This window comes from Tabrizicola sp. T46 (genome assembly GCF_057219895.1).
In genome coordinates, this window is sequence record NZ_JBXVVV010000005.1 from 1 (window position 1) to 114,563 (window position 114,563).

At 63.1% G+C, this 114,563-nt stretch carries 97 protein-coding genes, 1 tRNA gene, 1 pseudogene and 1 riboswitch (1 of these 100 running past the window's edge); of the genes and pseudogenes, 47 read left to right on the forward strand and 52 right to left on the reverse strand.

Going from position 1 to position 114,563, the window contains the following annotated elements; genetic code table 11:
• The 10 genes from AC2D9V_RS16435 to AC2D9V_RS16480 all read left to right on the forward strand — a co-directional run.
• The coding region (locus AC2D9V_RS16435; RefSeq protein ID WP_484715186.1) for a nitrate/nitrite transporter at nt 1-2,708 on the forward strand (2,708 nt) is incomplete at its 5' end.
• Between the two features lie 15 nt (nt 2,709-2,723).
• Nucleotides 2,724-6,470: a nitrate reductase subunit alpha gene (locus tag AC2D9V_RS16440; protein WP_484715187.1), complete on the forward strand. Its 3,747-nt coding sequence runs from the start codon at nt 2,724-2,726 to the stop codon at nt 6,468-6,470.
• Entirely contained in the window at nt 6,467-7,993 is a 1,527-nt protein-coding gene (gene narH / locus AC2D9V_RS16445; RefSeq protein WP_484715188.1) for a nitrate reductase subunit beta, read from the forward strand. Before AC2D9V_RS16440 ends, narH begins: the two co-directional genes overlap by 4 nt.
• On the forward strand, nt 7,993-8,688 hold the full coding sequence (gene narJ, locus AC2D9V_RS16450) for a nitrate reductase molybdenum cofactor assembly chaperone (protein ID WP_484715189.1): 696 nt from the start codon (nt 7,993-7,995) through the stop codon (nt 8,686-8,688). The genes narH and narJ overlap by 1 nt, the downstream gene beginning before the upstream one ends.
• A gap of 1 nt (nt 8,689) precedes the next feature.
• Nucleotides 8,690-9,475 (forward strand): respiratory nitrate reductase subunit gamma, encoded by a 786-nt coding sequence (gene narI, locus AC2D9V_RS16455; RefSeq protein WP_484715190.1) that lies wholly within the window; start codon nt 8,690-8,692, stop codon nt 9,473-9,475.
• A 5-nt stretch (nt 9,476-9,480) separates the two neighbouring features.
• Nucleotides 9,481-10,275 (forward strand): peptidylprolyl isomerase, encoded by a 795-nt coding sequence (locus AC2D9V_RS16460; RefSeq protein WP_484715191.1) that lies wholly within the window; start codon nt 9,481-9,483, stop codon nt 10,273-10,275.
• 20 nt (nt 10,276-10,295) lie between these two features.
• Nucleotides 10,296-10,865: a hemerythrin domain-containing protein gene (locus AC2D9V_RS16465; RefSeq protein ID WP_484715192.1), complete on the forward strand. Its 570-nt coding sequence runs from the start codon at nt 10,296-10,298 to the stop codon at nt 10,863-10,865.
• The gene (locus AC2D9V_RS16470; protein ID WP_484715193.1) at nt 10,855-11,472 is read left to right on the forward strand and encodes a carbonic anhydrase; all 618 of its coding nucleotides are present in this window, start codon (nt 10,855-10,857) and stop codon (nt 11,470-11,472) included. The genes AC2D9V_RS16465 and AC2D9V_RS16470 overlap by 11 nt, the downstream gene beginning before the upstream one ends.
• 65 nt (nt 11,473-11,537) lie before the next feature.
• Nucleotides 11,538-12,746: a molybdopterin molybdotransferase MoeA gene (locus AC2D9V_RS16475; protein ID WP_281470214.1), complete on the forward strand. Its 1,209-nt coding sequence runs from the start codon at nt 11,538-11,540 to the stop codon at nt 12,744-12,746.
• Nucleotides 12,747-12,757: 11 nt separating this feature from the next.
• Nucleotides 12,758-13,279 (forward strand): DUF2478 domain-containing protein, encoded by a 522-nt coding sequence (locus AC2D9V_RS16480; RefSeq protein WP_484715194.1) that lies wholly within the window; start codon nt 12,758-12,760, stop codon nt 13,277-13,279.
• 171 nt (nt 13,280-13,450) lie between these two features.
• On the opposite strand, the gene AC2D9V_RS16485 is transcribed toward AC2D9V_RS16480, so the two are convergent.
• The 3 genes from AC2D9V_RS16485 to AC2D9V_RS16495 form a co-directional block, all read right to left on the reverse strand.
• The gene (locus AC2D9V_RS16485; RefSeq protein WP_484715195.1) at nt 13,451-14,293 is read right to left on the reverse strand and encodes a hypothetical protein; all 843 of its coding nucleotides are present in this window, start codon (nt 14,291-14,293) and stop codon (nt 13,451-13,453) included.
• Nucleotides 14,294-14,509: 216 nt separating this feature from the next.
• Nucleotides 14,510-15,154, reverse strand: a complete 645-nt coding sequence (locus AC2D9V_RS16490; RefSeq protein WP_484715196.1) for a hypothetical protein — start codon at nt 15,152-15,154, stop codon at nt 14,510-14,512.
• A 61-nt stretch (nt 15,155-15,215) separates the two neighbouring features.
• The gene (locus AC2D9V_RS16495) at nt 15,216-15,518 is read right to left on the reverse strand and encodes a hypothetical protein (protein WP_484715197.1); all 303 of its coding nucleotides are present in this window, start codon (nt 15,516-15,518) and stop codon (nt 15,216-15,218) included.
• Between the two features lie 169 nt (nt 15,519-15,687).
• Between AC2D9V_RS16495 and AC2D9V_RS16500 the strand changes: the two genes are divergently transcribed.
• The 16 genes from AC2D9V_RS16500 (at nt 15,688) to AC2D9V_RS16575 (ending at nt 30,050) form a co-directional block, all read left to right on the forward strand.
• A complete protein-coding gene (locus tag AC2D9V_RS16500) occupies nt 15,688-16,008 on the forward strand; it encodes a hypothetical protein (protein WP_484715198.1) in 321 nt (106 codons plus the stop codon).
• Nucleotides 15,980-16,690: a lytic transglycosylase domain-containing protein gene (locus AC2D9V_RS16505; protein WP_484715199.1), complete on the forward strand. Its 711-nt coding sequence runs from the start codon at nt 15,980-15,982 to the stop codon at nt 16,688-16,690. Before AC2D9V_RS16500 ends, AC2D9V_RS16505 begins: the two co-directional genes overlap by 29 nt.
• 51 nt (nt 16,691-16,741) lie before the next feature.
• Nucleotides 16,742-17,014 (forward strand): TrbC/VirB2 family protein, encoded by a 273-nt coding sequence (locus AC2D9V_RS16510; RefSeq protein WP_249306404.1) that lies wholly within the window; start codon nt 16,742-16,744, stop codon nt 17,012-17,014.
• 66 nt (nt 17,015-17,080) lie between these two features.
• Nucleotides 17,081-17,356, forward strand: a complete 276-nt coding sequence (locus AC2D9V_RS16515) for a VirB3 family type IV secretion system protein (RefSeq protein WP_484715200.1) — start codon at nt 17,081-17,083, stop codon at nt 17,354-17,356.
• Complete coding sequence (locus tag AC2D9V_RS16520; RefSeq protein ID WP_484715201.1) at nt 17,346-19,724, forward strand: VirB4 family type IV secretion/conjugal transfer ATPase; 2,379 nt, start codon at nt 17,346-17,348, stop codon at nt 19,722-19,724. Before AC2D9V_RS16515 ends, AC2D9V_RS16520 begins: the two co-directional genes overlap by 11 nt.
• Nucleotides 19,721-19,927, forward strand: coding sequence for a hypothetical protein (locus AC2D9V_RS16525; RefSeq protein WP_484715202.1), 207 nt, complete (start codon nt 19,721-19,723; stop codon nt 19,925-19,927). Before AC2D9V_RS16520 ends, AC2D9V_RS16525 begins: the two co-directional genes overlap by 4 nt.
• 8 nt (nt 19,928-19,935) lie before the next feature.
• On the forward strand, nt 19,936-21,039 hold the full coding sequence (locus AC2D9V_RS16530; RefSeq protein ID WP_484715203.1) for a lytic transglycosylase domain-containing protein: 1,104 nt from the start codon (nt 19,936-19,938) through the stop codon (nt 21,037-21,039).
• Nucleotides 21,036-21,845, forward strand: coding sequence for a type IV secretion system protein (locus tag AC2D9V_RS16535; RefSeq protein WP_281470189.1), 810 nt, complete (start codon nt 21,036-21,038; stop codon nt 21,843-21,845). Before AC2D9V_RS16530 ends, AC2D9V_RS16535 begins: the two co-directional genes overlap by 4 nt.
• Entirely contained in the window at nt 21,845-22,348 is a 504-nt protein-coding gene (locus tag AC2D9V_RS16540; RefSeq protein WP_484715204.1) for a hypothetical protein, read from the forward strand. Before AC2D9V_RS16535 ends, AC2D9V_RS16540 begins: the two co-directional genes overlap by 1 nt.
• 3 nt (nt 22,349-22,351) lie before the next feature.
• Nucleotides 22,352-23,371: a TrbL/VirB6 family protein gene (locus AC2D9V_RS16545; RefSeq protein ID WP_281470185.1), complete on the forward strand. Its 1,020-nt coding sequence runs from the start codon at nt 22,352-22,354 to the stop codon at nt 23,369-23,371.
• Between the two features lie 32 nt (nt 23,372-23,403).
• Complete coding sequence (locus AC2D9V_RS16550; protein WP_484715205.1) at nt 23,404-24,063, forward strand: VirB8 family type IV secretion system protein; 660 nt, start codon at nt 23,404-23,406, stop codon at nt 24,061-24,063.
• Complete coding sequence (locus tag AC2D9V_RS16555) at nt 24,060-24,809, forward strand: TrbG/VirB9 family P-type conjugative transfer protein (RefSeq protein ID WP_484715206.1); 750 nt, start codon at nt 24,060-24,062, stop codon at nt 24,807-24,809. Before AC2D9V_RS16550 ends, AC2D9V_RS16555 begins: the two co-directional genes overlap by 4 nt.
• 1 nt (nt 24,810) lies before the next feature.
• Nucleotides 24,811-26,133, forward strand: coding sequence for a TrbI/VirB10 family protein (locus AC2D9V_RS16560; protein WP_484715207.1), 1,323 nt, complete (start codon nt 24,811-24,813; stop codon nt 26,131-26,133).
• Nucleotides 26,133-27,107, forward strand: coding sequence for an ATPase, T2SS/T4P/T4SS family (locus AC2D9V_RS16565; RefSeq protein ID WP_484715208.1), 975 nt, complete (start codon nt 26,133-26,135; stop codon nt 27,105-27,107). Before AC2D9V_RS16560 ends, AC2D9V_RS16565 begins: the two co-directional genes overlap by 1 nt.
• A gap of 377 nt (nt 27,108-27,484) precedes the next feature.
• Entirely contained in the window at nt 27,485-28,429 is a 945-nt protein-coding gene (locus AC2D9V_RS16570) for a protein kinase domain-containing protein (protein WP_484715209.1), read from the forward strand.
• 4 nt (nt 28,430-28,433) lie between these two features.
• Nucleotides 28,434-30,050 carry a tetratricopeptide repeat protein gene (locus AC2D9V_RS16575; RefSeq protein ID WP_484715210.1) on the forward strand — a complete coding sequence of 539 codons (1,617 nt, stop codon included), beginning with the start codon at nt 28,434-28,436 and terminating at the stop codon, nt 30,048-30,050.
• 164 nt (nt 30,051-30,214) lie between these two features.
• Here the strand turns inward: AC2D9V_RS16575 and AC2D9V_RS16580 are convergent, their stop codons facing one another.
• From AC2D9V_RS16580 to AC2D9V_RS16590, 3 genes are read right to left on the reverse strand one after another with little or no spacing between them, the layout of a single operon-like run.
• Nucleotides 30,215-32,059, reverse strand: a complete 1,845-nt coding sequence (locus tag AC2D9V_RS16580; RefSeq protein WP_484715211.1) for a type IV secretory system conjugative DNA transfer family protein — start codon at nt 32,057-32,059, stop codon at nt 30,215-30,217.
• Between the two features lie 10 nt (nt 32,060-32,069).
• Entirely contained in the window at nt 32,070-33,947 is a 1,878-nt protein-coding gene (locus tag AC2D9V_RS16585; protein ID WP_484715212.1) for a relaxase/mobilization nuclease domain-containing protein, read from the reverse strand.
• On the reverse strand, nt 33,944-34,507 hold the full coding sequence (locus AC2D9V_RS16590) for a plasmid mobilization protein (RefSeq protein WP_484715213.1): 564 nt from the start codon (nt 34,505-34,507) through the stop codon (nt 33,944-33,946). Before AC2D9V_RS16590 ends, AC2D9V_RS16585 begins: the two co-directional genes overlap by 4 nt.
• Nucleotides 34,508-35,467: 960 nt before the next feature.
• Between AC2D9V_RS16590 and AC2D9V_RS16595 the strand changes: the two genes are divergently transcribed.
• Both AC2D9V_RS16595 and AC2D9V_RS16600 read left to right on the forward strand, forming a co-directional pair.
• Nucleotides 35,468-36,232 carry a ParA family protein gene (locus AC2D9V_RS16595; protein ID WP_484715214.1) on the forward strand — a complete coding sequence of 255 codons (765 nt, stop codon included), beginning with the start codon at nt 35,468-35,470 and terminating at the stop codon, nt 36,230-36,232.
• Nucleotides 36,229-36,903, forward strand: a complete 675-nt coding sequence (locus AC2D9V_RS16600) for a hypothetical protein (protein WP_484715215.1) — start codon at nt 36,229-36,231, stop codon at nt 36,901-36,903. Before AC2D9V_RS16595 ends, AC2D9V_RS16600 begins: the two co-directional genes overlap by 4 nt.
• Nucleotides 36,904-36,942: 39 nt before the next feature.
• Here the strand turns inward: AC2D9V_RS16600 and AC2D9V_RS16605 are convergent, their stop codons facing one another.
• Nucleotides 36,943-37,323, reverse strand: a complete 381-nt coding sequence (locus AC2D9V_RS16605; protein ID WP_484715216.1) for a hypothetical protein — start codon at nt 37,321-37,323, stop codon at nt 36,943-36,945.
• A 169-nt stretch (nt 37,324-37,492) separates the two neighbouring features.
• Between AC2D9V_RS16605 and AC2D9V_RS16610 the strand changes: the two genes are divergently transcribed.
• Nucleotides 37,493-37,702 carry a hypothetical protein gene (locus tag AC2D9V_RS16610; protein WP_305539925.1) on the forward strand — a complete coding sequence of 70 codons (210 nt, stop codon included), beginning with the start codon at nt 37,493-37,495 and terminating at the stop codon, nt 37,700-37,702.
• 96 nt (nt 37,703-37,798) lie between these two features.
• Nucleotides 37,799-38,059 (forward strand): WGR domain-containing protein, encoded by a 261-nt coding sequence (locus tag AC2D9V_RS16615; RefSeq protein WP_484715217.1) that lies wholly within the window; start codon nt 37,799-37,801, stop codon nt 38,057-38,059.
• A gap of 6 nt (nt 38,060-38,065) precedes the next feature.
• On the opposite strand, the gene AC2D9V_RS16620 is transcribed toward AC2D9V_RS16615, so the two are convergent.
• Entirely contained in the window at nt 38,066-38,428 is a 363-nt protein-coding gene (locus AC2D9V_RS16620) for a bactofilin family protein (protein WP_484715218.1), read from the reverse strand.
• A gap of 563 nt (nt 38,429-38,991) precedes the next feature.
• Between AC2D9V_RS16620 and AC2D9V_RS16625 the strand changes: the two genes are divergently transcribed.
• Entirely contained in the window at nt 38,992-39,324 is a 333-nt protein-coding gene (locus AC2D9V_RS16625; protein WP_484715219.1) for a type II toxin-antitoxin system RelE/ParE family toxin, read from the forward strand.
• A 149-nt stretch (nt 39,325-39,473) separates the two neighbouring features.
• On the opposite strand, the gene AC2D9V_RS16630 is transcribed toward AC2D9V_RS16625, so the two are convergent.
• From AC2D9V_RS16630 to AC2D9V_RS16665, 8 genes are all read right to left on the reverse strand, one after another.
• Complete coding sequence (locus AC2D9V_RS16630; RefSeq protein WP_484715220.1) at nt 39,474-40,370, reverse strand: 2-hydroxy-3-oxopropionate reductase; 897 nt, start codon at nt 40,368-40,370, stop codon at nt 39,474-39,476.
• Nucleotides 40,367-41,152 (reverse strand): hydroxypyruvate isomerase, encoded by a 786-nt coding sequence (hyi, locus tag AC2D9V_RS16635; RefSeq protein WP_484715221.1) that lies wholly within the window; start codon nt 41,150-41,152, stop codon nt 40,367-40,369. Before hyi ends, AC2D9V_RS16630 begins: the two co-directional genes overlap by 4 nt.
• Before the next feature lie 29 nt (nt 41,153-41,181).
• Nucleotides 41,182-42,396 (reverse strand): M24 family metallopeptidase, encoded by a 1,215-nt coding sequence (locus AC2D9V_RS16640; protein ID WP_484715222.1) that lies wholly within the window; start codon nt 42,394-42,396, stop codon nt 41,182-41,184.
• A 23-nt stretch (nt 42,397-42,419) separates the two neighbouring features.
• The gene (locus AC2D9V_RS16645) at nt 42,420-43,226 is read right to left on the reverse strand and encodes an ABC transporter permease (protein WP_484715223.1); all 807 of its coding nucleotides are present in this window, start codon (nt 43,224-43,226) and stop codon (nt 42,420-42,422) included.
• Nucleotide 43,227: 1 nt separating this feature from the next.
• Nucleotides 43,228-44,028 (reverse strand): ABC transporter permease, encoded by an 801-nt coding sequence (locus AC2D9V_RS16650; protein ID WP_484715224.1) that lies wholly within the window; start codon nt 44,026-44,028, stop codon nt 43,228-43,230.
• A 111-nt stretch (nt 44,029-44,139) separates the two neighbouring features.
• Entirely contained in the window at nt 44,140-45,273 is a 1,134-nt protein-coding gene (locus tag AC2D9V_RS16655) for an extracellular solute-binding protein (RefSeq protein ID WP_484715225.1), read from the reverse strand.
• A complete protein-coding gene (locus tag AC2D9V_RS16660) occupies nt 45,254-46,366 on the reverse strand; it encodes an ABC transporter ATP-binding protein (protein WP_484715226.1) in 1,113 nt (370 codons plus the stop codon). The genes AC2D9V_RS16655 and AC2D9V_RS16660 overlap by 20 nt, the downstream gene beginning before the upstream one ends.
• A 34-nt stretch (nt 46,367-46,400) precedes the next feature.
• Nucleotides 46,401-48,545: a beta-glucosidase gene (locus AC2D9V_RS16665; RefSeq protein WP_484715227.1), complete on the reverse strand. Its 2,145-nt coding sequence runs from the start codon at nt 48,543-48,545 to the stop codon at nt 46,401-46,403.
• 226 nt (nt 48,546-48,771) lie between these two features.
• Here AC2D9V_RS16665 and AC2D9V_RS16670 point away from each other — a divergent pair, with 226 nt between their 5' ends.
• Nucleotides 48,772-49,983 (forward strand): pyridoxal phosphate-dependent decarboxylase family protein, encoded by a 1,212-nt coding sequence (locus AC2D9V_RS16670; protein WP_484715228.1) that lies wholly within the window; start codon nt 48,772-48,774, stop codon nt 49,981-49,983.
• Between the two features lie 44 nt (nt 49,984-50,027).
• Nucleotides 50,028-50,405 (forward strand): nuclear transport factor 2 family protein, encoded by a 378-nt coding sequence (locus tag AC2D9V_RS16675; protein ID WP_484715229.1) that lies wholly within the window; start codon nt 50,028-50,030, stop codon nt 50,403-50,405.
• 6 nt (nt 50,406-50,411) lie between these two features.
• Here the strand turns inward: AC2D9V_RS16675 and AC2D9V_RS16680 are convergent, their stop codons facing one another.
• A complete protein-coding gene (locus AC2D9V_RS16680) occupies nt 50,412-51,413 on the reverse strand; it encodes a LacI family DNA-binding transcriptional regulator (RefSeq protein ID WP_484715230.1) in 1,002 nt (333 codons plus the stop codon).
• A 167-nt stretch (nt 51,414-51,580) separates the two neighbouring features.
• Here AC2D9V_RS16680 and AC2D9V_RS16685 point away from each other — a divergent pair, with 167 nt between their 5' ends.
• Nucleotides 51,581-53,002, forward strand: a complete 1,422-nt coding sequence (locus AC2D9V_RS16685) for an amidase (RefSeq protein ID WP_484715231.1) — start codon at nt 51,581-51,583, stop codon at nt 53,000-53,002.
• A gap of 215 nt (nt 53,003-53,217) precedes the next feature.
• Here AC2D9V_RS16685 and AC2D9V_RS16690 read toward each other — a convergent pair whose 3' ends face one another.
• The gene (locus tag AC2D9V_RS16690; RefSeq protein WP_484715232.1) at nt 53,218-53,622 is read right to left on the reverse strand and encodes a single-stranded DNA-binding protein; all 405 of its coding nucleotides are present in this window, start codon (nt 53,620-53,622) and stop codon (nt 53,218-53,220) included.
• Between the two features lie 422 nt (nt 53,623-54,044).
• On the opposite strand from AC2D9V_RS16690, the gene AC2D9V_RS16695 reads away from it, so the two are divergent.
• A complete protein-coding gene (locus tag AC2D9V_RS16695; protein ID WP_484715233.1) occupies nt 54,045-54,362 on the forward strand; it encodes an H-NS histone family protein in 318 nt (105 codons plus the stop codon).
• A gap of 366 nt (nt 54,363-54,728) precedes the next feature.
• Here AC2D9V_RS16695 and AC2D9V_RS16700 read toward each other — a convergent pair whose 3' ends face one another.
• The 6 genes from AC2D9V_RS16700 to AC2D9V_RS16725 are packed head-to-tail and all read right to left on the reverse strand — an operon-like array spanning nt 54,729 to nt 70,177.
• The gene (locus tag AC2D9V_RS16700; protein WP_484715234.1) at nt 54,729-57,989 is read right to left on the reverse strand and encodes a DUF499 domain-containing protein; all 3,261 of its coding nucleotides are present in this window, start codon (nt 57,987-57,989) and stop codon (nt 54,729-54,731) included.
• A 50-nt stretch (nt 57,990-58,039) separates the two neighbouring features.
• On the reverse strand, nt 58,040-60,955 hold the full coding sequence (locus AC2D9V_RS16705; RefSeq protein ID WP_484715235.1) for a DUF1156 domain-containing protein: 2,916 nt from the start codon (nt 60,953-60,955) through the stop codon (nt 58,040-58,042).
• Between the two features lie 10 nt (nt 60,956-60,965).
• A complete protein-coding gene (locus AC2D9V_RS16710) occupies nt 60,966-61,559 on the reverse strand; it encodes a hypothetical protein (protein WP_484715236.1) in 594 nt (197 codons plus the stop codon).
• The gene (locus AC2D9V_RS16715) at nt 61,556-65,800 is read right to left on the reverse strand and encodes a sacsin N-terminal ATP-binding-like domain-containing protein (RefSeq protein ID WP_484715237.1); all 4,245 of its coding nucleotides are present in this window, start codon (nt 65,798-65,800) and stop codon (nt 61,556-61,558) included. Before AC2D9V_RS16715 ends, AC2D9V_RS16710 begins: the two co-directional genes overlap by 4 nt.
• Nucleotides 65,797-69,300 (reverse strand): helicase-related protein, encoded by a 3,504-nt coding sequence (locus AC2D9V_RS16720; RefSeq protein WP_484715238.1) that lies wholly within the window; start codon nt 69,298-69,300, stop codon nt 65,797-65,799. Before AC2D9V_RS16720 ends, AC2D9V_RS16715 begins: the two co-directional genes overlap by 4 nt.
• A gap of 25 nt (nt 69,301-69,325) precedes the next feature.
• Nucleotides 69,326-70,177, reverse strand: coding sequence for a BrxR family helix-turn-helix transcriptional regulator (locus tag AC2D9V_RS16725; RefSeq protein ID WP_484715239.1), 852 nt, complete (start codon nt 70,175-70,177; stop codon nt 69,326-69,328).
• Nucleotides 70,178-70,338: 161 nt separating this feature from the next.
• Here AC2D9V_RS16725 and AC2D9V_RS16730 point away from each other — a divergent pair, with 161 nt between their 5' ends.
• The 4 genes from AC2D9V_RS16730 (at nt 70,339) to AC2D9V_RS16745 (ending at nt 79,905) form a co-directional block, all read left to right on the forward strand.
• On the forward strand, nt 70,339-70,482 hold the full coding sequence (locus tag AC2D9V_RS16730; protein WP_484715240.1) for a hypothetical protein: 144 nt from the start codon (nt 70,339-70,341) through the stop codon (nt 70,480-70,482).
• A 122-nt stretch (nt 70,483-70,604) separates the two neighbouring features.
• The gene (locus AC2D9V_RS16735) at nt 70,605-73,157 is read left to right on the forward strand and encodes a PD-(D/E)XK nuclease family protein (protein ID WP_484715241.1); all 2,553 of its coding nucleotides are present in this window, start codon (nt 70,605-70,607) and stop codon (nt 73,155-73,157) included.
• Nucleotides 73,157-76,549: a UvrD-helicase domain-containing protein gene (locus tag AC2D9V_RS16740; protein ID WP_484715242.1), complete on the forward strand. Its 3,393-nt coding sequence runs from the start codon at nt 73,157-73,159 to the stop codon at nt 76,547-76,549. The genes AC2D9V_RS16735 and AC2D9V_RS16740 overlap by 1 nt, the downstream gene beginning before the upstream one ends.
• Nucleotides 76,550-76,563: 14 nt before the next feature.
• Nucleotides 76,564-79,905, forward strand: a complete 3,342-nt coding sequence (locus tag AC2D9V_RS16745; protein ID WP_484715243.1) for a DEAD/DEAH box helicase — start codon at nt 76,564-76,566, stop codon at nt 79,903-79,905.
• A 66-nt stretch (nt 79,906-79,971) separates the two neighbouring features.
• Here the strand turns inward: AC2D9V_RS16745 and AC2D9V_RS16750 are convergent, their stop codons facing one another.
• The 3 genes from AC2D9V_RS16750 to AC2D9V_RS16760 all read right to left on the reverse strand — a co-directional run bounded on the left by AC2D9V_RS16750 (nt 79,972) and on the right by AC2D9V_RS16760 (nt 86,666).
• Nucleotides 79,972-80,907, reverse strand: coding sequence for a DUF2493 domain-containing protein (locus AC2D9V_RS16750; protein ID WP_484715244.1), 936 nt, complete (start codon nt 80,905-80,907; stop codon nt 79,972-79,974).
• Between the two features lie 362 nt (nt 80,908-81,269).
• Nucleotides 81,270-82,301, reverse strand: a complete 1,032-nt coding sequence (locus tag AC2D9V_RS16755) for a DUF7146 domain-containing protein (RefSeq protein WP_484715245.1) — start codon at nt 82,299-82,301, stop codon at nt 81,270-81,272.
• A gap of 3 nt (nt 82,302-82,304) precedes the next feature.
• Nucleotides 82,305-86,666 (reverse strand): strawberry notch-like NTP hydrolase domain-containing protein, encoded by a 4,362-nt coding sequence (locus AC2D9V_RS16760; RefSeq protein WP_484715246.1) that lies wholly within the window; start codon nt 86,664-86,666, stop codon nt 82,305-82,307.
• 176 nt (nt 86,667-86,842) lie between these two features.
• Between AC2D9V_RS16760 and AC2D9V_RS16765 the strand changes: the two genes are divergently transcribed.
• On the forward strand, nt 86,843-87,139 hold the full coding sequence (locus AC2D9V_RS16765) for a hypothetical protein (RefSeq protein WP_484715247.1): 297 nt from the start codon (nt 86,843-86,845) through the stop codon (nt 87,137-87,139).
• 107 nt (nt 87,140-87,246) lie between these two features.
• Here the strand turns inward: AC2D9V_RS16765 and AC2D9V_RS16770 are convergent, their stop codons facing one another.
• The 10 genes from AC2D9V_RS16770 to AC2D9V_RS16815 form a co-directional block, all read right to left on the reverse strand.
• A complete protein-coding gene (locus AC2D9V_RS16770; RefSeq protein WP_484715248.1) occupies nt 87,247-87,864 on the reverse strand; it encodes a GNAT family N-acetyltransferase in 618 nt (205 codons plus the stop codon).
• A complete protein-coding gene (locus tag AC2D9V_RS16775; RefSeq protein WP_101923207.1) occupies nt 87,865-88,173 on the reverse strand; it encodes a type II toxin-antitoxin system TacA family antitoxin in 309 nt (102 codons plus the stop codon). It abuts the gene before it with no gap.
• A gap of 90 nt (nt 88,174-88,263) precedes the next feature.
• Entirely contained in the window at nt 88,264-88,908 is a 645-nt protein-coding gene (locus AC2D9V_RS16780) for an antitoxin of toxin-antitoxin stability system (protein WP_484715249.1), read from the reverse strand.
• The gene (locus AC2D9V_RS16785) at nt 88,901-89,320 is read right to left on the reverse strand and encodes a hypothetical protein (RefSeq protein WP_484715250.1); all 420 of its coding nucleotides are present in this window, start codon (nt 89,318-89,320) and stop codon (nt 88,901-88,903) included. Before AC2D9V_RS16785 ends, AC2D9V_RS16780 begins: the two co-directional genes overlap by 8 nt.
• 74 nt (nt 89,321-89,394) lie before the next feature.
• Nucleotides 89,395-89,592 carry a hypothetical protein gene (locus AC2D9V_RS16790; protein ID WP_484715251.1) on the reverse strand — a complete coding sequence of 66 codons (198 nt, stop codon included), beginning with the start codon at nt 89,590-89,592 and terminating at the stop codon, nt 89,395-89,397.
• Nucleotide 89,593: 1 nt separating this feature from the next.
• Nucleotides 89,594-89,971 (reverse strand): DUF6915 family protein, encoded by a 378-nt coding sequence (locus AC2D9V_RS16795; protein WP_484715252.1) that lies wholly within the window; start codon nt 89,969-89,971, stop codon nt 89,594-89,596.
• 10 nt (nt 89,972-89,981) lie between these two features.
• Nucleotides 89,982-90,473, reverse strand: a complete 492-nt coding sequence (locus AC2D9V_RS16800) for a DUF6878 family protein (RefSeq protein WP_484715253.1) — start codon at nt 90,471-90,473, stop codon at nt 89,982-89,984.
• Nucleotides 90,474-90,575: 102 nt separating this feature from the next.
• Complete coding sequence (locus AC2D9V_RS16805) at nt 90,576-91,094, reverse strand: DNA repair protein RadC (protein WP_484715254.1); 519 nt, start codon at nt 91,092-91,094, stop codon at nt 90,576-90,578.
• A 109-nt stretch (nt 91,095-91,203) separates the two neighbouring features.
• Entirely contained in the window at nt 91,204-91,644 is a 441-nt protein-coding gene (locus tag AC2D9V_RS16810) for a JAB domain-containing protein (protein ID WP_484715255.1), read from the reverse strand.
• A 124-nt stretch (nt 91,645-91,768) separates the two neighbouring features.
• A complete protein-coding gene (locus AC2D9V_RS16815) occupies nt 91,769-92,968 on the reverse strand; it encodes a DUF932 domain-containing protein (protein ID WP_484715256.1) in 1,200 nt (399 codons plus the stop codon).
• 302 nt (nt 92,969-93,270) lie between these two features.
• Here AC2D9V_RS16815 and AC2D9V_RS16820 point away from each other — a divergent pair, with 302 nt between their 5' ends.
• Nucleotides 93,271-94,413, forward strand: a complete 1,143-nt coding sequence (locus AC2D9V_RS16820; protein ID WP_484715257.1) for a hypothetical protein — start codon at nt 93,271-93,273, stop codon at nt 94,411-94,413.
• Between the two features lie 283 nt (nt 94,414-94,696).
• On the opposite strand, the gene AC2D9V_RS16825 is transcribed toward AC2D9V_RS16820, so the two are convergent.
• Nucleotides 94,697-96,817 (reverse strand): hypothetical protein, encoded by a 2,121-nt coding sequence (locus AC2D9V_RS16825; RefSeq protein ID WP_484715258.1) that lies wholly within the window; start codon nt 96,815-96,817, stop codon nt 94,697-94,699.
• Nucleotides 96,818-96,949: 132 nt separating this feature from the next.
• Nucleotides 96,950-97,354 carry a single-stranded DNA-binding protein gene (locus AC2D9V_RS16830; RefSeq protein WP_028030787.1) on the reverse strand — a complete coding sequence of 135 codons (405 nt, stop codon included), beginning with the start codon at nt 97,352-97,354 and terminating at the stop codon, nt 96,950-96,952.
• A gap of 438 nt (nt 97,355-97,792) precedes the next feature.
• Between AC2D9V_RS16830 and AC2D9V_RS16835 the strand changes: the two genes are divergently transcribed.
• Together AC2D9V_RS16835 and AC2D9V_RS16840 are read left to right on the forward strand one after the other, a co-directional pair.
• Entirely contained in the window at nt 97,793-98,110 is a 318-nt protein-coding gene (locus AC2D9V_RS16835; RefSeq protein ID WP_484715259.1) for an H-NS histone family protein, read from the forward strand.
• 119 nt (nt 98,111-98,229) lie between these two features.
• Nucleotides 98,230-99,324, forward strand: a complete 1,095-nt coding sequence (locus AC2D9V_RS16840) for a Fic family protein (protein WP_484715260.1) — start codon at nt 98,230-98,232, stop codon at nt 99,322-99,324.
• Between the two features lie 147 nt (nt 99,325-99,471).
• Here the strand turns inward: AC2D9V_RS16840 and AC2D9V_RS16845 are convergent, their stop codons facing one another.
• From AC2D9V_RS16845 to AC2D9V_RS16875, 7 genes are all read right to left on the reverse strand, one after another.
• Nucleotides 99,472-99,636 (reverse strand): hypothetical protein, encoded by a 165-nt coding sequence (locus AC2D9V_RS16845; RefSeq protein WP_165496653.1) that lies wholly within the window; start codon nt 99,634-99,636, stop codon nt 99,472-99,474.
• A 387-nt stretch (nt 99,637-100,023) separates the two neighbouring features.
• A complete protein-coding gene (locus tag AC2D9V_RS16850; protein WP_284166092.1) occupies nt 100,024-100,497 on the reverse strand; it encodes a hypothetical protein in 474 nt (157 codons plus the stop codon).
• Nucleotides 100,498-100,598: 101 nt separating this feature from the next.
• Nucleotides 100,599-102,770 (reverse strand): ParB/RepB/Spo0J family partition protein, encoded by a 2,172-nt coding sequence (locus AC2D9V_RS16855; protein WP_484715261.1) that lies wholly within the window; start codon nt 102,768-102,770, stop codon nt 100,599-100,601.
• Between the two features lie 127 nt (nt 102,771-102,897).
• Nucleotides 102,898-104,010, reverse strand: coding sequence for a helix-turn-helix domain-containing protein (locus AC2D9V_RS16860; RefSeq protein WP_484715262.1), 1,113 nt, complete (start codon nt 104,008-104,010; stop codon nt 102,898-102,900).
• A gap of 203 nt (nt 104,011-104,213) precedes the next feature.
• Complete coding sequence (locus AC2D9V_RS16865; RefSeq protein ID WP_140849162.1) at nt 104,214-105,143, reverse strand: ParB/RepB/Spo0J family partition protein; 930 nt, start codon at nt 105,141-105,143, stop codon at nt 104,214-104,216.
• Complete coding sequence (gene repA, locus AC2D9V_RS16870) at nt 105,133-106,278, reverse strand: plasmid partitioning protein RepA (protein ID WP_181180961.1); 1,146 nt, start codon at nt 106,276-106,278, stop codon at nt 105,133-105,135. Before repA ends, AC2D9V_RS16865 begins: the two co-directional genes overlap by 11 nt.
• 293 nt (nt 106,279-106,571) lie before the next feature.
• Nucleotides 106,572-107,456: a recombinase family protein gene (locus AC2D9V_RS16875; protein WP_140849166.1), complete on the reverse strand. Its 885-nt coding sequence runs from the start codon at nt 107,454-107,456 to the stop codon at nt 106,572-106,574.
• A 227-nt stretch (nt 107,457-107,683) separates the two neighbouring features.
• Between AC2D9V_RS16875 and AC2D9V_RS16880 the strand changes: the two genes are divergently transcribed.
• A complete protein-coding gene (locus AC2D9V_RS16880) occupies nt 107,684-108,751 on the forward strand; it encodes a hypothetical protein (RefSeq protein WP_484715263.1) in 1,068 nt (355 codons plus the stop codon).
• A gap of 121 nt (nt 108,752-108,872) precedes the next feature.
• On the opposite strand, the gene AC2D9V_RS16885 is transcribed toward AC2D9V_RS16880, so the two are convergent.
• Nucleotides 108,873-109,316, reverse strand: a complete 444-nt coding sequence (locus tag AC2D9V_RS16885; protein ID WP_484715264.1) for a rhodanese-like domain-containing protein — start codon at nt 109,314-109,316, stop codon at nt 108,873-108,875.
• Between AC2D9V_RS16885 and AC2D9V_RS16890 the strand changes: the two genes are divergently transcribed.
• Nucleotides 109,294-109,360: transfer RNA gene (locus AC2D9V_RS16890), tRNA-OTHER, on the forward strand. The genes AC2D9V_RS16885 and AC2D9V_RS16890 overlap by 23 nt on opposite strands.
• Here AC2D9V_RS16890 and AC2D9V_RS16895 read toward each other — a convergent pair.
• Nucleotides 109,338-109,538, reverse strand: a pseudogene (locus AC2D9V_RS16895) (ArsR/SmtB family transcription factor); the annotation flags it as partial. The gene AC2D9V_RS16890 and the pseudogene AC2D9V_RS16895 sit on opposite strands and share 23 nt — an antisense overlap.
• A gap of 88 nt (nt 109,539-109,626) precedes the next feature.
• On the opposite strand from AC2D9V_RS16895, the gene AC2D9V_RS16900 reads away from it, so the two are divergent.
• Nucleotides 109,627-110,481 carry a sterol desaturase family protein gene (locus AC2D9V_RS16900; RefSeq protein ID WP_484715265.1) on the forward strand — a complete coding sequence of 285 codons (855 nt, stop codon included), beginning with the start codon at nt 109,627-109,629 and terminating at the stop codon, nt 110,479-110,481.
• 56 nt (nt 110,482-110,537) lie between these two features.
• Nucleotides 110,538-110,724, forward strand: a riboswitch (cobalamin riboswitch).
• Between the two features lie 43 nt (nt 110,725-110,767).
• A complete protein-coding gene (gene bluB / locus AC2D9V_RS16905; RefSeq protein ID WP_484715266.1) occupies nt 110,768-111,490 on the forward strand; it encodes a 5,6-dimethylbenzimidazole synthase in 723 nt (240 codons plus the stop codon).
• A 45-nt stretch (nt 111,491-111,535) separates the two neighbouring features.
• On the opposite strand, the gene AC2D9V_RS16910 is transcribed toward bluB, so the two are convergent.
• The 4 genes in view from AC2D9V_RS16910 to AC2D9V_RS16925 are tightly spaced (at most 15 nt apart) and all read right to left on the reverse strand, a layout consistent with a single transcriptional unit that may run on beyond the window.
• Nucleotides 111,536-111,916 carry a hypothetical protein gene (locus tag AC2D9V_RS16910; protein ID WP_484715267.1) on the reverse strand — a complete coding sequence of 127 codons (381 nt, stop codon included), beginning with the start codon at nt 111,914-111,916 and terminating at the stop codon, nt 111,536-111,538.
• Between the two features lie 15 nt (nt 111,917-111,931).
• Nucleotides 111,932-112,624 carry an ABC transporter ATP-binding protein gene (locus tag AC2D9V_RS16915; RefSeq protein WP_484715268.1) on the reverse strand — a complete coding sequence of 231 codons (693 nt, stop codon included), beginning with the start codon at nt 112,622-112,624 and terminating at the stop codon, nt 111,932-111,934.
• A gap of 3 nt (nt 112,625-112,627) precedes the next feature.
• Nucleotides 112,628-113,761 carry an ABC transporter permease gene (locus AC2D9V_RS16920; RefSeq protein ID WP_484715269.1) on the reverse strand — a complete coding sequence of 378 codons (1,134 nt, stop codon included), beginning with the start codon at nt 113,759-113,761 and terminating at the stop codon, nt 112,628-112,630.
• Nucleotides 113,758-114,563, reverse strand: partial view of an efflux RND transporter periplasmic adaptor subunit gene (locus tag AC2D9V_RS16925; RefSeq protein WP_484715270.1) — the 3' portion only. It continues 340 nt past the right edge of the window; only the last 806 of its 1,146 coding nucleotides appear in the window; the start codon falls outside the window, past its right edge; it ends in the stop codon at nt 113,758-113,760. Before AC2D9V_RS16925 ends, AC2D9V_RS16920 begins: the two co-directional genes overlap by 4 nt.

Below are 114,563 nucleotides of genomic sequence, written 5' to 3' on the forward strand. Positions count from 1 at the left end.
CAACGACAGCCTCACGCGCCGACCAGACCCGCGCCCTGACGCTGAGCACGATCGCCTTCACCGCTTGTTTCGCCGTCTGGACGATCTTTTCGATCATCGGCGTCGCCATCAAGGGCGAGCTGGGGCTGAACGATACGCAGTTTGGCCTCTTGGTCGCCACCCCGATCCTGACCGGTTCGTTGACACGCATCTTCCTTGGGGTCTGGACCGAGAAGTATGGCGGGCGGCTGGTGTTCTCGACGCAAATGCTGCTGGCGGCCTTGGCGACCTGGGCGCTGACCTTTGCCGACAGCTATCCGATGTATCTGTTGGCCGCATTGGGCGTTGGCTTGGCGGGCGGATCTTTCATCATCGGTGTCGCCTATGTCAGCCGCTGGTATGATGCGGGCCATCAGGGCACGGCGCTTGGCATCTTTGGCGCGGGCAACATCGGGGCGGCGGTGACCAAGTTCGTCGCGCCCTTCGTGATGGTGGGCTTCGGCTGGCAAGGGGTAGCGAATGTCTGGGCCGCGGGCCTGGCGCTGATGGCGGTGATCTTCTTTGTTTTCGCAAAGGACGATCCCTCGCTCGTTGAACGTCGCCGGACCGGGGCAAAGCCCCCGAGTTTCGCCCAGCAGTTCGCTCCCCTGAAGAACCTGCAGGTCTGGCGCTTCTCGCTCTACTATTTCTTCGTCTTCGGCGCCTTCGTCGCGCTGGCGCTGTGGCTGCCGCACTACCTGATCGACGTCTATGGTGTCGATGTCCGCACTGCAGGCATGGCGGCCGCCTCGTTCAGCCTGTCGGCCAGCCTGTTCCGGGCCTATGGCGGACACCTTTCCGACAAGTTCGGCGCGCGGTCGGTCATGTACTGGACCTTCGGCTTTTCGATGCTGTTCCTGTTCATGCTGTCCTATCCTCCGACCGACTATGTCATCCAGGGCAAGGATGGCGTCATCGCCTTTTCAACCAGCATGGGGCTGTGGCCCTTCATCGCTACACTCTTCGCGCTTGGCTTCTTCATGAGCCTCGGCAAGGCGGCGGTGTTCAAGCACATCCCGGTCTACTACCCCAACAACGTCGGCGCAGTCGGTGGCCTTGTCGGCATGATCGGCGGGCTTGGCGGGTTCGTACTGCCCATCGCCTTCGGAGCCCTTCTGGACCTGACGGGCATCTATACCTCGTGCTTTGCGCTGCTGTTCGTGCTGGTCGGGATCGCGCTGACCTGGATGCACCTGTCGATCCGCGCCATGGAGCGCGCCGCCCATGGCGAGGTGCTGGACAGCCTTCCGCAACTGCCCGAAATGCAGGCCATCCACCACCCCGAGAGCACTGCCATGCCGCGCGTGCTCGAGGACTGGCGCCCCGAGGATCCGGTCTTCTGGGCCGACAAGGGCCGGGCCGTTGCCCGTCGCAACCTGTGGCTGTCGATCCCGGCGCTGCTACTGGCCTTCTCGGTCTGGATGGTCTGGTCGATGGTGGTGGCAAAGCTTCCGCTGATCGGCTTTGCCTTCACGCCCGAGCAGTTGTTCTGGCTGGCCGCACTGCCTGCGCTTTCCGGGGCAACGCTGCGCATCTTCTACGGCTTCATGGTGCCGATCTTTGGTGGGCGGCTCTGGACGACGCTTTCCACCGCCTCGCTGCTGCTGCCCGCCATCGGCATCGGCTATGCCGTGCAGAATCCGGAAACCCCCTACTTCATCTTCCTGGTTCTGGCGCTTCTTTGTGGGCTTGGCGGGGCCAACTTCGCCTCTTCGATGGCCAACATCGGCTACTTCTTCCCGAAGGCGGAAAAGGGCAATGCGCTTGCTCTGAACGCAGGCCTTGGCAACCTGGGCGTCAGCGTCATGCAGTTCCTGGTGCCGCTGGTCATCACCGCCGGTGTCTTTGGTGCCGTGGGCGGCGAGGGTGTGGCTCTGCAGGATGGCGGCACGCTGTGGCTGCAGAACGCAGGTTTCATCTGGGTGCCGTTTATCCTGGCCTCGACCATCGCGGCGTGGCTGGGGATGAACGACATAGCCGATGCCAAGGCAAGTTTTGCCCAGCAATCAGTGATCTTTGGCCGCACGCAGAATTGGCTGATGTGCGTCCTCTACATCGGCACCTTCGGCAGCTTCATCGGCTATTCGGCAGGCTTCCCGCTGCTGTCCAAGATCGCTTTCCCGGATGTGAACGCGCTGCAATACGTCTTCCTCGGGCCGTTGGTCGGCGCGCTGAGCCGTGCCGGCACGGGTTGGGTTGCGGATCGGTTCGGCGGCGGCCGCGTCACCTTTTGGGTCTTCGCGGGGATGATCGCATCCGTTCTGGCCGTGATCTTCTCGCTGCAGGCCGGCAGTTTCCCTGGGTTCTTCGCAGGCTTCATCGCGCTGTTCTTCTTCACCGGGGTCGGCAATGCGTCCACCTTCCAGATGATCCCGGTCATCATGGGCAAGGAAGTGCCGCGCCTGATGCCGCAGTTGACCGGCGCCGACCGCGCCCGCCAGATCGCGATGGAGTCGAGCGGCATCGTCGCCTTCACCAGCGCCATCGGCGCCTATGGCGGCTTCTTCATCCCCAAGGCCTATGGCTCTTCCATCGCGATGACCGGCTCACCCGTCGGCGCGCTGTGGCTGTTCCTTGCCTTCTACGTGGTCTGCCTGGTCCTGACCTGGGTCGTCTACACTCGGCCCGGCGGACTTCTTCATGACATCGAGCGTGGTCGCGCTTTTGCCGCCCCCCACCCTGCCGAATAACGAAAGGACGCCAAGATGAGCCACCTGCTCGACAGACTGAACTTCCTCCAGAAGAAGACGCTGGAAACCTTCTCGGACGGCTGGGGTGAAACCACGCGCGAGGATCGGGGGTGGGAGGACACCTATCGGAACCGCTGGCGGCACGACAAGATCGTGCGGTCAACCCACGGGGTGAACTGCACCGGATCGTGCAGCTGGAAGATCTACGTCAAGTCCGGCATCGTGACCTGGGAGACGCAGCAGACCGACTATCCGCGCACCCGGGCGGGCCTGCCTAACCACGAACCGCGCGGCTGTGCACGGGGGGCGTCCTACAGCTGGTATCTGTATTCCGCGAACCGTGTGAAGAACCCGCTGATCCGGGGCAGCCTGATGCGGGCCTGGCGCAAGCTGCGGGCGACGATGACGCCCGTGGCTGCCTGGGCCGCGATCCAGAGCGATCCCGCCCTGCGCGAAAGCTATACCAAGACCCGCGGCAAGGGTGGTTTCGTCCGCGCCACCTGGGACGAGGCGACCGAGATCGTCGCCGCCGCCAACGCGCATACCGCCAAGGTCTGGGGACCGGACCGGGTGTTCGGCTTCTCGCCCATCCCGGCGATGTCCATGGTCAGCTATGCGGCGGGGTCACGCTACCTGTCGCTTCTCGGCGGCACCTGCATGTCGTTCTACGACTGGTACTGCGACCTGCCGCCCGCCTCGCCGCAAACCTGGGGCGAACAGACCGACGTGCCGGAATCGGCCGACTGGTACAACGCGGGCTTCCTGATGCTCTGGGGGTCGAACGTGCCGCAGACGCGCACGCCGGACGCCCATTTCTACACCGAGGTCCGCTATCGCGGCACCAAGTCCGCTGTGGTCAGCCCCGACTACTCCGAAGCCGCCAAGTTTGGAGACATCTGGCTGAACCCGCAGGCGGGCACCGATGCGGCACTCGCCATGGCCATGGGCCATGTGATCCTGCGCGAATTCCACCTCGACCGGCAGGCCGAGTATTTCGAGGATTACGCCCGCAAATACACCGACATGCCGATGCTGGTGGTGCTGGACGAACAGGACGGCCGCCGTGTTCCCGGACGGATGCTGCGGGCCGAGGATTTCGGCGACAAGCTGGGCGAGGCGAACAACCCCGACTGGAAGACCGTCGCCTTCGATGAGGCGACGGGCCGCTTCGTTGCCCCCAACGGCTCCATCGGCTTCCGCTGGGGTGAGGAGGGCAAGTGGAATCTGGTGGAAGAAGCCGCCGGTGCCGAAACAAGGCTGCGCCTGAGCCAGATCCTTGATGAACACCACGACAGCATCGTCGGTGTGGACTTTCCCTATTTCGGCGGCGCGGCGACAGGTGACTTCGTCAAATGCGACGCGCCGGAGGTGCTGACGCGGAATATCCCCGCACGGAAAGTGAAACTGGCCGATGGGCGTGAGGCGCTGGTGGCCACTGTCTTTGACCTCTTCTGCGCCAACTACGGGCTTGATCGGGGGCTGGGTGGCAAGTGGGTGTCGAAAAACTTCGACGACGACACACCCTACACCCCCGCCTGGGCGGAGAAGATCACTGGTGTCGCGCGCGAAAAGATCATCGCCGTGGCCCGTGAATTCGCAGGCAACGCCGAAAAGACCCGGGGCAAGTCCATGGTCATCCTCGGGGCCGGTCTGAACCACTGGTACCACATGGACATGAACTATCGCGGCATCATCAACATGCTGGTGATGTGCGGCTGCATCGGCCAGGAAGGCGGTGGCTGGTCACATTACGTCGGGCAGGAGAAGCTCCGCCCGCAGACCGGCTGGGCACCGCTGGCCTTCGCGCTCGACTGGAACCGCCCGCCGCGCCACATGAACTCGACCTCTGCCTGGTATGCCCATACTGACCAGTGGCGGTACGAGACGCTGCGCGCGGGTGAAATCCTGTCGCCCACCGCGCCGAAGGGCGACTGGGACATCAGCCTCATCGACTACAACATCCGGGCGGAACGGATGGGCTGGTTGCCTTCGGCCCCGCAGCTCAAGACCAACCCGCTGGAGGTGTCGAAGGCCGCCAAGGCTGCGGGGAAGGACATCAAGGAGTTCGTCGCCGCAGAACTGAAGTCCGGCAGACTGGAAATGTCCTGCCAGGACCCGGACGCCCCGGAAAACTGGCCGCGCAACCTCTTTGTCTGGCGCTCGAACCTCTTGGGATCATCCGGCAAGGGGCATGAGTATTTCCTCAAGCACCTTCTGGGAACCGACCACGGCGTCATGGGCAAGGATCTGGGCGAGGAAGGCGATGCCAAGCCCGTGGAGGCCGTCTGGCATGACGAGGCACCGAAGGGCAAGCTGGACCTGCTGGTCTGCATCGACTTCCGCATGTCAACGACGGCTGTCTATGCGGACATCGTGCTGCCCACCGCGTCCTGGTACGAAAAGGACGACTTGAACACATCCGACATGCACCCCTTCATCCACCCGCTGCAGGCGGCGGTGGACCCGGCCTATGAATCGAAGTCGGACTGGGAAATCTTCAAATCCATCGCGAAGAAGTTCAGCGAAGTCGCGCCCGAGGTGCTGGGTGTCGAAACCGACATCGTCCAGCTTCCGCTGCTGCACGACACCGCCGCCGAACTTGCGCAGGCCCATGTGAAGGACTGGAAGAAGGGCGAATGTGACCTGATCCCCGGCAAGACCGCGCCGAACTACATCGTGGTCGAGCGGGACTATCCCAACCTCTACAAGAAGTTCACCTCGGTCGGTCCACTGCTGGAAAAGCTCGGCAACGGCGGCAAGGGGATCAACTGGGACACCAAGGACGAAGTCGGCCACTTGCGCGACCTAAACGGGGTGGTGCAGGACGAGGGCGTATCGAAGGGCCTTGCCAAACTGAACACCGCCATCGACGCGGCTGAAATGATCCTGATGCTGGCGCCTGAGACCAATGGCGAGGTCGCGGTCAAGGCTTGGGAGGAGTTGGAGAAGCCCACAGGCCAGCACCACACCCATCTCGCCGAGGGCGCGCATCACACCAAGATCCGCTTCCGCGACATCGCGGCGCAACCGCGCAAGATCATCTCCTCGCCCACCTGGTCCGGGATTGAATCGGAAACTGTCTGCTACAATGCGGGCTACACCAACGTTCACGAATTGATCCCCTGGCGGACGCTGACGGGACGGCAGCAGCTCTATCAGGATCACCTCTGGATGCGGGCCTTCGGTGAAGGCTTCGTCAGCTACCGCCCGCCGGTGGACCTGAAGACGATCACCAAGGCTGTCAACAACGACGCGGCTGAAGGCAACCCGCATGTCGTGCTGAACTTCATCACGCCGCACCAGAAATGGGGCATCCATTCCACCTACACCGACAACCTCCTGATGCTGACGCTGAACCGCGGCGGGCCTGTCGTCTGGATGTCCGAGGTGGACGCGAAGAAGGCAGGCCTTGTCGATAACGACTGGGTCGAGGCCTACAACGTCAACGGTGCGCTGACCGCGCGGGTAGTGGTGTCCCAGCGGATCAAGCAGGGCACGCTGTTCATGTATCACGCGCAGGAAAAGATCGTGAACACGCCCGGGTCGGAAAAGACCGGCAACCGGGGCGGCATCCACAACTCGGTCACCCGCGCCACGCTGAAGCCCACCCACATGATCGGCGGCTACGCGCAGCTTTCCTACGGGTTCAACTACTACGGCACCGTCGGCTCGAACCGGGACGAATTCGTGATCGTCCGCAAGATGAAGAAGGTCGATTGGCTCGACCGTCCCGCAACCAAAGGTCTGGAGGCAGCGGAATGAAAGTTCGTGCGCAAATCGGCAAGGTCCTAAACCTGGACAAGTGCATCGGCTGTCACACCTGTTCCGTCACTTGCAAGAACGTCTGGACGACGCGGGAAGGCGTTGAATACGCTTGGTTCAACAACGTCGAGACGAAGCCCGGCACCGGCTATCCGACTGACTGGGAAAACCAGAAGCGCTGGAATGGCGGATGGGTCCGCAGCGCCTCGGGCAAGCTTCAGCCGAAGCAGGGGGCCAAATGGCGGATTCTGGCGAATATCTTCGCGAACCCCTCGATGCCCGAAATCGATGACTACTATGAACCCTTCGATTTCGACTATGACCACTTGAAATCCGCGCCCGAAATGCAGGCCTTCCCCACCGCGCGCCCCCGGTCGAAAATCACCGGCGAGCGGATGGAGAAGATCGAAAAGGGCCCGAACTGGGAGGAGATCCTGGGTGGCGAATTCGCCAAGCGGTCGGCGGATTACAACTTCGACAAGGTGCAGAAGGACATCTACGGCGAATACGAAAACACCTTCATGATGTATCTGCCGAGGCTGTGCGAGCATTGCCTCAACCCCACCTGCTCCGCCTCTTGCCCCTCAGGTGCGATCTACAAGCGGGAAGAGGATGGCATCGTCCTGATCGATCAGGAAAAATGCCGGGGCTGGCGGATGTGCATCTCGGGCTGCCCCTACAAGAAGGTGTATTACAACTGGGACACCGGCAAGTCCGAGAAATGCACCTTCTGCTATCCGCGCATCGAAAGCGGCCAGCCGACGGTCTGTTCGGAAACCTGCGTGGGACGCATCCGCTATCTGGGCGTCATCCTCTATGACGCCGACAAGATCGAGGCTGCCGCGAGCGCCGAGCGCGAGACCGACCTTTACGGCGCGCAACTCGATGTGTTCCTCGACCCGAACGACCCGGACGTGATCGCCGCCGCTCGCCGCGACGGCGTGCCGGAGGATTGGATCGAGGCCGCCAAGATCAGCCCGGTCTGGAAGATGGCGATGGACTGGAAGGTGGCCTTCCCGCTGCACCCGGAATACCGGACCCTGCCGATGGTCTGGTACATCCCGCCGCTGTCGCCGATCCAGAACGCGGCCCAGGCCGGCCAGATCGCGATGAGCGACCAGATGCCCGACGTGCGCAGCTTGCGCATCCCGGTCAAGTACCTCGCCAACATGCTGACGGCGGGGGATGAGGAGCCCATCGTCCACGCGCTGGAACGTATGTCGGCCATGCGCCTCTACATGCGCGCCCTGACGGTGGACGGCGTGCGCGACGAGGGCATTGCCGCCCGCGTGGGAATGTCGGGCCGGATGATCGAGGACATGTACAAGATCATGGCGATTGCGGATTACGAGGACCGTTTCGCAATCCCCACCGCGCACCGCGAACAGAACGAGGCCGGCGCCGACATCCGCGGCGGCTGCGGGTTCACCGACGGCAACGGCTGCTCAACCGGCGAGAGCGGCAAGACCAGCCTGTTCGGTGGCAAGAAAAAGTCCTTCGCCCTTCCGCTGGAGTCGTTCTGATGGACCGCACCCTCAAATCCTTGTCGCTGATCCTGAGCTATCCCTCGGCTGACCTGCAGGACGCAATGCCCGAAATCGGCGCCGTCCTGGCCGCTGATCCGCGCCTTGCGCCTGCTACCCGGACCGCGGTGCGGAAGCTGACCGCCGATCTGGCGCAAGGCGACCTCTATGACCTGCAAGAGCGGTATGTGATGCTGTTCGACCGGTCGCGGACACTGTCGCTCAACCTTTTTGAACACGTCCACGGCGAAAGCCGCGAGCGGGGCGGCGCGATGGTCAGTCTGATCGAGACCTACCGCGATGGCGGGTTTGAACCCGCCACCTCGGAACTGCCCGACCACCTGCCGGTGCTTCTGGAATTCCTGGCGACGCGCCCCACACGCGAAGCGCGGGAAACCTTGGCGGACGCGGCGCATATCCTCGACGCCCTCTCGGGTCGCCTCGAGCGGCGCGAGAGCGGGTATGCCGCCGCGTTCGCCGCCCTTTCCGCACTGGCCGGGGGCAATGCAGATGCCGATGCCGTGGCCGGAATGCTGGGCCAGCCCGACGATGACCCGACCGATCTGGCGGCGCTGGATGCGGTCTGGGAGGAAACCGAGGTGACCTTTGGCCCCGACCCCAACGCAGGCTGCCCGCAGGTCCGCGACATGCTGGCCCTGATGGACCAACCCGCCCCGCAGCACAGGAGTGCGTGACATGTTCGAGAGCTTTGACATCAACTTCGTCATCTTCGGGGTCATGCCCTATGTCGCGCTGACCGTGTTCCTGGTGGGCTCCATCGCCCGCTACGAGCGCGATCCCTTCACCTGGAAATCCTCGTCCAGCCAGCTTTTGCGGAGGAAGCAGCTGATCTGGGGCTCGATCCTGTTTCATGTCGGCATCCTGACCGTGTTCTTCGGCCACCTTGTCGGCCTGTTCACGCCGGTCTGGGTGCTGGATGCCCTGGGTGTGCCTTATGGTCTGAAGCAGTGGATGGCGGTTCTGATCGGCGGGCCTGCGGGTCTTGCGGCGCTGATCGGTGGCACCATGCTGATCCATCGGCGACTGACCGATCCGCGCATCCGCGCCACTTCAACCACTCTCGACATCCTGATCATGATCCTGATCTGGCTTCAGCTTGCCATTGGCCTGCTGACCATCACGCAGTCCCTTCAGCACATGGACGGGGCAGAGATGATCCGCTTCATGGAATGGTCGCAAAGCGTGGTGACATGGAACATCAACGCCTGGGTCACAGTGGTGGACGTGCACTGGCTGTTCAAGCTGCACATCTTCCTCGGCCTGATCATCACCATGCTGTTTCCGTTCACGCGGCTGGTGCACATCTGGTCGGGTTTCGCGGCGCCCTTCCGCTATCTTGTGGCCCGCTCCGGCTACCAGATCGTCCGGTCCCGTCGCCGCCGCCCCCTGGAGGAACGCCGCCGCGCCTTTGACCGGCGGCAGGGCGTTGCTGGCCCCAAGGCCCATACCCCGGCGGAGTGAGTGCGATGAACATGTCTCTTTTCCCCGATGTCGTGGTGAACGGCGAAACCATCCCCTCGGCGGCCATCGCCGCCGAGGCCCAGAACCACAGCGCACCGAAGGACAAGCCGGGCATCGCCTGGCGCAAGGCCGCGCAGGCGATGGCGATCCGTGCGCTGCTTCTGCAAGAGGCCCGGACGCGCGGGCTGATCCCCGATCCATTGGAACTGGCCCCCGGGCGGTGGGAAACGGACGACGAAGCCCTGATCCGCGTTCTGCTGGACGAGGCAGTCTTGCCCGATCCGGTTACGGATGAAGCGATCCGTGCCGAGTGGGCGCGAGACCCCGGGCGATATCGGTCGGCCCCTCTTTGGGACGTCTCGCACATCCTGTGCGCCTGCGACCCCCGCGATCAGATTGAAGCGGCCGCTGCTGAAGCGCGGGCGAAGTCAATCCTCGCCCGGCTGGGGGATTGTGCCAAGGACTTCGCCCATGCCGCCCGCGAAAGCGATTGCGGGTCAAAGGCACAGGGGGGCCATCTGGGCCAGATTGGCCCCGGCGATACGGTGCCCGAATTCGAAGCCGCCTTGCGCGGCCTGTCCGAAGACCAGACGACCCCGGCCCCGGTCCTGTCGCGGCATGGCTGGCACCTGATCCGCTTGAATGCACTCGCCCAGGGGCAGGTCCTGCCGTTCGAGACTGTGCGGCCAAGGATCGCCGAGGCGCTGGAAAAGGCCGCTTGGGCCCGCGCCTCGCGCGATTTCGTGAACAGGCTCGGCCGACAGGCGACGATCACTGGCGCAAGCCTGGCCCCGATCTGATCCACGGTCAGGAGGGTCCAATGAAGCGATCAGAACCAGCACGACGTGGCAGCGGCCAAGGCCCCACCGATCCGGGCCTTCTGGCCCGGCCGCTGGACTTCATCAGCGAAGACCATCTGCGCGAACGCCAGATCTGCGCTGAGATAGACCGCCTCGTGGCCGCCGAGACCTTCGACCGCCCGGCAGGCGTCACCATCCTGCGTTTTCTGAACGAAGAGCTTGGCGTGCATCTGCGGGATGAGCTGGAGGACCTCTTCCCCACCCTTGCGCGGCGCTGCACCGATGAAGATTCCATCGCCTCCGTCCTGGGCCGCATCCGCCATGATCAGGATCAGGCACTGTCCCTGCTGCCTTCAGTGCGTGGGGCCATTGCCAACTGCCTCGACGCTGGGGCCGGCCTTTCCAGCGAAGACCGCGAGGTTCTTGCGCGTTTCGCCGCTCATGTCCGCCGCCATCTCGTGGCAGAAAACGCTATCCTCCTGCCCATCGCCCGCGCTCGGTTGACGCGGGGTGACTTGCGCCGTCTGGCCGATCACATGCGGTCGCGGCGCGGGCTTCCCTCAAGCCAGGGGGTGACAAGTGCTGAGTGATATCCTGGCCCGCAACCGCGACTGGTCGGCCAAAAGACAGGCGCAGGAACCTGGATACTTTACCCGTCTCGCGGACCTGCAAGCCCCGGAATTCTTCTGGATCGGATGTTCGGACAGCCGTGTTCCGGCCAACGTCGTGGCGGGGCTCGACCCAGGCGAGGTCTTTGTCCATCGCAACGTGGCGAACATCATTCATTCCTCTGATATGAACATGCTGTCCGCGCTGGAATTCGCGGTGGAGGCGTTGAAGGTGCGCGAGATCATCGTCTGCGGCCACTACGGCTGCGGCGGGGTCAAGGCAGCAACCGAGGATCTTCCTCACGGTCTTGCCGACCACTGGCTGGAGCCGATCCGGCGCCTTTCCCGCGCCTTTGCGGTCGATCTGAGCCGCCAGCCGGACCTTGAGGCGCAGCGCGACCGGTTGGCCGAGTTCAACGTGGTCGAAGGCGTCCGCCGGGTCTGCGAGACGCCTATCCTGCAGCGAGCCTGGACGCGCGGCGCGAAAGTCCGGGTGCATGGGCTGATCTACGGTTTGAAGGACGGCCTGTTGCGCGACCTCGACTGCAGCGTGGGTCCAGGACATTTCAAGGAAGGAGCAGCACTATGAGTATCCTTCAGCCAGTGACACGGACCGGCTGTGGCTGTGAGGGTCACGATGCAAGCAAGAAGCTGATGACGATCGATGCCGCTCTCGACCTGATTGGGCATTGCGTGACCATCGTCGACGGAATGGAAGACATCTGTCTGGGCAAGGCTTTGGGCCGCGTGCTTGCCGACCCTGTCAGTTCACGCAGCATGTCTCCTCCGTTCGACAACGCTGCAATGGACGGATTTGCCTTTTCCTCGGCGGCGCTGCGAGGTGATGGACCGTGGGTACTGGACGTTGCAGCGCGTATCCAGGCGGGGCAGTCCTCAGCCATGCCTCTGGCCGACCTGCAAGCCGCACAAATATTCACTGGGGCAAAAGTTCCCGAAGGCGCGGACGTGGTCATGATGCAAGAAGAAGTCAAGCGGATGGGAAAGACGATCCGGGTAGCCACGCGACCAACGCCCGGGCTCAACATCCGCCGAGCCGGTAGTGAAATGGAGGCAGGGGTCACGGTGCTTGAGACGGGACGCCGGCTTGACGCGCGCGCGATTGCCGCCTGTGCTGCAGCCGGGGCGGGCTCTATAACGGTGCGCAGGCGATTGCGCGTGGCGCTTCTGGTGACCGGCAACGAAATTCGCACGGCCGGTACTCTGCGTGCCGAGGCTCAGATCTGGGACGTAAACACTCCCATGCTGACCGGCGTTCTGACGCAGCCCCAGATCGATATTGTCGCTGTGGAACAGGGCATTGACAGTCGAGACGGGTTGTTCCTGCAGATTGCGGAACTGGCTGCCAATGCCGATCTTGTCGTCACCACAGGCGGAATTTCGGTCGGTGAGGAAGACCACATCAAACCTGCGCTGTCAGCTCTTGGCGGGGACATTCATTTCAGTGGCGTTGCGATCAAGCCGGGCAAGCCGGTATCCTTCGGTCGTATTCGGCGCGCATGGTGGCTGGGTTTGCCAGGCAATCCCTTGTCAGCCTTCGTCACCTGGCAGCTTTTCGGAACGGCGATTGTCGCCCGACTGACCGGTGAAACGGAGCGAGTTACCCGGCGCCATGTCGTTACCGGAGCGGCGATTTCCAGGAAGCCCGGTCGCTGCGAGTTACGACCCGCGACAGGCGTAGGCTTTGACGGCCAAGGTCGTGAGGTCGTGACATTTGATGCCGAAACCCATTCCGGCCATGTCCGCGGGCTACCCTCAGCAGACGGGTTGATCTTTTTGCCCGCCGACTGTGATTTCATGCCCGAAGGCGCCCTCGTCGAATTCCAACCCTTTTGTCGAAACTGAGAAGGCCGAAGATGAACCTCGCTTACACTATGGCGCCGGGCCGCGGCGACACCGATCTCATCCTCTTTAATCTCTCAAGAGCGATGGCTTCGCGTGGGTTTCGCTGCTGCGGTACGGTCCAGATAAACTCCGAGCGCTCCGATGCAGGGCCGTGTGACATGGATGTGCAAGTCTTACCCAATGGTCCAATTCTACGGATCAGCCAGGACCTCGGCCGTGCATCGCGCGGTTGCAGGCTTGACCCGGCGGCCTTGGAAAAAGCAGTTGGCCTTGTATCAGCCAGTATGGTGCAAGGTGCAGACCTGCTGATCATAAACAAGTTTGGCAAACACGAAGCCGAAGGGCGCGGATTCCGGATGGTGGTAGCGGAAGCGCTATCCAACGGAATACCAGTCTTGGTAGGCGTCAACTCGCTCAACCTGTCTGCTTTCGAAGAGTTCGCAGGTGGCCTCGCAGTACCCTTGGCGCCTGAACCGAATGCCTTGGAGAGTTGGGCCATTCAGATGACCGGATCAAACCTAACCACGGCATGAGCCGCCGTAGATGTCACGTCCGCGATGTTGGCAAACGCAGAGCGAACAGCCGGACCTGTCCCAAGGTATCGACACAGCTCATTTCCTTACCGCACACAAACAAGCGATTTCAGCGGTACACAGTGCTGGAGCCCAATTCCTATCGATGGGAAATGAAGGCACAGAACAGTTTCATTTCGCAATCTCGTCGGCCAGTACGGCCAGCCCGTGTACAGCCAGGATCGCTGCAAATCGAGGACAGCCGAATTTCTTGGCGACGTTCATGACACGAGAGTCGTACGCAACTTGGCCAATTCTCTTTCTAAGATCTCCGGCATGGAATTGCCAGTTCTTGCTGGGTGCAGCGGCAATAAGTCGATGCAGTTCCAGTTCTTCCGGCGACGATGACCGCTTCGGTACCACAAGCAAATTTGGTTTCAAAGCAGCACCCGGCGAAGTCCGCCACCGCCGCATGAAGCCCAGAAGAAACCCCGCCGGCACCGCTGCATTTCCTCGCGCCCTGTTGAACGCAAGGAAGCGCTCCCAGATGACCTGCGTATCGACGTTCCAGCAGGCGAGCGACGTTTTCGCGGCCTTGATCAGATCCGCCCAGGGTGTCCGATAGACGTTGGTTCCGGCACCAATCTCGATCCTCCCTGCAAAGATAGTTTTGTTCTTAGACTCTCTAGATAGTGATGTGTCGCATGGGGATGACACGACATCTGGCAGCGCATCGGCATCTTCGTGTCCGCCAAACCGAAAGAGCCAGGGTGCGAACTTGCCATTCGGCTTCCGCCGAACCAGCGCCAAACCGGAGGCTGCGAGCTCAACCAGAAGTGCCGTCAGGTGCTGCCGCGAAACCCCCATCTTCTCGGCGAGATGCGCCAGCGTGAACGCGGCCGTTCCGCGTTCGAGCCCGTTGTAGCCGTCCTTCCAAGCAATCCCGTCGAGGATGATCGTCGCGAGCTTGTGCGCCGCCGTGGAGAGCGGCGTTTCAGTAATACGGCGCAGGATGGCACCGGTCGTGAGTTCCATGATGTGTCGTTCCGTCTTGGGGCGACACCAGACCGTGAGGCGTGCAAAATTTCGTTCCGGCAAAAGCATTTGCTGGTTGAACGGACCCAAAGCTCGCGCTAGATTCCCACTACCACGAGGAAATCAGTGCGGCGTCGGGCCTATGGTCTGGCGTCGTTTCTGTTTCTGGGGGTCTCAGTCTTTCGATCGTGTCGGAGAGGCTGGAAGGTCAGGTCATCAGTAGCGCACCTCCTCGAAGCCGTAGGTGCCCTCGTAGTCGGTCCAGTCGACGAAGACGCCTCGGAACCAGTAATCGGAACAGCTTGTCCCCGGGCGGAACGCTGAAGCCGGCGGAACCCGGGCCGGCGTTGACCGCGCCCAAGCGAAGTCTCCTTGTTCGCCGTAGGTCCCTTCGCGGATCGTCGACCAGGTGTTGCAGTCACCGTCCCTGTTTCGGTGCCGCCGGTATTCGATCTGGAACACATGGATCGAGCGCACGAAGTCATAAGCCGGATCCGATATGTCGACGTCCGCACGGTCTTGGGCCAAGTGAAGCTCGCTGGAGCTCTCGACCTGTGACTGGGGCCGTGGCCCGCCCTCTGGCCATAGCGCAATCTCGAACAGCCGCTCCATCGGAGCCTGTTCGCGGTTCACGGACGCCCGCATCGGACAGTTCCAGATCTGCAGCGGCGGCTCCACCGGCCAGGGCGTGATCCGCGCGATGAAGACGGCGCGGGCATGGGCACATTCCGCTGAAGCCGGCCAACCGCCTGCGAGGCAGAGAAGGATCGCGCAATCGACGGGATAGGCGGCAGCGGGCGCCGCAAGTGAAACTGAGACGGCTGTCGCGGCGACGGCGGCCGCAGCTCGTAGGGAGTTCATTGTTGGTTTCCTTGAGAAGACGCCGGGAGGGGAGGGGGCGGGAAGACTTGATCTGGCGTGATCAATCGTCAGGCTCGGGGCCAAGAGACTGGTAGTCGCGGATCGCGCGGTTGATCTCCTCGGTCACTTCGGCTCGTGCAGCGTCGAGACATCGCAGATAGCCCTGTGCCTCATCGAAATAGGCTGCGAACTCCTGCCCGATCTCCGTCCGAAACTCGGCCCGCGTGGCGGCATCGGTCACTGGTGCGGGCGGGATCGGCGGCAGACAGTCCAGTGCCGTGGCGCCTTGAGCGACCCCGCAGACAGACATTGTGAGCAGGGCGGCGAAGAGGAGGCAGGTGCGTTTGGAAGGGAGAAGCGGCATGCGCGATCCAGAGATTTCAAAACATGTGCATGAATTGCAAAACACCGCTATTGACGCAATAGGATTCTACCGCTAGTGGTGCCGTCACGTTGCGCGACGACATGTTTCTCATCAGCGCGACATGCACTATGTTCTGCCGTGAGCGTGTTGCTTCGGAAGGTGCCAACCCATGAGGAACTTGACCCCGGTGATCTTGCAGGCCGGACTGAAGGAGGCCCTGACCGAAGGCGGCATCGTCGAAGCCCTCTGTGTCGAGGACGCAAAGAAGGTTCTCAATGTCTGGCAAGGCACCTGGCGCATCCAGTTGCGCCTTGGCGACCAGACAGCCCTTCTGGTGATCTCGCGCGGGCTCGAACCCCGGGAGTTCAAGACCGTCACCGGTCTGATCTCCTTCGCGGTCGAGTTGGGTCTGACCATGGTCCCCGTTCCTTTGAAGAAGGGCGAGAAGGTGACCTGGACCCATGACGCAGCGGTGGAGCCCATTCCCTGATCTGACCCTCTGTGGCGGGCTGGCACTTTGGCTCATCGCCGCACAAGGTGCTGTGGCCGAGGTCATCGACCTCGGGGCAGGGGCAGAGGACCTGCGGGTTCGGGCCAGCGTTCTCGATTTTGGCAAAGAACTTCCCAAGCGCGGCGATCTGAACGGCGACGAGCTCGCAGATGGTGTTGCGACCGATGCCGCTGAGAACAGTCTCGTTGTTCTTGCGTCCTATGGCACGACCCAGACGGGCAGCGGTCCGCGTGGCACGGCCGAGATCGAGGACCTCGTTCTCGACGTGGGCGACGACTACCTTCGCCATCCGGCCCTGAAAGCGGCCGGGCTCTCGGGGACGGAATGGCTCGCGCTCTTCCGGGCCAACATTGCCGTGGAATCCGCCTTCAATCCGGATGCGCGTTCATCGGTCGGTGCAATCGGACTTGGGCAGTTGATGCCAGGAACCGCCGATCTCCTCGGTGTCGATCCCTACGATCCGGAAGACAACCTGCACGGCTCAGCCCGCTATCTCCTCGCCCAGCTCGAGGACTTCGGCACCGCCGATCTTGCGCTTGCCGCCTACAACGCGGGGCCCGAAGCGGTCCGCGACTATGGCGGCATTCCCCCTTATGCCGAAACCGAGGGCCATGTGGCCAAGGTTCTGCGGCTGACCAACGCAACCCTCAGTTCGGAGTAACTCCCTCACATGTTTAGGACCTTTTTTGGCGCGCGATTGCCGCGCCTGGCTTTGCATACCCTTTTGCTGGCGCTGCCTTTCGCGGCAATCCTCGCGGAGCCCGCTCTCGCGCAGAATCTCGACCCGCTGGAAAACATGCTCCAGGTCGTGGTTGACGGGCTGACCGGACCAATCGGGCGGCTGATCGCCATCCTCGCCGTCGTGGCTGCGGGCTACATGATGTTCACCGGCCGCCTGAACTGGCCCCTCTTCCTTGCGATCTTCTTCGGCGTGGTCCTCGTCTTCTCGGCCGCGACCATCATCGACGGCTTTGCGGCCCCCTGAGGCGGGATAGGCGACATGCCGGGTGGCCTCGCACACCCGGCATGGCCGATCCCCCGGATGTTCCCCATGCATGACGCGCCCCTGTTTCTCGGCCTTACCAGGCCGCCGAAGATCTTCGGCCTGCCCATCGGCTACTTCGTGAGCCTGATGCTGGGCTCGGTCATTCCTTTTGTGGGCGCCAACGATTGGCGGTTTCTGCTGATCGGCGTCATCGGTTATCCGGTTCTGTGGTTCGTGGCAGACCGCAACCCGAACCTCTTCGAGACGGTCGCTGTGGTCTTTTCCCGGACACCGCGCACGCGCGGCAAGTCGCCCTTTGGCGGAGATCGCCATGTCAGCTGACCTGAAGTCCCTCTTCCCGGCCACCCCGGCGCTTCGATCTGTATTGCGGCCTGAGGATCTCGCAGCCGAGACACTTGCCCGACACTTGCCCTGGCTCTCCGCGCCTGCGGACAACCTGATCCTGACCCGTCAGGGTGATCTGATCGCCTCGGCGGTGGTCGAGGGACAGGACAGTTTCACGACGGAAGAGGGGGACCTCTCGCTCGCGACCACTTCGCTTGCGCGGCTGATCGGCCAGTTGGGCGAAGGCTTCGGGTTCCATGTCTCCAAGCTGACCCTGCCGGACGCACCCCAGCTAAAGCCCTTCGATGGTGAGGGCACTGGGGCCGAATTCGCGGCCATGGTCGATACCCGCTGGCAAGGGCATCTTCGCGCACGCACGCTGAAGCGGCGGGTGCTGGTGGTGTCCCTCATCCTGCGCCCCACGGCGCTGAAACGTGCCCCCCTTATAGGTGCACTTTTCAAGGCGGCCTTCACAGGCGATCTCGGTCAGCGGATCGAACGCCTGAATGAAGCGATGGGGCTTTTGGCCGGAGCTTGCCAGGGTCTGGGCTTCCGGCGGCTGACCGTTTCCTCCTGGGAATGGCTCGGTCTCCTGGGCGTCCTCCTCGGACAGCCGATGGCCAAGGTCCTACCGATGCGCGGCCAGTTTCTGAGTGAGGCTATAGCATCGTCGCAGATGACGTTTGCTGGCAAGCGGGTGGAAATCGATACCGGTGCCGGGCAGCGCTTCGGGACGATCTTCGGCGTGAAATCCTACCCCGCCCGAACCTGGGCCCGGATGCTCGACGCGTTGGAACTGCCCTACGACATCGTCATCACCAACAGCTTCACTCCCGCCCGCAACAACGAGATCGAAGAGCGCATCAAGCGCACGGCGCGCCAGATGCGCGCCTCCGAGGATGCCGCCGAAACTCTGCGTCAGGAACTTTACGAGGCCGCAGATAATGTCGCCTCGGGCCGTCAGGTCTTCGGCAAGCACCACCTGACCGTCATGGTCACGGCCGAGACCCCGGAACAGCTGGAGGAAGCCGCGTCCGAAGTCTGGCGGGCCGGACAGGATTGCGGGGCGACTCTGGTGCGCGAGAGCTTCGCCGCCCGCGCGGCCTGGTTCGCTCAGGCCCCGGGCAACTGGGCCTACCGCCCGCGCACGGCACTTCTGTCAGCCCAGAACTTCGCCCATCTGGCGGCGCTCCACCGGGTGACGGAAGGTCGCTCCAAGATGCAGTCGCCCTGGGGCGAGACAATCACGGCGCTGCCGACGGTGACCTCGAGCCTCTACCGCTTCAATTTCCACGACAAGGGCGAGCGCGGTGCTGAGCCGAGCGCCGGACACACGCTTGTGCTGGGCCGAACGGGGTCGGGCAAGACCCTCGGCACGGCCTTTCTTATGGCACAGGCGCGGCGGGTGCATGCCCGCATCCTCGTCATCGACAAGGACCGTGGCCTCGAGATGGCCGTGCGCGCTCTTGGTGGCAGCTATTCCGCGATCCGGATCGGTGAGGCGACAGGCCTCAATCCGTTCCAGACCGAGGTCGATGAGCGCGGAGCGGCCTGGCTCACCGATTGGCTGGGTGACATCCTCGCAGGTTCGCGGCTCTTCGAGACAGCGCAAACCGTCAGCCTCAACGCTGCTGTCCGTCAGATCGTTTCGGCCGATCCGCGGCTCCGGACCTTCGATGGCCTTGCAACTCTCGTCGCCACGACCGACGACGAGGGCGATCTGGTGGGCCGGGTCCGGGAATGGGGGCAGGGGGGGCGGCATGGCTGGCTCTTTGGGCCCGGCGCCACATCCCAGATCAGCCTTTCCGAAGATGTGGTCGGCATCGACATGTCCGAGATCCTTGATCTCGGGACCGAACGCTCGGCGCTACTGGCCTATCTCTTCCGCCGAATCGAGCGGGTGATCGAGGATCGCCGTCCGACCCTCATCGTCATCGATGAGGCCTGGAAGATGCTGGACGATCCGATTTTCGAGAAGCGCCTGCACGACTGGCTGGTCACGATGCGGAAGAAAAACGCCGTCGTGATGATGCTGACCCAGACACCGACGCATCTGACGCGGGTCAAGGTCGGTCAGATCATCGCCGAGAGCGTGGTGACCCAGCTTCTCTATCCGAACCCGCGCGCCAACCCCGAGGATTACCGGATCCTGCGGCTGAACGAGAAAGAGGCCGAGTTCCTTTGCACGCCCACCGGTGGCCTGCGCCTTGCCCTGCTGCGCTCGGCCGGGGACTCGGTCTTCGTGAACATGGACCTCGCCGCCCTTGGACCTGCGCTCGCCGTGCTCGGCGGTGGCCGATCCGGCGAAGACCGCGCCCCCTACGGCTGGCGCGACGCCCCTGATTTCTGGAAGGACATGACGTGACCCGACGCAACCGCCTGATCCCCCTTTCCCTTCTCGGGTTCGCCCTCCTTTCCGCCTGCGCTGGCGTCGAGACAGGCGCCGTCTCTCCCTGTCACGGCCAGTTCCAGGCCGAGGGCAAATACTTCGCGGCGCGGGAGCAAAGCGACGGCACGACGGTCATCGTCTCCACGATGAACGCCCCTGACGCGCCTTGCGCGGACTGAGCCACCGCATGCGTCGCGCACCCCTCCTTCTCGGGCTTCTCCTGGGCACTGCGCTGCCCGTGGGCCTCATGGCTCAAGGCGTGCCAATCATCGACGGCTCGCGGCTCTCGAACTTCATCTCGCGACTTGCCGAACAGGCTGAAGACGCCGTGAAGCAGGGTGAGAAACTCAGCACACGCTCCGAGCTCAGCGAGATCGAAGACGACCAGCTGGCGGCCTATGAGCGTTTCCTCGCGGATACGACCGGCCTGACCGACCTCAGCGGCTTCGAGATGGGGACGGGCTCCTTTCCACCTGCCGATGAAGTCTATCCTCTTGAGGAGACCAGCCCGGAAAGCCAGCGGCTCTTCGGGGAAGGCGAGACGGTCGAGGCGATGATCATCGCCACGGCGGCGCGCTATGAGACGCATCCCGGTGTCGTGAAAGTCGGGCTCACGCCCACGACCTGGCGCATTCTTTTCCAGTCGCTGGTGAAGCAGGAAAGCGGGTTCTCAAACGCGGCGATCAGCCCGGTCGGGGCCATGGGCTTTTGCCAGTTGATGCCGGGCACTGCCGCCGATCTCGGCGTCGATCCGACCGACCCGCTGCAGAACCTCGACGGTGGCGCACGCTATCTTGCGACCCAACTCAACAGCTTCGGCCGGATCGACTTCGCCCTCGCGGCCTATAACGCAGGGCCCGGCAACGTCCAGAAATACGGTGGCATCCCACCCTTCGAGGAAACCCAGAACTACGTCCGCAGGATCTCGGGCTACTACGACGCCTACCTCTCGGTGATCACTGGCGCGGACGTAACCGGCACTTTGGCGGGGGTGGAGGGTGCAAGTGCCGAATGGGGCAACATGTCCTCGGCCTTCATCGGCTATTCCGGCCAGCAGTCGGGGCAGATCGAGGCGGCGATGGCCCGGATCAAGGGGTTCCTGGAAGAGGCCAAGCCCCAGACCCCGAAACAGGCGGTCGACCAGAACACCTACATGCTCGCCGAGCGCGCCCGCCTCATGGCCCTGACGCTGCGGCTGCGCGCGGGCGCCGTCAAGGTCGAGGCGGCCCGTGGGCTCTCGGACGCCGCACAATCCCTGCAATACACCACCTTCTGGGAGTACACTCCGTGAGACCTGCCGTCCTTCGAACAAGGGCGCGTCTCGCGCTCGCCGTCTGTGCATCGCTTCTGGCATCACCTCTTCTGGCACAAGGCGTGCCCGTCATCGACGGCACCAACCTCGCCAAGAACATCGAGCAGCTTCAAGCAACACTTCGCGATGCAGAAAACCAGATCGCGCAGATCGAAGAGCTGAAGAAGCAGGTCGAGACCGGTCTCGAGCAGTTGACCAACCTCGAAGGCATCCTCGGGTCGATCTCGGGCCTGAACGAGATCGCGAGCCTTTACAATTCGGTGGGGGACCTGCGCTCACGGGCGGCCAAGATCACCGATCTCTCCGGTTTCCAGGATGCGCTGACCATCGGGGATTTCGATGGGCTTCTGGACAGCTTGCTCGATGGCGACGTGACCATGGGCGACAAGATGGCCGCCGAATATATGCGCGACACGCTGGAAGGGGCCGGGCTGACCTCGGAAACCCTCGCCGGGCTGTCGTCATCGGAGAACCCGCAGGACAAGCTCATCGCGACGACCGCAGCGACGAGTGCCACGGCCATGGGCGTGGCGCAGCTTTCCTACGAGGAAGCCGCCCAAAGCCTCGCGCGGATCGACGGTTTGGTGGCTGAAATCGCCAATCAGGAGGGCCTGAAGGAAAGCATCGACCTCAACACCCGGATGGCCGCCGAGACCAACTACATGCTCGGCCAGATGTGGCGGCTGAATGCGGCTGCGGGACTCGCTGCCGGGCAGACGGGTGTGAACTGGGCCGCAGAGCAGGCCAAGGAAAAGAGCTTCTTCGACTATTCGGGGGCCGAATGATGCGGCGGGCTTCTCACCACGTCGCGGTGGTTGCTGTCCTGGTCTGCTTTGCCAGCTTCGCTACGGCGCAAGACATCGCCACTTTCAGCGACGTTCAGCTAATCGAAGAGACCCGGGAAGCGGTAGGCGCGCAAGATGCGGAGGCCGCGCTGGATCTCCTGACCGAAATGCAGCGGCGCGGGACCGGGATCTTTGCCGCCGCAGACAGGCCTGCCTGCGAAGAGGTGATCGATCTGCCCGATGGGATCACCGATTGGAAGTTCCGCGCAGTGGCTCGCCAAGCCTATTTCCGCGTGGCGATGTCGCGGCGGCTTGAAAAAGGCTCCTGCGCTTGCCTCTTCGAGGGCTTCACCTTCGACGCCTTCATAAAGACCGCGTTGGGCAAGTCGACGGCGGAACTGACCGATGCAGACCGTCCGGCGCTGGAAGGTATCCGCAATGAAGATCGGCGTGCGACCGAGGCGCGGTTTCGAGAACTCGAGCAAAGCTGCCGGGCCAAGTGATCCATGGCCATCATCGCCGACATTCTGACCCAGGTTGATGCCGCTGCAACAGCGGTTGGTGCCACTGCATTTGATGCCGTGGCCGCCGAGATCGTGCCGGTCTTCCGGGTCGGATCGGTCCTAGTGGTGGCTCTGATCGGGATCAACCTGATGGCACAAGCCGTGCCAATGACACTGCGCAACGGGCTCGGTCTGATGGTGCGGATCGCAGTCGCGTCGGCCTTCTTATCGTCCTGGACCAACTTCAATTCTGTTTACGGCGTTCTGACCAATGCCCCGAGCGAAATTGGCGCGGTGGTGATGAACGCGTTTGGAGACGGATCAGGCAATCTTTATGAGGGTCTGGATGCGCTTTACCTGCAAGCGCTGGATGTGGGTCAGGCGATCAGCCAGAACGGCAGCTACATCACCGGTGCCCTTGCGGGCCTCCTGATGTTCCTGGTGGCAGCCCTCATGGCGACCGTGTCGATCATCGTGATCTCGGCCGCGAAAATCATGATCGGGGTCCTCGTCATCTTCGCACCCGTCGCGATTGCCTGCACACTCTTCAAGGTCACCGCCCCGCTCTTTGACCGATGGGTGAACCTTGCCCTCGGCTTCGCTCTTTATCCCATGCTGACGTCCGGAATGGCGGCCTTCACGATCTACATCGCGGAGGACCTCACCCCGGCCTCCCTGGCCTCGGTCGAGACCATTGGCGATGTCCTGAGCTTCGTGGTCGTAATGATGCTCGGCACCGGCCTCATGGCCATGGTGCCGACGATCGCGCAATCCCTCGCGTCGACCGCGACAGGTCTCGGCAGCGTCGCAGCCTCGACCTTCCGCACCGCCGACAGCGTCAAGGGTTACGGACGCACCGGCATCGCTTCGGGAATCGGAGCAGGCCGGGGCGCGGCTGGCTTAGATGCCGGTGGCCGCCGTCCATCGGACGCGCGCCTGAACGGCAATACCGCCGGTCAGATCGGGCGGTCCGCAGTGCAGACCGCAATGCGGCTCGCCAGCCGGACACCGGACAAGAGCTGATGCCCCAGAATTCGAGAAGTGGAGGACCGCCCATGGAGGCGCATGGATTTGATGTCGATCTCGTTCTGGAGCCCCGCCTCTCGGCCCGGCGCGCCTGGATCGTCGCGAGTGCCGCAGGCGGGCTGAGCCTGATCCTTGCAACCGCACTGGTCTTCGTCCTGCCCTTGCGGGAAACCCAAGTCTTCACCGTCCTCGTCGATCGCCAGACCGGTGACGCCGAAAACATCCTGCAGGTCGCCCCGACCGGGATCGAGGATCAGGAGGCACTGAAACAAAGCCTCCTCGTGGCCTATGTCTCTGATCGCGAGGGCTATTTCCTTGCGGGCATTCAGGCCCGGCTTGAAAGCGTCCAGCGCCGCTCGACAGGGGGTGCCGAAGAAAGCCTGAGGCTTCTCTGGTCGAAGGGCGGCGGCAATTCTGCCTATCCGCCCGATGTCTATGGGCCCGGTGCGGAAGTCACGGTGACCGTTCGACGGATCACGTTCCTTTCGCCGAACGTCGCCCAGATCCGCTTCCTGAAAACCCTTCGCAAGACGAAGCAGGAGCCGGTGACCCAGCCCTTCGTCGCGACGGTCGAGTTCGCCTTCGAGCCAAAGACCGAACGCTCCCTTGCCCACGTCTGGGAAAACCCGCTCGGCTTCACCGTCTCGGCTTACCGCGTCGACGCCGAAACCTTGGAGACCAATCCATGACCCGTTTTCTCCTCCTCCTGGGTATTGCCTTCGCCTGCGCCCTCGGCTTCGCAACTGTTGCCACCGCCGAAGTCGCCCCCGCGTCGATGGGTGCTGACGCGCGTGTCCGGTCGGTCCTCTACAACCCCGTCGATGTCATCCGGCTCGACACGCATTTGCGTGTGAACACCGCCATCGAACTAGGCGCGGGCGAGCGGATCGACTCGGTCCTTCTTGGCGACAGCGAAGCCTTCGAGGTCGAGGTGCTCTCGAACCGGACCACGGTTTCCGTGAAACCCCTGATCGCCGGGGCTGAAACCAACATGACGATCTACACGGGGCGGCGCACAATCTCGCTGTCGATCAGCGAGGGCTGGTCCCGCAACCCGACCTACCGGCTGGTCCTGCGATACCCCGAGACCGGCACGAGCCGCTCGGCCCGCAGCGCCGTGGCCGCAGGGTCGCGCGACATCGGCTATGCCTGGTCGGGCGACGAGACCCTGAAACCGGTCCATATCTGGAACGATGGGCAAGCGACCTACTTCGCCTTCGCACCAGGTCTCCGGCCTTCGATCTTCGGCGTCGATGCGACGGGCCGCGAGGTGACCCTGAACTCAGGCACGCGGGGCAGCATCGTCCGTGTCTCGGGCCTGCGCACCGCTTATTCGATCCGGATCGGCACGCAAGTTCTGTGCATCGAGCGGGTGGATGGCGGCGTGACCAGCGATCAGGCCCTGCTCGCCAAGCTTCAGGGTTGGGAGTTCTGACATGGCTGATCCGGAAATGACAAATCCGCAGAAGGGTACTGAGCCGGACTACCAGATCGATCGGCCAAAGCCGACGATGACCAGGCAGCAAAAACTTGGCATGGGTGCTCTGCTGGCAGGGGCCAGCCTTGCCGCGCTCTGGACGGTCTGGCCTTCCAGCCGCGCCATCCCGGATGTGGAAACCTCCGCCGTAGAGGAATTCCAGGATCAGACGGGAGGCTCGCCCTTCGGGGCGATTGAGCCAGGACCGGAAGCGAAGCCCACCGGGGATGGGTTCTCCGACATCGAAGGGGAACTGGCTTCTCAGCGCGAAGACCTCGAAGCGCGGAACGCCACACTCCAGTCCGAGGTCGAACGGCTACAACGCGAACTGGGTGATCTTGCCGACAGGGCCGATGCCGAGAAGGATCAGACCGCCAAGGAACTGGCGCTAGCCCTCGAAGAAGCACAGTCGCAGAACCTCGCTTTGATGGAGGACATGCGGCGGCAGTTCAATCAGGAGATCGCTGTCCTGAAAGCAAGCGCGGACACCACGGGGGCAGCAGAAGCCGCCCGGGAGGCCGAACTGGCCGCCAAACGTGCCGAGCGCGAGGCGCAGCTAGCGGCCCGCGTGGCCTCGCCTTCGGTCGTCTTTGACGATGGGCAGAAGGGTGGAGCAGGGGATGCCGGGATGGGGATGCCTGAGGCCCCTGCCGAGGGTCGAGATGCTGCGGGGCGGGATTTCGTGCAGTCGGGGCGCGAAGCCACCGCCACCGAAGTGAGCCAAGTGATCGCCAATCCTTCGAACACGGTCCTTCAGGGTACGATGATCGAAGCGACCCTCGAGAATGCGGTCGACTCGAGCCTGCCTGGCCAGATCACAGCGATCGTGACCCGGCCGGTCTGGTCCTTCGATCAGGCGCAAATCCTGATCCCCGCCGGATCGCGCCTCTTCGGTGATTATTCCTCGGACGTGGCCATCGGCCAGGGCCGCATTCTTGTGGCCTGGACGCGGCTCGTCACACCGGACGGGCAGTCCGTGCAGATGGAGGCCTTCGGTGGCGATGCCCAAGGTCGCTCCGGCATTACGGGTAGGGTCAAAACCCGGTTCGGCGCGCGGTTCGGATCGGCTGCGCTCATCTCGCTGCTTGGAGCCGCCCCCGCCGTCGCCGCCGCGAAATACTCCGACGAGGTCAATTCAGACACTGCCGAGAGCATGGGCGAGGACCTGAGCGCGGCCATGGGCTCATCTGTCGAGGCTTACACAAGCCTGCCACCGATCATCACCGTCGCTCCCGGGGCCGCGATCACGGTCATGGTCGACCGCGATCTGGAAATCTGGTGATGGATGATCGGCCGAGTTTCCTCGGAACCTACCTCACACCGCTCGCCCCCCTGTTCATGAGGGACGATCTGGTTGAGGTGGCGATCAATCCCGACGGCAAGGTCTGGATCGAGCGGAAAGGGGCGACCCACATGGAACGGGTCGCGCATCTCTCGATCGATGGGGTCTTGTCGACCAACCTCGGCCAGGCCATCGCTTCTGCCGTCGGCGTGCAATTCTCCGACAAGAAGCCCACCGTCTCCGGAAAGATCGTCTGGGGCGACATGGCAATACGGGCGCAGGTCGTGGCACCGCCCATCGTGGAAGGCGGGATGGCGATCACCTTCCGACCGTTCAAGGTCGCGGCTGATCAGCTGATCGAGCCGAGGCTCTTGCACGGCGGTCTCGTTGATCTCGATGCCAAACGTCGGGAAAGGGCAGGGGAGGCGATGAAGCTTGCTGAGGCCGGGCAGGTCGTCGAGGCCATGCGACTGTGCGTAGAGGAGCGCATGAACATTCTGATCTCAGGTGGTACCTCGACCGGTAAGACGACCTTCGCACGGTCGTTGTTGTCGATAGTGGACCCGGGGGAGCGGATCCTGACGATCGAGGATGCTTATGAGCTCTTCCCCCGTCAGGAGAACGCCGTGGCCCTTAAAGCGGATCGCAGTGCCCAAGGCGAACGGACGCCTGCGCGGTTACTCGAAGCCTCGCTCCGGATGCGGCCGGATCGGATCATCCTCGGCGAACTGCGGGGCGAGGAAAGCCGGACTTTCCTCGAAGCGATCAACACCGGGCATGGCGGGTCGTTCACAACCATCCACGCCGACACAGCCCGGAAGGCCATCGACCGGTTGGCGATCATGGTCATGGCCGCAGGGCTGGGCATGGGGTTCGAGGAGGTAAAGCGATACTGCGAAGGGAGCGTGGACTTGGTGGTCCAGCTTTCGAGGCAGGACGGACGGCGTGGGGTGGCAGAGATACTGTGCCTGTGAGCATCACCAAAGGCGGAAAGCCGAATTGCAGTCGAAGTGTGACGAAGAAGCTAACGTTCAGTCGCGGATGAGGCCATTGACGGGCGGGCTTAGTGCAAATCAAGTTCTGTTAAGGCAGCAAAGAAATACAGTCCGTGAACCACTATGTTTCACAGGCAAAAGCCGTTGCAGCACTGATCTACGCCGCATAGACTGCGCCATGATCCCGTAGGGTTACTATATGTAGTGGAGGTCCCATGGTAGCGGACAGAGCGGGAGCTTGGCGTCTCCTCGGACAGACTGTAGGCACCGGCTGGGCTGTTGTAGCGCCACTAGGTTGGGACGGGGTGAACGGGAAGACCGCTGACCACTATAATGGTACGGGTGGCAACTTCTCCGTGACGTACATTGTGGAGAAAGATGGAAAGCGGGCATTTCTTAAAGCGATTGACTTTACGTCCGCAATGGAAGCCCCAGACGTCGTTAAGGAGCTTCAGCACATCGTCGAAGCACATAGCTTTGAGACCCGCATTCTTGGCATCTGCCAAGGCGAACGGATGGATCGGATCGTCGTTGCCATCGAGTCAGGACAGGTCCGTGTCGGCCCCAACCTGCAAGACTCGGCGCCGTTCCTGATCTTTGAGCTCGCCGATGGAGACGTGAGGCGGCGAATTCAAAAAGTGGACGGTGAATTTCGTACTGCCTGGTGGCTCCGAGCCCTGCACCATACGACAGTTGGCTTGAATCAGCTGCATGGGAAGCGGATCGCTCATCAAGACCTAAAACCGTCGAACGTACTCTGCTTTGGTGGTGAAACCGACTTCAAAATCTCAGATCTCGGCCGGTCTGTACACGAAGGCAGCCCCGGTCCTTATGATACCTACATCTTCGCAGGTGATTGGGGCTATGCACCACCAGAGCTGCTTTACCAGCAGGTAAATGAAGATCGGACGGCTCGCTGCCTTAGCGCTGACCTATACCTGCTAGGGAGCATGATCTTTTTCTTCGGCATGGGCTTTGGATGCACTCAACTGCTGATGTCGCGCACAAGTCAGGACATGCTTCCCTTCGTGCTGCGTGGAGGATGGGCTGGCACGTACCGGCAAATCTTCCCTCATGTTCAGACGATCTTTACGGAAACCCTGTATGATCTTGGCACAAGCCTTGATCCATCCGTGTCCCAGGAGCTCGTTAAGGCTGCAAGCGAGCTCTGCAACCCAGACCCCGCACTTCGTGGTCACCCATTAGAGAGGGCCGCTGGCAATCAGTTCGGTTTGGCACGATATGTGTCTTTGTTCGACATTTTGGCGAAGCGAGCAGAGGTAGCCGCGAGAAGAGCATAAGGCGATGATCGAGAACGAGAACCTTGGAGACCGCCACACCATTCCGCGCTGGCGGTCAATTTCGGCTGCGCGCAAGGTCGGTGAGCTTGCGCCCTTGACACCGAACGGTATTCGACCATCCCAATTGCGTCTGCGGGACCTTGTGCAGGAACAAGTTAAGCACGACTTTGCCAAGGCAAAGGCTGCATGGGAAACAAGCAATGGAACGGCGGAAGCAGAAGAATTGCTAAGTTCTGCCCTTATTGCGGGCAGAAAATCCGATCCTGCAGTTCTAACTGCCGCCGTCCGGATTAGTTCGACAGCAAGATTTTCGCCTTGCCTTGCTGGTTTTGCCGAGTCCGTAATTCACGGCGATGCACCACCGCGCGAACAACTGCCAAGCATACAGAGTGTCGAAGACGCTCGAGCAGAACTTGCTCGTCGGAAATCGCTACTAAGCCTTAACCCAAGAGACTCCTGGCTACTTGCCGAAACTGCACTCATCTATGCAAACTTAGGTCAAAACAAAAAGAGCAGAAGTCTATTGCTTCGAGCGCTAAAAATGTCGCCTGAAGATCGCTATGTACTTCGGTCGGCAACTAGATTTTTCGTCCATATTGATGAACCTGACATCGCTCAGGCTGCGCTAAAGCAGGCTACGAGGACTGAAATTGATCCGTGGCTGATGTCAGCAAGGCTGGCAACCGAAGCTGCTCAAGGAAAAACAGTAACCTCTTGGCGGAGGGCCAAAGCACTTCTGGACAACAGCAATTTTTCAAGTCGTGATCGATCAGAGCTTGCGGCGGAAATTGGGACATTGGAACTCTCTGGTGGCTCTCGAAAACAAGCTCTGCGCATTCTGAAACTTGGGATCAGCGACCCAACAGAAAATGCGATTGCGCAAATTGAATGGGTCGGCAGAAGCTCAAGGGCCTTCAATCCCAAGGATTTCCTGCCAGATCTTGGACTGTCCGATGAAGCAATAGCCAATCGGGCATTTGCGGAGTCGAATTGGACAGGCGCCCTTGATGCGGCCGAGCGTTGGGCTGCACTTGAACCCTTCAGCACGCGTCCTGCGATCTTCGGCTCGTTTGTTGCTTCGATTTTGAATCACTCCGTTGAAAGAGGCCTCGCGCTCGTACGCGCCGGACTACGTTCAAATCCACGTGACTTTACCCTGCTAAACAATTCCATTGTACTGCTTTGCTATGGTGGTCGCCTTGATGCCGCTCGCGAGGAGTATCGGCGCCTCCAGGAACTTCCATGCAATAGCGTCGATATGGTAACTCGCCTTGCAACCGGCGGGCTGATTGCGTTTAGAAGCGGCGAGATCGAAGAAGGTATAGACCTTTACGCTGCAGCCATCGAACATGCGGTGATGCTGAAGGAGCCTCTACTAGCATTTCGAGCTTATTGTTTTAGAGCTCGCGAGATGGCAGTTCTTGATGGGACTGTTGCGAGGCTTCTGTCCGACAACATCCAAGCCGCGATATCTTTTGTGGAGAACCGCGGTGTTGTTCTTCCGAAGGAAGTGGAAATACTCAAGGACCAGATTGATGCTGCAGCTGGCGCCAAGCCTCAACTCGAGTGGGGCGACTTGTCAAAATTCGATCTGGTAAGCCAGCTATCTCTCCTTGAGTAGGGAGCAAAGCAACTCGGCCTCCGCCAAAAATCTGATGCCGGGACTACTGCGCTACGTCGACTTTCAGATACATGTCCATACAGCACTCAAGGTGGCCGACTGACGGCTATGGGGCCAAGACCTACTGATCGATGAAACAGATGCACTCGGCCGTTAAGCTTCCATCACACCCGGGCAGGCAGTTTCCGTTTTAGCTTGGCGCTTTCTGTAATGGCTTGAAACCCTCGTGCGGCCTCTTCGAAGAACTCGGCATCTGCACATTCAGCAGACGCAGCCAACCCCGACAGCTTTCCTACTGCGACTTGCACGCCATCCGCTCCGTTTCCTCGGATACGCGGCAACTCCTTTCCTTTCCGCGCCAGGTCAATCGGCCCGAAGTACCGATCCTCATAGTACCGGATGTGCCGCGCGCGGATCGGATACTGCCCCTCGGGCAGCACCAGCACCTCCTCCAGCGGAAACCGCAGCACCTCGTTCGCCGAAATCAACGGCCGCTCCTCGGACCGCCGACTAACATTTGCGCTATCTTCGAGCGCACGCACCCGCGACTGGCTTTCGGTCACGGCGGTGATGGTGGACCGCCCCAAGGCGTTCGACAGCACCTCGGCCGTACGGTCGTCCTGCGGGGTCATGTAGATCTGCACACCAGCCCCGCCCTGCAGGGACCTCCGTCCAGTTTCGCCATAGATGTCATCGAGACCAGGGATGGTCTGGGAGATGATGAAGAACCGGCCGCCGAAACTGCGGATGGTCTTGATGGAAGAGAGCACCAAAGGCTGGCGGCCGAGCTGGTCGAACTCGTCCATCAGGAACATGACCGCATGGGATTCGTCCGGCCCAGGCTCGCAGCGTTGGAGGGACGCGATGGCATCCGCGAAGAGAAGGCGGACGAGGGGGGCTAGGGTTTTCAGGTGCTCGGGCTGGACGACGATGTAGAGACTTTGGGGATTGCGGCGGAAGGTTGAGAAGTCGAAGTCGCTTGCCGAGGTCACCCGGTCGACCGCCGGGTCGTTCCAAAGCTCGAGCCCGGATCCCTGGATGACAGACACATAGGCCCCAAGGGTTTTCTCCGGGACGTCTGCCATCTCCAAGAAGGTGCGGGAGACGATCGGGATGTTTGTCGTCTCGGCAATGGCCGTATAGCTCTTCTTCTTGTCGCCACCCCCAGCCATGATCTCGCCAGCAAAGCCTAAGGTCGGGCGGCGCTGTTCGATGGCGTAGAGGCACGAGGCGATGAAGAGCCGCTTGCCGGCATTGAAGAAGCTCTGCGCACTTTCGCCTTCCGGGATTAGGAAGAGGTCGGCCATCGAGTTCAGCGCGGTATACTGACGCTCGGCGGAGGGCAGGGCGGCGATCCGGGCAAGCGGGTTGAAGCGGTGCGATCCTCGGTCCTCGTCGAAGGGCGAGAAGTACCAGATGCCGTTCTTCAGCCCGAGCTTGCGGTGGATGGAGGTCTTGGCGAAGTTCTCGCCCTTCACGTCGAGGATGATCGCCGATCCCGAGAAGTGCAGGAGGTTCGGGATGACAAAGCCGACGCCTTTCCCGCGGCCCGTCGGTGCAACCATCATCGCATGCGGGAAACGGTCGGGCGGCGCCATCACGAAGGGCGCGTCGGACTTCGGGAGGCCGAGCTTGCCGAAGATGAAGCCGTTCTGATCGAGGGTTCCGACCATGTGGTTGCTCTTCAACTCGCGGCGCGACTGGAAATGCGCGTCGTCATATTGGTTGAGCCGCCCGCGATGCACTCCGGCAAGTCCGACCAGCGTCAGCGCGACAGTCACGGTACCGGTGATGATCAGCGCGCCCTGCAGAACCGACGGCCGCGCGGCGAGGTCGGCCCAGGCGTAGCGCACGAACCAGGGGCCCATCGGGCTAAGCGTATCGAGGCTCTCCCGGAAGGAGGTGATCACGTAGATCGTCGCCAGCATGCCGCCGATGTACAGACCAGTCAGTAGGCCAAGGAGCAGCGCCAGCGGATACCGCCAAGCGGTGTCGAGGTTCGAGAGCATAGGTCCGTCCTCAGAGTTCGTGCCCGGTGTCGCGTTCGACGGCGCGGTCGCGCTGCCCCAGCTCGGTGGCGCGATGCTGCGCCCGTGCCAGGTCCGCCCAGGGTCCGACCTCTCCCGATTGACCGAGATCGCCCTCATTTTTCAGTCCATGCGCCACGGCAGCCCTGAGCGCTGGATCTCGGACCTGCTCGTTGAGCGGTGCGAGATCGCCGGACCGAACGCGGTCGAGATCCTCGGGTTTCAGGGTGTCGTGCAGGCGGTCGACGATGGCTTCCAGCGCGGGCACCTCGGAGAGCTTCATGTGGCGATCGGCGGAGAGCAACTGGTCGCGCGCAACGGCCTCGTTCAACTCCGGCGCAAAGTTGAAAGCGGCGACTTCTGCCCGAACCTCCTGGCTGAGGGCGCGCTCCGTTTCCATCCAGAACACCTTTTGCATCGTGTTCGGCTGCTCCGTGATCCAGCTCGCCCGCTGGCCCTCACTGCGCTCGGCCAAACTGAAGCGGGCGACCATTTCTTCGACGGACGTGCCGGCTATTCGAAGCTCATCTTCCCGGATCGAGAACAGCGCCGTCAGCCGTTCGCCGATCTCGTCGCGAACATGTGCAAGGGTCGCGCGAAGACCTTCATCGAGAGAAACACCCTCGGTCTGGCCCTGCTCCAGTCGCGCAAGCGAGGCAAGTGTCGGGTTGTGGTAGGGATCGGTGTTTCGGTCTGCGACCTGGGCATGCTCTGCTAGAAGGATGCTATCCGGCGCGAGTTTCAGCGAGGCGCGCGCCTGTTCGGCAAAACTCCGTTCGAGGTCAACCCGTTCGGCCGAGGGTTCCATGGCACGGATTGCCTCCCAGGCTTCGGTGGCCGAAGCGATCATCTCGCTGCGCGCAGCCTCAACCCGCGCGGCGGGATCGCCTTCGGCATGAAGCGAGTGGTCGGGCATCAGGGGAACTCCTTGTCTGAGAGCGGCGGCAGAGGCGCCAAGCGCCCGGGCCAGCCGGGAAAGGTAGGAAGAGGCGTTAGCCTCAGTGCCAGTTGCGGCGGCAAGGCCGGCGAGATCGCCTAAGGCTTCGTACTCACGGGCGAAGCCCTGCATCGCGGCGAGCCGTCGGCTCCGCTCCCCGTCGGACAGCGGCGGCGGGGGAGGGGGCGTGGCCTTCCCGCCCTCTCGCGATGCACGCAGCTCGGATTGGCGCGGCGGGTTCTCGATGATGCCGCGAGAAAGGCGCGACGAGGCGAGGATGTTCAGCCCATGCGACTGACTGATCTCGGCGTGAAGCTCGCGCATCACATCGAAGTTCAGTGCGGCATGCCGACAGATCGACAGGAACCGGCCTTCTTCGATGCCATGCTTGTCGACCACGAAATGCGCATGCAGATGGTCAGTGTCCTTGTGAAGCGCCGCGACATAGCGCCAGACATCCCCATATTCACCGGACCCGAACACAGCCTGACCCCATTCCCGGGCGATGACCTCGGCGCGCTCGGCGTCCACCCCGCGCGGGAAACTAAGGACGATGTGATCGGCATGTCCCCGGCGCGGTGCACCTGTCCAGGTTGAAGACCAGATATCCGCCGTCCGGCCCGTTCGCGATGGATCGAAGTCACGCTCATAACCCGCCAGATTGCACCAGGTGCTCTGCACCCCGTCTTCCCGGGCCACATAGTCGAGCAGGCGCTTCAACTCCTGCGGCGTTCGGGCACTGCCACCTGCGATGCGTTTGACGACCGACTGCCAGCCGCGTGGTCCTCCAGCGTTTCGCAGAAGCGCCCGGGTCTGACGTTCCTTGCGCGTGCCGAGACGGGACGCGGCACCCTCGCCACCGCCTCGCCCACGACGACGGTCGTCGAGAACATGACCGAGAACCAGATCCTCAACGGAAGGCGACCGGGTCATTTCGGCGCCTCGTTAGACGCGTCAGCGGCATGAGAAAATGCAGAGGCTTGATCACCAAGTCCCTGCTTGGCCCTCAGCGCCGAGAGGAGGTGGACAACCTCTTCCACAAGGTCATCGACCCGCGCTCCGACCTTGCGCACCAGGGCGGCATCGCGGGCGTTCCAGGTCAGACGACCGACCGCCCCCAGACGGGCAATCTGGTTGAGGTTGTTGCCGACGGCGGACAACTCCCGCCTGGCTGCAGCGATGGCATCCAGTTCGTCTGCCTGGATGGCCAGACGATCGCTTGCCTGTCTGACCAGATGCCGGACTGCCTCGGAGACTGTTAGACCGCTTGCCTCGGCAACCGCCTGAAAGGCTGCATGCTCGTCTTCCGTGATGCGGATGTTGAGCTTCACCGAAAGCCGCAGCACCTCTTTCCGATCAAGGCTGCCCTTGATCCGTGACAGCGCCTGGCGGGAACGGCCCATAGACCTCGCCACGGCCGCGACGCTCTCGCCAGCGAGGAGCCGCGCCGTGATGGCGGTAGTCTCGGCAGAGGTCAGGCGTGAGCGAGGCATTGCATCATTACATGTGTTTTGCAGTCATTGCGCATCATGTACCACACACCACCGTTCCTGCCAACCGTCCTCACCGGCCGATTTCCGCTCCTCCGAAGAGGAGCCCGCCTGCGGAAACCGGACAGCCGGTGAGGACTCAATATGGCGTCAGGGGTCGGCGGCTGGTCCGCCGACTGCATCCCTGCGCCCGGGCCGAAAGGCCTCCGTTTGAAGCGAGACCAAAGTGGTCGAGCGCCTTGAAACGTTGGGCTTTGAAGAAGTGTGCGGTCACTCCACGAGGGATTGCAAGGAAGGGCATGACAGTCTGAAGGAAGGTTTGCCCGCGAAGGAAAAAGGGGCCGGGGAAGGGGTCTCCGGATGTTTCAAAGCCTGTCCACGGCGGACCATGGCAGACCATGGACGGCTCTGGGCATGAAGCCACTGGCTGGATCGGCGCAGCGTCAAGCCGTCACTGGGCGAACTGGCGGACAGGCATGCAATCAAATTGTCCGGCATGCAGCCGGTGGGTGGGTCAAGTTCGGAATCTTCCCTCGACGGAGGCCTGATGTCGCCCTGCCTTCGGATCAGCCGCGCGGACAGGTTCCAACGCAGGTATGCGGCCTGTCACCTAAGCAGGCATGCAGACATGCAAACCGTCATTCGGGCCGGAAGGCAGACGGCCACGATTGCGGGCAGGCCGACGGAGTGCTCGGACGCCGCGCCGCAGCATTACGGCTGCGGGAATCCTCAAGAAACATGAAGGCTTCGGCGGTGTGTTACAACTTACGGCACATCCCATTTGACGTTTCTACAACCTTATGCCTAAACGACGCACCGGACGCCGGTCGGATTAGTGACGCCTTTACAACGGCTTCGCTTGATCTTGGCTTGCCAGCGGTGCATCGCCTTCCGCCGCGTCATGAAAGAGCGCCGGGCGTCGGTGCAAGGGGTATCGAGTACCGTTTGTGGAGGCGTCATTTCATGCGAGTCATTACCATCGTGCAGACCAAGGGCGGCTCGGGCAAGACCACGACCGCCATGCTTCTCGCGTCTGCAGCACTGAACCTCGGACGCCGCGTCACCCTGATCGATGGCGACGTGAATGCCCAACTCGGCCGCTGGCGCGACAGTTTCGAACTGGCCGCCTGGGAGGGTGTGCAAAAGCCCGACTGGCCGGAGAGCCTGGCGATCCTCTCGCCACCGGAAAGTGTTGAAGGGCTTTTGTCGCTCCTCGAGGCCGAGGAAGCGCGTGGTGTCGATCTCGTCGTGATCGACACCCGGCCGGGCACCCATACCGACACCGAGGACTTCTGCCTGATCTCCGATTTGGTGCTGATCCCTGCACGCCCCGTTTATGCAGAATGGGAGATGACCCATCGCGCCGTCCTCTGGATGGACGACCTCCGCGCCTCCATTGCCGAAGGCGAAAGGTTCCCGGCGGTCCGGGTCCTCGTCATGGATGCCGGGCCGAAGATCATTGATGCCGCAACCCGGGATGGGGGAATGGCGCAACTGCCGAAGCGAGACCAGGACGTGCTGCAGGAAATCCTGCGTCTTGACCATCTCGACGTTATCGTCCCGCATTCGCGTATCCTAGAACAGCTGGGCTACCACGGCCCCCTTGGGCCGGCAGCCCGCGCCAACGCCAAGGCCCCCGGCGGTCGGCTGGTGGCGGATGCCATCACACGCCAGCTCGAAGTCGCAGAACTCGTTCTCACCGGGATCGACGAGGTGATCCCTGCATGAGCCGTTTCCGCCTTCCTGCACGTGTCGCACCCTCCCCGGCGGCGGAAGAACCGGGCCTGCAGAACTCCGCCGCACGGTTGCGGTCATCGCGCGAGGTGCAGTCGCGCATTCTTGCCGAACGGCGTGCGCCGGAGCAGGGAGGAAATGTCGAGGGCGTCAAGACCCAGCTTCCCGACATGAAGACGGAGCACTTGGCCGACCCGGAGTTTGCCGGGAAGAGGGAAGGGGAGAGTGGTCAGCCGCAGTCCCCCGCTTCGCCGCCCGAATGTGCTGCCAGTGGGTTGGCGAGGCCCCGGAAAGAGAAGCTGGTGGTCCTCTTTCGGCTGCCGCTGGCAACCGAGAAGCAGCTTGAGCAGATCCCGGGCGCGGGCGACGTGACCCCAGCCTACATGCTGCGCGCCTTTGCCAAGGAAGCCCGCGCCGAACTGCGGCGGCTCTTGGCGGAAGATGATCTCACACCGTATGTCGACGAGGCGAAGCGCATCTTCACCATGGTAGCCACAGACATGGCGGTCGGCGAACCGATGACCGTCTACGCCCAAAGTTCAGCTATCCGGGCTATGCATGCGGCACTCGGTGACCCTTGGCTGATCGAGCCCCGGGCGACGATCGTTGGTGCCCTCCTTGCCGCGATCGCGTCGCAGCTCATCGAGGCGCGACGCGCCAGATAGACCTCACCCATGCAACAGAAATCGATGAACTGCCTGCGGTTACTCGCAGGCAAGATCGGGCAGTGGCGCTGTCTGGAAGGTCAGGCTGTCGACGCTCGTGACCAAGGCGAATTCGCCGCCTGTGCGGAAAGTCGCAACCATCTTCGCCCATTCCGCGGCGTCAGCTGTCGCTTGGGCAGAGATGCCTTTCTTGACCGGCAGGCGTGCCTGTTCGCCCGACTTTGCGAGAACGACAACCATGTCTGGCCCGGCGTCTTTGTCGAAGCGGACCACGAGCGCGCCGTTGGGCGTTGGCCCGAAGACGCGATCCGGGTCGCAGACAAGCCGCACCTCACCCGCCTCGCTGGTGAGCGCGTAGGTCGGCAGGCCACGCTCGACACCGACCGTCCAGTCGTCAAGCGCGTGGACGGGAACAGACATCGCCGCAAACGCGGAAACAGCCAGAACGGGGGACAGAACATGCATCGACAGGAAAGCCTTTCGTGGTTTGCGTGGCGACAGCAAAGCACCACTTCTGATGTCGGTAGATATGTTCTGATGGAGTTCATGTCCATGACCGCTAGCCGTCAGCGGATGACAGGAGGCCGGTATGGAAGAGGTCGCTAGAAGCAGGTCCAAAAGCCCGACCATCGATCGTCGCCTGTGGCGGATCGACCGCGGAGACCGGGAACTCGTTGCAGAACGGCATCGCACCGTGAATGGCCGTTTCAGGACCGTGTGGCTGGTCCCGGAAGAAACCCTGCGTGGCGTCCTCTGGGTCGAGGTTGTCGAGGAAACACCGGGCGATCCGTCGCCATGATCCATCAGCTTTCTGAATCGGAGCGCCCGGATCGATTCAGAAATGCAATTGGACTTGGAGAGTAACAAGGCGGAGTCTGTGCCGAGGAGGACCGCTATGGCTCTGGCACATCTGCACCGCATCGACCCGGGGGCCAACATGGCGCGGTTCTACTGCATCGATGTTGCGGCGACGCTGTTCGGAGACGTCTCCGTCTTGCGGACCTGGGGCCGGATCGGAACGCACGGACGGACAAGACTCGAGACTTGCGCCACCGTGGAAGAAGCGGAGAGGGCGGCATCTCAAACCCTTCGACAGAAGATGCGGCGGGGCTATCTGCCTGCTGGCCAAATGCTGCCGCCAGACCTTGCGGTGTGAGATCTGTCAGGCCTTACGCTGAAGCCTGCCCTCCAGCTCGGCACCGGCCTCGATGGCGATCCGCTCATGGGTGACGTCGGCCTGCACGACCGCACTCGGCGCGAGCTGAACGTTTCGCGCCGAGATCGTGCCGGAAACCACCCCAAGCACGACGAGGTCGTGGGCGACAACGGAACCTTCAACACGACCTGAAACAGCCACGGTGATCTCCGGCGCCCGCAGTGAGCCAACGACATTGCCTTGGACCTCGATCGGTCCACTGGAAGAGGCATCGCCTTCGACGACAAGGTCCTGCGCGAAAACGCTGCGGCGGGCGTTTGAGCTGGCCTGGTCCGGCCAACGGTCGAAGTCGCCATGTGGGGTCTTCATCTTGGTGCCGCCTCAGCTCGAATTCGTGCCGCACGACTGGACCAGAAGCGAAACGAAAGGGCAACGCGCGGCGCTAGGATCGGCTAAGAAGTGTAGTGGCCGTCGGCGCGGCACAACTCGTCCGGCCAAGGTGGTCGCCAGTCGTCCCTCATGAGGTAAAGATTCAGCGTCTATCGCTCATCCATAGCCTCCAGACCCTTGCCCGCTACCGATCGTTGAAAACATTCAGCGGAAAGGCTATGGTACTCCAATGGACTACCGAGGGAAAAGATGATGGGCGTACACAAGCAGAGTGTCAGCTTCACAGATGCAGCCTTCAACTTCGCCCGCGAGCTCGTAGAGAGCGGCGAGTATCCGAACATCAGCGCTGCAGTCTCTGGCGAAATGGCCCGAGCGCGCGCAGCGCGGGAGAGGGAGCGTCTTCTCTTCGAAGCCGAAGTTCAACGGCGCCTCGCGCTTCCCCCTGATGCCTGGGAACCCGTGCGAACGGGCGAGTCAATCACGTCAGGCGCTCGCGCACATCTTGCCCGACTTGCAAAGGCCGCCGGTGGCACCGCTGCCTGATGCGCATCGTTCGACATCCCTTGGTCGACCAAGACCTTGCTGCGTTGGTGGATCATATCGTCGACGTCACCGGCGGGGACTTCGACGCCGCCGGCAGGCGCCTTGATGAGGTCGATGACCTGATTGCCGACATCTCTGCCAACCCGATGTCCGGCGTTCGCTTGGCGCCACCGCTGGACGGATGGCTGGTCCGCCATGGTGGACGCGGCCATCGTCTGACCGTCGTGTTCCGCGCCGATCTCAACAAGAACTGCGTCTTTGTCGCACTCGTTGCCTTCGGTGGGCTGGACTGGTTGACCGAAGGCGAGACACGGAAGTCCTTCAGCGGGTGACCGAGGTCCGCCGTGGCCGGAGGAGCGTGTGCGACACTTCAACTTTGCGTACACAAGATGTCGCGTAAGGTTTGTTATGTAATATCTATCGACGCTATGGGCGGAGAGCAGACGCTCGAAGTGCGTCGTGCGAAGGGCGGCTTCGGGCGTCAGCTGATGGGGCTTTCTGAATTGACTTCATGGCCTCCCATCAGCTCCAGCGCCTTGACCAGGGCCGAGTGGTCCAGCTGGTCCCATCCCTGCGCCTGCATGACCTGCATGAGTTGTGCTGCCCCTGCCGTTTGCGGCATGGCAATGCCAAGTGCACGGGCGCCTTGCAGGGCAAGGCCAAGGTCCTTCTGATGCAGCGCGATGCGGAAACCGGGGTTGAAGGTCCGCTTGAGCATGCGCTCGCCATGGACCTCAAGGATGCGGCTGGCAGCAAAGCCACCCATCAGCGCCTGGCGTACACGGGCCGGATCAGCGCCTGCCTTGCTGGCGAAGACCAGTGCCTCGGCCACGGCGGCGATGTTCAAGGCCACGATCATCTGGTTGGCGACCTTGGTGATCTGGCCTGCGCCCACGTCGCCCACATGGGTGATGTTCTTGCCCATCAGGGCAAAGAGGGGCTGGATACGGGCGAAGGCCGCAGGTTTGGCCCCGACCATAATGGTCAGCGAGGCCGCCTTGGCCCCTACCTCGCCGCCCGAGACGGGGGCGTCGAGATAGTCGCAGCCCAAGGCCTCGATCCGCGTAGCAAAATCCTTGGTGGCGATGGGCGAGATGGAGGACATATCCACCACCGTCTTGCCCTTGGTCAGGCCCGATGCGACACCGCCCATGCCGAAGAGGACTTTCTCCACGTCTGGAGTGTCCGGCACCATAAGGAAGATTACCTCGGCCGTGGCCGCAACCTCGGCCGCGGTGGCGCAGGCTGTGGCCCCAGCCTCGATCAGCGCGGCGGGCACCTTGCTGCGGGTCTGGACAAAGGCCTGATGGCCGCCCGCGATCAGGTGGCCCGCCATCGGCGCGCCCATGATGCCCAGTCCGATGAACCCGATCTTCATGCCTTGTCTCCGTAGGTCGCAAGCCAGGACAGCCCGGCCTCGGTGGTGGTCGCGGGTTTATATTCGGCGCCGATCCAGCCCTGGTAGCCCAGCCGGTCGATCAGCCCGAAGAGGAAGCCGAAGTTCAATTCCCCCGTTCCCGGCTCGTTACGGCCCGGGTTGTCGGCCACCTGGATATGCCTGATGCGGTCGAAATGGCGCGTGAGGGTTCCGGCGATTTCGCCGCCCGAGCGCTGCGCGTGGTAGATGTCGAATTGCAGGAACAGATTGGGGGCGGCGACCTCGTCCATGACGGACAGGGCCTTGTCCACGTTGTTCAGCCAGAAGCCCGGCACATCGCGGCTGTTCACCGGCTCCAACAGCAAGCGCAGATTTGCCTTGGCCAGCCGTTCGGCGGCGTGGCGCAGATTTTCCACCAGGGTCGCGCGGGTTTTGGCGTCGGACACGCCCGCCCCCGGCTTGCCGGTTAGGCAGTTGATCTGCTGCACGCCCAGGGCCTGAGCGTAGTCGATAGCCCGGGCGATGCCGTCGCGGAACTCGGCCTGGCGCGCTGGGTCGCAGGCGACGCCGCGATCGCCCGCCGCCCAGTCGCCTGCGGGCAGGTTGTGAAGTACCATCGGGATGCCGTTGGCATCTAACCGCGAACGCAGGGTTGCGGCGGGAAGTTCGTAGGGGAATTGCACTTCGACGGCGGCAAAACCGGCCTTGGCGGCGCGGTCGATCCGGTCGGCCAGAGATGCGTCAGTGAAAAGCATGGAAAGGTTGGCGGCAAAGCGGGGCATGTTCGGTCCTTGCAGGTCTTTATTGGGGGTCAGGCCCAGGGGCGGGCGGGGGCGCCGGTGGTCAGAATCTCGACCCCTGTCTCGCCCACGTGGATGATATGTTCGAAGCCACCACCTTCGCCCGGCTGGCCACCGAGGAAGCATTCAACGGCGAGGACCATGCCGGGGCGAATGATCTCGGTGGAATAGGAGGTGATGAAGGGTGCTTCACAATCGAGGCCGAGGGAATGGCCGAAGAAGGGGATCATGGCCGAAAAGCCGGAGTCGCCGCCGCCGCGCCGGGCCATGGCACGGGTTCCGGCGGCGTGCAGGTCCGACAGGGGACGGCCGGGTTCAATCTCGGCGATGATGCTTTCGACGAGGTTGATGGAGTCCTCCAGCACCCGCGCCTGCGAGGCATTGGGCGCGCGGCCCACAACGGTCGACCGGGTAAGGTCGCAGTAATAGCCCTGCGCCACGGGCCCCCAGAGGTCGAAATGGATCATGTCACCCGCCTCGACCCGGCGCTGGCTGTCCCATGTCGGCAGGGCCTGACGGTGGCGATAGCGGTGGCCGACGGGGCCACTGGCGACGGCAATGTCATAGGCAAAGCCGCCCGAGGCCGCGAGCCAGCGCAAGCCTTCGCCCACGATCTCGCCCTCGGTCCGGCCGGGTACGGTCGCAGCAAGGGAGACATTCATCCAGTCGCAGCCGATGCGAGAGGCGTCGCGCAACAGCGCCACCTCATGCGGGCTTTTGATCAGGCGGAGGTGGGTGAGGATGTGGTCGGCAGGCTCGATCCGGGTGCCCTCGCCCAGCTCCGATGCCATCATGACGGCCGCGCCGTGCAGAAGGCCGGTCTGCCCGGCAAGGCCGATGCGCTTGCCCTTCAAGCCCAGTTCCACGGCTACCCGCGCCACGTCACGGTCGACGAAGGTGGACAGGCGGATGTCGCCGACCGGCACCTGCGTCCGGTCAATATCGTAGCTGTCGGTCACTAGAACCGGGTCCTTGCCGGGAGCAAGGATCAGTCCGGCATGCCCACGCGCCCGGTGGGCGTGGCTGTCAGGAATATGGCTGACCGCCGACATGTGGTTGGTGAGATACAGAAGGTCCTGGCTGCCATCGGAGTTAGTGGAACCGCGGCCCCAGACGATCAGCCCATCCAGCCCCTCACGTAAGGCTTCCTCCAGTGCCTTCTCGCGCCGGGCGGCAAACTCGGCATCGCTGGCGCGGGGCAGAAGGGTTGGGCGGGGGGGGAGCATGGACGTGTCCTTTGACGGCGAATTCAGGCCCGACCGGTTGTCGGGCCGCGTGACTGCAGGATCAGGGCGATGACGACCCCGGCGATGACGAGGCAAAGCTCCAGCGTCGCAACAGCGGCCACGGTCGGGTCGATCGTGTCGGTCATGCGGCGGTAAAGCTGGACGGGCAGCGTGTAGTACGAGGGTAATTTCAGGAAGAGCGCCAGCACGACCTCATCGAAGGACGACAGGAACGCGAGGAAAGCACCGCTCAGGACGGCAGGCCGGATGATCGGCAGGGTGACCTGCCGAAAAGTCGCCAGGGGCCCCGCCCCAAGGCTGGCCGAGGCCCGTTCCAGCGAGCGGTCGAAGGTCTGCAAGGCTGCGCTGACCGGGATCACGACGAAGGGCACGGCCAGGACGGTATGGGCGATGACAAAGCCCCAGAGCGTGCCGACCATGTTCCAGCGCAGGAACACGAGGTAAAGGCCAAGGCCGAAAACCACGATGGGCACGACCTGCGGCGAGAGGATCAGCGCACGGACAAGGGCCATCACCCCCGACTTGGACCGCGCGATGGCGAAGGCGGCCAGCGTGCCAAGGACGGCCGACAGCAGGGCCACCAGCGCGGCAATTGTCAGGCTGTTCAGCAGGGCCGAGGTCCAGGTCGGGTCGGTAAGGCTGGCATAACGCGCCAAGGTCCAGGTCTTGGGCGGGAAGGAAAAGCTGTCCTCGCCGCTGAAGCTGATCGGCACGATGATGAACAGCGGCAAGACCAGCCAAAGCGCGATCAGCACGCAGACGATCTTCAGGATGGGATTGTTGGCGGTTTGGGGGCCGGTGTCTGCCATCTCAGCCCTCGTAAGCCTTGCTGCGCTTCTGTACGGCACCAGCCATCAGGACGAAGGCCATGGCTGCGACGAGCAGCACGATGGCCAGCGCCCCGGCCCGGCCAAAGGCAGCGCGGGTTTCGAACTGCTGATAGAGGACCTGCGAAATCAAGGCCTGCTTGGGCGACCCGAGGATCGCCGGCGTGATGTAGAAGCCAAGCGCCAGCACGAAGACCAGAAGCGCCCCGGCGAAAAGACCCGGCACGGCCAAGGGAAGATAGACCTGCAGGAACGCGTTTCGCGGCGTGGCACCAAGGCTTTGCGCGGCCAGAACCAGTCTTGGGTCGATCCCCTTCAGAACCGCATAAAGCGGCAGCGCCATGAAGGGGAAGAGGACATGTGTCATGCCCATCAGCACTGCAGGCGCGGTGCCGAGCATCCGCACCCGATCAAAGCCAAGGGCTGCGATCAGGTCATTCACTGGCCCCTGCATCTGCAAAAGGACGACCCAAGAGAAGTTGCGCAAGAGTATCCCGAAGAACATCGAGACAAGTAGCAGACCCATCATCACTGTCTGCCAGCGGCTGCTGACCTTGGTCATCAGGTACGCATAGGGAAAGGCCAGAAGGGCGGCGAAAGCGGTGCAGAGAAGGGCGACGGTGAAGGTCCGGATCAGGATCGTCCGGTTGGCGGCACCCCCCAAAACCCAGGTGATGTTGTCTAGCCCGCCGATTTCGGGAGCATCAAAATGGGTGAAGGCGCGCAGGAGGGTCAAGCCGGTTGGATAGGCAAAAAAGACAAAGAGGAACAGGATGATCGGCAAGGCGACCAATCCCCAGGCATCACGCGCTTGCGACAACGGGCGGGCAGTGCCGCCCGTTGCCAGAGTTGCCGGGACATCCAAGGGAGGAGGTTTGGTCCCGGCCATGTTGCGTTACTGCGCGAAGATGGCGGTCAGACGGTCTGTGACGGCAGCCTCATTGGCACCCCACCAGCCCGCGTCCTGCATCAGAAGCTGGTCAGCATAAGTGTCGGGGAAAAAGCCCTTGGCCTGATCATCCAGCTTCGGCGCATCGCCGACGGTGCCCATGCCATAGGGAAAAAGCTCGGTCAGCGCGGTCTGGGTGCTGTGCAGCGCCACATACTGAAGGAACGCGGTCGCAGCTTCGGGGTTCTTCGCGCCGGTTGGAATGGCCAGGTTGTCATAGAGCGTCACGGCGCCAGCAAAGACGACCTTGATGTCGGGGTTGCTCTTCGAGGCGTTTAAGGCGCGCCCGTTCGGGACCAGAGCCATGTCGAACTCTCCGTTGGCCAATCCGTCCTGGATCACGGCGAAGGATTCCTTGACTTCGATCGAGTCCTTGATCGTCTCGATCTTGGCCGCCGCTTTATCGAGATCGATTGGATACATGCTCGCAGCTTCAACGCCGTCGGCCAGCAGTGCAGTTTCGACAATACCAACGTTGAAGGCGCCGCCACGGATCGCGCGGATACCTGGGAACTTCTCGGTGTTGAAGAAGTCAGCGACGCTGGTCGGGGCTTCGGGGAACTTCGCGGCGTTATACGCAAGAACGAAGGAGAACTTGACCACCGGCACACCGCACTTGTTGGTGTCGAGCGCAGGGTTCAGTTGCGAACGGTCAATCGAGACTTCCATGAAGACAGTGCCGCAGTTCGCATCAACGGTGCTGGATTCGATCTGCACCACGTCCAGCGCGACGTTGCTGGCCTCTTGCTGGGTCTTCAGCGTCGCCATGTCGGGCGAGTCGGTCTGGTCGATCTTCACGCCGGTTGCGGCCGCAAAGGGCTGCAGCCAAGCGAGGTCCTGGTTCTTCTGAAGGTCACCGCCGAAGCCGCCGAAGACGAAGGTCTTGCCTGCCAGATCCTGCGCCGAAGCGCTGGTTGCCCCAAGGCTCAGGGCGAGGGCGGTGGTAAGGCCCAGAGTGGCAATGGTCTTTCTCAGTCTCATGATTATCTCCCTGTTTCTTGACGATCTGCGAATTGCAGAAACGTTTCTTCTTTGATCTCGGGCCAGGCGGCCCTGGCTGTCAATGATTCTTTGGACCACCCGCGAGCACCACGCGGGCCGCTCCGGGCGGGAAAGCAACCAGCACGTCGGGCGTGGCGGGAAGTACTTGATCTGGCTGACAAATCACGGTGAACGTGCCCCCATCCCGCAGGTCGGCCACCACCTTGCGGAGGGCACCGAGATAGACGACGTCGCGGATGCGGGCCGGGATCTGGTTCCAGCCTTTTGGCACCTCGGCCGGATCCACGAACAACCTGCTGCGCTCGGGGCGCGTGACGATAGCGGCCGGGCCTTCTTGCGGGGTTGCATCGCTGGTGACACCGTGGAGCGCACCCGCCGCAGTGGTGACCCGGGACAGGCCCTGATACCACGTGACCTCCCCCACAAGGCAATTCGACTCGCCCAGAAACTGGGCCACGAATTGCGACACGGGCTCATCATAAAGCGTGCTGGCGGTGCCGATTTGCTGGATGCGGCCCTGATCAAAGATGGCGATGCGGTCCGACATGACCAGCGCCTCTTCCTGGTCATGGGTCACAAAGACGATGGTCACGCCCAGATCGCGGTGGATGCGTTTCAGCTCAAGCTGAACGGATTCCCTCAGCTTGCGGTCCAGAGCGCCCAGGGGTTCATCCATGAGGAGAAGGCGCGGGCGAAAGACGATGGCGCGGGCGACCGCAACCCGTTGCTGCTGACCGCCTGACAACTGCCGCGGCAACCGGTCGCCGTAGGCGTCCAGGGCCACCATGCGCAGCACGTCATCCACCCGGCGAGCGATCTCACCCTTGGCTATACTGCGTTGTTTCAACGGGTAGCCAATGTTTTCCCGAACCGTCATGTGTGGGAAGAGGGCATAGTGCTGGAACACCACGCCAATATCCCGTTTGTGCGGCGGGAGGGCACCGATGTCCTTGCCGTCCACCAGGATCTGTCCGGATGTGGGCGACTGGAACCCGGCCAAGAGGTTCAGTGCCGTGGTCTTTCCCGATCCGCTTGGACCGAGCAGTGTCAGGAATTCACCCGGCTGGATGTCGAGGTCCAACTGGGAAATCGCCGTCAGCCCGGTTGGATAGGTTTTGGAGACGCCGACGAACTGCACTCCTGCAGCGGTTCGGGACAGGTCCTGCGTCATCGGCGTCTCCCTTGTCTTGCGTGTTTCTGGGTCATCAAAGCGGGCTTTCCACCCGGCCGGACCAAACTACCGCCTGCGGATCGCCCGACCAACGGGCAGCCTCGAGCTGCAGCGGCAGATCGTCCCACAGCCAACGTCCCTCGCTGCGGATGGCAAGTTGCCGAAGGTCCAGCGGAATCGAGATTGTCGCGGTTTCGCCCGCGCGGAGGCTGATCCGCTGAAACCCGACAAGCCGCCGGCTTGGGCGCTGATGGGCCGAGCCGGGGACGCTGGCGAAGAGGAAGATGACGTCATCGCCCGCGACGGCTCCGGTGTTCATCCAGTCGACCCGCGCAAGGGTGCGCCCGGCTTCGGCCTCGACCCTCAGCGCAAGGGGCTGGAAGCTGCCGAAGCTCAGCCCATGACCGAAGGGATAGCGGACGGGATGCCCGCCTTCGTCCAGATGCCACTGGCCGTGCAGCAAGCCGTACTCCGCGTGGTCGGTCAGAAGGGCAAAGGGCGGAAGATCGGCCTCGCTCACCGGCGTCGCAAAAGGCATGTGGCCCGAGGGATTGACCCACCCCGACAGGACGTCCGCCAGGGCCGTTCCGCCCTCCATCCCCGGATACCAGAGGTGCAGGATGGCCGAGACCTTCTCGCGCCAGCCTTCGGTCACAAAGGCGCTGCCGCCCATCATCACCACGACCACGGGCACCCCGGTCGCGGCGGCCTGCAGGATCAACTGCTGGTCGGCGGCCGACAGGGCGAGGCTGGCGCGATCACCACCCGGGGGTTCGGCGAGGGCGGTGTCCTGGTTCTCGACAAGGTATTGGAAGCGCTGGCGCTGGTCTTCGCTCTCGAAGGGCGGCGCGTAAAGGTCCAGCATGGGGAGTTGCGCGTCAAGGTCGAGGAACTCGCCCTCGTCATGCATCGTGGTGCCGACCACGACGATGGCCAGATCGGCGTCTTTGGCGGTCGTGGCGTCGTCTGCGGAATGGGTGACCCGCGCCTTGGGGAAGCCCCGGATGATGCCGTCGAGCGGCGTGACGACATGGGACGGATTGACCGCGCTTGACCCACCATCGCCAAGGTTCGGGGTGGCTGCCAGTCGGCCCAGCACCGCAATCTTGCCAATGGCGGGTGCCAGTGGGAGTAAGCCGTCATTCTCCAACAGCACGATGGATTGCCGGGCCGATTGCAGGGCAAGGTCAGCGTGGGCGGAACCGTCGACGATGGCCGCATCGGGTATCGGCTGCTGCCGCAAGTGTTCGAACCGGATCAACGTGCGCAGGATGCGCTCGACGGTGGCATCGACCTCGTCCCAGGTCACGCGGCCCTCGGCAATCTCGCTTGGCAAGTGCTGCCAGCGGATCATCCGGTAGGGCATTTCGATATCGACCCCAGCCTTCAGCGAGGCCGCCGCGTCACGAATGCCGAAGATGAAATCGGTGATGACCGTGCCGTCAAAGCCCCATTCCTCTTTAAGGATCTCGGTCAGCAAGTACCGGTTGTGCCCACACCAGTCGCCGTTGACGCTGTTGTAGGCCGACATGACGGTCGCAACGCCGCTTTCCACCACTCGGCGGAAGTGCGGCAGATAGACTTCATGCAAGGCGCGCTCATCACAGGTCACATCGACCCGGTGGCGCGAGGTTTCCATCGAGTTCAGCGCGAAGTGCTTCACGCAGGCCATCGCATGGCGCTGAACCCCCTGCGACAGCGCCGCGCCCATCTCGCCGACGTGATGGGAGTCCTCACCATAGGTTTCTTGCGCGCGGCCCCAAGCCGGGTGGCGCAACAAATTAATGCAGACCCCACCAAAAAGCGTGCCGCCCCGGACGCGTAGTTCCTTCCCAATGGCCTCGCCAATGGCGGTCTCTAGCGCGGGGTCGAAGCTTGCTCCGCGCGCCATGCTGACCGGAAAGCAGGTGGCGGTCCCCAGCCCAACGCCGCGCGGACCATCCACAAAGTCAAACCCCGGGATGCCAAGCCGCGGGATCACCGCCGCCGGGCAGGTGCGGTTGCTTTGCCCCAGTGTCAGGGCGCGGATGCGGCCCTCCCAGAAGTTCAGATCACCGTCCAGCATGGACAACTTTTCCTCGGGCGTAAGCGCCGAACACAGCGTCGCTGCGGCTTGGGCAAGGCTTTCCCCAGCGTGCCAGCGGGCAACGGCGATCTGGAATTCACGTCCGGTCGTCAAGGCAAGAGCGTTCCCCGGTGGTTGCAGTCGTTTCGCTGCTTTAGCTTGCAGAAACGTTTCTTCAAATCCGGTCGGCTGTCAATCTGAATCTGGCCGGCTCACACGAAGGGTGCGTTGACAGGGGTCAATCGGCCCTGTTAACTCCCTTGAAGAAACGTTACTGCAAGCGCTTTCTGGCCCTGCGTACGCGTTTTGCCCCGCATCAGCTCCATCACAGGAGGCCCCAATGCCCCGCTCGGAATTTCCTAAGACTGGCCGCAGTGCGGACGACGTTCTTGGCGACCTTCGACAGGCCAAGTCCGGCGATGTGGATTGGCGCGCCGGGCGGACCAATCTGTATGTCCAGTTCGGTGGCGACGATGTTCTGGACATCGCCAAGGAAGCCTCGCGCCTTTTCTTTTCCGAGAATGCCCACGGCACGGCCGCCTTCCCAAGTGTCGTCCGCCTGCAAGGCGAGGTGCTGGATTGGTTGCTGGATCTGGTCAGCGCGGGCCCCTTTGGTGACGGCTGTTTCACCGCCAGTGGCAGCGAAAGCATCCTGATGGCGCTGAAGGCTGCCCGCGACTGGGCACGCGACCGTCGCCCGGACTTGGGCTTTCCAAAGTTCATCGTGCCGCAGTCGGCCCATCCGGCCTTTGACAAGGCAGGCAACCTTTTGGGGATCGAAATCGTCCGTGCCCCCATTGGCCCCGATTTCCGTGCTGATGTCGTCGCGATGGAGGCGCTGGTCTGCCCGCGCACCATCGGGCTGACGGGGTCCGCCCCGCAGTTCGGCCATGGGCTCGTCGACCCGATTGCCGAAATCGCCAACCTCGCCATCCGCCGCAACCTTTGGCTGCATGTCGATGCCTGCATCGGCGCGCTGATCGCCCCCTTTGCCCGGCGCGCCGGGGCAACGGTGCCCGAGTTCGACTTCAAGATCGAGGGCGTCCGATCGATCTCGGCCGATATCCACAAATACGGTTTCGGGGCCAAGGGGGCCTCGGCGGCCCTGTTCCGTCACAAGTGTTGGCGACCCTACTATGCCTTCGAATTCGACGACTGGCCCATCGGGTCCTACGGTTCGGTCGGGCTGGCGGGCACCCGCCCGGCGGGCCCCATCGCCGCCGCTTGGGCCGTCATGCGTTACCTGGGGGAAGAAGGCTATACCCGGATCGCGGCGCAGATCCTGGACATATCGGCCCGGCTGCAGGCGGGGCTGAAGGCCATCGACGGGGTCGAATTGGTTAGTACGCCCGACCTGCCAGTGCTGGCCTGGTGCGTACCTGGCCAACCTATCGACCGCATGATCGCAGGGATGAGCGCGCGCGGCTGGTTCCTGCGCCCCATGGCACGGCCAAGCGCCATCCATATGGGGATGATCACGATTCACCAGGGGCCGGCAGTCGCACCCTACTTGGCCGATGTGGCCGAGGTTGTGGCATCGTTGACCAAATAGCTTACTGGCGCTTGTCGCCGCCACACCAACGGAAAGGCCCGCCCATGACCCGCGAAGAGACTCTGGCCCTGATGCAGCGCCACGCCGACGCCTGGAACGCGCATGACGCGGACAGGCTGCTGTCGCTGATGACCGACGACTGCATCTTCGACGGCTCGGCTGGTCCCGCCCCGCAGGGCATGCGCGTTCAGGGTCATGCCGCCCTGCGCCCAGCTTTCGAGGCGATCTGGACCACCTTCCCTGATGCCAGCTGGAACGAGGCAGTCCATGTCCTGGATGGCGAGATCGGCTTTACCACCTGGGTCTTCCGCGGCACCCGGGCCGACGGGACCAAGGTGGATGTCAAAGGGCTGGACCTGCTGAGGTTCCGCGATGGCAAGATCTGCCACAAGGACACCTACCGAAAGGCTGTCACCGCTTAGGCGACTTTAGCCGGTAATCCGGGGCGCCGAAGCGCGGGGAAAGATGTCCATCGGGACCTTGGCGTTGGTCACATCGGTGCTGCCACGGATGATCTCCTGCAGCCGCGCCGCCGCCAGTTCGGCCAGCCGCGCCGGATGCGCCTGGGCCGCCGAGATCGCAGGCTCGACACGGGCAAGCTCGGGAGCATCGGCGGCAGACAGCAGCCGCACATCCTTGGGAACAGCCTTGCCCAAAGCGCGCAGCGCCTCAAGAACCCGAAGGGCAACCCTGTCGTTCTGCGCGATCAGCGCCTCGGCCCCACCGTCCAGCAAGGCCTTGACCGCCTCTTGCACTTGTGGCGCCTCCATGGACCCGCTGGCCTGCATCATCAGCCTTCCGCCCCGTTCCGCTGCCCAGTCACGGGCACCGTCGACTGCGTCGCCGATATAGCTCTTCTTAGGGCCGACCGTAACGAAGCCAAGGCATGCGCCCGATGGGATCGTGGTCAGCAAAAGCTGCCGCACACCTTCGCGCGTGTCGTCATCCACCCAATGCCCGGTGTCGTGCTGAAGATCGCGGCCAATTGTCAGGCAGTGGATGCGCTTGCGTTCGAAATAGGCCAGGACCGGGTCATGCTCCAGCGGGTCGACCACGATGGCCCCATCCAGAGGCAGGCGTAGTTTGCCCAGCATCTCGACATTGTGGGGCAAGAGCACCGGTGCCTGTCCAGTCGACAGGATCGCCTGACTGGCATGGGTGACAATCGAAGCCCAGTAGGCCACGTCTGTCAGGACGCCACCGCCCCCTGCAGGCGCAATGCAGATACCGATCAGCCCAAGCCCGTCCGAACGCAGACCGCGGGCGATGGCGCTTGGGCGGTAACTCAGCTGCTCGGCGACGGCATGCACCCTCTCGCGGGTTGCTTCAGGAAGCCGCCCCTTGCCGGACAAGGCATCCGACACGGTCGTTACCGAAACGCCCGCAGCCGCTGCAACGTCCCGGATTGTTGCCTTCTTCTGCTTTGACATGCCCCTGACGTAGCAGGCTCTTGACTTTGTGTCGAGGTCGATGCTCCTAGATGAAGAAACGTTTCTTCTTGCTGAATCAAGGTGCAGATCACATTGAAGAACGATCATGCGCGGCAGAATGGCCTGGCCTGCCCGCCGCAAGGGTCCCGAGGAAGGAAGGCGAAGACATGCACAGCGAAATCGGGCCCTGGTCGACCATCGCGGAAATCACCTCTGCCGTCAGAGAGGGTCGCCAGACCGCCGAGCGGATCGCCGAGCTGACCCTGGAGCGCGCCGGGAAAGCGCAAGAAGAGCTGAACTGCTTTGCCCAGATCGATGCCACCGGTCTGATCGACCAGGCCCGCACGATCGACAAGCGCCGCAGAGCGGGCGAGGCTCTTGGACCGCTGGCGGGCGTGCCCGTGGCGATCAAGGATTGCACGCCGGTCAAGGGGCTGGGCAACCGGATGGGCTCACATGCCTTTGCGGATTATGTAGCCGATCATGACGCCGAGATCGTACGGCGGTTCCGGCGGGCCGATGCAATGATCCTTGGCAAGACGACACTTTCGGAATTCGCTTCGTCGAGCTTCTGTGACAGCCCCCTGACTGGCATCACGCGCAATCCCTGGAACCCCGCGCGCACGCCCGGCGGCTCCTCTGGCGGATCGGCGGTGGCAGTGGCGACGGGCTGTGTGGCCATCGGACAGGGTACGGACATGGGGGGCTCGGTCCGGATCCCGGCGTCCTGCACCGGACTTGTAGGCCTCAAGCCCGCCGCCGGACGCCTGCCGTTGGACGACCAGCCGTCTTTCGTCGATGACATTCAGCACCACGGCCTTTTGACCCGGACAACCGCCGATCTGGCCCTGACCCTTCCACCGCTTTGCGGACCCACCTGGTCAGACCCGCGCACCTTGATTCCGGCCCTGCCCGAGCTTGACGCAAGTTCGGACGTCAAGGGCTTACGCATCGCGCTGACCTACGACCTTGGCTTCTTCGTGATCGAGGACGAGGTCCGGTTACGGCTGGACGAGACCGCCGCAGTTCTGGAACGCGCAGGGGCCATCGTAGAACGCGTCGACCTTGCCTGGGATCGAGCCATCGCCGACGGCTGGGTCCGGCACTGGCATGTCTATCTGGCTGCCTTCTTCGGGGCGGACCTTGACCGGATTGGAAACCTTGCCGATCCGCGCCTTGCCGCGGTGGTTGCAAAGGGTCGGGCACATGATGCCGTGTCGCTGCGTCAGACCGACCTCTTGCGCAAGCGCCAGTGGGACGCGTTGGCGCGTCTGTTCGAAACCCATGACATCCTGCTCAGCCCGACCATGACCCGTCCGGCCGTGGGAGTGGAAGAGGATGACGCCATCTATCACGCGCTCACCGCCGATGGCCGCAAGCGTGGGCTCGACATGACTTCAGTGTTCAACTGGGTGCCCTGGTGTCCGGCTATCAGCGTGCCGGCAGGTCTATCTCTAGATGGGCTGCCCATCGGCATGCACCTTGCCGCGCCCCCACACTGCGAAGACATCCTGCTGCGCGCCGGTAGGGCCCTCGAAAAGGCATGGCCTCATGCCTGGCCAGGCAACTGGGGACACCACAGGCAATGACGCCCCAAGCCGTGAACCGCGAACCCAGGACCACAGCCACGAAAATCGAGACTACCTTCGAAGTTGCGCCATTCCAACGCGATCACCGAGTACAAATTCCACTTCCGCTGGAAAGCAGTCAGGTGCAGCAACTCGTGTGAATGTCCGCTTTGGGCCGAGATCGACTGAACCCGGCGGATTGCTCCGCCGGGCCCGAGGGGGAAACCCCGTTCTCTTCAGAACGGGATCTCGTCGTCGCGGTCGACCAGCTCGGGGTTTTCATTCTCGGCCGACTTCGGGCGGCTCAGGAAGTCGACCTTCTCGGCGATGATCTCGCAGCCGTAGCGGTCAGTGCCGGTTGCGTCGGTCCACTTCGTGTAGTGGATGCGCCCGTGGACGAGGACCTTCATGCCCTTTTCGCAATGCTCTGCGACGGTCTTGCCGAGACCGTTGAAGCAGATGATGCGGTGCCATTCGGTGTCCATGACCCGGTAACCGTTCTCGTCGCGCATGACGCGACCTTCCGAGAGGCGGGGGCGGGAGGTGGCAAGGGTGAAGTTGGTGATCTTCGTGCCGCTTTGGGTCGAGCGCACTTCGGGCTTCTGACCGATGTTGCCGGCGAGGAAGACGATGTTCTGCATGGTAAGCTCCTGTGTTTTCTGTCCCTGGGACCGTCCCTTCGACAAGACCCGGAAAAAGCCTGTCGGCTGAGGCCTGCACGGGAGACGGAACGGCGACCGGAAACCCCCAGAGGGCCGGGGTGGCGCGGGCAGCCCCAAAGGGGCAACACGGCCCGGCCTGACGCGGGGTTGCGCGCCAGAGGCCGAACAGGCTTAGGGGATTGTCAGTCGAAGGGATGGCACCGGGGATAGTGACGACCTGGGGCTCCTGCAGAACGCGGCCTTCCTCGCCACGGCAAAGGGGTTGAGGCATTTGCGAAACCGCTGACCCAGCGGATCAAGCCAACTTCATCCCCCTGCCCTATCGCGATGAACTCCATGGGAGTTGCGACATCGCGACCGGACGGCTATCCCGGATGCAGCATTCAGGACACGAGGGCTCAATGGCTGATTTCAATCTCGAGGCGATGTCGCTCAAGGAACTGCGGCAAATGCAGAAGGACCTCGCCAAGGCGGTTTCCACTTACGAGGACCGGCACAAGTCAGAAGCCCGGGCCAAGCTGGAAGCGATTGCCAAGGAGATGGGCTACTCTCTTGCCGCCCTGATTGGCGTCGAGGTCAAGGCTACCCGTGCGCCAGCCGTGGCAAAATACCGACACCCTGAGAACGCCGCTCTCACCTGGTCGGGCCGTGGCCGAAAACCGCAGTGGTTCGTGGATCACATTAATGCCGGCAAAGATCCGAGCAATCTGACGATCTAGGCGGCGAACGCCATCCTGTCGCAGGGAGGGAGCGCTGGCTGGTGCAGCGAGCGGAAACAAGCACGGAAGTAGCTCAAGTCGGGCACGACCTGGCACAGGGCCGCGCGATGGATCGTCAGACCAAATGCTCCGTGCGTGTAGACGAAGGCGTGAGCCTGAGTCGCGGAATTTTGATTATGTAATCACATCGGACTGATCGATATTCTCGTCTAGCTTCGAGATGCCTGACCCTCTAATGCAACGTGTCGTCTGGCCGAAAACCCCTAATCGATCGATCCTCGCCCTTCGGGCCCGAAGCAGCATCGCCGGGCGCACCCCAAGAGTACCGTCATCGCCATCCCAAAGCTCCTCCTTATGCGCGTGGAACTACTCCATTGACTTCTCAATGAACCCGAGCGTATTGGCGTTTTCTATCAGCGTCCGCACCTTTGCCCGGTCGAGCCCCGATGGAACTTCGGCGTCGATCTCTAGCTTCAGCTTCACCGAACTCCCCGGTAGCGTCGTGAGCTGCTCGACGATCGCTTCGACAATCTGATGGATTTCGCGGGCTGGTCGCTCCGAAGAGATCATCACGCTGCCGGTGAAGCGAGTTGGCTTCTTCTCAGGAGGCGGAGGCTGGGGCGTACCGCCGTCTGGCTGCGACCTTGTATCCGGAGACGTCTCGCCTGGGCCTTGCGCACCCCCGCCACTACCAGGCTGCACCGGAACCGGTCGATGGGCCTCGGCCACAGCTGGCTTAACAATGACACTGTCGCTGTCGATCACGACCGCCGCGTTCGCGGCGCGCTCGATGGCAAGACCCTGATAGATGTCCGACTTCTCGTCCCATCGTTCGGCATAGGCGAAGGGCCCCGGGATCATCCCGCTAACGGACGCCTGCACGGCCTTGATCAGAACCTCCTGGTTCTTCAGGCGTGGCAGGTAGATGTAGCGATTGAGATACTCCCGCAGATCCTTGAGCGAGAGATGCGGCTTGCCGTTCCAGATGTACTTCTGGAGGTCGCGATCGAGGCGCGTCGGCCCGAGTTCCGTGAGCAACCCTTCCTCGGCCACGAGCTTCTTGCTGGCCCGCGCCAGCAGCCCGTCCTGCGCCGGGATCTTGCCCGAGACCCATTCGACATCGGCTTGCGCGCTTTCCTGCGCCGGATAGTGGAGATAGCACCACGCCTCCTTGAGACGTGTCTTCATCGTCTCGTTCGATTCAGCCAGCTTGGCCTTGGCCAGCGCGCTGTCGCTCTGCGTCAGATTGAGACGCTCGGTGTCGCGGACGATCTCGCCCCAGGCCAGGGACGCTCGCACCGCGTCTTTCAGATTATCGAGCTGGCGAGAATCCGCGGCGATGAAGACCAGCATGTTGCGATAGACACGCGGCGTGCTGCCACGCTGCATCAGGATATCCTTGGCTTCGACCAGCGCCTCGGAACCCTCGCGGCCATTATGCGGATGAGCGACGCCCAACACGACCGCCCGCACGCCTCCAGCTTCGTCCGGCACTTCCGCTGACGAGGCCGGCGCCACCTGAACGGCGTCGAAGTGCCCACGATCAGCGAGGCTGTTCACATACTTGCCCAGCTCGCTGTCGATCGTCAGCAGGACGAGTGCAGTCTCGATCTGCGCTGCCTTGTCGGCCGCAATACGGTTGAGGCTCGCCGACACCGAGTACCAGTAGCGCCCGAGATCGGCGTGCATGAACTTGGCCTGGTTGGTCAGCCGCCGCAGCGCGTCGCCGAAGATCGCGGGCCGCTCGCCCGGCTGCACGACGCCGAGGTTGATCTGCTTGTCGTCGAGGCCGGTGTTCTGCTGCTGGTGCGTCGGTGCCGTGCCCATGAAGATCGCGCGCGCTACGCGACGCGTCGCGGAATAGCGGTTCAGGTTGGGCGCCGACTGATCGATCTTGTAGGGCGTCGACGCGGTGCCATCCACATCACCGGCGATGATCGACTGCCAGGTCACGTCCAGATAGTGGAGCAGCTCCGGCTCAACGCGCGGCGAACTCACCGCAACGCTGCCCGGCATGATCATCACCGAAGGGTCGCCGTTCATCCAAAGCTCGTGGATGGCCTGCGCCATGAGGCGCAGCACGCCGCGCGTGCGCTGGAACTTCTCCAGCGAACCCCAGCTTGTGTAGAGCTGGTCGAACAGCTCGGGATGGATCGGATAGGCCTTCTCCAGCTTGCGCCGATAGTCCTCGTCGGCGCAGCCCTGCGGGAAATCGTTAGCGTTCTCGCGATACAGCTTGGCGAACTGCTTCAGCGTGTTGTCACGGTGATGGAACTTGTCGCCCGCAATCTCCTTGAACAGCCGACGCCGTACGATCTCGTAGCTCTCCTCCTGGCTGGCGGGCCGCCACGAGGACTCGACACGGCTGAAGGTCTGCTTGAGACGCGCGAGCGCCTCCTGGCCGCCCTCGCCGCCAACCTCGATCTGCGACGCCGGCAAGGATGCGACCAGCAGTGTTCCGGGGCTCGCCTTGACTGCCTCGGTGAGCGACTGGACGAACGAGAGGTTCGCATCGAACGAACCAGACGGTAGCCCTTCGACCCGATAGATCTGACGCAGATACGCCACCCACTCGTCGATCAGGATCAGGCACGGAGCGTACTTCTTGAAGATGGTCTCGAGCAGGTGCGAGCCTGGCGCGATGCCGTTGGCATCATTCTCAGCGATCATGTCGAACGCTTCGGCGCCGCCGAGCTGCCACGCCAGCTCACCCCACGTCGTGCGGATCTTGCGGCCGCCCTCGGCATTGAGGACGTCCTGCGGCCCGCGTGAGGTGCCAACCAGCACCGCGCGCTTGATGTTCTTTGGCACGGTCAGCTCGTGCCTTTCGAGCAGCTGATCGAGGCCAGAGAGGTCCTGAACCGGCGTCGGCCCCGCCATATGGTAGAGGGCCAGCATCGAGTGCGTCTTGCCGCCGCCGAAGTTGGTTTGCAGTTCGACGACCGGATCGCCGCCGCTGCCCGACAGCCGCTTGGCCGCGCCAACCAGAAGCGCGCTCAGCCCCTCGGTCAGGTAGGTGCGGCTGTAGAACTGGCGCGGATCACGATATTCGGCCGGCGCGCTGCCCGAATGCACCTTGGCGAGGTCGGCGGCGAACTCGGCCTGCTGGAATTCCCCGGTGGCGACATCCTGGTGCGGCTCGACCACCTCACGCCAGGGAAGCAAGCCCGCCACCGTCTCGACCGAGATTTCCAGGCGCTGGGTTTTCCGGCGCTCCTCATTGCGCTGAAGCTCGGTGAACTTTGTGCGCAGGATGGTGTCGCGCATCTTCGAGAGCTGCTCGGCGGTCTCGCCGGCGCTGATCGCCTCCATCAGGCGACGCATGGAATCGAGCGCGCGCTCGGCGTCGTCGTAGCTGAAAGTCTCATTGTGCGAGAGCTTGTTGCGGACGTCGCTCAACTCGTTGACGAGTGAGCGCTCAGCCCGCCCCAGCACCGCCTTGAAGGCTTCGCTCCAGAAACGGTCCATCGCGTTGAACAGCGCGGCCTGGTCCCAGCCGACCTCGCCGTTGCTGTTGGGGCGCAGGCTGGGCAGCTTCTCCAGAACCTGGACCTGCCAATGCCCTTTCAGCGAGCTTTCTAGCCGCTTCTCGACGAACGGAATGAGGGCTGCGGGCAGCAGCTCCATGCCCTCGAAAACATATTGGCGCGTGCTCTTGGCCACTGTCCCGTTCCCCCTCAGATATCCAGGCGGATCTGACGATCCCCGCTCGTGTCGTGGATGGCCGCGGCCTGCCGCGTCAGCTCGGTCCAGTCGGCGATGAGGGCGTTGTAGGCCGTGGCCTCCTTCGCATCCTTCCGCTTGTTGGCGCTGATGTCGTAGAGGCAGTAGGCGAGGTCTTTCACGGCCTCGGCCTTCGCGTCGATCTTCTTCAGCAGGACGGCAGTCTCGTGGGAGATGCCGTCCTTCTCATACTTGCGAACGAGATGCTGAAGGCACTCCCATACGGTCAGATGACCGTCGCCCTCGGGCTCCCATTCTTCGTTGAGTTCATCGCGGGCAAGGATGCGGACCTTGCCGGCAGCGCTCTCGACGATCCCGGCGTGTTTGACGCTCTCGACAGAAATGCCGCGTGCACGTGCTAGGTTATCGGCGGCACCATAGTCGCCCTTCGCCATGCCGTGCTGTTCGAACCAGGTGATCGCAAAGCGCGTGTCGGCATCGAACTCGCCCTGAATGCCACCGAGATATTCGTCCAGCTCGCGATTGATGAGCTGAAGCGCGGTCTTCACGCTCATCGGGCTATCGTCGGACTCCAGCACTGCCTTGTAGCGCGAGAAAACGCCCATACCTGGGCCGATCGCCGACTGGGGCATGTCCGCCGGAGCAATGTTGGCAGCCTGAAGCTCGGCGATTGCCGGGGGGAGTTCGCGCTTTAAGGCGCGGATGAATTCCGCACGGGTGATGGTGTCGGCCGAAACGCCTTTTTTCCGGCAAACGAGCACGACAGAATTTGCAAGTGCATTGGTCCCGGAAGCGATCATTCGCGTAGCCATCTCAGTGCGCAGAGGCCACGTACCGACAACGGCATACCCAGCTGCAACAACAGCCTGTAGAAAGGTTGCCCACCCAGTCGAACTGATGCCGTCCTGACTGACTTCACTCTGCTTGAACGCATAGTAGATAGTCGCGGGAAAATCATCCGACGACTGTCTTGCCATATTGGAAATGGCTCGACTCATTCCCTCAAGGAAGAACGCCTCAGCCGGTTCGCTTCCTCCGTGGCGGTATGGTGCCGCAATCAACTCCTCCGCTTTGGGCGTGGCGAGAACGCTAAATCCATCTGGATAAATCGGGCGAAGTGCGGGCCGCATCCAGCAATAGAAAAAGTCGGATAGATCTGCGTATGCAATATTGTCATAGTACGGTGGATCGGACGAAATGATAGCTTTGTTGGGATACTCCACGGTCTGCGCATCATGCTGAACGAGGCTTCCGTCAGCGTCGCCTCTCAGCCTATCCAGCATTCCGGATGCGCCCATAACGACCCCTTGGAAATCGCCACCGGCGCCGGCAAATGGATTTACCTCCGCATAGTCCCAAACCATCGGGATCGCCTGCCGACCAAAAGCTGGCGCCGTCTTGCTCTCGCCGGCACGCCAGCGCGACAGAGAGTTCAGAAAGACCGATGACTTGCTGACGCTAATTCCAAGGTAGACACTGACGGCCTCAGCGTATCCTCGCGCTCCCCTGCCGCCGTCACGTAGCGACTTTTGGTCGTCAACAAGCCTCGACGCGATTGCGTCTTTCTCGATCTGGGGCCGCACCTCATGCACCAAATCGCTGAATGTGTTCAGTGCCAACAATTGCCGATCACTGAAAAGGTCGCCGAAAGTCGTCAGGCCATAATCGACGGTCCAAAAATTTCGAGCGTCGTCTGGTAGGCTTGTTTCGGGCTTCCAAGTTGGGCGCGCTGACAGAGCCAATGAAACTTGCTCCTCAGTCGGCTCGATGGCAACGCGGCTACGATTGCCCTCTGCCACAATGGCCAAGAGCGTTTGGCCCATGTTTCCTTCCCGCCCAATGCGTTTCACATAGTCGGGCGTGATCGCGGTATCGGACATGACACAGCGAAAATTCGCACCGCGTCCGGCTTTAGTGCCTTCTTTTGCAGCGGCGATCTCTGCCTTCGTTCCGCCGTGCCGGATGCAATACCTGATCGACTTGGTGTGCCGGTCCACGATGGGTTCGATCCAAGCCTCTTTCCCGCTCTTGGAAGAAAGCAGAAAACTCGACGCGATCGGCACCTGCACATCGGCAAAGGCCGGGTCAGGGCTCGGCACTGTCCGCGCCCAAATCCAAGCGATCACGGTCGCCTTGCCGCCACCATGCGCCTTCGGCAGGTCCACCTGCGGGTAAAGATGCCCAATCCGCTCCCACGCCTTCTCGCGCATCCATTCGCCGTAGTATTTCACATCCTCAGCCAGCCCTTCGGCGTTGCGGTAGAACGACCGCTCCTTGATGCCTGGGTGGATGGGGGGCATGTCCTTGAACTTCGGCGGGATCTCGATCATTGCTTTTCCGATCATTACCGCTACCGGGTTCAGATCGGAGCCATAGGCAGGCAGGCCTAGCCGCTGCGCCTCGAGCGGGATCGACCCGCCACCCGAGAAGGGGTCGTAGACCGGCGGCAGCACGCCGCCGCAGCTACGCCGGATTTCGGCACGAGCCCGCTCCAAGACCTCCTCGTTGGTCGAGTTCTCCCAGAGCACCAGCTCTTCGATGATCTCGAACAACCGCTTCCGCTCGATGTCGGCTGCGCAATCCTCCAGCGTCGGCTCGGGCGTATCGGGAACATTGCCCTGTGCGTCTGCCTTGCGCTCGCGCCACGCTTTGATGCGCACCGCCAGGTCTGCCTCCGCACGTGCCCGGATCTTCGGATCATCGAGCAGCTTGTCAGCATAGCCAGAGGGGTCATCGACGAGCTGCGCGAACAGCACCGCCCGGCATGCCGCCAGCGGCCGCCGCGCCCACCAAAGATGCAGCGTGGACGGATGCCCATGCCGGATCGATTTCTCCCGCGCCGACGCCGCGTTGATCGCCTCAAGCGGAATGGCGACCTCGATGAGCTTTTTCTTGTAAGGTTTGGTCATCATCTCTCTTTCAATGCGGCGCTGCGGCGTCGATTTGTTGGGCCATGGCCTTCAAACTGTTGCAGATCGTCGCAAAGCGGTTCTGTTTCTTTAGCCAGGCTCCGCTGGACGACATCCGTTCTTGATTGATCGCTTCCAACGCTCGTTTCTTCGAAACTGAACTGTCGTGCGCGGCAAAGTTTCTAAGCGCGCTGAGCTTCTTGAGGGCGGCTGTATAGGCGGCATCACCGACAATGTTTGGCAGCCAGTGCCCATTCGGAACGACCTTTTTGATGGTCTTCAAAAGCCCATCTCGACCAGCGAAGTCAAAATACCCGTCGCCGCAAATGAGGTACTCGCAGACCTCGACGTTCATATGCTTCGGGAAAGTGCGCTTTTTCAGCTGCGAGAATGTTGTTGTGTCGTTGTTGATCAACGCCACCAAGCAGCTCAACATTAGGTCCTCAAACTCGCGATAGACCCGGATTATTGCTAGGTCATAGCACCATGACTGGTCCTGCTCAGTTAGTGAAGCGGCCGCAGCCGAGCGCTGGGTAAACGCGACGATCTCATCAACATTCGTCACAAAAGTTTGGGCTGCTAGCTTGATGCTTTTCTTCCTCATGCGCCCTCACTCGACAAAACAAGCCTGTATGTTGCGGGGTGAATGGTGATCTCGCCGCCATCGCGCAGCGCGCGCAGGCGAGCACCCGTCATTTCGACGGGTTCACCCTCCGGGTTGACGAGAATGAATGAGTAGGCGTCGGGCTTCTGGTCGAGCAGACCCCAGACGTCGGCCTCGATCTGAAGCGGTTCCCGCTCCAGGCAATGCTCCTTCGGATAGTAATGCCGCTGCACCTCGCCGCCTGCCGAGCGCCGCTCCCACGGGAAGCGCACGCCACTGGCGCGGGCGATCCAGCTGCCATCCGAATGGTAGAAGCGGTCTTCGCCATCGGGCTTGTAACCGAGCGCCAGCGCGAAGCGGGCGATGACGCTGGGCCGCGCTGGCTTCTGCGGCGGGCGCGGACGGCTGACGGTTTCCGGCTCCAACAGACCGCCTTCGGGTTCCTGGGGCGGTGCATCTGGTTCCGGCGGGTTCGTGGGATGCTCGTCCTCGGACAAGCCCGGGTCGATCACCGACCCGGCCTCGCCATCGTCCGATGCCGCCTGCTGAGAGAGCTCGACCGGCTCATCGACCGCGTCGCCTCCCACAGGGGCAGCCACAGGCGGAACCTCCACCACAGGCGCGACCGTCGTCTGCTCTGGGCCGAGCGTGAAGTTCTCTTCGAGATAGTCCCTGATGTCTGCGGGCGATCGCTCGAACGCATAGGCCAGCGCGGCACGAATATCGGCGCTCAGGCCCTTGCCGATCTCTTCCGGCACGCGCTTGGCAAGCTTCGCCTTCGACAGCGGGCTGACGAACAGCTTGCCGTCCAGCCACAGAATGTCCGTGAGCCGCGCCGTGCCGGCGGGCACGCCGTCCAGATAAGGGATCACTTCCAGCTTCGGGGCGGCGACCCAGCTTGTCGCCGCGATCGCCGCCGCGACCGTGCGCACGCGCTCGGTCTCGCCTGGGTCCGCCAGTTCGATCCGCGCAAGCTGCGTGCCGAAGGCCGTGAGCCACGCGCGCCGGTCTTCCAGACCCGGGAACAGGGGCGGCTGGTTGAAGCGCTCCTCGACGAGGTCGGACAATGCCTGAAGCGACGAGAATGGCGGATTGCGCACCGTTTCGGCCGAGAGCTGCCTGAAATCGGCTGTCTTGCGCTTCACCCAGTCGTGGAGATGCCCGTAGGTGAACAGACTCTGCATGCTGAGCCCATAGGCGAGCGCGTCGGTCTCTACCCATTCGCCCGAAAGGTTTACCCAATGCCCGCACTCTTCCCAGATGCGGGTCGGGTATCGGGACATGAGTGTCCGCACACGGCGCGCGTCATCAGCCGAGAGCGCCTTGCCGGACGCAAGCGTACCCAGCCATTGCAGCGCGAGATCAGCTGAGGGCCGTTCGGCGATGCCTACGCGCCGCCACAGGCTAAGATCGAGCACCGAGGCCCGGATCACCGCGGCGCCCGGGACATCCTCCTCGTCCCCGGTCAGGAACACCGCGCCCGATGTCACCCAGGTCCCGTCCTGTGCGAGGATCAGCTTCTCGGTCTTGAACGCGACCTTGATGCTCTGGGCGTCAGGCGTGGAAGCGGCATCGAGCATCTGGTCGAGGCGGCGATACCATTTCTCGACCTCATGGGCCGGCGCCTTGTCCGACTTAGCCAGCGCGCGTAGCCGGTCGAGCAAACGACCTGGCCCGCTCGGCGAGCTGCGGACACCGAGCAGATCGAGCAGCGGCCGCGTCGTCTCCCGGTCGAGGAGGCCGTGCACGAATGGCTCGACATCCATGAGCGATTCCGTCTCCGGCGTCCTCCGGAGCAGATCGGCAGGGACATGGATCATGTCGCGCGTATCGGGAAGGCAGCGCTTCGACCTGAGCTTCAGCAACCAGTCCGCCAGCAGCGGCTCTGACGTCAGCGATCGGGTCGATCCCGTGGTCGCGACCTGGGACAGGCGCGCACTTGATGCACGAGACCAGTAGCTGTCCCGCTGCTCCAAAACCCGCCCGGCGACCTTGGCCCAAATCCGCGGGTCGGACTTCGACAGCGCCTCCCAGTGCCGCCAGTACTCCGCTGGGAAATCCCAATCCTCGACGACGAACTGGCTCGTCACATAGGGGTAGTAGAGCGCGCCGCGAAGGCCGCGCTTCTTGGCCTCGGAGTCTACCTGCTGGCGCCCATAGATGTTTGTCCGCTTCGCGGTCAGCGGTGCGAAGGTCTGCAGTCCCGAACGGCCGGACGACACCCACCGCAGCCAATCCTCGCGCGAACAGGTGGAGAAGCTGGCAACATAATCGGGGTGCAGGAGCTGCATCTGCCGAACAGTCTCCGGCAATAGGTCATCGAGGGCGCCGTCTTCGTCGTACAAGATTGCCTTGGCGATTGGCCGAAGCTTCAAATCGGCGCAGGCATAGCGGAATGCTTCGCCCGCGGTCGCGCCAAGCTTTGCCGCGATCTGGGCCAGTTGCACGCACTCGGCCAGCTTGATGCCGCTTGTTCCAAAGAAGTCGGCAGCGACCCGTTCGATCACCGCGTTGACGTCACTCGTATCGTCGAGGCCGATTTTCTTGAGCACCGCAAATGCGGCCTGGGTCGGGTCAGTTCGGCCATCGCCGTCGCCCTTGTCCCGGCGTTGCTCCGCCAGAAAGCGGGTCCAGTTCTGATTAAGGACAATCAGATGCCCGGCGAGAAACTCCCAGTCATCATCGGACTGGAGCAGCTTCTTCTCCCCGAGCCGCACCACCTCAGCCGCCGAAAAGAGCACTTCCTTGCCCTGGACGGGAACGATGCGGAGTCGCTCCGGTTGATAGCTTTGCCACCCCGTCACCTCGGGCGCGATGTACGTCCAAAGGTTCAGAAGATGCCGCCATGTGGACGGCCGAGGCAGGTGGCTTGTGCGGAGGCGGGCGAGAAGGTCGCTCTTCGAAAACTCCTCGACCAGGTTCCAGTGAACCAGCTTGGTCCGGTCGGCAGCCGAGACATGCCGACACAAGGCCGGGCGCGACTTCTCATCCAACAGAGCCATCGCCTGCTCCGCCGGCCAGATATCGAAGATCGGCAGCGGGATCATGATCGCCGCGTCGGCGGCAACCAGCTTGCCGTCATCGGTCAGCAGGATCGGCCGGTCCTCGACCGCATCGGCGAACGCCAGCTCGACGATGGCCGCGCAAGAGCCCTCAAGTGTGCTTGCCTCTCGGTCAACGTCAGGCAGCAGGCTATAGGCCGCAGCTCGATCCAGAACACCACTCTTGGATTGTTCGAGCCATTCCACCATCGCCTTGGCCGCGAGTTCGCCGGCACGGTTCAACAGCCAGCGGTTCGTCGGCGAGGTCTCGGGGTCCTTGATTTTGAGGCGGGCGGGATCCTGGATGAACGGAGCGTTGCAGGCGAACGGGAGCGGCGTCTCAACGCCAGTGGGCAGCACGACATAGAGCCGGCCCTTCGCGCCCAGGACGATCTCGACCCGGCAGGGCGGGAAGTCGCCGCCATCCTCGGCACCAAGCATCCGTTCCTTACGGATTTCGTCCAGCGCATCAGCGGGGAACGCTTCCTCCGCCGACCGGACCAGGAGGAAGGCGTCATCCCCCTTGTCGTCCAGCGACATCCACTCGCTCTCGGCGACAGGACCTGGTCCGAGGCTTTGCCAGTGGACCACCCGATCGCCAATCTGAAGACGGCGGATTTTCTTGAAGAACAGCAGCGAAACCGGGCTCTTCAACCATTCTTCGAGGTTCTTCTCGACCTCGCGGCAGAGAAGAGGGTTGGCGATCGCCACCTCGACGCGCGTGACGCCCTGCGTCGTGCGACGGCCATCAATCCAATGTGGCTCCGTGAAGCGGTTACGCTCGAAGGCAACGGACAATGTGGGGGTGAACAGCTCGACGCGATCACCCAGGCTGAACGTACTCTTGAAGCCGATCCCTCGGAACCCGATCGTGTGAAGGGCGCGCTTGTTCGAGTAGCCGAACCGGCAGATCGAGGCGAAGTGCGCTTCGACAAAGTCTTCGCCATTGTGCTCAAACACGAAACGTTGGTCTTCGATCGAAACGCGCGCCTCGGTCGCGCCGGCATCGTCGGCATTCTGCAGCAGCTCGGACAGGATATGGCGCGGGCTCTGCACCTGCTTGAACAGTTGGTGCCACGGCCCGGCAAGCTCGGGGTCGGCCTCAAGCTGATTCCAGCGCTTCGACGCGCCATCCCTGATCGGATGGAAGTAAGCCGGCGGCTCAGCCACGACAGGCGCGGATTGGCGCTCCGCACTCATGATGGCGGCACCGCGCGTTCGAGCAGACGCCGCAGGTCAAACTGAATCGCTGTCTCCAGGAAGGACGGCTCCCGATCAATCAGCGGCCCGCGCACATATCGCGGCTCGTGCGCAAACCCGCCGTTGACGGCCACGACCGCGAGGATGAACTTTTCGGGCTCATGCAGCGAGGTGATGATTTCCTGGCGCGTGATCATCACAGAATCCGCGCCGTCGATCCGGCCCTTGACCTCGATGAAGCGAAGGTGCCCGGACTTCGGATTGTGCGAGGCGATGTCGTAGCCAATCTTTTGGGCGGAAACATCGAGCGGTTCGTGCCCAAGCGCTCGCTCCGCCGCCATCACAGCCTGCATGGCCGCGAGCTCGATCTCCCTCCGCGCCGCCGGATCTTCGGCAAAATGATTGGGCACCGTCGGATTCTGCCGGGCGCTGAGGAGCCCCCGCGGAATGACGACCATGCCGCCGCGGACTCGCGGCGGCTGCGATGAGATGAACCGCTCCCGTTCGAGCTGATCCATCCGACGCTTCTGCCGCTCCGCCAGATCCTCGGCGCGCCGCTGGGCGTTCTGCCAACTAAGCCGCGTCTTCTTGCCGGCCTTCTCCTCTTCCTTCAGTTCGAAGGCCCTCGAGTCCCAGTAGTTGATTTCCTTCTTGAGGCGGGCACGTACCTCTTGCTCGACCTTCTCGATTTCAGGAATTCGGCGCGCCTTCACCTCCGCGACGTGTCCTTGCGCCAGCTCCACGGTAGCGAAGCGGATCGCCGTTTTCTCAAGCTCGGTGGTCAGCCAGTCCTCGTCCAGGAGATCCCGAACTTGGTCGACTTCCTCTGGCGCGGCGGGCCGGAGATTGAGATGAGGCGCGATGCCCGCGTTGCTGGCGTTCCCCGCTTTGTCGATCGCGGCAAACTGCAAGCGCTGGGAGATGATATGCGGCTTCCCGGCACTCGTCGTGCGGGCGTCCTGGACGGTGTGCTCCAGCAGGAAAACGGCCGACAGCGCCTCGCCAGCATCGGTCTCGTCGACGAGGATCGCGCCCTGTCGCATGATCTGCTCGTACTGCTCCCGGACGAGACTGATCACAGCCTCCAGCAGCGGATGCCCCGGGCAGATGAATGCGGCGACCGGCTGTTGATTGATCTTGCTCTTCTCGAAGCAGACCCTCTCGTACTGCTTCTGGATGGGCGCGCCTGTGCCGATCTGGCGATCGCGCTCCCTGATCCGCACTGGCACGTGCGTGATTTCCCAGCGACCCTCTTCACGGCGCTTGAGACGGCCGCCCAAATGCTGGAACGCCTCGACGAAGAAGCTCTGAATGTGGTGCGGCTGCAGGCGCAAGGCTTCGGCCCGCTCCATCTCGAGCCGCAGCTCTTCGACCTTGGCCTGGGGCATGGTGTCGTTTGTTAGCGCACGCCGACGCAGAAGTTCCAAAAGATGCGTCTGATCGACCGCGCCATCGACTTGGCGGAACAAGCGCGCCCTCACCTCCTCCTGCTCGCCATACTGGATGGCCTGGAACAAGAGGTCCTTCAGCGCGGTCCCTTCGAAGAGTTCGCCGAGCACATCATAGACGCGCCCACCGAGAGCCTCCCGCGCCGCCTCAAGCTTCTCGAGCAGACGTCCATAGACTTCGCCCTCACGCGTGTCGGCCGCCACAAGATTCCAGAGGTGGCAAACCTCGGTCTGCCCGATGCGATGGATGCGGCCGAAGCGCTGCTCGATCTTGTTGGGGTTCCAAGGCAGGTCGTAGTTGACCATCAAGTGGCCGCGCTGGAGGTTCACGCCTTCGCCCGCCGCATCGTTGGCGATGAGCACCAGCAGGTCCTTGTCCTGCATGAAGCGCTCGATCACCTTCCTGCGCTCCTCGCGAGAAACCCCGCCATGGATGACGTCCACAGCTTCGGAGCTTCCGAGGCGCGCGCGCACCTTGTCGAGCAGGTAGTGGAGCGTGTCCTTGGGCTCGGTGAAGATGATCAGCTTCCGGCGATTTCCGGCGGCGTCAATCATGAGATCGTCGTCGAGAATGCGGTTCAACTGGGTCCACTTGGTGTCGACACCTGAGCGCAGGACGCCGAGCGCCATCGACTCCAGGCCCTTGAGCGTGTCGACTTCGAGCGCCAACTGCTCGACGGTCTCGGCCGTCGTTGCGCCGGTCGAAATCAGCTCTTCGAGCTCATCGATCTCCTCCTGTCCGTACTCGTCGATGTTGCCGAGAATATCGGAGCTCACCGACGGCTCGCCGATACCGGCACGCCGTCCCTTGGCCGCGAGCCTCGCTTCGCCCAGCTCGGTCTCAAGACGTTCACGGCGACGTTTCAGCGACTGGTAGATGGCAGCCGGTGAGGAAGCGAGGCGACGCTGAAGGATCTGCAGGGCGAATCCGACATTATTGCGCTTCTTGCCATCTCCCTCGGCAAATCGCTGAACCCGGTTCATCTCGGTTCGCACATATTCGGTGACGGCCGCGTAGAGCGCGGCCTCGCCTTCCGAGAGCTGGTATTTGACCGTGCGGGCTCGGCGCTCGGGAAAGAGCGGTCGACCGTCGAACCTCAGCAGCTCCTCCTTCGTCAGGCGCCGCATCATGTCTTCCGTATCGGCATAATGGACGCCATCACGGAAACGCCCCTCGAACCGGTCGCCGTCGAGCAGCGCCATGAAAAGCTGAAAGTCCTCTTCCTTGCCGTTATGCGGCGTCGCCGACATGAGCAGCAAATGCCGGCAAACTTGGCCGAGCTTCTGACCGACCTGATAGCGCCGCGTGTATTTGACCTCGCCACCGAAATAGGTTGCCGACATCCGGTGGGCTTCGTCGCAGATGACGAGGTCCCACTCACGGGCGCTCATGAGCTTTTCTTGCAGGTCTTCGTTGCGGGCCAGCACGTCGAGGCGGACGATGAGGCGGTCGCGGTCGTTGAACGGGTTCCCCGAACGAGACGTCTCGATCATGTCACGCGTCAGGATGTCGAACTCGAGATTGAACTTCTGACCCAGTTCGTCTTGCCACTGCTCGACCAGGCTGCCGGGGGCGACGACAAGGCAGCGTTCCAGGTCACTGCGTGCGATCAGCTCCTTTACCAGCAAGCCGGCCATGATTGTTTTGCCGGCGCCAGGGTCGTCCGCGAGAAGGAAGCGCAGAGGCTGCCGCGGCAGCATCTCGCCATATACAGCCGAGATCTGATGAGGCAGCGGATCGACGAGGCTGGTGTGGATGGCCAGATAAGGATCGAAAAAATGGGCAAGCTTGATGCGGTTGGCTTCGGTCACCAATCGCAGCAGCGCACCATCCGCGTCGAACGACCACGGCCGCCCGTCCTGCTCAACGTCAAGACGATGCTCGTCGTCCCTGTAGAGAACAGATTCCGCGACCGAGCCGTTGTGGTCGCGGTAGACGACATTGATCGCCTGATCTCCGATCCAGTCCACAGACACGATCTGCACGGGCTGCGCAGACGCGATGCCGCGGACGGAGGCGCCGTTCTTGATGCTTTCGAGCTTGGCGGTCATCAGCCGGCGCTCCCCCACAATATCGTCATATCAGAAGCTCCGCCTTGTTGAGCGCAGCCTCGGTTTCCTTGCGGTTTAGCGCGACAATATGCTGTGTGCGAGCACTCTGCTTTGCGGCGTCCCCAAGCAGGCCAAGTCGCTTCAGAACATAGAAAAGCATCGCATACCGAACGGACAGCACACCATTGCCTTGGTCCAGCCCATAGTCCTTGGCGACCACCTTCTTCTGACTTTCCGTCAAATCCGGATGGGGTCCGATGACTACATCGAAGAAGTTGTTCCAGAGCCAATCTTGCTCGCCGGTCGCCCCAGGCTTGCCCTTACCCCGCACCTCGAGGATCCGTGGCAGCAGGAAGTCCTTGAACCTGTTCTCGAGGTGGCAATAGGCACGCGCATGCCACCGGAAGCCGTCGAAACCGAAGGCATGCGGTGTGATTCGGCGCCAGATAGGATCTGGTCGAACCTTGTTCATCGACTGATAGAAGATTTCCAGCGACTCCCTCTCTCGCACCGCGTCGAGCACACGGCGCAAGACCTGGATGTCGATGTCCCGTTTTGGGGTTAGCGCCACATCCGCATTCGGCAGAGTGGCGATCCAAGAATCGTGAGTTGGCACCGTGCCTTCGGCGACCGATCGAAGCTGCGCAAGATAGACATACGGGTCGGGATCAAGAAAACGCAGGACGAACTTGTCGGCCGCTACATACCGTTTCCCACGCGTGTCGTAGTCCACGTTTCCAGGCGCGCGCTCCTGATAGAGGGTTAGGTCTTTCGACGCTTGAGGAACGGAAACGCCGAAGAATTCAACGAGATCGGCGCGATTGATCGACCCCTCCCAGAACAGCCGGAACTCGATGAACTCGAGGCGGCGCTCCACCCCCCACTTTAAGGCCGCTGCAGCCGCTCTCATTGCATTCCGCCTCCGCCGCCCGTGAGCATCAAAACTATATGGACAGATCCATATGATGCGTGTAATTATTAGTCCCATCAGGGCGACGGGTCAATGGTCAATGAGGACCCAGATTTCGGGAGCGAGCGATGCCAAAACGCGGACCCAATAGTGAAGTCACCAGCAAGCGGGCGGCCAGCGCCGCGGCGAAAGTCCTGCGCGACCCGAAGAGCAGCAAAGCCGCGAAGACTGCCGCCGCCTCAGCGCTGACTCAGCGCTCGAACCGCAAGTGATTTCTGAGAGGTTGGCGGACATGGCAGGCGCAAATCGATCCACCCTTGTCGTTCACGGTCGTCTCGCCATGCGGGAGCGCCGGCTGGCGGCTGGCCGTGACCGTCGTCACGGCCTTCAGATCATGTCGTTCGAGCAGGCCGCCGTCCGACTGGCTGGCGGCTTCGTTCGCCCTATCGACGAAGAGAGCCTGCGTGCGGCCATCCAGGCCGTCCTGCCCGCTACGCCGATGGGCGAACTTGAAGGCATCAAAGCTCTTCCCGGCATGATCGGCGCGGCGGCCGACACGCTCCACAAAGTCTGGCGCGCGGGGATCGATCTTGCCGCATGCGCGGGCGACCATCCGCGTCTCGCCGCCATCGCGCGCTTGGAATTGGCCGTCCTCGACCAGCTTCCGCCCGGGATGATGCGGCCTCTCGACATCGTTGCAGCCGCGACCGCCCGCATCGCTCATGCGCCAGCCGTCCTCGGACCGATGGAAATCGTCGGTCTTACCGAACTCTCGCCCTGCTGGCGGCCACTGCTCCAAGGCCTAACTGCCCATATCCCGGTGCAGTGGACGGCCGGCCCGAGAAGCGTTCCCGCCTGGCTTGACGGCATCGGCGTCACGGTCGCGCATGCACCGGCGCAAACGCCAGGGATCAGAGCCGTCAGCGCCGCGACCGCCTATCATGAGGCCATCGAGGCGATGCGCTGGGCGCGCAGCCTGCTCGCCAATGGCGTCTCGCCCTCGGATATCGCCATCGCGACCGCATCGCCCGCCGATTATGACGATCATTTCCTGGCCCTGCGCGCCGACGCCAATATCGACCTGCACTTCGTCCACGGCGTCCGCACGGTCACCACCCGCGAGGGCCAGACGGCCGCAGCGCTGGCCGACATCGTGGTCCGTGGCCTGTCGCAATCGCGGCTGCGTCGCCTCGCGGCGCTCTGCCGTGACAGCGCGCCATTCGAGACCCTGCCTGAAGGCTGGCTGCGTGTCCTGCCGACCGATGCGCCGCTCTCGACGCTGGGCGCCTGGAACCGCCTCCTGAGCCGGTTGGCGCCCGAAGACTGGCCCGACAGCGCCGACCATGTTCCGGCGCTGCGCACGGCGGTCGAGACCCTTGTGAAAGGATCGGAGGCCGCCAGCGAGATCGGAGAAGCCTTCCTCAAGGGCCGCGCGCTCGCGATCTGGCGCAAGGCTCTGCTCGCCGGCCCCGCCGCCTCGATCGACGCCACGCTGGAAACCCTGAAGCAGGACGACGGGCTGGAAGCATGCGTCTGCGTCGCCTGGATGCCGGCCAGCGCGCTTGCGGCGTCGCCCCGCCGCTTCGTGCGGCTCCTCGGGCTCAATTCCTCGCGCTGGCCGCGCGGGATCGCCGAAGACCGACTGATCCCGGACCATATCATCCCGACGCCGGTGCTCGATCCCCTGCCGGTCAACCTCGCCGACCGCCGCGACTTCGAGACGATCCTCGCCACGACGGCCGACACCGTCGTTCTGTCGCGCGCCCGGCGCGACAGCGACGGGCGTCTCCTGGGTCGCAGCCCTCTGCTCGCCGGGCGTGGTGACGAAACCTATCTGCGCCGCAACGCGACGCCGGCGCACGCCTTCAGCGAAACAGACCGCCTCATGGCCCGGCCTCAGGAGTACGCAGCCGATCCGCAAGCGGTCGGTGCGCAGGGCTGCTGGCGCGACTGGCGGCAGGCCGAGATTACTCCCCATGACGGGCTCGTGCGGGCAGATCATCCGCTCGTCCTCGCCATCCTCGGCCGCACCCAGTCGGCCAGCTCGCTGCGCCGCCTGCTGCGCAATCCGCTGAGTTTCGTGTGGGTCTATGCGTTCGGATGGCGTGAACCGCAGAGCAGCGCTGAACCGCTCATGCTCGACGCGCTCGGGATCGGCGATCTCGTTCACTTGGTTCTCGACCGCGCCTTGCGTGACCTCGAAACCGGAGATGGTCTAGCCTCCGCCGACGCCGAGACCATCGAAGCCGCGGTGGCGCGGGCCGCGCAAGCCGTCGCCGCCGATTGGGAAAGCGAGCGTCCGGTTCCGCCGGCCGTCATCTGGAGCCGCACGATCGACGACGCCCGCGTGATGGCGGGCCGAGCCCTTTCCTATGGTGAAGATGTCCTCCCGGGCGCACGCTCCTACGGAGAGGTGCCCTTCGGTGGATCGGAGCCAAAATCCGACGCGGAAACGCCTTGGGATTCGCGCAAGCCGGTCACGATTCCCGGCACGGGCTTCAACATCGCCGGTTATATTGATCGGCTCGACATCTCGGACGACGGCAAACGTGCGCTGGTGCGCGACTACAAGACAGGCCGCCCCCCGCGGAGCGACATCCGGCTGAACGGCGGGCGGGAGCTTCAACGCTGCCTATATGCTTTCGCGGTGAAGGCGCTCCTCGGCGACGACGTCGCCATCAGCGCCTCGCTGCTCTATCCGCGCGAGCCCGTCGACCTTCAGCTCGACGATCCCGAAGCCGTGCTGGCCGACATCACAGGCTATCTGCGCGCGGCAAGGGCGAGTCTCGCCGGCGGTGCGGCACTGCCTGGCCCGGACACCGGCGGCGACTATGACGACCTCGCCTTCGCCCTGCCGGCCAACGCGGGCGCCACCTATTGCAAACGCAAAATGCCGGCAGCCACGGAGCGGCTTGGCGAGGTCGCTCAGGTCTGGGAGGCGGAATGATGAGCAGCGTGTCCAAGGTGCTGAAGGACGACGGCGCGCGCCGCGATGCGATCAGCCTCCATGATCGCTCGATCTTGGTCGAGGCCGGCGCAGGTTCGGGCAAGACTGCCGTCATGGCTGGCCGCATCGCCGCGATGCTGGCCGAAGGCGTCGCGCCGCGTTCCATCGCCGCCGTCACCTTCACCGAACTCGCCGCGAGCGAGCTACTGTCGCGTGTCCGCGAGTTCGTCGCCGATCTCTCGGCCGGCACGATCGCGACCGAGCTGCGCGTGGCGCTGCCCGATGGGCTGTCCCAAGCCCATCGCGACAATCTCGCCGCCGCCAGCGCCGCGATCGACGAGATCACGTGCTCGACCATACACGGCTTCTGCCAGCGCCTCATTAAGCCCTATCCCGCGGAGGCCAACATCGATCCCGGCGCAGGGGTCATGGATCGCAACCAGGCCGACCTCACCTTCCTTGAGATTGTCGATGTCTGGCTGCGCGAACGCCTGTCCGGCGGTCAGGGCGGTATCCTGGCCGAGATGGTGCTGCACAGCCCCGGCGAGACCGTGGCGCTCATCCACAAGATCGCCGAGAATCTGCGCCGTCGCCCCACGCTCGCGGCCCCGGCCGTCTCCCCGCTTGACGGCCACCTGACGGCGTTCCAGCAGGCCGCTGCGGATTTCAAAGGCTTCATGGATGGTGTGACTGCGGCCGAGCCGGAAACGGCGGCGATCGTCGAGCGGCTGGCCGAGATGGCGACCGCCTTGGCCAACGGTCCCGATCCCGCAACGCCTGCGGGCCTCGTCCGTCTCCTGACCTTGCGGCCACATCCGGACCTTTGCACCAAGGCCGGGGCCTTCGCCTCCTATCGCAAGAAGGGCAAATGGGCCGCTGCCGCCAAGCAGGCCGGTCTCTCCAAGGCCGATGGCGACCGGCTGAACGACGGCGCCGAGTCCCACTACACCGCCTGCTGCGATGCCTGGCTCGCGCTGGCACAGGCCGCCGCCGGCCATGCCCTAGCGGCGCTAATCGAAGAAGCGCGTCCGATCTTGCAACGCTATCGCGACCACAAACGCTCCAGCGCCCAGCTCGATTTCGACGATCTGATTTTCGCCGCGCGCGACCTGCTGCGCGACCATGATGCCGTTCGCCGGGCGCTGGGCCAGCGTTTTGCCCATGTCCTCGTCGACGAGTTCCAGGACACAGATCCCCTGCAAACCGAAATCTTCTGGCGGCTTTGCGGCGAACCGGTCGATGGCGATGACGACTGGACCCGCTTCCGCATCCGGCCGGGCGCACTCTTCCTGGTGGGCGACCCCAAGCAGGCGATCTATCGCTTCCGGGGTGCCGACGTCGGCGCCTATGTGCAGGCGCGCGACGCCTTCCGCGCCCAGGATCCCGGCAGCCTCCTGTCAATCTCCACCAATTTCCGCTCCTGCGCCTCGATCCTCACCTTCGTCAACGAACGCTTCGAGGCCGTCCTCTCGTCCGATGGGCAGCCGGGCTTCACCGCGCTCGACCCGTTCCATGACGACCGGGGAAGCCTGTGCGTCGCGGCCCTCGACATCGCCGTGGCTGACGAATACGGCAAGGCCAGCGCCGAACGGCAGCGCGACGCCGAAGCGGATGCCGTCGCCGAACTGTGCGCCAGGCTGATCGAAAGCCATCCCATCTTCGACCGTCGCAACGGCGCGGAGCGTCCCTGCCAACCGGGCGACATCGCCTTGCTGGCGCCGACCGGTGCGGAGCTGTGGCGCTATGAGGAAGCCTTGGAGCGCCGTGGCATCCCCGTCGCGACGCAGGCCGGCAAGGGGCTGTTCCGCCGCCAGGAAATTCAGGACCTGATCGCCCTGACCCGTGTTCTGGCCGATCGCCGCGACACCCTGGCGCTTGGCGCGTTGCTGCGCGGCCCTCTGGTCGGCCTCACCGAAGAAAACCTGCTGGATATCATCTGGGGACTTCCGCGCTCGGAGGAACAGTCGGATCGGATTCCGCGCCTGGATCTCAGCATCGATCCCGCCGTCATCGCGCACCCGCTCGCGCGCGACGTCATCGAGCGGCTGCAATCGCTCTCCTGGCGCGGCAACAGCACGACCCCGCATGAGCTGCTGTCGCAGGCCGTGGACGTGATGCGCGTCCGTCCGCTCCTCCTCGAGCGCCATCGCGGCCAGGCCGAGCGCGCGCTCGCCAATGTCGATCTCTATCTCAGCCTGTCGACCGGCTACGCCGTGCGCGGTTTGCGCGCCTTCGCCGAGGCGATGACAGCGGCGTGGTCCGACGAGGCCCGCGCCGTCGAGGGACGGCCCGATGCCCAAGAGGAAGCGGTCGCGCTCTTCACCATGCACGCGGCCAAGGGGCTGGAATGGCCGATCGTCATTCCGGTCAACACCATGACAGGCGTCATGGCGCCCGACAGCGCCGTCATCGACCGCCAGGCCGAGACCTTCTACTGCCCGGTCTTGGGTGTCACGCCTGAGGGCTACGAAACCGCCCGCCAAGCGGAAAAGGAGGAGCTGGACCGCGAACGCATCCGGCTCTGGTATGTCGCAGCCACCCGCGCTCGCGAACTCCTCGTCCTTCCCCGGCTCGACGCCACACCGTCGAAATCGGCCTGGATCGGCCTCGTCGATCTGTCGCTCGCCGGCTTGCCCGGACTGGATGTCTCTCACCTGCCTGCCGGCCTCACGGCGGCAGGTGCGGGCGCGGGCAACACCCAGACGCGTGCGAGCTTCGCCACCGAAGCCGAAGCCATCGCCGCCGCGCAGACACGGTTGACCTGGCTTGCACCCAGTCGCGATGAAAGCGCCACCGGGACCGTCTTGCAGGAAGAAGAGGCCGCGCTCTGGACGGGGGCGGCCGACGAGCAGCCTCCCGAATTGGAAGCCGCGATTCTCGTGCAGGGCGGCCGCGAACGTGGGCTGATCCTCCATAAGCTCATGGAAGAGGTTCTGACCGGCGAAATCCTGGAGACGGAGGCTGCCCTCATCGGACGGGCAGCCGAACTTATCCGTGCTCTCGGCCAATCTTCGGTCGCCGACCCGGCGAAAGGACTATCGGCGCAGGAACTGGCGGCCTGTGTAGCCCGGACCCTGGCACTGCCTGACATCGCAGCCCTGCGACCGGGTCTACTGGCCGAATTTCCCGTTTATTCTGCGCAAGCAGCCGACGGCGTGGAAAACGTAGCGGCGGGGATCGCGGACGCCCTGACCGTCGGGAAGGATGGCCGACCGGTCGTGGTCGTCGACTGGAAGAGCGACGTGAATCCCGAGGCTCAATTACTCGAGCACTATCGGGCTCAGGTCCGCGCCTATCTCGATATGACCGGCGCCGAGCGCGGACTCGTCGTTCTGATGACGAAGGGAACGGTGATTGCCGTCTTGCCCTCGCCGCAGACGGTGGCGGCCTGACGGAAGGGGACACGATGGCCTCCCGCAAGCCCCCGACCGGCTCCAACCAGGACGATCTCTTTAATCCCGAGGTCGAACTCCTGCTGCCGGCTCGGCTTGCCATCGACGGCAAAGTGCTGGGAAGCCTCGTGCGCCAGTTGGCGGTTCCGGCCCGACGCGTGCGTTGCCGACTGCGACCCTTCGCCATCCGCCGCGTCAATGGCTACGAGACGACCTTGGAATCCGGCGAGACTCTAAAAATCATCAGTGCGAAGACGGCGACGCCCCTGGAAGCCGATCTTATTCTCATTGCGCCCGGAGCAACGGAGCCGGAACGGATCGCCGAAGTGCTGGAACTCGGTGAATCCCGGTGGATGAATGCGCCGCCGACCAGAATCGACACATTAGATCGATCTGCGCGCGCCGAGCGTCTGAAGGTAGTCTCCGCATCCTGGATCGATGCGGTTCATCTGCGCGAGGGACGAACTGCCGCGAACGGCGAGGTGGCGCAGCCCGGCCTGCGGCGCCCACAGATCGGCGCGCTTCATGCCGCGCTTGCCCACGCGACGCGATCGACGGATCCGGCCACCATCGTCATGCCAACGGGGACGGGCAAGACGGAGACAATGCTGGCGCTCAATGCCAATCAGAGGTTCGAGCGCCTGCTGGTGGTGGTGCCTACCGACGCGCTGCGCGAGCAGATCGCGAGCAAATTCGAAACCTTCGGCGTCTTGATGCAGCAGAAATGTCTCGATGAGACGGCAGCTTTCCCTCTGGTCATGCGGCTCTCGCATATCCCGACCAGCCAGGCCGAAGTCGATGAAATCTTCGACAGCGCCAATGTCGTCGTCACCACAATGCAAATTGCTGGCCGGGCGGATGCCCCAGTTCAGGAACGGATGGCTGCCCGCGCATCGGCATTGTTCATCGACGAAGCACACCATATCGGCGCACCTACCTGGTCGCGATTCCGTGGCCTTTTCATCGACCGCGACCCGCCGCTTCCGATCGTCCAGTTCACCGCCACGCCCTTCCGGGAGGACGGCCGGCGCGTCGACGGTGAGTTCATCTACACCTACCCGCTCAAAAAGGCGCAGGCCGAGGGCTATTTCAAGCCGATCCGGTTCGAGGCGGTATTCGGGCTCGATCAGCCCGATGCAGACCTTGCGATCGCCGAAAAGCTCGGCGAAGTCCTCCAGGCCGATCTAGCGGCCGGCCTCAATCATCTGGCAATGGCGCGTTGCCAGACGATCGAGCGCGCCAAGGATCTCCACCAGCTCTACAGCTCGATGTTCCCCGAGTTCCGCCCGGTCATCGTTCATAGCCAGCAGTCGATCCGCGAGCGCCGCACGAACCTTGCCGCGCTGCGGCGTTTCGAGAGCCGGATCATCGTGTGCGTCGACATGTTAGGCGAAGGCTTCGATCTCCCGGAACTTAAGATCGCGGGTCTGCACGATCCCCACAAGAGCATCGCCGTCACCATCCAGTTTGTCGGCCGCTTCACCCGGCAAGATCCGCGCCTGGGTGACGCGACCGTCATCGCCAATACCGGCGTGGATGACATCGATCGGTCGCTCGCCAAGCTCTATGCCGAGGACGCCGACTGGAACGCCTTGGTCGAAGCGCTCAGCACAGCCAAAATCGACCGGCAAGTTCGACGCGCCGAGATGTTCAAGGGCTTTGTCGGCGATCTCAGCGACATTCCCTTGCAGACCCTCGAGCCGAAGATGAATGCCGTGGTCTATCGCACGGCTTGCGACGCCTGGGAGCCACTGCGTGCCGAAGACCTCTATAATCCCGGCGTCTATCTCGGCATGAAGGTCAACCCGCATCAGCGCGTGGCCATCTTCGTCACCCGCTCGGAGGAGCAAGCGGGCTGGACAACCGTGCAGCATGCCACCAACGTCGTCTGGGACTTGCATATGATGCACTGGGACCCCGACAAGAGGCTCCTCTATATCAGTAGCTCGGCAAAGGGCCCACATGACCGGCTGGCCAAGACCGTCTGCGGCGACACGACGCGGCGCGTCGAAGGTGAGGACGTTTTTCGAAGTCTTCACGGATTCAATCGCCTCATCCTGCGCAACCTCGGGCTCACGCACCATCAGGGGCGTGGCGTGCGCTATTCAATGTATATGGGCGTGGACGTCGCCGATGGATTGGACACTGCGAAATCGCAGTCCCGTATCAAGAACAACGTCTTTGCGACCGGCTTTCTCAATGGCATGCCAGCCTCGCGCGGCTGCTCGGCCAAAGGAAAGTTCTGGTCGATCTCCCCGGTGCGCGACCTCACCGACTGGGTCGAGTGGTGCAGCGACATCGGAACAGCCGTCAACGATCCCGGCATCACCACCGATGGCGTCTTCAAGAGCGCCATGCGCCCTCGTCAGATCAGTGAGCGGCCGAGCGTTCCACCCGTCGCAGTGCACTGGCCGGAGTCTCTACTTACACAGATCGAGGACCGGATCGAAATCAGCTTCGACCACATAGCCGCACCGTTTGCGGAGTGCGACATCGAACTCCTGGACCACCAAGCCACCGGGCCGCTGCGCTTCGCGGTGCGCAGCGATGCCCAGAGCGCCGAGTTCGAAATCGTGTTTGCGGAAGGCGGTGCCCGCTATCCGCAGCGATCAGGGCCGAAGGCGACGATAAAGGTCGGCGGCAAAGTAAAGACGCTGTCGGAAGCCTTTGGCGAAGACTCCCCGCAGATTGATTTTGGCGATGGGTCTCTGCTGATCTACAGCCATCTCTATGCCTTGCCCGATGGTGTTCAGGTCGAGCCTTATCCTCCGGAACGGATTGAGACTTGGGACTGGTCGGGGATAAACATCCGAACAGAATCACAAGGATCAGAGAAACGAGCCGATTCCGTCCAGCGACGCGTCATCGAGACCCTGCTCGCCGACGCTAACGCCTACGATCTGATTTTCGACGACGATGGAGCTGGCGAGATCGCCGATGTGGTTACGCTTCGCATCACCGAGGGCCTTGTCCAGGTCACGCTTCATCATTGCAAATTCTCGAGTGCCGACGCACCCGGCGCTCGCTTGAAAGATATCTATGAAGTTTGCGGGCAGGCCCAAAAATCCGCCCGCTGGCGCGACCGTCCCAACCGGATGTTCTCGCATATGCTAAGGCGCGAGAAGCTGCGCCTCGAAAAGGGGCAAAGCTCTCGCTTCGAACATGGGAACGCCGCGTTCCTCAAGCGGCTGAAAGCGACTTGGCAGGACTATCGCTACGAATTTGACGTCCGCATCATTCAGCCCGGTCTTTCACGAGCTTCTATCAGTGAAGAAGGGCTGCACTTGCTGGCCGGAGTCGAGACTTATTTGCTCGAGAGTCGCTCAATGAAATTGCGGGTCGTGGGCAGCGCATAGAAACTACAGGGCGGCCTAGCGACCCCCTATCAGCCAAGCATCAAGCGCTGCTGGCCGTCAGGGGGCTCACGCCCCCCTCTCGAACTTCACCACCGGGATGCCCAGTTTCTTGGCCTTGTCGGCGAGGTTTTCCTGGATGCCATTTCCCGGGAAAACGAGAACGCCCACGGGCAGAACGTCGAGCATGGCGTCGTTGCGCTTGAACGGAGCGGCCTTGGCGTGCTTGGTCCAATCCGGCTTGAAGGCGACCTGCGTGACACCCCTGGCCTCGGCCCATTTGGCGGCGATGAGTTCCGCGCCTTTCGGGCTTCCCCCGTGCAAAAGGACCATGTCGGGATACTTGGTCCGGACCTGATCGAGCTTACCCCAGATCAGGCGGTGATCGTTGAAGTCGGTCCCACCGGTGAGGGCGACCTTGGGGCCCGCGGGGAGCATCACCTCGGTCTCGGCGCGGCGCTTGGCGGTCAGGAAGTCGCGGCTGTCGATCAGGGCGGCGGTCAGGTGCTGGTGGTTCACCATCGAGCCGGTGCGAGGCCGCCAGGTGGAGCCCGTGTGATGCCAGAACTCGGTGGCGGCGTGATCGCGCATCATGTCCATGCAGTTCCGCCGTTCGGTGAGGGTCAGACCCTCGGCCGTCAGGCGCTCGAGTTCGGTGGATTTCACCTCGGAGCCGTCCTGCTCGCGCTGGAGGCGGCGTTGCCCCTGCTCGTTGTCGTCGAGCGACCGTTCGATCCGGGCAGTGGCGCGGTGGAAGAGGTTGACCTGGCCCCAGAGCACTTCTTCGAGGTCGGGTTCCATGCGAGTGTCGGCCAGGCTCGCAACGAGGGCGTCGAAGATGTCGGCGACGGCACCACGCAGGCGGTCTGCGTCGGGCATCGGGCGCGGATCGGGCTCGTCCTCGAAGGGACGGTAGCCGTAGAGCTGCAGCTCCTCCAGCGCATGGGCGGTCTGGGATGCGGTGTGGGCGGGTTCGTAAGCGTCGTCGCGGGTGTGGATCGTCATCGGTTTCTTGCCTCCGGGCCTGTCTCGTCCGCGCGTCATCCCGCGCGGCCTTCATGGGCTGCGAAAGCCGTCACGGGGGCTGCCCCTTCACCCCCTTTCGGGGCCGGAACGCATGTGGAGGAGGACGGGGGGCGGCTGATTTGCTTCGCGATGCAAAGGCGGCTCTGCCGCCGGCGGAAATCAGTTGCCCCCCGTCCTTGCAGGGGCGGCACCTTTGACGGCCGCCTGCCCATCTCTTGAAGGCCGCTCGGGTGACGGGTGGATGAGATTGCCCGGAAAGAGGCAAAGCGACGATCCACAGCCATGACAGGGATCCGTACCCCCTGCCCCGCACTCCCCGACTGACCCTTGCGCGATGCGGATCAGCCGAACAGCCGTTGCCGATCCTCTGGCCCGATCTGACCTGCCAGATGCTGGCGCAGCGCGTCCTTGCCGTATGCCCGAAGATCATCGTTGAAATCCCCGAGCTGAGGCTCCAACACCCGCACGACAATCCCGGCATCAAGGGCTCTGGCGCTCAACCTCTCTGCCGCGCGTAGCCCGGCCGGATCGCGGTCGATGGCGATGTAGAGGCGCTGCAAACCCTCCGGCAACAGCACAGCCCCGAGATGACCCGACGAGAGCGCCGCCCAGACGGGAAGGCCGGGCACTGCCTCGACCAAGGATAGCATGGTCTCGATGCCTTCGCCGACCAGGAGGATGTCGTCATGCGGGGTCAGCCTGACTGCATTGCCGAGAAGGTGACCCATGGCACGCCGCTGCGTCTCGACAGCCGCCTTTGCCTGTCCGTCAGGCGCAAGCCAGGTGCGATGCACACCCTGCAAAGCCCCTGCCCCATCGGTGACCGCTGCGATCAGTGCCGGTCTGGGGAGGCTGCGGGTCTGGCCCTCATCCCGATGCCAGCACTTCGGGTGGAAGCGCAGGGCGCTCATCATGCCGCCTTGGGTGATGCCCCGAGAGCGGAGGTAGGTGTCGGCAAGCGTGCCTGCGACCGGCACCGAGGCTGCAAACAAACGCGCCGCCGCCGCTGGTGTGCAACCAGAGGCATTGGCCTTCTTCGGCACTGGTGCATCCGAGAGGATCGGCTGCGGACGGCCCAGATGCGCCCGGGCCTCGGCCAGAAGATCGGGAAAGCGCGAGATCCCTGTTCGCTCGCCGATGATGTCCAGGAGATCGCCATGCTCGCCCGTGGCGCCATCGGTGAACTTGCCAGCCGCGCCCGGCCCCGACGCGGGCCCAGCCAGCCGCACGAAGAGCGACCGGCCGGGGTTGTTCTGCAGGTCGCCCACGATCCAGTAGGACCCTTCCCGCCGTCCGGCGGGAAGGTAGGCGCGACACACGCCTTCGGCATTCTCCGCCAGAGCGCGGATCACATCTTCGGTCTCGGAATACATGGCTCAACACTCTCCTCGCGCCTGTAGTCCCGTCACAGGACAACGCGCGAGCAGGCGCTCCAGCATGGCAATGCCGGCAGGATCGGTGGGGCAGAAGAGGCGCAGCTTCCAGCTGATGATCTCCGAGAAGAAGCCATCGGCCTTGAGCCGGTCCTTCGCCGCTTCCGAGAAGCCGGAGAGCTCGATCCGGTTGACGCCCATGACGCGGGACCGGTGCAGTTCCATCCCCTCGGCCAGCCGCACGACCGTCTTTCCCTCTAGCACGAGAGCATGGACCTGCGCCGCCGTGAGCCTTGGGGCGTCATCGGCAAGCGTGGTCGCGACCCAAGCGGGCGAGACACGGCGACCGATGATGCGTTGGCCGTCGTCAGTCTGCAGCCGGTAGACGCGGGTTTCGTCCTGGGGGAGCTGCTTCCAGATCGGCAGCAGCAGACCCGCCACGATGTGCAGAGTGGCTTCCGAAAACTCCGGCACCTCGGCCAGTTCCACGGTCCAGGCTGCGGAGAAGGCCGAGCGGTCAGCTTCGAGCCAATGGGTGTCCTCCATCATCCGGGCAGGGACAGTGCTGGCCTCCGTTGGCCGGATCAGCCGCAAGCGGGGCTCGATGGTGCCGTCATCCAACATCAGGCTGGTGGCAGGCACCTGCACCGCCGCCCGGCCCGAACGGCTGTTGACCAGCAGGCGTGCCTTCGGGCCATCTAGCCAGTCGAGCGCATCCGCGAGCGAGAGGGCCATGTTGCGGCGCTTTTCTGCGATGGTCAGGAGTTGGGTTTCTGCGCCGGAGCCGGGATGGGTGTAGATCACCCGCGCATCCGTGACGCGAAAGCTTTCGGCGCGCAGCGTCTCGAGCCCGAGGTCGTAGACCCCGGCGGCGATAGCGCCCTCGATCCGTTGGTCGAGGAGTTCCTCGAAGGCCGCGAAGAGCACAGCCTGCATGTCGATCGTCAGCGCCAGCAGGCGATTGAGGAAAGTCGTGATCGGGGGCAGATCATCCTTCAACCCGTTGTCATCGGTCAGGCTGAGACCGGTCGCATCCTCGAATGCCCCGAGCGAGCAGCCCGCGACATCGCCGCGATAGATGCGGCGGTAGAGTTGGCGCAAGGCATCACGGGCGTAAGGCGACTCGAGGTTGTCTTCGGGGCGGAACAGCCCCTGCCCGCCGGTCTGGCGCTGGCCGCGCGTGATGGCCCCGAGCGTGTCGAGACGGCGCGCGATGGTGGAGAGGAACCGTTTCTCCGCCTTCACATCGGTGGCCACCGGACGAAACAGCGGCGGCTGCGCTTGGTTCGTGCGGTTGGTGCGGCCCAAGCCTTGGATTGCGGCATCGGCCTTCCAGCCCGGTTCCAGCAGGTAGTGGACCCGCAGTCGTTGGTTCTTCGCGCCAAGGTCGGCGTGATAACTCCGACCCGTGCCGCCTGCATCCGAGAAGATCAGGATGCGTTTCTGGTCATCCATGAAGGCAGCGGTTTCCGCGAGGTTGGCCGAGCCGGCCCGGCTTTCCACGACGAGCCGTGCGGCAGGGCCCTCACCCTTGCGCACGATGCGGCGCGAGCGGCCCGTGACCTCGGCGACGAGATCGGTGCCGAACCGCTGGACGATTTGGTCGAGCGCCCCCGGGACGGGCGGGAGCGACGCCAGCTTCTCGATCAGCGCGTCGCGCCGCCGCACGGCTTCGCGGCATTCGACCGGCTGGCCGTCGCGCACGACGGGCCGGGATGACAGATTGCCTTCGCTGTCGGTGAAGGGCTCGTAGAGCTGCACCGGAAAGGAATGGGCGAGATAGTCCAGGACATATTCCCGCGGGGTGATGTCGACGCGGATGTCGTTCCACTCCTCGGTCGGGATCTCCGACAGGCGGCGCTCCATCAGTGCCTCGCCAGTCGAGACGATCTGGACGACGGCAGCATGGCCTGCCGCCAGATTGGCCTTGATGCTGGAAATGAGGGTGGGGGTTTTCATCGAGGTCAGCAGATGACCGAAGAAGCGCTGCTTGGCGCTCTCGAAGGCCGAGCGTGCGGCGGATTTGGCCTGGCGGTTCAGCGTGCCGTTCTCACACGTGATGTTGGCCGCTTCCATCGCAGCGGCGAGATTGTTGTGGATGATGGCAAAGGCTCCGGCATAGGCATCGTAGATGCTGCGCTGCTCGGGCGTCAGCGCATGTTCCAGCATCTCGTATTCGACGCCATCGTAAGAAAGCGACCGAGCGGTGTAGAGGCCGAGCGAGCGCAGGTCGCGGGCCAAGACCTCCATCGCAGCGACGCCGCCCGCTTCGATGGCCTGAACGAACTCGGCGCGAGTTGCGAACGGAAAATCCTCTCCGCCCCAAAGCCCGAGGCGCTGCGCATAGGCGAGGTTGTGGACGGTCGTTGCACCGGTGGCCGAGACATAGACCACGCGGGCATCGGGCAGCTTGTGTTGCAGGCGCAGGCCCGCCCTGCCCTGCTGCGAGGCTTCCGTGTCGCCGCGCTCGCCCTTCGATCCGGCGGCATTCGCCATGGCATGGCTTTCATCGAAGAGGATTACCCCGTCGAAGTCGGCACCCAGCCAGTCGACGATTTGGTCGATGCGGGACTTCTTTGCCCCGCGTTCTTCCGAGCGCAGCGTGGCATAGGTGGTGAACAGGATACCCTTGGTGAGCGGGATGTCGCGGCCTTGCGCAAAGCGCGAGAGGGGCGTGACCAGCAGCCGCTCCTGCCCAAGTGCGGACCAATCGCGTTGCGCATCCTCCAGTAGCTTGTCGCTCTTCGATATCCAGAGCGCCTTGCGGCGGCCCTGGCACCAGTTGTCGAGCAGGATACCGGCCGACTGGCGGCCTTTACCCGCCCCGGTGCCATCACCAAGGAAGAAGCCGCGGCGGAAGCGGACGGCGTCCGCAGCCTCGTCGGGCGCAGCGGAGACCATGTCGCCGGTCTCATCGACGGTCCAGGAGCCGGCGAGATAGGCGTCATGCGCTTCGCCTGCATAGATCACGGTCTCCAACTGCGCGTCAGACAGCAGGCCATCACGCAGGCCGGCGAAGGGGAGTTTCGGGCGGTAGGTGGGCTTCGGGGGCGCGACCGATGCCATGGCTGCCGACTGCACCAGTTTGGTCGGGTGCGGTGCCGCGCCGGGGATGTCGATCGCCTGCAGGCGGAAGGTCTCGTAGATCGCGTCCGACAGGCGCGCAGCGCCGAGATCGTCCGCCACCTCGCGCAAGGTATATGCGAGGTCCTCCGCATCCGGCGTGGTGACATGCACATCCATTTTGGCGGCTGCCGTCGAACGCAAGGGTCGAGCGGCAGAGCCGGACGCACGGGGAGGAAGTCCCCGGAAAGGGGAAGCTGGCTGCGATTGAGCGACGGCGCCCGCATCCATCTCGAGGCGTGGCGGGACCTCTGCTACGATCCGGGCGAGGAGCTGCGGCGCATCGACGGACATCGGGCGAGCCAGATCGGCGGTGATGCCGCCCGCCTCGCCACCACGACATTTGTCGAATACCGAGATCCGGGTCTCAAAGCTGGTGCCGTGTTTGGCGAATGCGGCACCGGAGACGGCGCCGGTGAAGACCAGATGCGCCGTCTCGGTCAAACGGCCGAAGGTTTCCACCCAGGCGGGCGCATCCGGCGCGAAACCGGCTCCGGTGATGGCGACGAGCCGACCACCGGGGGCCAGCCGGGCAAGCGCCGAGCGCAGATGGCGAGCCGTCGCCTCGGTCGTCCGACCATCGACATTGGCAACAGCCGAGAAGGGCGGGTTCATCAGGATGACGCTCGGGCGAACGCCCGGGTCCAGATGATCGTCGATTTGTGCTGCGTCGAAGCTAGTGACTGGACGCCCCGGGAAAAGGTCACGCAGAAGGTCGGCGCGGGTCTCGGCGAGTTCGTTCAGCGCGAGACTGCCTCCCGCGATCTCCGCGAGGATCGCCAAAAGCCCGGTCCCGGCCGAAGGCTCGAGGACGAGGTCACGGGGCGTGATCTGCGCTGCCGCCATTGCAGCCAGTCCCATGGGCAGCGGCGTCGAGAATTGCTGGAAGCGCTCCATTTCCTCCGAGCGCCGGGTGTGCGTGGGCAAGAGGCCCGCCACTTTGGCGAGGATCGGCAGCAGGGCAGCGGGCGAGCCGGAACGGGCGAGCAGCGCGCGGCCGAACTTCCGCAGGAAGAGGACCAGCGCCACCTCGCCCGCCTCATAAGCGAGCTTCCAGTCCCAAGCGCCATCGGCATCGGAGCCACCAAAGGCGCGCTCCATTTCGAGGCGCAGACGCAGCGCGTCGATCCGGAAGCCCTGGGCCAGGTCGGGCTGCAGCGCTCCGGCGACGGCGAGGATCGCGGGCGCGGGATCGCGCGATGGAACGGGAACGGGAGGCGCAACAGGCGCGAGATAGGTCATCGGGAAGCTCCGGGATGAAGGAAAGGGACAGGCCCGGACGCCCTCTCTCGGGCACCCTCAGACCTGATCTTCCCCCGCCCATCTTTCCCTCTCGAACCGACGCGCCCGGACGCTCAGCTTGATTTTGTTCCTGTAATGTTCTATATTGAACACCAAGCCAGAAAGGGAGTTTCCCGATGGACAGCACCACATACGCCTTGCCCGCGACGCCCAAGCAGATCGCCTATGCGCGGTCGCTCGCCCTGCGCAACCAGACCCTCCTGCCCTGGGAAGTTCAGCAGGACCGCCGGTCGCTCAGCGGCTGGATCGAGGCGCAGGCCCAGCTGAAACCGGTATCTGACATGGACCGGCTGCCCACGTCGAAGCAGGTGGCCTTCGCGGAGAAACTCGCCCGGATCAAACGGCGCGCCGTCCCGGAGGAATGCTTCCGCGACAAAGGGCTGATGTCGAAGTGGATCGACGGGAACAAGTGATCCCGACACCGGCTGGCTCCGGCCCTCCGGAGCGTCTGCCATACCGTGGCTTGGCAACCGAAGCTCAATTGCCAACCTATAGGTTGGCAGGTGCGACCTTCAGGACTTCAACCTCGGTCAAACTCCTGTCCGAGCCGCGCCAGATCCGCGAGTGCGGCATCTCTTTTTTGCATGTCGTCCTCTTCAGCGATCAGCTTGCGAACTGTGCTGACGGACAGGAACATTCTGAGCGGGTTCGAAGGCAACGGCTCAAACCCGTAGCTCTCGTAAAGCGCCTTGCGGCGCGCAACGCGGTCTGGATCGCCGCAGTCGAGCACATCGAGCATGACGACGGCGACGCCAATGGCGTCGGCCGCAACGGCAATGCGCCGTAGGGCGTCGACCAAAAGATCGCCGCCAAACCCGGCACCGCTGAACTTCCGATCCCGCCCGATCATCGAGATATAGGCGGCAGGAATGTTGCCATGCGAAGGCCGGGTCCGCGCGAACTTCGCAGGCAGATCCGTGAACTGAACGGCGTGCGCATTCAGGGCATAGAAGCCGATAACCGTCCCGTCAGGGTCGACCATCACATAGAGGCGGACATTGTCCGCCTTGGCGAGCTTGTTCGCGGTCTTCTGGAAATAGTTGTCGACTTGTTCAACGCCGCAAGAAAAAGCCGCCCGATCATGCTTCGAAGGATCGAACGGCTCGATGGTGTAAGCGACCGGTTGTGACGCGGCCATTTACTTCGACACAACCGTGTCACTGTGTCGACGGAAGGCCGCGCGCAGGGCATCGGTCGGCGCAGCTGGTGCATCGAGCGCTGCAAAGAACGCCTCATGATCCACCGGCTGGAGCACTGTCCGTTCATGCGCTGCGATCGTTGCAAGTGCGGCCTGGTAAGCGGCATTCATCGTGAAGACGGAATCGTCGACGCCGGACAGGGCCGCCGCCTGTTGGATGGCAGTCTTGATGCGCGGCTTCGTCCGAAAATTCATCCGGGCCTCGTTGCGCTCGTCGATCGCGCGGGTGGTGTCGTGGAAACCGAGCATGGTCGCCTCCTGAAATGTCTTGTCGATATGTACGCCAGATCGACGTACGCTTCAAGCGTGCAGTCGGAAAAGTTCTTCGAAGGATGCGCCTCATCCAAACCGCCGCCCAGCTTCGGTGAACGTATACTCGTTTACGATGATCCCTTCCTCGATGGCCTCGTCCGAGGTTAGGTGGTCGTACTCGGCCTCAAGCTGGCGGTAGAGCCACCGGGCCAGATCGCACAGCGCCTCGATCACGATTTCCTCGGCGTCGTCGGTCGGCGGTTGCCAGGTCGGGCTGTCGCGCGTGACATCAACGGCCATGGTGTATTCGTGGTAGTAGCGGCCGCGGTGGCTGACCTCGGTGGCGAGCTGATAGAAGTTTCGCCGCTGAATGGCCTGCAGCCGGTCGGCGATGCCATGCAAGGTCGTGTCCTGCGGGGCGTAGTCCCGGATGCGTGCGGCCGCGCCCTTGGCGTGAGACCAGTAGCCCTCGAAGCAAGCGCCGTCCCCTTGGCTCCAGAAGCCGGAAAACCAGATGCAGGGCTTGGCCCGCGTACCGCCGCCCATCAGGCGGACGGGCGTGGTTTTCAGGCGGATGCCGAGGATTTCGCAGACCCGCTGGAAGTCCTCATAGACCGCGTCCCACCAGTCGTCGTGCGGGCCGAGTTCGCGATACCAGCTGCGCGCCTTTTCCTTGGCGGCATCCGAGAGTTCGGGGAACTGGTAGACCGTGGTGCAGATGACCTCAGGCATGTGCGTCTTCCCGGTTCAGCGCGGCGGCCAGCGATTCCTGGCTGCTCGTCCAGCCGATGGATTTGCGGGCACCGAGATCGATGACATGCGCGCCGCCGCCGAAGGCATCGAGGCGGGGCCGGGAGCAGGTCAGGGCGTACTGGAAGCCCCAAAGTCCAATGAGGTCGAGCTCTTCAGCGAGGCGCAGGACGAAGCGGATGACGGCCTCGACATCGCCGTCGTCGTCGTCATGAATCCAGAGGCCGCTGCCTTCCGGCGCATCCTGGCGCACGAGGTCGAAGCCCGCGACCTCCGGGTCGTCGGCGTCCTGATCCGCAGCGCGGAGTTCCTGAAACAGGGCGAGCGCGCGGGCAGCCTTGTCGGGACTGCCGACGTCGAGCAGGCACGAGAAATGGGTGAAGTAATCCGCCATAGGGACCTCCTGAACGGGGAAGACCCGGCCAAGAGGCCGGGCACTGGATTGGGATGAAGGGTGGTTCGGGGCGATCAGCCTGTGGAACGGTCGCCCGCAGCCTGTCGCTCTGCATGAGCACACAGCATCTGCCGGTAGAAGCGCTTGCGCGCAGCCTGGAAGCCGCGAACGGCGCGCGTTTCGGGATGCAGCGCCCGGACGGCAGCGCGCAGGACGGCATAGGGCGACGCAGTCGCGAGAAGGCCGAGGCGCTGATAGGCCGGATCGGTCATGTCAGGTGACCTCGACCACGGGCGAGGCGAGATACGGATCGACCAGCGCCTCAATCTGTGCGGCCCGGCCCATCCATGGCTCGGGCCGGATGGCTTTCACCCAGTCGGCGAAGCTCGGGATGAAGCCGAGGTCTTCCTTCACATGCTGCTCACCGACCCAGCGGGTCGGGATGATGCGCCCGGTCGAGAGCGTGAGGGTCGGCCCGAAGATCGTCTCGGCCATGAAGATGCCCTCGGCGTGGTGGCGCAGAGCCCGGTGCCGGAAGTCCGCTGTGATCTCCTTGCTCTGGTCGAACCAGGCATGCACGGCGATGAAGTCATCGACCGTGCCGCCCCATTTCTTCACCGAGGACAGGGCGTGGTGATAGGGATGTGCCATCGCCGCCCCCTCAGAAATCATGGGTGTAGAGTTCGGACGACGTGAAGCGTTCGTTGAACTCGAGGTGGATGCAGCGGGCCGCGGCGTCGAAGCAGAACTCGCCGTAGGCGCCGTCGTTGTTTTCCCAACCGCCATGGGTATCGGAGAGGAAATCGTAGGCGAGTTGCTCGACCACATCCTCCAGCGAGAGCTGCCGCATCTCGACCTCGGGGTCGTCCCAGGTCAATGCCGCATAGGCGATCTCGGTCGCTGGGAACTCGACGGCGGTCTCGCCGGACCAGGCGCCGATGCTTTCGATCTGGCCACTGTCCCCGGCACCGTCGAAAGTCACGGTGACATGGGTGATGCCGGCGGCCGTAAGACCATCGAAGAGGCGGTCCTTGTTGACGGGGCGCAAGGCTTCGATCCGAGCCGCGCGCGCGGCATGGGACGCGAAGATCTGGGCAATGTCGACGGTTGAAGGCGCCATCGGGGGCGCGAGGGTGGGTTCAGCCAGGGTCATCGGGTGTCTCCGGTAAGGGGAAGGGATCGGAGCCGGGTCGGGCGATCTCTCTCCCCCGGACAAGCTCCAAATCCCCATCTGCCCTTCTCTGTCTCTCGGGCCTCACGCAGCGACCTGCAGCGCCCGGGCGGCGAAGGCGCGCCAGAGCGGGTCGACGAGACGCCCGTCCAGAAGATCGGCGCGGTGGCGTAGCCGCTGCGCCAGATCGGGCTCACCCCAAGCAGCCGCGCGGCCCGCCTGCGCGCGCAGCTGGCTTGCCTCGGTCACGACGCCCCGCGCCTCGGCCCCGCTCGTCACCGGGTGGCACCAGGCGACGGCGTGGTCGCTGGCGGCCCCGGCCAGCACAAGGCGCTCGTCGCGGTCGAGGATCGCCAGAAGCTGGGGCGCGGCGTACGTGTCCATCCCCTCGGCATGGTCGATCGCGCCCTGCATGGCCTCGGCCAGCGTCGCGAAGCGGGCGAGCACTAGGGGCGCGGCGCGGCCCGACATGAGATCAGTCGGTGCGCGGCGCGACAGGGTCAAGGCGAAGGGATGACTGGGATCGGTGTCGCCCGAGGGAAAATGCGGTGGGACGCCACGCGCGAAGGCGGTCGGGTGGATCGGCAAGGGCAGGTCGAACATGGGAAGATCTCCGACGGCGCGGGAAGCCGTTCTCCCCGCTTCATCCGTCAAAGACCAAACCGCCGCCCTCTTCCTCGAAGGGGCGACGGTGACACATCTGGCCGCAGCGTCAGACCTTGCCGAGGGACCGCAGGCTCAGCTCGGTCCCGGCCCCGACGATGATGTGGTCATGCAGCGTCAGGCCGAGGTACTTGCAGCCCTTCTGGATCTCCTTGGTCATGCTGAGATCGGCCTCCGACGGCGTCGGATCGCCCGAAGGGTGGTTGTGGATCAGGATCAGGGCGCTGGCGTTCAGCATCAGCGCCCGCTTGATCACCTCGCGCGGATAGACCGGGACGTGATCGAACGTGCCAGTCGACAGGAGCTCATCGGAGATGATGCGGTTTTTGCGGTCGAGATAGAGGACATGGAAGCGCTCGATGGGGCCACGGACGGTGAGCGCGCAGTAGTCCATCAGCGCCTGCCAGCTGCCGATGACAGGGTTCTGGCTGAGGTAGCGGCCGAGGATATCACGGGCCTCGAGGATGATGGTTTCTTCGTGGGGGGTCATTGGGGTCTCGCTGAACTGCACGCACGAAGGCCCCCTGCCCTCTCGGGGAGGGGCAAGAGGCGTGCTTGTGGAAGGGGAGTGCGCGACCGCCAGGGATGCAGGCGGTCGCATTGACGGGCCCGCGTCAGCCGACCCGGTCGAGGAGCTTCTTGGCGCGCCCTTCCATGTCGAGGCGCGCATCCTGTTGGGTCTTGTCGCGCGCCAGCCGCGTGATGCCCTGCACGAAGTCGAAGATGCTCTCGGGCGGGCGGCCCTCTTCCATCAGCACCTTCTCGATGATCTTGCCAGACTCGGCCTTCGAGAAGCCGCGCTTCCTGAGGAAATCATCCCGATCCTCGTCCGTCCGCGCCACGATCTGCTGCCGCGCCGCCTTGATGCCATTCACGAAGCCCTGCGGCGAGGAATTGGCGAACCGCGTCAGCGCGGGCGCGGCCTCATGCGCGAAGCGCGAGGCCGCGTATTTCGAGTGGCGGATGGTGATCTCCTGGAAATCCTCGACGCCCCAGAGGTTGCGGTTCTGGCACACGGCGCGCAGGTAGAAGCTCGCCATGCCAAGGGTCTTCGCGCCCACTTCAGAGTTCCAGCAGTAGAAGCCCCGGAAGTAGAGGTCGGGGGAGCCGTCCGGCAGGCGGCCCGCCTCGATCGGGTTGTGATCGTCGACCAGGAACAGGAAGACATCGCGGTCAGAGGCATAAAGCGTGGTCGTGTCGCGGCTGATCTCGACATCGGGGTTGTAGACCCCGGTCGACCAGTCGAGCACGCCCGGCACCTTCCAGCGCGTATCGCCCGTGCCATTGCCCGCGATGCGCTGCACCGCCTCGACCAGTTCATGGTCATGGATGCGGCCATAGTCCGGGCCAGTCACCGCGCGCAGTTCGGTGCGGCCGTCTTCCGTCTCGAAGGTCTTCACCTGCTCGGCGCGGTGATTGGTCAAGCCGTATTGCAGGTTGATCCCTGCCAGCGGCGCGGGCAACTGCCGCAGGTAGGACGCCGGGGCACCGACGATGCTGGCAAGCTGGCCGAAGGCCCAATGCGTGGGCGCCACCGGTTCATGTGCCTTCGGCAGCATCAGGTGCAGCCGCTCGGGGTTGTCGCGCGCGGCCTCGACGCGGATATCCGCCGTCTGCACGACCCGGCTGCGGCTGCGCTCGGACCGGCCCTTCACATTGGCCCAGAGATCGTCGAGCGACAGATAACGCTCATCGTCGGGCCGGTTAAACCATTCGGACGACACTCGCCCGTTCCGCTCACCCCGGCTCACATCCACTTTCCAGCCACCCGCCCGCGCCGGTGCGACTGGATCCAGAACTTCTACAACGCCCATCGGCTATCTCCCGCGACAGGCGCCAGGAACCACTCTCCCAGCCCTCAACCCGTCGCCAGAAAACCGGCCAAACTCGGACTCTCTCAAGGAAACGGCACCAAATGGGAAGCGTTCCACGCCCGGAACGCATCGGTGTTGACCTGCACCCGAAAATGGCAGACGTTGTGTACGGCCTTTCTCGCAGGCCGGTGTGCCCGCAACGCGAAGCTTTGCAGCGAATTTGATTTCAGAAACAGACCTCATGCCATCGGTGGGTCTGATTAGCAGCGGGCACCTAGTCAGATCCGGCTTGGACATGGATCATGACACAGAACGATAAGCTTAAGACGCTGAAGCTGCTGGCGAAGCGTTACGCGAGGGCGACCGGTCAACCACAGCACGTAGCGCTCGACCTTGTTGCCAATCGAATGGGCTTTGCTCATTGGAACGCGTTGACAGGCAGCGCGAAAGGAGAATGGGTACCCTCCGAAGCACAAGTCGCCACGATCAAGGCCTTCGTGGAACGGATCACTTCCTATGAGGGTTCGACCTTCGACCATATCTTCGGGGGCCCCGATGCCATTACTCGAGGAGAAGTCCGAGGGCATCCATACGCGCTGAAAACAATGTTTGGTGACGTCCGGATGGAAGGTGATGGTTGGCGGATCGTCCTGCCGGAAAACCCTTCAGCTGCCCCTCGGGTCGAAATCGACATCAAGCATGCCCAGAACAGCCCGATGAACGATCGGTTGCTGTGTGAAGAAGCCATCGGGATTGCAAAGGAATTGATGCAGAGCGTGAAAGCGCGACGATTTGCCGATTGGCCGCGGCGCGCCACGAAACCGGATGCGGAAGGAAAGGTGCGCCACCCGTTCTTAGAGATGGAGGAATCGAGCCTCTGGTACTGCCTGCACTGCGATGCAGAAATCACCGGACGACAGATCGCTGGAACCCATTGGCATTGCCCGGGCTGCGGCGCATCACCAATCAACATTTTTCCAGAAGCGTTCTGGCTGGGACCGAACGAGGGAAAGCCAGTGCCGGTCCAAGCTCGCGCCGAAGGGCAAGAGGTGGAACCTATCGTCTCCGTCGTCGATCCGCGGCCAAGACTTGATCTCAGCAAGGACCAGGTGACCCATTTGATCCGGGCAGCCCTGTTCGAGGATGCGACCAATGCCAGTGAGCGCATGGGAGCAAGCCTGGCCGAAATCTGGGTGGATGACGATCTCGACGTCGTTATTTCCTTCGAGGATCACTACTGGCCCGAAGAAAAGGAGCCGACAGCGGCGATCGAGGTGGCTGCAGTGCTCGAGATCGAACTGGAGTTGGAAGTTATGTGGTCGGATCCGCTGTTCGCGTGGCCCGGTTTGGCCACAGTGACCCAGAGCACGGCCGACTATACCCGCATGATGCTTGATGCCTATCGCAGTCAAGGCATCGTCGAAGAAAGGAACAAAGAGCAGTAGCTCGGCATTCGGACCAACAACGCTTCGGGCAGTCTCGGTCGAGCAGCTTTTTCATCCGGCGGGTCGGACAAACTCCAAGACAACTGATGAGGCCCCGGTTCTAGAATCGGGGTCTCATCCTCGCCTCCTGAGAAAGCTGGCTAGGCTGCTTCCCAAACTTGGTTCAGGATCCGTGCCGCGATCTCGGATTTGTCCTGCGGCAAGAACCGACCGTAGTGCTGTGCGACCATATCCGGGGTGTCCTGAATGGCATAGCTCGCTTGCTCGTAGGACCCGGTACGCTTCAGGATATGGGTGGCCAGAACGTCCCGCACTTGTGTGGCCCGTGCGGCAACAGGCCTTCAATCGCCCCGCGCTTGGTCCAAGGATTATAGATCCCGTAGCGCTGTATCGCCGTCCGCCATGCCTCATAGAACGTGTTCTGGCAGTAAGCGGCGTTGGTGCTCGTCATCTTCGCTGTCTTGACGAAGAACGTTCCCGGGTCAGCCGCCTCGCCGATCAGACGCGCGCGATGCCGCTCGATCCAAGCTTCGATCAGTTCGTAAAGTCGCCCGAGGTCCGGCAGGATCAGGCGAAATGGTTTTGAGCCGAAGAACGATGAGTTGGCGTTCTTGAAGGCGACCGACGGGATCAGGATTTCCCAACCCTGGTCGCGGCTGCTCCAACGCAATTCGCCCCGTTTCAGGTCCTCCAGTTTGCGCTCCGATGTCGGCAAGGTCCCTGGCCGGCACAGCATTAGTTCGCGCAAATTCTTCTGCCGCAGCCCCGTGTGAAGACCGATGCGCAGCATAAGGAACGCGCGGACGGCCTCTGCGGCAGCGCGGGCATTGTGCATTTCGTCCGGCATCCGCCGCAGGATCTCTTCGGTGATCTTGCGGTACTCGCCGACCGGACTTGGCGCTTCGAGCACCGGCAGGATGGGCTGGAAAGGGTCGCGATGAATGCGTGCAACACGGTCGATCTCTTTGATCCGGCGACGGGCGTGCTTGTACATGCGGTCGCAGGCGGCAGGCCAATCTGACTGAACCGCGTTAACATCGGCCTCGGTGATTAAGTCCTCGATCGGACGAAGGCTGCTCCCCATGCGAGGCGATTGGCGCAGCCAGCCGGTCTCTTCTCGGCAAATCGCCGCAGCGATCGAGAGCAGGTCAATCTCCCACTTGGTGTAGAAGCCGCGCCGGCGCTCCCGCCAGTGTAGGTACCAATCCCAGACCTGCGGGAAGATCATCATCGCAAAGGTCAAAAGCTTCGGATCCACGCCGAGCCCCTGCACTTCACTCTCTGGTGGCGCGACAAACGCCCCGAACCATAGCCCGAAATGCTCCACCTTTTGGGACGCTGTCTCGGTGCCCCAGACCCCATTCCTCAGCATGCCGAAAGCCGCGAAGGTCGACGTCTTGAAGCGAAGGAGTTCGGCCATCTCGTCGTTCAGGCGTCTGGGCGCGATGACAATGCCAGACTCTTCGGGCCTCCGGGCGGGTGAAGACTTGCGAACAGGCCCCGAGGCGCAGCTGAAGCGGACCGCGTAGCGCTGGCGAATGGCCGCAGCCTGATACCTGCGATAATCGGTTGACCCACTGATGATCACGGTACGGACCCAGTTCAGGATTTCTGCCTTCTCGTGGCTTGGCCGTCGGTTGAAATCCTCAGGCAGGTGCCACGCCAGACGTCGGCGCTCAGATGGGGAGATGTCGTCCAGATCGAAATCGCCTGGTGCTCGATCAGGAGTACCAGACAGGCTGAGGAAATAGCCCACCGGCAGACGATACCGCCGCTCGATGCGTCGCAGGATTTCCAGGCTGATCGCGGCACGCGGGACCTTCTTGCCGCGCCCCCAACTGATCAGCGTGCTGCGATTGACGCCGTCCTCGGGTCGCACCACCGCGTTGTAGAGGTGGTAGATGGTTTCCCCATGACGGCGGGCATGCAGTTGAAGGGCTTCACCAAACGAAGCAGGGTCATTCCATGTCGTGACCAGTGGCTCGGGAAATTCGACGATCGCTCTCGGCCGGACGCCGGGCTTCTTGCGAAACTTCTCGGTGCTGGTCGCTGAAACGGCGGCGGAGTTCGTAGAAGTCGCGGCGGCCTTGGCGCGTATTGATCGGCTCGCAGTGCGGGCCGGACGCAGGGTCGCATTCGAAACCTCGCGAGCCACGGCGTCGAAGATAGGCTGCAGCGTTGCCCGGTGGGCACGGAAGCGTTCGACATCGATGCCGAGCATGGCGGATAGAGACTGCAGGTCGAGCCCGCTGCCCCGGTAGGGCGGGTACTCGTTTCGCTCGAGCAGGTCGACCAAGCAGCCGTAGAGCAAGCGCACCTCACCTTCGGTGAAGATCATCGTGAACCGGCTCTTGCAAAACTCGGCGATCTTGCGCGGCGTGAGTGCAGAAGATGTTGATTTCATTTTCCATCCTTCGATTTCTGGGGCGGCCCAGCTATCGAAATGACCGGTTGGACGGGAGGGGCATTCGACGGTCGCGAAGCCCAGAACCCGGCGGGCTTCCCCGCCGGGCCCGAAGGGGAGACCCCGTTCTTTTCAGAACGGGATCTCGTCGTCGCGATCGACCAACTCGGGGTTTTCGTTCTCGGCCGACTTCGGACGGCTCAGGAAGTCGACCTTCTCGGCGATGATCTCGCAGCCGTAGCGGTCAGTGCCCGTTGCGTCGGTCCACTTGGTGTAGTGGATGCGCCCGTGGACGAGGACCTTCATGCCCTTTTCGCAGTGCTCCGCGACGGTCTTGCCGAGACCGTTGAAGCAGGTGATGCGGTGCCATTCGGTGTCCATGACCCGGTAGCCGTTCTCGTCGCGCATTACGCGACCTTCCGAGAGGCGCGGCCGCGAGGTGGCCAGGGTGAAGTTGGTGATCTTCGTGCCGCTTTGGGTCGAGCGCACTTCGGGCTTCTGACCGATGTTGCCGGCGAGGATGACGATGTTCTGCATGGTAAGCTCCTGTGTTTCCTGTCCCTGGGATCGTCCCTTCGACAAGACCCGGAAAAAGCCTGTCGGCTGAGGCGTGCACGGGAGACGGAACGGCGACCGGAAACCTCCAGAGGGCCGGGGTGGAGCGGGCAGGTGACGCGTTTCCTCAGAAACGCTAGCCAACACGGCCCGGACTGACGCGGGGTTGCGCGCCAGAGGCCGAACAGGCTTAGGGGATTGTCCGTCGAAGGGATGGCACCGGGGATAGGAGCGGCCTGGGGCTCTCGCAGAACTCGGCCTTCCTCACCAAGGCAACCGGGTTGAAGCAGTTGTGAAACCGCCGACCCGGCAGCTCAAGCCAACCTCATCCCCCTGCCCTATCGCGGCGTCCTCCGTGGGAGTTGCGATGTTGCAGCCTGACGGCTATCCCGGACGCATCATTCAGGACACGAGGGCCCAATGGCTGATTTCAATCTCGAGGCGATGTCGCTCAAGGAACTGCAGCAATTGCAGAAGGACCTCGCCAAGGCGATTTCCACCTATGAGGACCGGCACAAGGCCGAAGCCCGCGCCAAGCTGGAAGCCATCGCCAAGGAGATGGGCTATTCCCTGGCCGATCTGATCGGAGTCGAGTTGAAGAAGACCCGTGCGCCAGCCGTGGCGAAGTACCGGCACCCTGAGAACGCGGCCCTCACCTGGTCGGGCCGGGGCCGGAAACCGCAGTGGTTCGCAGACCACATCAACGCCGGCAAGGACCCGAGCGCTCTGGCGGTCTGACGGAGTTGGGTGACCCCGCCCGGGCGAAGCATGGCCCAAGTTAAGGAAACCGGTTTTTGCTGACACGACTGTTCGATCATGTTAGAAAAACGACGATTTCTTAACACGACGCGGAGCACATGTTAAAGCCGACCTATGCCATTCCCGCCCTGCCACCCCCGGCCGAGATCGAAACCGTTCCGGTCCTGAAGGCGCTCGCTCGCGCCAGCCGCGCGCTTGCAGATCTGAAGGGTCAGGCCAAGACCATTCCGAACCAAGGCATCCTGATCGATACCTTAGCGCTTCAGGAAGCCAAGGCTTCGTCGGAAGTCGAAAACATCGTCACAACGCAGGATGAACTGTTTCAGGCGGATGTTTTCCCTGACGATCCGCAGTCCCCGGCGGCCAAAGAAGTAGCGCTGTATCGCGACGCTCTGCGGCTCGGATACGCACGCTTGGGCGAAACCGGCGGCCTGATCCCAAATTCGGCGCTCATCGACATGTTCCGCTTGCTGAAGGGCCGCAGCGATGGATTTCGAGTGACACCGGGTACTGCCCTCAAGAACGAGCAAACAGGGGAGATCGTCTTCGTCCCCCCCCAGGATGCGCACGAAATTGTCCGCCACATGACGGCGCTCGAACGGTTCATCAACGACGATGAACTCAGCGATCTCGATCCGCTCATCAAGATGGCTTTGATCCATCATCAGTTCGAAAGCATCCACCCGTTTCCGGATGGCAACGGACGTATCGGGCGCATCCTCAACGTACTTTATCTGACCAGAACGGGGTTGCTCGACATCCCGGTGCTCTACCTGTCGCGGTTCATCACCCGTAACAAAGCGGACTACTACAGGCACCTTCAGGCGGTGCGCGACACGGGCGATTGGGAACCCTGGGTCATCTACATGCTGGAGGCCGTTGCAGAGACTTCTGCCACAACAGTCGAGATCGTCACCGGCATCCGACAGCAAATGGCGGACGTGAAGCATCGGCTACGTGAAGACTTGCCGAAGATTTACAGCCAGGAACTTCTGAACAACTTGTTTCGCCATCCCTACACCCGGATCGAATATCTGCAGAACGATCTGGATGTCAGTCGGCAGACGGCCGCGAAGTATCTCGATACTTTGGCTGAGCAGGGCTTTGTCGAAAAGCATCGCTCTGGAAAGCACAACTACTTCATCAACGTCGCCCTGGTGAAACTCTTCCTCGACGTTTCGGGCGGACCGTAAACTCGACACCGGGCGTTCGGCTCCTTGGGCAGTCGTGCCGACCTCCGCGTCGGTTCAGATTTCCGGGCCACCGAGAGGTCTGAAAGCCGAACGGACCGGATCGGGGACCCTGCCCCGATGCCGAGCTCTCGGGACAAACCGTGGGCCTTATGCCCACGGGTCGACCTCAGCGATCACTTGAACCTCGTCGCCGTCGATTTCATCAGCGGGGACGGCGCCGAAGGTACCATCGCCTGCCTGGAAGACGACGATCGAGACCATGAGCGTGGCGGCAAGGGAGGCGGCGAAAGCGTAAGCATCTTTGCGGGACATCTGTTTGGCTCCTGTCTTGGAGGCGGGGGACCATCCCCCGCGCGACAGGACCCCGCAGGCCCGAAGACTGGCTGACATCACCGGGTGCGTTCGGCTCGTCCGAATCCACCCGGCGGCACGGGCTCGCCCGTAGTCCGACCCCTCGCGGGTTGATCTCGAAGACGGGATTCAGGGCAAGGAAGGGAATGGCGAGCGGGGGATGGTGCCCCAACGTCAGGTGCCGATTGTCCCGCTTTTGCTTTGAACGCCGCCAGCCTCCTGGCCACGCTCTTGGTTGACGACTCCTTCTTTGGGAATGGATCCTCTGGGGCCCCACGATTTCGCGGGACGAGGGTCTGGTCGGTGAGGGGCCCTCCCATGGGTGGCCCCCTCACGCATTGTCAGGGCTCAGGCGGCCAGGTCCGCGCCCCCTGCCCTATCACCGTCATCAGCACCGACGATCTCGAACCGCGCGTTGCGATAGCCCTCCCGTGCAATCCAGAGCTCGGCCGCGGTGATGGATTCCGCCAGATGCAGCAGCTCAGTGTTGCCACCGAAGTCGAGGAGCACGCGGACCTGCCCGGGCTTCGGCTCCTCGGCCACTTCGAAGATCAGACGGCTGTCCGCCGAATGGCTGCGCATGATGGTGACGAGGATCACCCCGTCCGAGGAGAAGTTGCCTTCATGGAGCGTGAAGGAGGCCGGAGCGGTCCAGGTCGGATAGGACCGAGGCGGTTCCTTCTTCACGAGGCGGCCGACACCGTTTGATCGCTCCCAGGCCGCCAGCTTCTTTGTGAAACGTGCCGGCGGCTTGGGACTGCCGTCGGTGTAGCGGATCAGCGCCCCCAAGGGGGCCGCGTCGATGATGGTTGTTGCAGACATGATTCCTCATCCCGAATGCAAGTGTTCGCATTCATCATATTGATATTGCTATCTTTTTATGGAAGGAAGGGGCGGGTTCCCCCGCCCCCAGATGACTCAGATCACTCCGCAGCCATCATCGTCGCGGCGCTGTCCAGCAGATCAGCCGTCAGGAAGGCCGGGAGATCGATGTCTTCGGGCTCGCCCGCATCTTCCCACTGCCCTTCTCCGACCGCCTCGCCATCGAACGTCACCAGATCGGCTCGGCGCAGGACCTCGGGCAACCAGCCACTGCCTTTGAGAAGCCGCTCGGCTTCTGTGGCCATCTCGCCCTTCTTCAGGTGATCTAGAAGCTGCGCGGTCCCTTCCCCCTTCGCCTCGCGCACGGCCTCGAGGATGCGGGCCTTGGGCACACGGTTGAGATAGCCATCGACCGTCGGCTCCCAGCCCGCCTCGACCATGTCGAGATCGACGGCACGGGCCACCAGATCGGCATGGGCCATGCGGCGGGTCAGACCGCTGGCGGAGATGCCCGCCCCATAGGGGTTCACCTTCTCATGGAGCGCGTTGATGCCGAAGCTGAGGCAATGCGCCAGGAGCGCCAAACGGCTGCCCTGGTCGAGCACGGTCAAATAGTCCCAGAGCGCGGCATCATCGCCGAGAGGCAGATCAGCCTCCCAGGCCGCGTGACGCTCATCGACCAGCTTTGCGACGACGCTGTCCTTCAGATCGGGCGCCTGAGCGGACATGTAGACATGGCGCACGGAGGCCTCGAGACAGCTGCCCGAAGCAGAGGAGGTGCGGAAGGTATCCATCACCAGCTTCAGAAGCAGCAGCGTCAGCGCCACGCCCGGCGACCGCCCGATGGCCTCACGCAGCGCGAGGGTCCGGTGGGCCGTCAGTTCCATGACCAGCCGCTCGGGCAACGGCTTTTGCGCACCGTCATCTTCCTCATCAGACGCATCCGCGCCGATCGGCTGACCACCCGAAGTGATGACGGTGCCCCCGGCGGAGGTTGCCGATGGTTTCCAGCTGGAAACACCGACATCACCCCCCTGCCCCGTGACGTCCGCGCCATCACCATCCTGGACCGCGGTCTCCTCGCGCGGCTCGTCCTCCGGCCGGACATAGCCGCGATAGACCGCAAGGCCGCCGTCGCGATCCAGCGTCACGAATACGCCAGCGCGCGCGATTTCGGCCGGGTTGTAGATCAGCGGCCGCTGTTCGAGCGCTTCCATCGCCATCTCGAGCTGACCGAGCCGGGCATCGATCTCCTCGGGGTATTCGTCTTGGCCGGAACACTCCTCTTCCAGCGCACGATACTCGGCGAGGAGCGAAGCGTGGGCCGCGCTTTCCTCGTCGGTCATCGGCGCGGGATCACCGACGAGACGCCGCAGACCGTGGCTGTAGCCATAGGGCAGGTCGGTCGCGACCTCGATCCACTTCCAGCCTTCGGAAGTGAGCGCTTCGGCTTCAGCCTGAAGCTTCTCGGCCACCAGCCGATCGAGAAGGGCAGGGTCCTCGAGCCAACCACCATCATCGCCTTGGAAGAGATCGCGCAGCACAACACCGCCCGCGGCCTCATAGGCATCGATACCGACGAAGACGGCGCGACGATCCGAGGCCCGAACCGAGCTCTCGGTCAGCATGCGGCGGATGGCGTAGGGCTCTTTGTTCCAGGAGTTCTTCACCGCGTCCCAGACCTGCACCTGACGCCCGTGGTCGGGGTTCACCGTGAACGCAATCAGCTGTTCGAGCGTCATGCCATCCTCGGCATAGACGTCGAGCAGGGCAGGGGCCACGGAGGCGAGCTTCAGGCGCTGCTTGACGATCTGCGGCGTCACGAAGAAGGCCGCCGCTATCACTTCCTCGCCCTGGCCCTTCTCGCGCAGAGCCTGAAAGGCGCGGAACTGGTCCAGCGGGTGCAGGGCGACGCGCTGCATGTTCTCCGCCAGCGAGTCGTCCTCGGCGAGAATCTCCGACGCCGCATCTCGCACGATGCAGGGGATCGGCGCGGTCTTGGCCAACCGCTTCTGCTTCACCAGCAGCGACAGCGCCTGGAAACGACGACCCCCGGCCGGGATCTCGAACGTGCCGGTCTCGACACCATCAGCATCGACCACGGGCCGCACGTTCAGGCTCTGCAGGAGCCCGCGCCGAGCGATGTCCTCGGCCAGTTCCTCGACCGAGACGCCAGCCTTGATGCGCCGCACATTGGACTGGCTCAGGATGAGCTTGTTGAAGGGGATGTCCCGCGATGGGGACAGGACGATGTTCTGGGCCGCTTTTGTCATCAGATCTTCTCCACGACGGGCGCCGGAAGCCACTCTCCCGATCTCACTTCCCGTCACCCATCAAACCCCCAACCTTTCTCTCTCTTCGGCGTTCTTGACCGCGGTCAAGAAGTCCAAGCTGCTTGTTCTATGCGCCCAGGATCGTTTCAAAGTATGCCTCGGGCTGTCTGATCGTTTCTCCTTTTCCCAACAGGTAATCTAAGATCACTAGAAGCCGTCCAGCGCCGGTTTTCTGGAGGCCACGCATCAGCTTTTCCTGGCGTATTCTAAGCAATCGCCCGATATCGAAGAGAACACGGTTGAGGGCTTCTCCTGTTCGAGGTGGGTCTGGAAAGAAGTCAGAGACATGTGTGAAGTCTGTCCATGACATTTTTGCAGGGTCTCGGTTCATGGAAGGCCCCGCACTGTTTTGGTCAGCGCCGGTCTGCTTTGCCTGCTCGTCTTTCTTAAAAGATTCTTTTTTTATGGACTCTATCTGCCGGTCATTTTGTCCGTTTCTGGCGGACATTTCGCGCATGCTAGCATCGCTGTGGGCTTGGTCGTGTGCAGGGACTTCGTCTATGGGCACGCTTGAACTCTCGCACTCTCCGTAGCTCTGCGCGGCCTTGGCTCCGAGTTCGCGGAGATCAGCGATGATCTGCAAGATTGCATCAACCGTGAGGGTTGCTCGTCGAAGGATGTTCCTGATCGTTCCGAGTGAGGACAATCGCGCTTCGTCGAGGCGCTGGTCCTGAAGGAGGGATGCGCGCAGTGCTAGTGCTTCTGCCCTGAGGGAGCGAAGGCGTTCACGCTTCTCCGCAACCTTCAACGCTTCGGCCGCCAGTGCGTCGTGGTTCTGTATCAGTGGGTTCAAGTCGATCCCAAACGCGTCCCGGATGATGCCGCCATACCTCAGGGGGAAGCGTTTGCCGTTTGCCGAGTTCTTCCGGTCGATGAGGCCGGCTGCGTCAAGACGGCCCAAGCAGCGACGTAGGGTCCTCTCATCGACGCCGTTTGCGCGCTCAGACAAGGAGGCGTTGGAGGGGAACACAACGGTAAGTTTGGGTGTGGTCTCACCATTTGTGGTTTGTCGATCACGGGGAAGAAAGCTGATCAGGGCCGTCAAGACTGTGATGTCGTTGCTCGTCAGGCCAAGTTCTTTCCGCAGGGCGCGTACCGGTCCCAGAAGTTCGTAGATAGTAGGGCAGGCAATAGCTCTCGGTTCCGCCATGGCGGTTCGTGTTTGGGTTACATGTCTCATGGTGTTTCGGAAGAAAAAGCTTCCCCGGTCACCGCGAGCGGTGTTGAACTCGATTCGTTTTGAGGGTATCAATCAGGTGTCGAGACTGATTGAGGCCCTTCGGAAGCACCGCTTTCGGGGGGTCTTTCCTTTTCTAGCCGGTCCTCCTTTCGTTTTCTGCTCGTTGCTCTTGATGTCTTGACCGCGGTCAAGACACGGGGTCGTCACTCTGGGCCATCTTGACCGCGGTCAAGAAGCTCGCTGATCAGCTTCCGGATGGCGTCTTCAACGCGCGGGGCAAGGTCAGGGTCCACATCGATGGTGATGCGATTGCCTTTGCGGCCGATCTTCACGCGCTCACCTTGCTCAACCTTGGGTGTAGTTGCCTTGGTGGCCGTAAGCAGCGTAACCGCTGCGTCAAGTCGGTCTGGGCCTGGCAAGTTGCGGGGGATTTCACGGGCAACTTCTCTGGCTCTCGCGACGTCCTTCTCGCACAGCCTGAAAAGCTTCTCCCAGACTCGCCGACCAACGCCGTGTGCAGGTCCGATAGCTTGGATCAGCTCCATCGGAATGCCGGTTGCGATACGGTTCATCCGCGAGACGAGCGACTCGTCGATCTGAAGTGCCCGATAGGCGATGGTCTGTGCGTTCTTGCGTGTCTCGTCAGTTTTACCAAGTTCCCGAATGATCCCAGCGACGAACAGGGCCCTCTCGATAAACGAGGGGTCTTGGCGGGCATTGTTTTCCACGCCTTGAGCGATCAGAGCTTCCTCTTCGGTCATCTCCATGACCGTCGCACGCACCTTCTGACCAAGCTCACGACAGGCGAGAAGACGGCGGCGCCCATAGACGATCTCAAGTGCTCCGTCCTGGGTTCGGCGGACAAGAATGGGAACCTTTTGCCCATGTTCCCGGATTGAGGAGACAAGTTCTTCTAGGCCATCGCTCGGATCGATACGGTCCATGACCGCGGACATCCGCACGGTGCTCGGGTCAATCAGGCGCGTGGCGTGTTTGTCTTCTTCGAGCACAGATGCCTGCGCACGAGCGACTGTCGGGCTCGTGCGCTTCAGATCGAGATCCGCACCTTCGTCCGGCGTTGCGGTATTGCCCATCGCGTTCTTGAGTGAGTCCCCGAAGACCTTACGCGCCATGGCTACGCCCCCACGCCTTGAGGATTTCGCGTTCGACTTCGTCGGTCACGCGCGAAACGGACTCGATCGCACGCTCGTAGGTTCTGCGGTTCACGTCGCGAGGTTCGACCTCAAAGATGCTCTGCTGGGTGTTTGCGGCATCACCTACCGCTGTCGACTTCAGGAACTCGGCAGGGAGGACCGCATCGCCAAGGACCGTCCGAAGCAGAGACGAGATCTGGACCTGTGGACCGTCGGTGTTCTCGTAGCGGGTGATCAGCACCCGCACGAAGTTCAGGCCGTGCTCGGGAGCATGCGCCTCGACGACGCCCATCAGGTTGCTCGCCATGCCGAGAAAGCTTGCCAGAGACATGACGTCAAGCATGGATGCGTTGAGCGGGATCAGGACCCCAGTGGAAGCAAAGAGGGCGGAGATCACCGAGAAGTTCAGCTGCGGCGGCGTGTCGAAGATCACCACATCATATCGGTTCAAGACAGGCTCAAGCGCTTCACGGATCCGACTGTGGAACGTGGTGGCACCGTGTCTGAAGCTCAAAGCGACCTCAAACTCGTACTCCATGATGTCCATGGATGCCGGAATCAGATCCACTGTCGGGAAGTTCGTTTTTCGAATGATATCTGAGGCGGGCAGGGGCCCCTCGGATCGGATCAGATCGTAGGAGGTCGGCATGTCCGGATCGAGTTCAGGGGTAACCCCGAACAGGTTTGTCAGACTTGCCTGGCTGTCGAGGTCGATAAGCAGGACCCGATAGCCGCGCAGGCCCAGAAGCTGACCAACATGAGCAACGGTCGATGTTTTCGCGCTGCCGCCCTTCAGGTTGAAAATCGTCACGACCTGGCACGGTTCGCCGGCTCTTCTGTGAGGGTGCTCATCGGGCTTGATCCTACCCGTCTCAAGAAGGACGCGTTGGGCTTCGACCATGTCCTCGGCAGAGAAGCTGCGGCGGTTGCCACCCTCGAGCAAGCCTTCCGGAAAACCTTCGAGATTTGACACATGATGGCGGAAGGTGTTCTGGTTGATCCGCAGCAGATCGGCTGCTTCCCGCATCGCGAAGCGACGGAGACCCTTCTGGGCATCCGGTGGGAACGTCTCCTGCGCATGTTCACGCAACCGGCTACCGAGCCGCTTGGACATTACATCGAATCTTTGGGAGGCCCGTATCCCGCTCATCACTGCCCTCAAGTCTTTATTGTTTTGTAGACCTTAACAGTTTTGGTGAGTAAATCCAGTCCAAACCGTTGAGCGGCCTAGGGGCGTTGAGACGGCGAATTTCTGACGAGAAAAAACCTTGAAGTATCAGCGTCTTGGGCAACCTTGTTCGTAGAGCACTTCAACAGTTCGTAGCCCGCGATGTCGTGGCCACAACATGTATTGTCGACGCCTACGTAACGCAGATCTTCAGAATCGTGCGACCGATTCCCGCGACTTCACTCTAGCAGCCCCAGCCTCTCGGCACGCTCTAGCAGCATCTTCACGGATGACGGCTGCCAGCTTGTCCGCCCGCGGGGCGTGCGCTCGCGCATCGCCTCCAGCCGGGAGCAGATCGCCTGAAGCGTGATGTCGGGGTCCGCGCCCTTGATGGCGGCGACGATGGCGGGCAGGCGGTCGTCGGTCTCGCGGCGGTCGGCGCGGGCGAGCACACTCTCGGGCAGAAAGCCGTCGCGGACGTAGGCGCTAACGGCGCGCAAAAGCCGGCTTTGCGTCCATTGGCGCTCGCGGGGCAGGGGGCCGTTGACGATGCGCACCACGTCTTCCCAGGCCAAGTTGGGGCGCAGGCGACGGACATGGGGAACCCAGTCCTGCGCCGTCTCATTCAGCCGCTCCATGTAGCCGTCCTGCCGGGCCAGCCTCACCTTGCGCAGCGCCGCCGGATCCCGCGCGCGCAGGCCCGGATTGCCGCCAACCCGGCCTTTAGTCTTTGCACTGGCTAGCCCGGCTTTGGTGCGTTCGCGGATCAGGGCCCGCTCGAACTCGGCCGCAGCACCCAGAACCTGAAGGGTGAACTTGCCCTGCGGCGAGGACGTGTCGATCGGGTCCATGAGCGATCGGAAGAAGGCGCCTCTGGCTTCCAGCCGTTCGATCACCTCGAGGAGGTGCGACAGCGACCGCGCCAGACGGTCGATGCGCACGACAACCAGCGTGTCGCCCTTGCTAATCCGCTCGAGCACGCGGGCCAGCACGGGCCGCGCGCGGTTCCCTCCCGATGCTTGCTCTTCATGGATCTCTGCGCAGCCCGCGGATTTCAGGGCCTGCGACTGGGGCAGGGGGGTCTGATCCTCGGTCGAGACGCGCGCATAGCCGATCAGGGGCATCAAAACAGGCCGTTTGCAATTGCATATACTACTAATAAACGACCGTTTGTAAACGGATGCAAGGGCGCTCCTTGCGGTGCTGTCCATCGGAAAGCCCTTGGTTTCCTGAGGCTGACCACGGTCAGAGAGGTCTCGAAGACCACCGCGCGCGCGTGCTATATACAAGTGTGTCGAGGCCCCCCAACAAAACCCTTTGGTAAAGTGCAAACTGCACGTATTTTGCACATATGAAACCTCAAGTATCCGTCTTGTATGATGATTTCGAGGTACCTCCCATTGCCGTTGGAGAGGTCGATGAGACGTCAGACGACGATCTGTGGTTCCTGCCCGGTCCGATCGAAGAGGAAACCGACGATCTGCCGCCTGGACCACGGGCGGAGCCCCGCGAGATGTCGGTTCTCGACGACTGGCGGAAGGCCGAGGCGGGGCATGCCGCGCGCCTCGCCCGCGTCGCGGGTCGGCTTGGAGCGCTGGATGAACGGCTCAAGCGCGGACCAGAGGGGTGGCGGCACAGACTGGCCCTGATCGAGGCAGCCGACCTTAGTTGGTTCGCCGGGGATCGAGTCGCGCCGGATAGGTTGGCACTGTGGATCTCCATGCGCCTTTCGGGAGCCCAAGACGACACAACAGCGCTGGCGCGGGTGGGGTGGGCGGTGCGGCGCCTGACGGGCGGGCCGGGGCCAGACGTCGACCTGTCTGCCTTCCTGGATCGCCATGACCCCGAGAACATGGATGATGTGGCAGAACCATTCTCCGATCGAGCCGAGGGGTGGCTGGAACTTATGGCGCAAGCTGACGATCTGCACCCGATCACCCGCGCCTGCATGGGCTTCCACCTTTGGAACCTAGCAGGACTCGGGCAGCACAGTGACCGGATGGAAGCGGCGGTGACCGCCGCACGCATCTCGGCCAGCGAAGGGAGGGGCGCAGTCTTTACGCCGCTGGCGATGGGCGGGGCAGGGGGCCTGCGCGCAGGTGGCTCACAGACTGTCCGTCTGGCGCGCTGGCTCGACGGGATGGAAACAGCAAGCCTGACCGCGATGCGGCACCTCGACGATATCGAAGCATGGTCAGCGCGGGCAGAAATCGAGATGTCACCGCTCTCGGGAAAGACACCACGGGCGCTGCGCGCGGTACTGACCGAATGGCCCCTCGTCTCGGCCCCCATGGCCGAGACCATGACCGGCGCCAGTCGAGCGGCCGTGCAGCGCAACCTTGCCTGGATGGAAACGCGGGGTCTGATCCGTGAGATGACAGGCCAGGGGCGATACCGGATGTGGCGCACGACGAACTAGGGTCGCCGTATCAGGTGTCAGCCATCGGGCAATATGATTGCATCGTCAACGAAGATGGCGCGCGATGAGCGAAGTCCTGTCCTTTCGAAACCGGGCGCCGTCCTATTGAGCTCAACAACGCTCAGCCCACGTCGATGAGCACTGGTCTTCCATCCTCACGCCATTCAGGCAAACCACCTTCCAGCCGCCGCGCGTTTAGACCGTGGCGGCGCAAAGTGGCGACGGCCTGATGGGCATAGACGCAGTATGGGCCGCGGCAATAGGCGACAATCTCAGCGTCATGCGCAAGTGTTGGGAGAATTTGCTCCAACTGCGCCAAGGTGGCGTTCCGTGCACCGGGGATGTGGCCCGCAGCATATTCGTCGGAGGGCCGGACATCGAGAACAGTGACAGAGCCTCCCGCGAGCCGTGCGGCGAGGACCGCGCGACTGACCGGTTCGGGCGCGTCATAGCCGCCCGAGAGGCCCCGTAGGATGCGCTCGACTTGTGCCAGGTTACGTTCGGCCACGATGCGCAAAAGGTCCATGAGTTCCAGAGTCTTTGCGTCGGTGAGTCGGTAGATCACCGCCTTGCCATCGCGGCGGCTGGTGACGAGCGCAGCCCGGCGCAACTGTTGCAGGTGCTGCGAGCAGTTGGCGATGGTCAGGCCCGTCTTTTCCGCCAGCGCCTCCACGCCACGCTCTCCTTGCGCCAGTTGTTCCAGCAGCATCAGACGCGCCGGTGCCGACAAGGCGCGCGCGACAAGGGCGTATTCCTCCAGCAGGGCCAGCTTCGGGCTGATTGACAAGGCCTGTCTCCTGACGCTAGATCATTCAAGCGTTGCCTTGAATAATAGCGATTCCATCGCGCCCCACAAGGCCAAAGGCGAGCGATCCATGTCCGAGACCATCCTTGCCACCGAGGCGACCATCCGTCTTGCCATCTTTCTGGGTGTTCTGACGGCAATGGCGCTTTGGGAAGTGGCAGCCCCCCGGCGCAGACGGCAGATCCCGCGGGTGATCCGCTGGACCAATAATCTTGCGCTCGTGGTGGTCGATACGGTCATCCTGCGGCTGTCGTTCCCGATCCTCGCTGTCGGGCTGGCCGTCATGGCCGAGGATCGCGGCTGGGGCCTGTTCCACAATCTCGATGTGCCAGTCTGGGTCGCGATCATCGTCTCGATGCTGCTGCTCGATCTGGCGATCTACCTTCAGCATGTGATGTTCCATGCGGTGCCGGGGCTCTGGCGGCTGCACCGGATGCACCACGCCGATCTTGATTTTGACGTCACAACCGGCCTGCGGTTCCATCCTGTCGAGATCCTGATCTCGATGGGCATCAAGCTGGCGGTGGTCGCGGCGCTCGGCCCGCCCGCCGTCGCGGTGCTGCTCTTCGAGGTGGTCCTGAACGCCACCGCGCTGTTCAACCACGCCAATATCGACCTGCCACGCCCGGTGGACCGCGTGCTGCGCCTGTTCGTCGTGACGCCGGACATGCACCGCGTCCACCATTCCACCGACCCGCGCGAGACCAACTCGAACTACGGCTTCAACCTGCCGTGGTGGGACCGGCTGCTCGGCACCTACATCGCTCAGCCCGCCAAGGGACACGAGGGGATGGAGATCGGGATCGAACAGTTTCGTACACACCGTGATTTGTGGCTCGACCAGATGCTGATTCAGCCCCTTCGTGGACCAGCGAGCGGCTACGCCCTCGATCCAAATTCCGAGCTGAAGGATCCCACAGAATGATTTTACGTCTGTCTTCGTCGGGAGTGCCGCGCTGATTGCGCCAGATCGAACTTACGCCTAGAGTGGCGGCGTTTGGTGCCCGCCGCTTTCCGTGGCGGGATAATCGGGAACGCAGTGAAATCCTGCGACGTGCCCAACGCTGTAAGGTGGATGGGGCTGCATTTGCCACGGGTCGAATGACCGGGAAGGCGCAGCACCCGCGCGAAGCCAAGTCAGAAGACCGGCCAGACGAAACAGGACGCGCCGAAGGCCGGCGGCGCGCCCGTTTCGACGAAGGGGGACCGTCATGTCCGTTTCTGCCTCTCCGGTCGCGGCCGGAGCCTTCAGCGAAGGCGAGCGCGCTGCCGTCTATCGCGCTATCTTCTCGCGCCGCGACGTGCGCTCGCAGTTTACGGACACTCCCGTGGACAAAGATGTTCTGATGCGCATTTTGACGGCTGCCCATCATGCGCCTTCGGTTGGGTTCATGCAGCCGTGGAACTTCATCATTGTCCGGGATTCCGGTGTGAAAGGTCGGGTTCAGGCCGCCTTTGCCGATGCAAACGCCGAAGCCGAAGCGATGTTCGGACCTGACCGCCGTCCGCTCTATTCCAGCCTGAAGCTTGAAGGCATCCTGCAAGCGCCGGTCAGCATCTGCGTCACTTGCGATCGCGCGCGTGGCGGCCCTGTTGTGCTTGGCCGCACCCACGCGCCCGAGATGGACCTTTATTCGACCGTCTGTGCTGTTCAGAACCTCTGGCTGGCGGCTCGGTCGGAAGGGATTGGTGTGGGTTGGGTCAGCATCTTTCGGTCGGGCGCGTTAAGCGAGATCCTTGGCCTGCCCGAAAGCGTTGTTCCGGTGGCCTGGCTTTGCCTCGGCCACGTCGAAGAGCTTTACGACCAGCCCGAATTGGCGGCTAAGGGTTGGGCAAGCCGCCTGCCGCTGGAGCAGTTGATCTATTGCGACGCTTGGGGTCAGTGCGAGGGGGCACGGGATCTCCCGTCAGACGTGACGCCGCCTGCTTGGTAGTATCGCGGCAGGCCGCATGGTGCCCTGTGAAAGGATTGCCTTCCGTCATGCGCGACTGGCCTTTTCCCTTGCCGCCACGACGCTGATCACCACCCAGATCGCAAGGCGCAGCGCCATCGCACCCATCGTCCGCGCCTCGTATGCAGTCCCGCGCCAGACCTCCAAGAGAAACATCGCAAAGATCGCTCCGGTCGCGAGGGTGATGGCGATGGCAAGGCCGGGTGCCCAGCCAGTCCTATACCAAAGCCCCAGACCCGCGATGATGTAGGCAAACCCTGCTAGGAAGTTGAACCACAGAACGAACGGGACGACGGCCCCCATGTCGGCGCCACCAAAAAGGGCGCGGCCTCCAGAAACGATAGTCAGGAGACCGAAGACGATTGCGACAAAGGCGACGGCCGTCAGGGGCTTTCTGCGGGCGGGCATGGCCTTCTCCTTGGTTCAGCTGTCCACGAGACGACCATCGCGCAGGTGGATCAGGCGGTCGAAACGGTCGAAGATCTTTTCATCATGCGTCACGGCGATGATGCAGGCCTTCTGGTCGCTGGCGAGCTTTCGCAGAAGGTCCACCACAAGCTGCGCCCGACCACTGTCCAACGCAGCCGTGGGTTCATCGGCCAGGATGATCCGGGGGCGGTTCGCCAGCGCGCGGGCAATGGCGACGCGTTGCGCTTCGCCCCCGGAAAGCAGGGCTGGCTTCACCTTGGCCCGATGCCCGACTTCAAGGTAATCAAGCAGTTCGCGTGCCCGTTCGCGGCCTCTTTCGGCAGGCCAGCCCGCAAGGTCCAGCACGACCGAGACGTTCTCTTCGGCGGTCAGGAAGGGCAACAGGTTGTGCGCCTGAAAGATAAAGCCGATCTTGTCCAGGCGCAGCTGTCGCAGATCGCTGCGGAGCCATTTGCCGTCGAACACCGCATCGCCATCCAGTTCGACCCGGCCCGCGGTCGGGGCAAGAATGCAGCCGATCACGTTCAGCAGCGTCGTCTTGCCCGAACCGGACGGGCCCAGCAGCGCGATGACTTCGCCGACATGTACCCGCAGATCCACGGACCGCAAGGCATCGACACGGGTTTCGCCTTCGCCATAATGCTTGGCGACGCCCCGCACATCGACCAGAATGTCGCCCGGCGGCATGGGTCAGCCCCCGAGCGCTGTGGCAGGGTCAACCTTCAGCGCCGCGCGGACGCCAAGACCCGAGGCAACAAGGCAGACCATCAGGATGATGCCGGTCAGCACCAGCGCGTTGAACGGCTCAAGCACTACGCGTCGGGGAAAGCTGTCCTTGACCAGAAGGATCAGGGCCAGCCCGATCGCAAGGCCAGAGATGCCAAGGATCAGCGCCTGTTGCACGATCAGGCCCACAATGGTTCGATCCGGGGCGCCGATCAGCTTCAGGGTAGCGATCTGCTTCAGCTTCTCCATGGTCATGGTGTAGATGATGAGTGCGATCACCACGGCGCTGACAGACAGCAGGATCCCCAGGAACAGACCGATCTGGCGCCGCGCCCGGTCCACCACCGAGGCAAGCAGAAGCTGCTCCTGTTCACTTTGGCTGAGGGCGGAGAGGTGTTTCCATTGCCGAACCGTCGCGGTCAAAAGCTCCACATCGGCACCGGGCTGCAGCCGGGCAACAACGGCGGCCACCGTCGGTGGGCGCAGGCCGCCATCGCCCCGAGCCGCCTGCACCCGGGCAGCGGCCGGGTCCATCGCCGTCTGCAACGTCAATGCATCAGCCAAAGTCACATAGACTGCCGGATCGCCGCCTGAGTTCATCGCATCCTCGACCAATCCCACGACGGTAAAGCGGTCGCGTCCCAGCCGGATGGTCTCTCCGGGCACCAGACCGGTCTTGCGGTCTGCCAGCAGTTCAAAGTGGCTTCTGCCCAGCCCCCGCCCTTCGGTAATGCGCTGCGGTCCGCCGGGACGACCGGGTTCAAAGCCGATGACATAGAGCCGCAAGGTCCTGCCGGCATGGCTGGCCTCGATCGCTTGGTAAGCGATGGCCCCGGCCTCGGCCACTCCGGGCATGCGGGCCACGGCGTCCCGGGTCGTGGCCGGGATGCTTGACGCTTCGGCAAAGGGGCCTTGTGTGCCAGCCTCGACCACCCAGACATCAGCGGCAGGGGCCTTCACGACGGCCAGGGCATCTGCGACAAGGCCGTTGTAGATGCCGATCATCGCCAGCACGACCGTCATCAGAAGCCCAAGTCCCAAACAGGTCAGGACAAAGCGGAAGAGGCCGTGGCGGATATCCTTGATGGCAAGGTTCATGGCGCAGCTCCGATGTGAGCAAGCCGGCCTTCATCCACACCTTGCAACGGGACGGCCACGACCTGCGCAGCATCGGGCAACCCGCCCGTCACTTCCACCCGGCCCCGGTCGTCACGCGCGCCGAATGTCAGGTCGGCGCGCGAAAGCCTACCGTCCTGGACGATCCAAACCGTGCCGCGATACCCGTCGAAGCCCATAATCACCACTTCAGGCACCATCAGGGCCGTGGCGCGTGTGGCAGTCAGGATGCGCACCTCGGCTTGTTCGCCCAGAAACATTTGCGGCGGGCAATCCGAGCAGGTCAGCCAGACGCGGCGTTCCTCGTTCACCCGGTCGCTTTCCACTCCGATGCGGGTGATCGTGCCCGTGAATTCGCTGGCAGGCTGAGACCGCAGACGGATGGTGCCGGGCTGGCCAAGGGCCAGCTGACCAGCGCGTTCTTCGTCAATGTAGGCCTGAATCCAAATCGTATCGGGGTCGATCAGGGTAAAGATCGGATCGCCTGACCGAACCACGGCCCCGGTTTCGGCCAAGCGTGTGACAACCAGCGCATCAAAGGGCGCGGTCAAGCGGTGACGGTCCAGCAGCGTCTGTTCAAGTTGCAGGGCAGCGACTGCATCCTGCCCTTGAGCGCGAATGACGGCGAGTTCCGCTTCGGCAACTTTCACGTCAGCACGAGCGACGTCTTCATCTCGCTGCGCCTCCTCCGCGCGCTGGATGGATGCGGCTTCCTGTCGGGTCAACTCGGCCTGCCGGCGGTTGGCCGTCTCGCGCTGCGCCAGGATTGCCGTGGCGCGGAGGA

What these genes read in the sequence shown, in the direction of transcription:
- AC2D9V_RS16440 (WP_484715187.1), top strand. Translation starts at nt 2,724, where the DNA reads ATGAGCCACCTGCTCGACAGACTGAACTTCCTCCAGAAGAAGACGCTG.
- narH (WP_484715188.1), top strand. Translation starts at nt 6,467, where the DNA reads ATGAAAGTTCGTGCGCAAATCGGCAAGGTCCTAAACCTGGACAAGTGC.
- narJ (WP_484715189.1), top strand. Translation starts at nt 7,993, where the DNA reads ATGGACCGCACCCTCAAATCCTTGTCGCTGATCCTGAGCTATCCCTCG.
- narI (WP_484715190.1), top strand. Translation starts at nt 8,690, where the DNA reads ATGTTCGAGAGCTTTGACATCAACTTCGTCATCTTCGGGGTCATGCCC.
- AC2D9V_RS16460 (WP_484715191.1), top strand. Translation starts at nt 9,481, where the DNA reads ATGAACATGTCTCTTTTCCCCGATGTCGTGGTGAACGGCGAAACCATC.
- AC2D9V_RS16465 (WP_484715192.1), top strand. Translation starts at nt 10,296, where the DNA reads ATGAAGCGATCAGAACCAGCACGACGTGGCAGCGGCCAAGGCCCCACC.
- AC2D9V_RS16475 (WP_281470214.1), top strand. Translation starts at nt 11,538, where the DNA reads ATGACGATCGATGCCGCTCTCGACCTGATTGGGCATTGCGTGACCATC.
- AC2D9V_RS16480 (WP_484715194.1), top strand. Translation starts at nt 12,758, where the DNA reads ATGAACCTCGCTTACACTATGGCGCCGGGCCGCGGCGACACCGATCTC.
- AC2D9V_RS16485 (WP_484715195.1), bottom strand. Translation starts at nt 14,293, where the DNA reads ATGGAACTCACGACCGGTGCCATCCTGCGCCGTATTACTGAAACGCCG.
- AC2D9V_RS16490 (WP_484715196.1), bottom strand. Translation starts at nt 15,154, where the DNA reads ATGAACTCCCTACGAGCTGCGGCCGCCGTCGCCGCGACAGCCGTCTCA.
- AC2D9V_RS16495 (WP_484715197.1), bottom strand. Translation starts at nt 15,518, where the DNA reads ATGCCGCTTCTCCCTTCCAAACGCACCTGCCTCCTCTTCGCCGCCCTG.
- AC2D9V_RS16500 (WP_484715198.1), top strand. Translation starts at nt 15,688, where the DNA reads ATGAGGAACTTGACCCCGGTGATCTTGCAGGCCGGACTGAAGGAGGCC.
- AC2D9V_RS16505 (WP_484715199.1), top strand. Translation starts at nt 15,980, where the DNA reads ATGACGCAGCGGTGGAGCCCATTCCCTGATCTGACCCTCTGTGGCGGG.
- AC2D9V_RS16515 (WP_484715200.1), top strand. Translation starts at nt 17,081, where the DNA reads ATGCATGACGCGCCCCTGTTTCTCGGCCTTACCAGGCCGCCGAAGATC.
- AC2D9V_RS16520 (WP_484715201.1), top strand. Translation starts at nt 17,346, where the DNA reads ATGTCAGCTGACCTGAAGTCCCTCTTCCCGGCCACCCCGGCGCTTCGA.
- AC2D9V_RS16530 (WP_484715203.1), top strand. Translation starts at nt 19,936, where the DNA reads ATGCGTCGCGCACCCCTCCTTCTCGGGCTTCTCCTGGGCACTGCGCTG.
- AC2D9V_RS16540 (WP_484715204.1), top strand. Translation starts at nt 21,845, where the DNA reads ATGCGGCGGGCTTCTCACCACGTCGCGGTGGTTGCTGTCCTGGTCTGC.
- AC2D9V_RS16545 (WP_281470185.1), top strand. Translation starts at nt 22,352, where the DNA reads ATGGCCATCATCGCCGACATTCTGACCCAGGTTGATGCCGCTGCAACA.
- AC2D9V_RS16550 (WP_484715205.1), top strand. Translation starts at nt 23,404, where the DNA reads ATGGAGGCGCATGGATTTGATGTCGATCTCGTTCTGGAGCCCCGCCTC.
- AC2D9V_RS16555 (WP_484715206.1), top strand. Translation starts at nt 24,060, where the DNA reads ATGACCCGTTTTCTCCTCCTCCTGGGTATTGCCTTCGCCTGCGCCCTC.
- AC2D9V_RS16560 (WP_484715207.1), top strand. Translation starts at nt 24,811, where the DNA reads ATGGCTGATCCGGAAATGACAAATCCGCAGAAGGGTACTGAGCCGGAC.
- AC2D9V_RS16565 (WP_484715208.1), top strand. Translation starts at nt 26,133, where the DNA reads ATGGATGATCGGCCGAGTTTCCTCGGAACCTACCTCACACCGCTCGCC.
- AC2D9V_RS16575 (WP_484715210.1), top strand. Translation starts at nt 28,434, where the DNA reads ATGATCGAGAACGAGAACCTTGGAGACCGCCACACCATTCCGCGCTGG.
- AC2D9V_RS16580 (WP_484715211.1), bottom strand. Translation starts at nt 32,059, where the DNA reads ATGCTCTCGAACCTCGACACCGCTTGGCGGTATCCGCTGGCGCTGCTC.
- AC2D9V_RS16585 (WP_484715212.1), bottom strand. Translation starts at nt 33,947, where the DNA reads ATGACCCGGTCGCCTTCCGTTGAGGATCTGGTTCTCGGTCATGTTCTC.
- AC2D9V_RS16590 (WP_484715213.1), bottom strand. Translation starts at nt 34,507, where the DNA reads ATGCCTCGCTCACGCCTGACCTCTGCCGAGACTACCGCCATCACGGCG.
- AC2D9V_RS16595 (WP_484715214.1), top strand. Translation starts at nt 35,468, where the DNA reads ATGCGAGTCATTACCATCGTGCAGACCAAGGGCGGCTCGGGCAAGACC.
- AC2D9V_RS16600 (WP_484715215.1), top strand. Translation starts at nt 36,229, where the DNA reads ATGAGCCGTTTCCGCCTTCCTGCACGTGTCGCACCCTCCCCGGCGGCG.
- AC2D9V_RS16605 (WP_484715216.1), bottom strand. Translation starts at nt 37,323, where the DNA reads ATGTCTGTTCCCGTCCACGCGCTTGACGACTGGACGGTCGGTGTCGAG.
- AC2D9V_RS16610 (WP_305539925.1), top strand. Translation starts at nt 37,493, where the DNA reads ATGGAAGAGGTCGCTAGAAGCAGGTCCAAAAGCCCGACCATCGATCGT.
- AC2D9V_RS16615 (WP_484715217.1), top strand. Translation starts at nt 37,799, where the DNA reads ATGGCTCTGGCACATCTGCACCGCATCGACCCGGGGGCCAACATGGCG.
- AC2D9V_RS16620 (WP_484715218.1), bottom strand. Translation starts at nt 38,428, where the DNA reads ATGAAGACCCCACATGGCGACTTCGACCGTTGGCCGGACCAGGCCAGC.
- AC2D9V_RS16625 (WP_484715219.1), top strand. Translation starts at nt 38,992, where the DNA reads ATGCGCATCGTTCGACATCCCTTGGTCGACCAAGACCTTGCTGCGTTG.
- AC2D9V_RS16630 (WP_484715220.1), bottom strand. Translation starts at nt 40,370, where the DNA reads ATGAAGATCGGGTTCATCGGACTGGGCATCATGGGCGCGCCGATGGCG.
- hyi (WP_484715221.1), bottom strand. Translation starts at nt 41,152, where the DNA reads ATGCCCCGCTTTGCCGCCAACCTTTCCATGCTTTTCACTGACGCATCT.
- AC2D9V_RS16640 (WP_484715222.1), bottom strand. Translation starts at nt 42,396, where the DNA reads ATGCTCCCCCCCCGCCCAACCCTTCTGCCCCGCGCCAGCGATGCCGAG.
- AC2D9V_RS16645 (WP_484715223.1), bottom strand. Translation starts at nt 43,226, where the DNA reads ATGGCAGACACCGGCCCCCAAACCGCCAACAATCCCATCCTGAAGATC.
- AC2D9V_RS16660 (WP_484715226.1), bottom strand. Translation starts at nt 46,366, where the DNA reads ATGACGCAGGACCTGTCCCGAACCGCTGCAGGAGTGCAGTTCGTCGGC.
- AC2D9V_RS16670 (WP_484715228.1), top strand. Translation starts at nt 48,772, where the DNA reads ATGCCCCGCTCGGAATTTCCTAAGACTGGCCGCAGTGCGGACGACGTT.
- AC2D9V_RS16675 (WP_484715229.1), top strand. Translation starts at nt 50,028, where the DNA reads ATGACCCGCGAAGAGACTCTGGCCCTGATGCAGCGCCACGCCGACGCC.
- AC2D9V_RS16680 (WP_484715230.1), bottom strand. Translation starts at nt 51,413, where the DNA reads ATGTCAAAGCAGAAGAAGGCAACAATCCGGGACGTTGCAGCGGCTGCG.
- AC2D9V_RS16685 (WP_484715231.1), top strand. Translation starts at nt 51,581, where the DNA reads ATGCACAGCGAAATCGGGCCCTGGTCGACCATCGCGGAAATCACCTCT.
- AC2D9V_RS16690 (WP_484715232.1), bottom strand. Translation starts at nt 53,622, where the DNA reads ATGCAGAACATCGTCTTCCTCGCCGGCAACATCGGTCAGAAGCCCGAA.
- AC2D9V_RS16695 (WP_484715233.1), top strand. Translation starts at nt 54,045, where the DNA reads ATGGCTGATTTCAATCTCGAGGCGATGTCGCTCAAGGAACTGCGGCAA.
- AC2D9V_RS16700 (WP_484715234.1), bottom strand. Translation starts at nt 57,989, where the DNA reads ATGGAGCTGCTGCCCGCAGCCCTCATTCCGTTCGTCGAGAAGCGGCTA.
- AC2D9V_RS16705 (WP_484715235.1), bottom strand. Translation starts at nt 60,955, where the DNA reads ATGACCAAACCTTACAAGAAAAAGCTCATCGAGGTCGCCATTCCGCTT.
- AC2D9V_RS16710 (WP_484715236.1), bottom strand. Translation starts at nt 61,559, where the DNA reads ATGAGGAAGAAAAGCATCAAGCTAGCAGCCCAAACTTTTGTGACGAAT.
- AC2D9V_RS16715 (WP_484715237.1), bottom strand. Translation starts at nt 65,800, where the DNA reads ATGAGTGCGGAGCGCCAATCCGCGCCTGTCGTGGCTGAGCCGCCGGCT.
- AC2D9V_RS16720 (WP_484715238.1), bottom strand. Translation starts at nt 69,300, where the DNA reads ATGACCGCCAAGCTCGAAAGCATCAAGAACGGCGCCTCCGTCCGCGGC.
- AC2D9V_RS16730 (WP_484715240.1), top strand. Translation starts at nt 70,339, where the DNA reads ATGCCAAAACGCGGACCCAATAGTGAAGTCACCAGCAAGCGGGCGGCC.
- AC2D9V_RS16735 (WP_484715241.1), top strand. Translation starts at nt 70,605, where the DNA reads ATGTCGTTCGAGCAGGCCGCCGTCCGACTGGCTGGCGGCTTCGTTCGC.
- AC2D9V_RS16740 (WP_484715242.1), top strand. Translation starts at nt 73,157, where the DNA reads ATGAGCAGCGTGTCCAAGGTGCTGAAGGACGACGGCGCGCGCCGCGAT.
- AC2D9V_RS16745 (WP_484715243.1), top strand. Translation starts at nt 76,564, where the DNA reads ATGGCCTCCCGCAAGCCCCCGACCGGCTCCAACCAGGACGATCTCTTT.
- AC2D9V_RS16750 (WP_484715244.1), bottom strand. Translation starts at nt 80,907, where the DNA reads ATGACGATCCACACCCGCGACGACGCTTACGAACCCGCCCACACCGCA.
- AC2D9V_RS16755 (WP_484715245.1), bottom strand. Translation starts at nt 82,301, where the DNA reads ATGTATTCCGAGACCGAAGATGTGATCCGCGCTCTGGCGGAGAATGCC.
- AC2D9V_RS16760 (WP_484715246.1), bottom strand. Translation starts at nt 86,666, where the DNA reads ATGACCTATCTCGCGCCTGTTGCGCCTCCCGTTCCCGTTCCATCGCGC.
- AC2D9V_RS16765 (WP_484715247.1), top strand. Translation starts at nt 86,843, where the DNA reads ATGGACAGCACCACATACGCCTTGCCCGCGACGCCCAAGCAGATCGCC.
- AC2D9V_RS16770 (WP_484715248.1), bottom strand. Translation starts at nt 87,864, where the DNA reads ATGGCCGCGTCACAACCGGTCGCTTACACCATCGAGCCGTTCGATCCT.
- AC2D9V_RS16775 (WP_101923207.1), bottom strand. Translation starts at nt 88,173, where the DNA reads ATGCTCGGTTTCCACGACACCACCCGCGCGATCGACGAGCGCAACGAG.
- AC2D9V_RS16780 (WP_484715249.1), bottom strand. Translation starts at nt 88,908, where the DNA reads ATGCCTGAGGTCATCTGCACCACGGTCTACCAGTTCCCCGAACTCTCG.
- AC2D9V_RS16785 (WP_484715250.1), bottom strand. Translation starts at nt 89,320, where the DNA reads ATGGCGGATTACTTCACCCATTTCTCGTGCCTGCTCGACGTCGGCAGT.
- AC2D9V_RS16790 (WP_484715251.1), bottom strand. Translation starts at nt 89,592, where the DNA reads ATGACCGATCCGGCCTATCAGCGCCTCGGCCTTCTCGCGACTGCGTCG.
- AC2D9V_RS16795 (WP_484715252.1), bottom strand. Translation starts at nt 89,971, where the DNA reads ATGGCACATCCCTATCACCACGCCCTGTCCTCGGTGAAGAAATGGGGC.
- AC2D9V_RS16800 (WP_484715253.1), bottom strand. Translation starts at nt 90,473, where the DNA reads ATGACCCTGGCTGAACCCACCCTCGCGCCCCCGATGGCGCCTTCAACC.
- AC2D9V_RS16805 (WP_484715254.1), bottom strand. Translation starts at nt 91,094, where the DNA reads ATGTTCGACCTGCCCTTGCCGATCCACCCGACCGCCTTCGCGCGTGGC.
- AC2D9V_RS16810 (WP_484715255.1), bottom strand. Translation starts at nt 91,644, where the DNA reads ATGACCCCCCACGAAGAAACCATCATCCTCGAGGCCCGTGATATCCTC.
- AC2D9V_RS16815 (WP_484715256.1), bottom strand. Translation starts at nt 92,968, where the DNA reads ATGGGCGTTGTAGAAGTTCTGGATCCAGTCGCACCGGCGCGGGCGGGT.
- AC2D9V_RS16820 (WP_484715257.1), top strand. Translation starts at nt 93,271, where the DNA reads ATGACACAGAACGATAAGCTTAAGACGCTGAAGCTGCTGGCGAAGCGT.
- AC2D9V_RS16825 (WP_484715258.1), bottom strand. Translation starts at nt 96,817, where the DNA reads ATGAAATCAACATCTTCTGCACTCACGCCGCGCAAGATCGCCGAGTTT.
- AC2D9V_RS16830 (WP_028030787.1), bottom strand. Translation starts at nt 97,354, where the DNA reads ATGCAGAACATCGTCATCCTCGCCGGCAACATCGGTCAGAAGCCCGAA.
- AC2D9V_RS16835 (WP_484715259.1), top strand. Translation starts at nt 97,793, where the DNA reads ATGGCTGATTTCAATCTCGAGGCGATGTCGCTCAAGGAACTGCAGCAA.
- AC2D9V_RS16840 (WP_484715260.1), top strand. Translation starts at nt 98,230, where the DNA reads ATGTTAAAGCCGACCTATGCCATTCCCGCCCTGCCACCCCCGGCCGAG.
- AC2D9V_RS16845 (WP_165496653.1), bottom strand. Translation starts at nt 99,636, where the DNA reads ATGTCCCGCAAAGATGCTTACGCTTTCGCCGCCTCCCTTGCCGCCACG.
- AC2D9V_RS16850 (WP_284166092.1), bottom strand. Translation starts at nt 100,497, where the DNA reads ATGTCTGCAACAACCATCATCGACGCGGCCCCCTTGGGGGCGCTGATC.
- AC2D9V_RS16855 (WP_484715261.1), bottom strand. Translation starts at nt 102,770, where the DNA reads ATGACAAAAGCGGCCCAGAACATCGTCCTGTCCCCATCGCGGGACATC.
- AC2D9V_RS16860 (WP_484715262.1), bottom strand. Translation starts at nt 104,010, where the DNA reads ATGAGACATGTAACCCAAACACGAACCGCCATGGCGGAACCGAGAGCT.
- AC2D9V_RS16865 (WP_140849162.1), bottom strand. Translation starts at nt 105,143, where the DNA reads ATGGCGCGTAAGGTCTTCGGGGACTCACTCAAGAACGCGATGGGCAAT.
- repA (WP_181180961.1), bottom strand. Translation starts at nt 106,278, where the DNA reads ATGTCCAAGCGGCTCGGTAGCCGGTTGCGTGAACATGCGCAGGAGACG.
- AC2D9V_RS16875 (WP_140849166.1), bottom strand. Translation starts at nt 107,456, where the DNA reads ATGCCCCTGATCGGCTATGCGCGCGTCTCGACCGAGGATCAGACCCCC.
- AC2D9V_RS16880 (WP_484715263.1), top strand. Translation starts at nt 107,684, where the DNA reads ATGAAACCTCAAGTATCCGTCTTGTATGATGATTTCGAGGTACCTCCC.
- AC2D9V_RS16900 (WP_484715265.1), top strand. Translation starts at nt 109,627, where the DNA reads ATGTCCGAGACCATCCTTGCCACCGAGGCGACCATCCGTCTTGCCATC.
- bluB (WP_484715266.1), top strand. Translation starts at nt 110,768, where the DNA reads ATGTCCGTTTCTGCCTCTCCGGTCGCGGCCGGAGCCTTCAGCGAAGGC.
- AC2D9V_RS16910 (WP_484715267.1), bottom strand. Translation starts at nt 111,916, where the DNA reads ATGCCCGCCCGCAGAAAGCCCCTGACGGCCGTCGCCTTTGTCGCAATC.
- AC2D9V_RS16915 (WP_484715268.1), bottom strand. Translation starts at nt 112,624, where the DNA reads ATGCCGCCGGGCGACATTCTGGTCGATGTGCGGGGCGTCGCCAAGCAT.
- AC2D9V_RS16920 (WP_484715269.1), bottom strand. Translation starts at nt 113,761, where the DNA reads ATGAACCTTGCCATCAAGGATATCCGCCACGGCCTCTTCCGCTTTGTC.